Origin of the sequence: Amycolatopsis sp. NPDC004079 (genome assembly GCF_040610415.1) — a bacterium.
Classification (GTDB): domain Bacteria; phylum Actinomycetota; class Actinomycetes; order Mycobacteriales; family Pseudonocardiaceae; genus Amycolatopsis; species Amycolatopsis halotolerans.
The window spans coordinates 55933-168174 of sequence record NZ_JBEXMH010000006.1 but is presented as its reverse complement, the minus strand read 5'-3'; the positions used below and the strand labels follow the sequence as shown (position 1 = coordinate 168174).

The 112242-nt window shown below is 68.8% G+C and carries 111 protein-coding genes, 1 pseudogene and 1 riboswitch (2 of these 113 cut by a window edge); of the genes and pseudogenes, 72 read left to right on the top strand and 40 right to left on the bottom strand.

Annotated elements, in window-relative coordinates:
* Positions 1 to 1120, bottom strand: the 5' portion of a protein-coding gene (locus ABZX37_RS08970; RefSeq protein ID WP_354737508.1) for a DICT sensory domain-containing protein. The gene continues 20 nt to the left of window position 1, outside the view; only the first 1120 of its 1140 coding nucleotides appear in the window; the start codon lies at positions 1118 to 1120; its stop codon lies beyond the left edge, outside the window.
* Between the two features lie 262 nt (positions 1121 to 1382).
* A pseudogene (locus ABZX37_RS08965) lies at positions 1383 to 1613 on the bottom strand (hypothetical protein); the annotation flags it as partial.
* Between the two features lie 867 nt (positions 1614 to 2480).
* On the opposite strand from ABZX37_RS08965, the gene ABZX37_RS08960 reads away from it, so the two are divergent.
* Positions 2481 to 3278, top strand: a complete 798-nt coding sequence (locus ABZX37_RS08960; protein WP_354737506.1) for a hypothetical protein — start codon at positions 2481 to 2483, stop codon at positions 3276 to 3278.
* Between the two features lie 124 nt (positions 3279 to 3402).
* On the opposite strand, the gene ABZX37_RS08955 is transcribed toward ABZX37_RS08960, so the two are convergent.
* Positions 3403 to 3570 carry a hypothetical protein gene (locus ABZX37_RS08955; RefSeq protein ID WP_354737504.1) on the bottom strand — a complete coding sequence of 56 codons (168 nt, stop codon included), beginning with the start codon at positions 3568 to 3570 and terminating at the stop codon, positions 3403 to 3405.
* Between the two features lie 132 nt (positions 3571 to 3702).
* Here ABZX37_RS08955 and ABZX37_RS08950 point away from each other — a divergent pair, with 132 nt between their 5' ends.
* From ABZX37_RS08950 to ABZX37_RS08940, 3 genes are read left to right on the top strand one after another with little or no spacing between them, the layout of a single operon-like run.
* Positions 3703 to 4041 (top strand): PadR family transcriptional regulator, encoded by a 339-nt coding sequence (locus tag ABZX37_RS08950; RefSeq protein ID WP_354737502.1) that lies wholly within the window; start codon positions 3703 to 3705, stop codon positions 4039 to 4041.
* A complete protein-coding gene (locus tag ABZX37_RS08945; RefSeq protein WP_354737500.1) occupies positions 4038 to 4784 on the top strand; it encodes a hypothetical protein in 747 nt (248 codons plus the stop codon). Before ABZX37_RS08950 ends, ABZX37_RS08945 begins: the two co-directional genes overlap by 4 nt.
* 40 nt (positions 4785 to 4824) lie before the next feature.
* Positions 4825 to 5100 (top strand): hypothetical protein, encoded by a 276-nt coding sequence (locus ABZX37_RS08940; protein ID WP_354737499.1) that lies wholly within the window; start codon positions 4825 to 4827, stop codon positions 5098 to 5100.
* Between the two features lie 79 nt (positions 5101 to 5179).
* Here the strand turns inward: ABZX37_RS08940 and ABZX37_RS08935 are convergent, their stop codons facing one another.
* From ABZX37_RS08935 to ABZX37_RS08915, 5 genes are all read right to left on the bottom strand, one after another.
* Positions 5180 to 5554, bottom strand: a complete 375-nt coding sequence (locus ABZX37_RS08935) for a hypothetical protein (protein ID WP_354737497.1) — start codon at positions 5552 to 5554, stop codon at positions 5180 to 5182.
* Positions 5555 to 5637: 83 nt separating this feature from the next.
* Positions 5638 to 7470, bottom strand: coding sequence for a hypothetical protein (locus ABZX37_RS08930; RefSeq protein WP_354737495.1), 1833 nt, complete (start codon positions 7468 to 7470; stop codon positions 5638 to 5640).
* Positions 7460 to 9280 (bottom strand): murein biosynthesis integral membrane protein MurJ, encoded by a 1821-nt coding sequence (gene murJ / locus ABZX37_RS08925; protein ID WP_354737757.1) that lies wholly within the window; start codon positions 9278 to 9280, stop codon positions 7460 to 7462. The genes ABZX37_RS08930 and murJ overlap by 11 nt, the downstream gene beginning before the upstream one ends.
* 408 nt (positions 9281 to 9688) lie before the next feature.
* Positions 9689 to 10294 (bottom strand): TIGR03086 family metal-binding protein, encoded by a 606-nt coding sequence (locus ABZX37_RS08920; protein WP_354737493.1) that lies wholly within the window; start codon positions 10292 to 10294, stop codon positions 9689 to 9691.
* 55 nt (positions 10295 to 10349) lie between these two features.
* On the bottom strand, positions 10350 to 11231 hold the full coding sequence (locus tag ABZX37_RS08915; RefSeq protein ID WP_354737491.1) for an alpha/beta hydrolase: 882 nt from the start codon (positions 11229 to 11231) through the stop codon (positions 10350 to 10352).
* Positions 11232 to 11311: 80 nt separating this feature from the next.
* On the opposite strand from ABZX37_RS08915, the gene ABZX37_RS08910 reads away from it, so the two are divergent.
* Complete coding sequence (locus tag ABZX37_RS08910; protein WP_354737489.1) at positions 11312 to 11896, top strand: TetR/AcrR family transcriptional regulator; 585 nt, start codon at positions 11312 to 11314, stop codon at positions 11894 to 11896.
* Between the two features lie 18 nt (positions 11897 to 11914).
* On the opposite strand, the gene ABZX37_RS08905 is transcribed toward ABZX37_RS08910, so the two are convergent.
* The gene (locus ABZX37_RS08905; protein WP_354737487.1) at positions 11915 to 12226 is read right to left on the bottom strand and encodes a helix-turn-helix domain-containing protein; all 312 of its coding nucleotides are present in this window, start codon (positions 12224 to 12226) and stop codon (positions 11915 to 11917) included.
* 146 nt (positions 12227 to 12372) lie between these two features.
* Between ABZX37_RS08905 and ABZX37_RS08900 the strand changes: the two genes are divergently transcribed.
* A complete protein-coding gene (locus tag ABZX37_RS08900) occupies positions 12373 to 13515 on the top strand; it encodes an FAD-dependent monooxygenase (protein ID WP_354737485.1) in 1143 nt (380 codons plus the stop codon).
* Between the two features lie 142 nt (positions 13516 to 13657).
* On the opposite strand, the gene ABZX37_RS08895 is transcribed toward ABZX37_RS08900, so the two are convergent.
* Both ABZX37_RS08895 and ABZX37_RS08890 read right to left on the bottom strand, forming a co-directional pair.
* Positions 13658 to 14272, bottom strand: a complete 615-nt coding sequence (locus ABZX37_RS08895; protein WP_354737483.1) for a glyoxalase — start codon at positions 14270 to 14272, stop codon at positions 13658 to 13660.
* A gap of 53 nt (positions 14273 to 14325) precedes the next feature.
* Entirely contained in the window at positions 14326 to 14733 is a 408-nt protein-coding gene (locus tag ABZX37_RS08890) for an MmcQ/YjbR family DNA-binding protein (protein ID WP_354737481.1), read from the bottom strand.
* 50 nt (positions 14734 to 14783) lie between these two features.
* Between ABZX37_RS08890 and ABZX37_RS08885 the strand changes: the two genes are divergently transcribed.
* From ABZX37_RS08885 to ABZX37_RS08860, 6 genes are all read left to right on the top strand, one after another.
* Positions 14784 to 16322 (top strand): helix-turn-helix domain-containing protein, encoded by a 1539-nt coding sequence (locus ABZX37_RS08885; protein ID WP_354737479.1) that lies wholly within the window; start codon positions 14784 to 14786, stop codon positions 16320 to 16322.
* A 117-nt stretch (positions 16323 to 16439) separates the two neighbouring features.
* Entirely contained in the window at positions 16440 to 17702 is a 1263-nt protein-coding gene (locus ABZX37_RS08880; RefSeq protein ID WP_354737477.1) for an FAD-dependent oxidoreductase, read from the top strand.
* A 22-nt stretch (positions 17703 to 17724) separates the two neighbouring features.
* Positions 17725 to 17901 (top strand): hypothetical protein, encoded by a 177-nt coding sequence (locus ABZX37_RS08875; RefSeq protein ID WP_354737475.1) that lies wholly within the window; start codon positions 17725 to 17727, stop codon positions 17899 to 17901.
* A gap of 87 nt (positions 17902 to 17988) precedes the next feature.
* Positions 17989 to 18447: a GreA/GreB family elongation factor gene (locus ABZX37_RS08870; protein WP_354737473.1), complete on the top strand. Its 459-nt coding sequence runs from the start codon at positions 17989 to 17991 to the stop codon at positions 18445 to 18447.
* 27 nt (positions 18448 to 18474) lie between these two features.
* On the top strand, positions 18475 to 18705 hold the full coding sequence (locus ABZX37_RS08865) for a hypothetical protein (protein ID WP_116200055.1): 231 nt from the start codon (positions 18475 to 18477) through the stop codon (positions 18703 to 18705).
* 310 nt (positions 18706 to 19015) lie between these two features.
* Positions 19016 to 20173, top strand: a complete 1158-nt coding sequence (locus tag ABZX37_RS08860) for a DNA cytosine methyltransferase (protein WP_354737471.1) — start codon at positions 19016 to 19018, stop codon at positions 20171 to 20173.
* A 106-nt stretch (positions 20174 to 20279) separates the two neighbouring features.
* Here ABZX37_RS08860 and ABZX37_RS08855 read toward each other — a convergent pair whose 3' ends face one another.
* Together ABZX37_RS08855 and ABZX37_RS08850 are read right to left on the bottom strand one after the other, a co-directional pair.
* Complete coding sequence (locus ABZX37_RS08855) at positions 20280 to 21245, bottom strand: NaeI family type II restriction endonuclease (RefSeq protein WP_354737469.1); 966 nt, start codon at positions 21243 to 21245, stop codon at positions 20280 to 20282.
* Positions 21246 to 21311: 66 nt separating this feature from the next.
* Positions 21312 to 22178, bottom strand: coding sequence for an NgoMIV family type II restriction endonuclease (locus ABZX37_RS08850; protein ID WP_354737467.1), 867 nt, complete (start codon positions 22176 to 22178; stop codon positions 21312 to 21314).
* Between the two features lie 500 nt (positions 22179 to 22678).
* Between ABZX37_RS08850 and ABZX37_RS08845 the strand changes: the two genes are divergently transcribed.
* From ABZX37_RS08845 to ABZX37_RS08830, 4 genes are all read left to right on the top strand, one after another.
* Positions 22679 to 23050, top strand: coding sequence for a hypothetical protein (locus tag ABZX37_RS08845; protein ID WP_354737465.1), 372 nt, complete (start codon positions 22679 to 22681; stop codon positions 23048 to 23050).
* Between the two features lie 93 nt (positions 23051 to 23143).
* On the top strand, positions 23144 to 24154 hold the full coding sequence (locus ABZX37_RS08840; RefSeq protein ID WP_354737463.1) for an NBR1-Ig-like domain-containing protein: 1011 nt from the start codon (positions 23144 to 23146) through the stop codon (positions 24152 to 24154).
* Positions 24155 to 24694: 540 nt separating this feature from the next.
* Positions 24695 to 25522: a choice-of-anchor P family protein gene (locus ABZX37_RS08835; protein ID WP_354737461.1), complete on the top strand. Its 828-nt coding sequence runs from the start codon at positions 24695 to 24697 to the stop codon at positions 25520 to 25522.
* On the top strand, positions 25519 to 26100 hold the full coding sequence (locus ABZX37_RS08830; RefSeq protein WP_354737459.1) for a class F sortase: 582 nt from the start codon (positions 25519 to 25521) through the stop codon (positions 26098 to 26100). The genes ABZX37_RS08835 and ABZX37_RS08830 overlap by 4 nt, the downstream gene beginning before the upstream one ends.
* A gap of 57 nt (positions 26101 to 26157) precedes the next feature.
* Here ABZX37_RS08830 and ABZX37_RS08825 read toward each other — a convergent pair whose 3' ends face one another.
* Positions 26158 to 26652: a MarR family transcriptional regulator gene (locus ABZX37_RS08825; protein WP_354737457.1), complete on the bottom strand. Its 495-nt coding sequence runs from the start codon at positions 26650 to 26652 to the stop codon at positions 26158 to 26160.
* A gap of 143 nt (positions 26653 to 26795) precedes the next feature.
* Between ABZX37_RS08825 and ABZX37_RS08820 the strand changes: the two genes are divergently transcribed.
* The gene (locus ABZX37_RS08820; protein ID WP_354737455.1) at positions 26796 to 28169 is read left to right on the top strand and encodes an FAD-linked oxidase C-terminal domain-containing protein; all 1374 of its coding nucleotides are present in this window, start codon (positions 26796 to 26798) and stop codon (positions 28167 to 28169) included.
* 146 nt (positions 28170 to 28315) lie between these two features.
* On the top strand, positions 28316 to 30082 hold the full coding sequence (locus ABZX37_RS08815) for an MFS transporter (protein WP_354737453.1): 1767 nt from the start codon (positions 28316 to 28318) through the stop codon (positions 30080 to 30082).
* Here the strand turns inward: ABZX37_RS08815 and ABZX37_RS08810 are convergent.
* From ABZX37_RS08810 to ABZX37_RS08800, 3 genes are all read right to left on the bottom strand, one after another.
* A complete protein-coding gene (locus ABZX37_RS08810; RefSeq protein ID WP_354737451.1) occupies positions 30079 to 30270 on the bottom strand; it encodes a DUF1737 domain-containing protein in 192 nt (63 codons plus the stop codon). The genes ABZX37_RS08815 and ABZX37_RS08810 overlap by 4 nt on opposite strands.
* Positions 30271 to 30791: 521 nt before the next feature.
* Positions 30792 to 31751: a zinc-binding alcohol dehydrogenase family protein gene (locus ABZX37_RS08805; RefSeq protein ID WP_354737449.1), complete on the bottom strand. Its 960-nt coding sequence runs from the start codon at positions 31749 to 31751 to the stop codon at positions 30792 to 30794.
* The gene (locus ABZX37_RS08800; protein WP_354737447.1) at positions 31748 to 31996 is read right to left on the bottom strand and encodes a hypothetical protein; all 249 of its coding nucleotides are present in this window, start codon (positions 31994 to 31996) and stop codon (positions 31748 to 31750) included. Before ABZX37_RS08800 ends, ABZX37_RS08805 begins: the two co-directional genes overlap by 4 nt.
* A 60-nt stretch (positions 31997 to 32056) precedes the next feature.
* On the opposite strand from ABZX37_RS08800, the gene ABZX37_RS08795 reads away from it, so the two are divergent.
* Positions 32057 to 32689, top strand: coding sequence for a TetR/AcrR family transcriptional regulator C-terminal domain-containing protein (locus ABZX37_RS08795; protein ID WP_354737445.1), 633 nt, complete (start codon positions 32057 to 32059; stop codon positions 32687 to 32689).
* Positions 32690 to 32734: 45 nt separating this feature from the next.
* Here the strand turns inward: ABZX37_RS08795 and ABZX37_RS08790 are convergent, their stop codons facing one another.
* The gene (locus tag ABZX37_RS08790; protein WP_354737443.1) at positions 32735 to 33409 is read right to left on the bottom strand and encodes a peptidylprolyl isomerase; all 675 of its coding nucleotides are present in this window, start codon (positions 33407 to 33409) and stop codon (positions 32735 to 32737) included.
* Between the two features lie 42 nt (positions 33410 to 33451).
* Positions 33452 to 33706, bottom strand: a complete 255-nt coding sequence (locus ABZX37_RS08785) for a DUF2631 domain-containing protein (RefSeq protein ID WP_067591018.1) — start codon at positions 33704 to 33706, stop codon at positions 33452 to 33454.
* A 93-nt stretch (positions 33707 to 33799) separates the two neighbouring features.
* Between ABZX37_RS08785 and dxr the strand changes: the two genes are divergently transcribed.
* The 3 genes from dxr (at position 33800) to ispG (ending at position 37642) form a co-directional block, all read left to right on the top strand.
* Positions 33800 to 34996, top strand: coding sequence for a 1-deoxy-D-xylulose-5-phosphate reductoisomerase (dxr, locus tag ABZX37_RS08780; RefSeq protein ID WP_354737441.1), 1197 nt, complete (start codon positions 33800 to 33802; stop codon positions 34994 to 34996).
* Between the two features lie 173 nt (positions 34997 to 35169).
* Positions 35170 to 36372: a site-2 protease family protein gene (locus tag ABZX37_RS08775; RefSeq protein WP_354737439.1), complete on the top strand. Its 1203-nt coding sequence runs from the start codon at positions 35170 to 35172 to the stop codon at positions 36370 to 36372.
* A 118-nt stretch (positions 36373 to 36490) separates the two neighbouring features.
* On the top strand, positions 36491 to 37642 hold the full coding sequence (ispG, locus tag ABZX37_RS08770) for a flavodoxin-dependent (E)-4-hydroxy-3-methylbut-2-enyl-diphosphate synthase (RefSeq protein ID WP_354737437.1): 1152 nt from the start codon (positions 36491 to 36493) through the stop codon (positions 37640 to 37642).
* Between the two features lie 70 nt (positions 37643 to 37712).
* Here the strand turns inward: ispG and ABZX37_RS08765 are convergent, their stop codons facing one another.
* Positions 37713 to 38183, bottom strand: a complete 471-nt coding sequence (locus ABZX37_RS08765) for a nitroreductase/quinone reductase family protein (RefSeq protein WP_354737435.1) — start codon at positions 38181 to 38183, stop codon at positions 37713 to 37715.
* Between the two features lie 89 nt (positions 38184 to 38272).
* Between ABZX37_RS08765 and ABZX37_RS08760 the strand changes: the two genes are divergently transcribed.
* Entirely contained in the window at positions 38273 to 38878 is a 606-nt protein-coding gene (locus tag ABZX37_RS08760; RefSeq protein WP_354737433.1) for a helix-turn-helix domain-containing protein, read from the top strand.
* On the opposite strand, the gene ABZX37_RS08755 is transcribed toward ABZX37_RS08760, so the two are convergent.
* Genes ABZX37_RS08755 through ABZX37_RS08745 form a run of 3 tightly spaced genes read right to left on the bottom strand, consistent with a single transcriptional unit; the run spans position 38875 to position 40437 of the window.
* Complete coding sequence (locus ABZX37_RS08755; protein ID WP_354737431.1) at positions 38875 to 39153, bottom strand: hypothetical protein; 279 nt, start codon at positions 39151 to 39153, stop codon at positions 38875 to 38877. The two genes, ABZX37_RS08760 and ABZX37_RS08755, sit on opposite strands and share 4 nt — an antisense overlap.
* Positions 39153 to 40181 (bottom strand): DUF2891 domain-containing protein, encoded by a 1029-nt coding sequence (locus tag ABZX37_RS08750; protein ID WP_354737429.1) that lies wholly within the window; start codon positions 40179 to 40181, stop codon positions 39153 to 39155. The genes ABZX37_RS08755 and ABZX37_RS08750 overlap by 1 nt, the downstream gene beginning before the upstream one ends.
* 1 nt (position 40182) lies before the next feature.
* On the bottom strand, positions 40183 to 40437 hold the full coding sequence (locus ABZX37_RS08745; RefSeq protein ID WP_354737427.1) for a hypothetical protein: 255 nt from the start codon (positions 40435 to 40437) through the stop codon (positions 40183 to 40185).
* 76 nt (positions 40438 to 40513) lie between these two features.
* Here ABZX37_RS08745 and ABZX37_RS08740 point away from each other — a divergent pair, with 76 nt between their 5' ends.
* The 3 genes from ABZX37_RS08740 to ABZX37_RS08730 are packed head-to-tail and all read left to right on the top strand — an operon-like array spanning position 40514 to position 41939.
* Positions 40514 to 41326 (top strand): AraC family transcriptional regulator, encoded by an 813-nt coding sequence (locus tag ABZX37_RS08740; protein ID WP_354737425.1) that lies wholly within the window; start codon positions 40514 to 40516, stop codon positions 41324 to 41326.
* Positions 41323 to 41550 carry a hypothetical protein gene (locus ABZX37_RS08735; RefSeq protein WP_354737423.1) on the top strand — a complete coding sequence of 76 codons (228 nt, stop codon included), beginning with the start codon at positions 41323 to 41325 and terminating at the stop codon, positions 41548 to 41550. Before ABZX37_RS08740 ends, ABZX37_RS08735 begins: the two co-directional genes overlap by 4 nt.
* Positions 41547 to 41939 (top strand): VOC family protein, encoded by a 393-nt coding sequence (locus ABZX37_RS08730; protein ID WP_354737421.1) that lies wholly within the window; start codon positions 41547 to 41549, stop codon positions 41937 to 41939. Before ABZX37_RS08735 ends, ABZX37_RS08730 begins: the two co-directional genes overlap by 4 nt.
* Here the strand turns inward: ABZX37_RS08730 and ABZX37_RS08725 are convergent.
* A complete protein-coding gene (locus ABZX37_RS08725; RefSeq protein WP_354737420.1) occupies positions 41936 to 42271 on the bottom strand; it encodes a cupin domain-containing protein in 336 nt (111 codons plus the stop codon). The two genes, ABZX37_RS08730 and ABZX37_RS08725, sit on opposite strands and share 4 nt — an antisense overlap.
* Positions 42272 to 42342: 71 nt before the next feature.
* Here ABZX37_RS08725 and ABZX37_RS08720 point away from each other — a divergent pair, with 71 nt between their 5' ends.
* Positions 42343 to 43281: a helix-turn-helix domain-containing protein gene (locus ABZX37_RS08720; protein WP_354737418.1), complete on the top strand. Its 939-nt coding sequence runs from the start codon at positions 42343 to 42345 to the stop codon at positions 43279 to 43281.
* A 53-nt stretch (positions 43282 to 43334) separates the two neighbouring features.
* On the opposite strand, the gene ABZX37_RS08715 is transcribed toward ABZX37_RS08720, so the two are convergent.
* A complete protein-coding gene (locus tag ABZX37_RS08715; RefSeq protein ID WP_354737416.1) occupies positions 43335 to 45959 on the bottom strand; it encodes a fibronectin type III domain-containing protein in 2625 nt (874 codons plus the stop codon).
* A gap of 235 nt (positions 45960 to 46194) precedes the next feature.
* Here ABZX37_RS08715 and ABZX37_RS08710 point away from each other — a divergent pair, with 235 nt between their 5' ends.
* The 9 genes from ABZX37_RS08710 to ABZX37_RS08670 all read left to right on the top strand — a co-directional run bounded on the left by ABZX37_RS08710 (position 46195) and on the right by ABZX37_RS08670 (position 58034).
* Positions 46195 to 47520 carry a glycoside hydrolase family 27 protein gene (locus tag ABZX37_RS08710; protein ID WP_354737414.1) on the top strand — a complete coding sequence of 442 codons (1326 nt, stop codon included), beginning with the start codon at positions 46195 to 46197 and terminating at the stop codon, positions 47518 to 47520.
* A gap of 352 nt (positions 47521 to 47872) precedes the next feature.
* A complete protein-coding gene (locus ABZX37_RS08705) occupies positions 47873 to 48727 on the top strand; it encodes a DUF4081 domain-containing protein (RefSeq protein WP_354737412.1) in 855 nt (284 codons plus the stop codon).
* Positions 48728 to 48768: 41 nt separating this feature from the next.
* A complete protein-coding gene (gene map, locus ABZX37_RS08700; RefSeq protein ID WP_354737410.1) occupies positions 48769 to 49626 on the top strand; it encodes a type I methionyl aminopeptidase in 858 nt (285 codons plus the stop codon).
* A gap of 159 nt (positions 49627 to 49785) precedes the next feature.
* A riboswitch (glycine riboswitch) is annotated at positions 49786 to 49878 on the top strand.
* An 80-nt stretch (positions 49879 to 49958) separates the two neighbouring features.
* A complete protein-coding gene (gene gcvP, locus ABZX37_RS08695; protein WP_354737408.1) occupies positions 49959 to 52850 on the top strand; it encodes an aminomethyl-transferring glycine dehydrogenase in 2892 nt (963 codons plus the stop codon).
* Between the two features lie 35 nt (positions 52851 to 52885).
* Positions 52886 to 53974, top strand: a complete 1089-nt coding sequence (gcvT, locus tag ABZX37_RS08690) for a glycine cleavage system aminomethyltransferase GcvT (RefSeq protein ID WP_354737406.1) — start codon at positions 52886 to 52888, stop codon at positions 53972 to 53974.
* A 14-nt stretch (positions 53975 to 53988) separates the two neighbouring features.
* Positions 53989 to 54366, top strand: a complete 378-nt coding sequence (gene gcvH, locus ABZX37_RS08685) for a glycine cleavage system protein GcvH (protein ID WP_067589411.1) — start codon at positions 53989 to 53991, stop codon at positions 54364 to 54366.
* Complete coding sequence (gene glyA, locus ABZX37_RS08680; protein WP_354737404.1) at positions 54366 to 55643, top strand: serine hydroxymethyltransferase; 1278 nt, start codon at positions 54366 to 54368, stop codon at positions 55641 to 55643. The genes gcvH and glyA overlap by 1 nt, the downstream gene beginning before the upstream one ends.
* The gene (gene lipA / locus ABZX37_RS08675; protein ID WP_344285888.1) at positions 55640 to 56644 is read left to right on the top strand and encodes a lipoyl synthase; all 1005 of its coding nucleotides are present in this window, start codon (positions 55640 to 55642) and stop codon (positions 56642 to 56644) included. Before glyA ends, lipA begins: the two co-directional genes overlap by 4 nt.
* A gap of 16 nt (positions 56645 to 56660) precedes the next feature.
* Entirely contained in the window at positions 56661 to 58034 is a 1374-nt protein-coding gene (locus ABZX37_RS08670) for an L-serine ammonia-lyase (protein ID WP_354737402.1), read from the top strand.
* Between the two features lie 31 nt (positions 58035 to 58065).
* Here ABZX37_RS08670 and ABZX37_RS08665 read toward each other — a convergent pair whose 3' ends face one another.
* On the bottom strand, positions 58066 to 58266 hold the full coding sequence (locus tag ABZX37_RS08665; protein ID WP_354737400.1) for a hypothetical protein: 201 nt from the start codon (positions 58264 to 58266) through the stop codon (positions 58066 to 58068).
* A complete protein-coding gene (locus tag ABZX37_RS08660) occupies positions 58266 to 58850 on the bottom strand; it encodes a helix-turn-helix domain-containing protein (protein ID WP_354737398.1) in 585 nt (194 codons plus the stop codon). The genes ABZX37_RS08665 and ABZX37_RS08660 overlap by 1 nt, the downstream gene beginning before the upstream one ends.
* Positions 58851 to 58921: 71 nt before the next feature.
* Here ABZX37_RS08660 and ABZX37_RS08655 point away from each other — a divergent pair, with 71 nt between their 5' ends.
* Together ABZX37_RS08655 and ABZX37_RS08650 are read left to right on the top strand one after the other, a co-directional pair.
* Complete coding sequence (locus tag ABZX37_RS08655; RefSeq protein ID WP_354737396.1) at positions 58922 to 59644, top strand: GntR family transcriptional regulator; 723 nt, start codon at positions 58922 to 58924, stop codon at positions 59642 to 59644.
* A gap of 52 nt (positions 59645 to 59696) precedes the next feature.
* The gene (locus ABZX37_RS08650) at positions 59697 to 61520 is read left to right on the top strand and encodes a transglycosylase domain-containing protein (RefSeq protein WP_354737394.1); all 1824 of its coding nucleotides are present in this window, start codon (positions 59697 to 59699) and stop codon (positions 61518 to 61520) included.
* Position 61521: 1 nt separating this feature from the next.
* Here ABZX37_RS08650 and ABZX37_RS08645 read toward each other — a convergent pair whose 3' ends face one another.
* Positions 61522 to 62331, bottom strand: a complete 810-nt coding sequence (locus tag ABZX37_RS08645) for an ABC transporter ATP-binding protein (protein ID WP_116206493.1) — start codon at positions 62329 to 62331, stop codon at positions 61522 to 61524.
* Between the two features lie 116 nt (positions 62332 to 62447).
* Here ABZX37_RS08645 and ABZX37_RS08640 point away from each other — a divergent pair, with 116 nt between their 5' ends.
* A complete protein-coding gene (locus ABZX37_RS08640; protein ID WP_354737392.1) occupies positions 62448 to 63776 on the top strand; it encodes a PLP-dependent aminotransferase family protein in 1329 nt (442 codons plus the stop codon).
* Positions 63777 to 63831: 55 nt separating this feature from the next.
* Here ABZX37_RS08640 and ABZX37_RS08635 read toward each other — a convergent pair whose 3' ends face one another.
* Together ABZX37_RS08635 and ABZX37_RS08630 are read right to left on the bottom strand one after the other, a co-directional pair.
* A complete protein-coding gene (locus ABZX37_RS08635; RefSeq protein WP_354737390.1) occupies positions 63832 to 65793 on the bottom strand; it encodes an SDR family oxidoreductase in 1962 nt (653 codons plus the stop codon).
* A gap of 64 nt (positions 65794 to 65857) precedes the next feature.
* On the bottom strand, positions 65858 to 66094 hold the full coding sequence (locus tag ABZX37_RS08630; protein ID WP_037810157.1) for a hypothetical protein: 237 nt from the start codon (positions 66092 to 66094) through the stop codon (positions 65858 to 65860).
* Between the two features lie 183 nt (positions 66095 to 66277).
* Between ABZX37_RS08630 and ABZX37_RS08625 the strand changes: the two genes are divergently transcribed.
* Positions 66278 to 67522, top strand: a complete 1245-nt coding sequence (locus tag ABZX37_RS08625) for an FAD-dependent oxidoreductase (protein WP_354737388.1) — start codon at positions 66278 to 66280, stop codon at positions 67520 to 67522.
* Here ABZX37_RS08625 and ABZX37_RS08620 read toward each other — a convergent pair.
* The gene (locus ABZX37_RS08620) at positions 67476 to 68672 is read right to left on the bottom strand and encodes a Bcr/CflA family multidrug efflux MFS transporter (RefSeq protein ID WP_354737755.1); all 1197 of its coding nucleotides are present in this window, start codon (positions 68670 to 68672) and stop codon (positions 67476 to 67478) included. The genes ABZX37_RS08625 and ABZX37_RS08620 overlap by 47 nt on opposite strands.
* Before the next feature lie 856 nt (positions 68673 to 69528).
* Between ABZX37_RS08620 and ABZX37_RS08615 the strand changes: the two genes are divergently transcribed.
* Genes ABZX37_RS08615 through ABZX37_RS08590 form a run of 6 tightly spaced genes read left to right on the top strand, consistent with a single transcriptional unit; the run spans position 69529 to position 76029 of the window.
* Positions 69529 to 70383 carry a fumarylacetoacetate hydrolase family protein gene (locus ABZX37_RS08615; protein ID WP_354737386.1) on the top strand — a complete coding sequence of 285 codons (855 nt, stop codon included), beginning with the start codon at positions 69529 to 69531 and terminating at the stop codon, positions 70381 to 70383.
* Position 70384: 1 nt separating this feature from the next.
* Positions 70385 to 71686: an enolase C-terminal domain-like protein gene (locus ABZX37_RS08610; protein ID WP_354737384.1), complete on the top strand. Its 1302-nt coding sequence runs from the start codon at positions 70385 to 70387 to the stop codon at positions 71684 to 71686.
* Positions 71683 to 72441: an SDR family oxidoreductase gene (locus ABZX37_RS08605; protein ID WP_354737382.1), complete on the top strand. Its 759-nt coding sequence runs from the start codon at positions 71683 to 71685 to the stop codon at positions 72439 to 72441. The genes ABZX37_RS08610 and ABZX37_RS08605 overlap by 4 nt, the downstream gene beginning before the upstream one ends.
* Positions 72442 to 72492: 51 nt before the next feature.
* Positions 72493 to 73521 carry a sugar ABC transporter substrate-binding protein gene (locus tag ABZX37_RS08600; protein ID WP_354737753.1) on the top strand — a complete coding sequence of 343 codons (1029 nt, stop codon included), beginning with the start codon at positions 72493 to 72495 and terminating at the stop codon, positions 73519 to 73521.
* Positions 73518 to 75020: a sugar ABC transporter ATP-binding protein gene (locus ABZX37_RS08595; RefSeq protein ID WP_354737380.1), complete on the top strand. Its 1503-nt coding sequence runs from the start codon at positions 73518 to 73520 to the stop codon at positions 75018 to 75020. The genes ABZX37_RS08600 and ABZX37_RS08595 overlap by 4 nt, the downstream gene beginning before the upstream one ends.
* Positions 75013 to 76029 (top strand): ABC transporter permease, encoded by a 1017-nt coding sequence (locus ABZX37_RS08590; RefSeq protein WP_344285916.1) that lies wholly within the window; start codon positions 75013 to 75015, stop codon positions 76027 to 76029. Before ABZX37_RS08595 ends, ABZX37_RS08590 begins: the two co-directional genes overlap by 8 nt.
* Before the next feature lie 694 nt (positions 76030 to 76723).
* Here the strand turns inward: ABZX37_RS08590 and ABZX37_RS08585 are convergent.
* Positions 76724 to 77095, bottom strand: a complete 372-nt coding sequence (locus ABZX37_RS08585; protein WP_354737377.1) for a hypothetical protein — start codon at positions 77093 to 77095, stop codon at positions 76724 to 76726.
* Complete coding sequence (locus ABZX37_RS08580; RefSeq protein WP_344285917.1) at positions 77070 to 77786, bottom strand: FadR/GntR family transcriptional regulator; 717 nt, start codon at positions 77784 to 77786, stop codon at positions 77070 to 77072. Before ABZX37_RS08580 ends, ABZX37_RS08585 begins: the two co-directional genes overlap by 26 nt.
* Positions 77787 to 77860: 74 nt before the next feature.
* On the opposite strand from ABZX37_RS08580, the gene ABZX37_RS08575 reads away from it, so the two are divergent.
* The 3 genes from ABZX37_RS08575 to ABZX37_RS08565 are packed head-to-tail and all read left to right on the top strand — an operon-like array spanning position 77861 to position 79991.
* Positions 77861 to 78193 (top strand): L-rhamnose mutarotase, encoded by a 333-nt coding sequence (locus tag ABZX37_RS08575; protein WP_354737375.1) that lies wholly within the window; start codon positions 77861 to 77863, stop codon positions 78191 to 78193.
* Positions 78190 to 79164 carry an aldo/keto reductase gene (locus ABZX37_RS08570; protein WP_354737373.1) on the top strand — a complete coding sequence of 325 codons (975 nt, stop codon included), beginning with the start codon at positions 78190 to 78192 and terminating at the stop codon, positions 79162 to 79164. Before ABZX37_RS08575 ends, ABZX37_RS08570 begins: the two co-directional genes overlap by 4 nt.
* On the top strand, positions 79161 to 79991 hold the full coding sequence (locus ABZX37_RS08565) for an amidohydrolase family protein (protein ID WP_354737371.1): 831 nt from the start codon (positions 79161 to 79163) through the stop codon (positions 79989 to 79991). Before ABZX37_RS08570 ends, ABZX37_RS08565 begins: the two co-directional genes overlap by 4 nt.
* Before the next feature lie 101 nt (positions 79992 to 80092).
* Here the strand turns inward: ABZX37_RS08565 and shbA are convergent, their stop codons facing one another.
* Positions 80093 to 80749, bottom strand: a complete 657-nt coding sequence (gene shbA / locus ABZX37_RS08560) for an RNA polymerase sigma factor ShbA (protein ID WP_354737369.1) — start codon at positions 80747 to 80749, stop codon at positions 80093 to 80095.
* A gap of 325 nt (positions 80750 to 81074) precedes the next feature.
* Positions 81075 to 81491 (bottom strand): GtrA family protein, encoded by a 417-nt coding sequence (locus ABZX37_RS08555; protein WP_354737751.1) that lies wholly within the window; start codon positions 81489 to 81491, stop codon positions 81075 to 81077.
* 1806 nt (positions 81492 to 83297) lie between these two features.
* Here ABZX37_RS08555 and ABZX37_RS08550 point away from each other — a divergent pair.
* Positions 83298 to 83603: an iron-sulfur cluster biosynthesis protein gene (locus tag ABZX37_RS08550; RefSeq protein WP_354737367.1), complete on the top strand. Its 306-nt coding sequence runs from the start codon at positions 83298 to 83300 to the stop codon at positions 83601 to 83603.
* 218 nt (positions 83604 to 83821) lie between these two features.
* Here ABZX37_RS08550 and ABZX37_RS08545 read toward each other — a convergent pair whose 3' ends face one another.
* Together ABZX37_RS08545 and ABZX37_RS08540 are read right to left on the bottom strand one after the other, a co-directional pair.
* A complete protein-coding gene (locus ABZX37_RS08545; protein WP_354737365.1) occupies positions 83822 to 84949 on the bottom strand; it encodes a glycerate kinase in 1128 nt (375 codons plus the stop codon).
* The gene (locus tag ABZX37_RS08540) at positions 84946 to 85893 is read right to left on the bottom strand and encodes a D-glycerate dehydrogenase (protein WP_354737363.1); all 948 of its coding nucleotides are present in this window, start codon (positions 85891 to 85893) and stop codon (positions 84946 to 84948) included. The genes ABZX37_RS08545 and ABZX37_RS08540 overlap by 4 nt, the downstream gene beginning before the upstream one ends.
* A 433-nt stretch (positions 85894 to 86326) precedes the next feature.
* Between ABZX37_RS08540 and ABZX37_RS08535 the strand changes: the two genes are divergently transcribed.
* The 22 genes from ABZX37_RS08535 to ABZX37_RS08430 all read left to right on the top strand — a co-directional run bounded on the left by ABZX37_RS08535 (position 86327) and on the right by ABZX37_RS08430 (position 110146).
* Complete coding sequence (locus ABZX37_RS08535) at positions 86327 to 87136, top strand: CoA transferase subunit A (protein ID WP_354737361.1); 810 nt, start codon at positions 86327 to 86329, stop codon at positions 87134 to 87136.
* Positions 87133 to 87888, top strand: a complete 756-nt coding sequence (locus ABZX37_RS08530) for a CoA-transferase subunit beta (RefSeq protein ID WP_354737359.1) — start codon at positions 87133 to 87135, stop codon at positions 87886 to 87888. Before ABZX37_RS08535 ends, ABZX37_RS08530 begins: the two co-directional genes overlap by 4 nt.
* A complete protein-coding gene (locus tag ABZX37_RS08525; RefSeq protein ID WP_354737357.1) occupies positions 87885 to 89066 on the top strand; it encodes a thiolase family protein in 1182 nt (393 codons plus the stop codon). Before ABZX37_RS08530 ends, ABZX37_RS08525 begins: the two co-directional genes overlap by 4 nt.
* A gap of 15 nt (positions 89067 to 89081) precedes the next feature.
* Positions 89082 to 89816 carry a protocatechuate 3,4-dioxygenase subunit beta gene (pcaH, locus tag ABZX37_RS08520; RefSeq protein ID WP_354737355.1) on the top strand — a complete coding sequence of 245 codons (735 nt, stop codon included), beginning with the start codon at positions 89082 to 89084 and terminating at the stop codon, positions 89814 to 89816.
* Complete coding sequence (gene pcaG / locus ABZX37_RS08515) at positions 89813 to 90364, top strand: protocatechuate 3,4-dioxygenase subunit alpha (protein WP_354737353.1); 552 nt, start codon at positions 89813 to 89815, stop codon at positions 90362 to 90364. Before pcaH ends, pcaG begins: the two co-directional genes overlap by 4 nt.
* A 29-nt stretch (positions 90365 to 90393) precedes the next feature.
* A complete protein-coding gene (pcaD, locus tag ABZX37_RS08510) occupies positions 90394 to 91173 on the top strand; it encodes a 3-oxoadipate enol-lactonase (RefSeq protein ID WP_354737351.1) in 780 nt (259 codons plus the stop codon).
* Positions 91170 to 91571, top strand: coding sequence for a 4-carboxymuconolactone decarboxylase (pcaC, locus tag ABZX37_RS08505; protein WP_354737349.1), 402 nt, complete (start codon positions 91170 to 91172; stop codon positions 91569 to 91571). Before pcaD ends, pcaC begins: the two co-directional genes overlap by 4 nt.
* Positions 91572 to 91581: 10 nt before the next feature.
* Entirely contained in the window at positions 91582 to 92388 is an 807-nt protein-coding gene (locus ABZX37_RS08500) for an IclR family transcriptional regulator C-terminal domain-containing protein (RefSeq protein WP_354737347.1), read from the top strand.
* Positions 92389 to 92397: 9 nt separating this feature from the next.
* Positions 92398 to 92988 carry a nucleotidyltransferase family protein gene (locus ABZX37_RS08495; RefSeq protein WP_354737345.1) on the top strand — a complete coding sequence of 197 codons (591 nt, stop codon included), beginning with the start codon at positions 92398 to 92400 and terminating at the stop codon, positions 92986 to 92988.
* A 328-nt stretch (positions 92989 to 93316) separates the two neighbouring features.
* Complete coding sequence (locus ABZX37_RS08490; RefSeq protein WP_354737343.1) at positions 93317 to 94195, top strand: MoxR family ATPase; 879 nt, start codon at positions 93317 to 93319, stop codon at positions 94193 to 94195.
* Between the two features lie 1027 nt (positions 94196 to 95222).
* The gene (locus ABZX37_RS08485) at positions 95223 to 96338 is read left to right on the top strand and encodes a VWA domain-containing protein (RefSeq protein WP_354737341.1); all 1116 of its coding nucleotides are present in this window, start codon (positions 95223 to 95225) and stop codon (positions 96336 to 96338) included.
* The gene (locus tag ABZX37_RS08480; RefSeq protein ID WP_354737339.1) at positions 96331 to 97443 is read left to right on the top strand and encodes an XdhC/CoxI family protein; all 1113 of its coding nucleotides are present in this window, start codon (positions 96331 to 96333) and stop codon (positions 97441 to 97443) included. The genes ABZX37_RS08485 and ABZX37_RS08480 overlap by 8 nt, the downstream gene beginning before the upstream one ends.
* Positions 97444 to 97917: 474 nt before the next feature.
* A complete protein-coding gene (locus ABZX37_RS08475) occupies positions 97918 to 98442 on the top strand; it encodes a (2Fe-2S)-binding protein (RefSeq protein WP_354737337.1) in 525 nt (174 codons plus the stop codon).
* Positions 98442 to 100880 carry a molybdopterin cofactor-binding domain-containing protein gene (locus ABZX37_RS08470; protein WP_354737335.1) on the top strand — a complete coding sequence of 813 codons (2439 nt, stop codon included), beginning with the start codon at positions 98442 to 98444 and terminating at the stop codon, positions 100878 to 100880. The genes ABZX37_RS08475 and ABZX37_RS08470 overlap by 1 nt, the downstream gene beginning before the upstream one ends.
* The gene (locus ABZX37_RS08465; protein WP_354737333.1) at positions 100877 to 101731 is read left to right on the top strand and encodes a xanthine dehydrogenase family protein subunit M; all 855 of its coding nucleotides are present in this window, start codon (positions 100877 to 100879) and stop codon (positions 101729 to 101731) included. The genes ABZX37_RS08470 and ABZX37_RS08465 overlap by 4 nt, the downstream gene beginning before the upstream one ends.
* A 133-nt stretch (positions 101732 to 101864) precedes the next feature.
* Entirely contained in the window at positions 101865 to 102584 is a 720-nt protein-coding gene (locus tag ABZX37_RS08460) for an SRPBCC family protein (protein WP_354737331.1), read from the top strand.
* 221 nt (positions 102585 to 102805) lie between these two features.
* Positions 102806 to 104020 carry a GGDEF domain-containing protein gene (locus ABZX37_RS08455; protein WP_354737749.1) on the top strand — a complete coding sequence of 405 codons (1215 nt, stop codon included), beginning with the start codon at positions 102806 to 102808 and terminating at the stop codon, positions 104018 to 104020.
* 38 nt (positions 104021 to 104058) lie between these two features.
* Positions 104059 to 105114, top strand: coding sequence for an NAD(P)-binding domain-containing protein (locus ABZX37_RS08450; protein WP_354737329.1), 1056 nt, complete (start codon positions 104059 to 104061; stop codon positions 105112 to 105114).
* A gap of 316 nt (positions 105115 to 105430) precedes the next feature.
* Complete coding sequence (locus ABZX37_RS08445) at positions 105431 to 107074, top strand: discoidin domain-containing protein (RefSeq protein WP_354737327.1); 1644 nt, start codon at positions 105431 to 105433, stop codon at positions 107072 to 107074.
* A 9-nt stretch (positions 107075 to 107083) separates the two neighbouring features.
* Entirely contained in the window at positions 107084 to 108319 is a 1236-nt protein-coding gene (locus ABZX37_RS08440; RefSeq protein WP_344285943.1) for an MFS transporter, read from the top strand.
* Entirely contained in the window at positions 108316 to 109260 is a 945-nt protein-coding gene (locus ABZX37_RS08435) for a hypothetical protein (RefSeq protein ID WP_354737325.1), read from the top strand. The genes ABZX37_RS08440 and ABZX37_RS08435 overlap by 4 nt, the downstream gene beginning before the upstream one ends.
* Positions 109261 to 109327: 67 nt before the next feature.
* A complete protein-coding gene (locus ABZX37_RS08430; protein WP_354737323.1) occupies positions 109328 to 110146 on the top strand; it encodes an alpha/beta hydrolase in 819 nt (272 codons plus the stop codon).
* 43 nt (positions 110147 to 110189) lie between these two features.
* Here ABZX37_RS08430 and ABZX37_RS08425 read toward each other — a convergent pair whose 3' ends face one another.
* The 3 genes in view from ABZX37_RS08425 to ABZX37_RS08415 are tightly spaced (each overlapping or abutting the next) and all read right to left on the bottom strand, a layout consistent with a single transcriptional unit that may run on beyond the window.
* Positions 110190 to 110960, bottom strand: a complete 771-nt coding sequence (locus ABZX37_RS08425) for an ATP-binding cassette domain-containing protein (RefSeq protein ID WP_354737321.1) — start codon at positions 110958 to 110960, stop codon at positions 110190 to 110192.
* Entirely contained in the window at positions 110957 to 111985 is a 1029-nt protein-coding gene (locus tag ABZX37_RS08420; protein WP_354737319.1) for an ABC transporter permease, read from the bottom strand. Before ABZX37_RS08420 ends, ABZX37_RS08425 begins: the two co-directional genes overlap by 4 nt.
* On the bottom strand, positions 111982 to 112242 hold the 3' end of the coding sequence (locus tag ABZX37_RS08415; protein ID WP_354737317.1) for a sugar ABC transporter substrate-binding protein. 741 nt of this gene lie beyond the right edge of the window; the window shows 261 of its 1002 coding nt (coding positions 742-1002); its start codon lies off the right edge, out of view — the gene reads right to left on this strand; it ends in the stop codon at positions 111982 to 111984. Before ABZX37_RS08415 ends, ABZX37_RS08420 begins: the two co-directional genes overlap by 4 nt.

The following is a 112242-nucleotide window of genomic DNA, read 5'->3' as shown; positions in this document are numbered from 1 at the left end:
TCATCCGGCTGCCCGCGAGCGGCTTCGCGGGCAGCGGCAGCGACCCGGTGCTGGGCGGCCACGGCGGCGCCGGGGTGACGCGGCTGAGCTGGGCGCGCAGTGCGCCCAGCGGCAGGGGACGGCTCCGGGTCAGCATGGTCGTCGTTTTGGGGTGCAGGTCCACGAAGGGATAGGTGGTGTACAGCGCGCCGAGCCGTTGTGCGAAGAGGCGGCTGCGCGCGGCCAGGTCCTCCTCGGCGGCGGCCGGGAGGATGGTGAGGAACTCGTTCTCGCTGAGCCGGACCGCTCGGTCCAGCGGCCGCAGGTCTTCGCGGATCAGGTCCGCGATGTTCTGCTCGGTGTGCATGCGGACGCGGCTGCCATAGCGGCGTTCCACCCAGGTCAGGTCGTCGACGGCGAGCAAGAGGAGGCCGAACGACACCGTGTCGGTGGCCTCGCCGAGCCATCCGTCGAGCGCGGACAGGCTGGCCAGGCCCGTGCTCGGGTCGACCGCCGGTTCGCGCGCGGCGGGCCGGCGTTTCTCGAGCCGGGCGCACAGGTGCCGCACGGTCGCCTCGGTCCGGCTTTCCACCGCGGAGTTCGCCGGTTCCACCACCTGGTCGAGCAGATCGGCGACTTTGCGCCGCGCGGTCGGCGGCAGGCGGTCTCCGAACGCGTCGCGCAGGCGGACGATCTCGGCGTAGGCCTCGTCGCGCCGCCAGCCCCACCGGCCGCGGAACCGGCGCGCTCCCTCGATCGACTGCGCGTGCGGATCGATCTCGTCGAGATCCTCCGCGATCACCGAGGCCCCGAAGGTCGGCGAAAGCACCGCGACGGACCATTCGCGCGCGAGGCTCTCCTCGGGGTGCAGGAGCACCGGAATCACCCCGTGCGGCAGGTCCGGACGCCCGGAATCCACCATCCCGACGACCGTCACCGCCGCCCGGCCCGCGATCTTGGCGTAGACCTCCCGTTCGCGTTCGAAGTACGGAAGCCGTTGGAACAGCGCGAAAACCACGACCTGCTCGCCGACCTGCTCGGCCAGCGCGGCCTGCTCGACCGCGTGCGACGCGATCACCAGCGTCCGTTTGGACAGCAAACCCGCGCGCGAAGGAACGCCGTGCGCTTCGGAACCAGACATGAAGGGGACCGCTCTCACCGGGGGATGAGACCAAAACCCTAGGGGCGGCGGTGGGAACCCGGCTAGACCACGAACGTGTGATCCGCCGGGGCCGCCAGGCGAAGCTTCTCGGATGGCGGGCTTTCGCGGAGAACTGCGTGCCTGATGCCCGAATTGTCGCGAGAGATTCGGCTGCGCCGAGCACTCTCCGGACAGAGTCCACAATGGACACTTGATTGTCTATTGTGGACGTTGGTGCGGCACCGGCCGGGCGCGACCATGCTCAGGGTGTCCGGCCGATCTGCGCCCGGCACTCAGTGCGGAAGTTGACCACTGTGACGAAGAAGTTGTCGATTTGCCGAATAGCTTCGACGAAGCGGTCGAAATCGACGGGTTTGGTCACTAGGCGTTCGCATGCGGGTCGTAGCTGGGTCTCGCCGCGCGCTTCCCGGCCGTCTTCGCGGGGCAGGTTCAGGTCGAGCAGGATCAGGCCGGCGCGCGCGGCGTCCTCGAACGCTTCCCGACCGGGCAACCCTGGCGGCACACCTCGCATAAGGCACGTTTGCTGGACGGCGCGGATACAGCGCGGCTCATCATGTGGCGGCCACGACACGACATTGATCAGGTTGTGCAGGTGCGTGGCTGCGAGCAGCAGCGGGCCGTCGGCGCGCGGAAGCCGCAGCAGCGCCGCGTCGACCTCGTCGGAGGAGAGCAGCGTTGCGCGCGCGAGTATTTCGTCGGCGAGCGTCGCGACGTCGAACGCAACAGGAACGAGGAGTCTGCGCCTGCGGGAATGGTGCCGAGCTGTGCCATGTCCTCATCGTCGCGGACGGAGCCGGACGGGCAGTCGCGAGGTGCATCCGAAGCCGTTGTTGGCCAAGGGGCAGAAGCGTAACCTGCCTCGTTCTTAGGCGGGCCGAAAAGCTCGTAGCTGAACTATTCCGAGACCGATCACGCTCACCTGTAGAGCGGCCATTGCAGGCGGCTCCATATTCGCGATCCGCGCGTTCGCTTGCTGGCTGGGGGAGCGACCAGGCCGAGAAAAGGGGATCGAGGAGGTTTTACCGGGAGGCGATCGCCGATGACGACGCCTGCCGGTCAACACTCCTGTCCTGGAGATCCGGCGGCGGCCGACGCAAGTCCCGCGCGACAGGTCCCAGAGGCGACTGCAGGGCAGGGTGCGGCACGCGCGGCGCGGGAGTAGCGTTCGCTGAGGTCGGTCAGCAGGTTGAGTTCGCGGCCCGGGCCAGGGCCGCGAGATGTGGGCGATTCCCGCAGGGAGCCTCCCGACCACCGCGCGTCGAGTTGTCCGCGTGGTGGACGACGACAGCGGCGTAAGCCAGAACACGTCGCCGGTCGTCGGGGGCGACGTGTCGTCGGTATGGTCGAATTCGTGGTGGACATTTCGTGGCCGGCCATGATCTGGCTCGGCGGCGCGCCGGGAGCCGGCAAGTCCACGATCGCGTGGTTGTTGAGCCGGCATTTCGATCTGCCGCTGCATCCGGTGGATATGTGGACCTATGACCACCAGGAGCGACTCCCCGCAGCGAGCGCGACTCTTGACGAGGAACTCGCTCGGGGCCCTGAGCATGCCGCTTCCGCATTCGTCGCCGCCGCGCACGCGCGCTTGCCGCTCGTCATCGCCGACGTGCGCGCCCGGGCCGCGGAACCCGTGCCTGTGCTGGTCGAGGGTCCGCAGCTGATGCCGTCGATGGCCGCCTCGCTGCCCGTGGGAAACGCCGTGTTTCTCCTTCCCGTGCCGGATCGGACACGCGCGGCGCGCGCGTTTCGGCCGGATGCTCGTCCGGATCGTCTCGAACGCCTCATCGCTCGCGACGCCGTGATCGCCGACCTTGTCCGCGGTGAGGCCGCCGCTGCAGGTCGCCCGGTTGTCGACGTGCCCGAGGACCCGGACTGGCCTGCGATCTACCACGCCGTGTACTCCGCCCTCGAACCCGGCATCGTCGGCAAGCTCGCTCCAGGGCGTGAACTGGCCGAGCAGCGAGCGTTCGAGAACGACGTCGCGGCCCGGCAGGGGCGGCTCTGGGCAGAGGCCACACAGCGCGACGTGATTCCCGGTAGCACCACTGCGCCCTACTGGTGGGCCTGCGAATGCGGAGCCAGCGGCTGCACCGACCGCAGCCCGCTCGGCGCTCTGCCGCCGCGCACACCGCGATGAAGCGATGTCGGCCTGTGCCAGCACGTCCGACAGAGCGACGGCGTCTTCGGCGGTGCTGGGCAGCTCGGCGAAGCCGGGGTCCTGGCAGTGCTGGTTGGCGATGATGAGGCAGCGGCGGGACATGTCAGCTTCCGTCGTGCCGGTCCAGGAACGCCTGCACGAGCGCGTTCTGCTGCGCACGGGTGGCGGAGGTGAGCTCGGCACCGTCGGCCTTGATGGTGACCGTTCCTTGGTCCTGTCGTTCCAGCCAGCTCTTGACGACGTCCCGACGGCGCGATGGATCCGAGGGCAACGCCGGCCGCCGATCCGCCCCCGCCGGCGAATGGTTGTAGCTGCACGCATCGAACTGCCTGCAGGCATCCGAACAGGTGACGTTGAAGCCGTGAAGGTTGTTCTCTACCTAGGGGCTAAGTAGAGTAAGACCATGAGTTCCAAGGGGCCCCGGATGACACTGCCGACGCAGTTGGTTCTGCGGGTGTTGATGACCGACCCGTCGAGGGAGCTGTACGGTCTCCAGATCTGCACCGAAGCGGGACTGCCCAGCGGGACGATTCATCCGATCCTGGCCCGGCTGGAAAGGGTTGGCTGGTTGTCCAGTCGATGGGAGACGGTCGACGCTCGTGAGGAGGGCAGGCCCCGGCGTCGGTACTACCGCGTCGATCCGTCCGCGATCGGGCTGATCCAAGCGGCCGTGTCGCGCGCGGAGGTTTCTGCGCGGAGTCTGGACCGTCTGCGTCCGCACCTTTCCGGCGGTGCGTCATGAGTCTCGCCGATCATTTCCGGGCGTTCGCCCGGGCGCTCGCCGACGACCGCAACCTGGTGTTGGAGATGGGCACGATTCTTCGCCGGGCGCCGGCCGTCAATCTTGATTTCCGTGCGACTGCGCGTCGACGGCTGGAGGATCGGATCCAGTTGCTCCTGCAGAAGATCGACCGGGAGTGTCGTCTGCTGGATGCTGTCGACCTGTACGCGGCGGGCGACCAGGTGCACCACGCCCGCGTACTCGCGCGCGACCTCGACCGCTGTCTTGACCGCGCCCGTGAAAGCGCGTTCGCGTTCAGCCGGGCACTCCAACGAGCCTATCGCCTCGACCCTGACCGAGAACCCCGTCTCGCCGTCCTCGGGGACGTAGCCCGCGCTCTTCATGAGTCCGCGGCTCTCGTAAACGGCCTTGCCGGAATCTGCGTACAACAGGCAAGTTCAGATACCGCTGCGAATTCGCCGAACCGACGACCTCCTCTGCGAGCCTCGCGGCGAATCGTGAGCCTAGCCGTCCGTTTCCTGCCCTGGGATGAACGGCAACGTTACCTCGATGAATACGTCAGTGAACTCGACGCCTTGGCCCAGGAGGAGAATCTGTCTCCGCGCGCACAAGTTGGGCATGCGCTGCGATTGCTGGCGCGAACACCGGGGTTGCTATTTGCGCTGCGCTCCTCGGCGCCGCGGACACGAAGCAGTTCCGAGTCCAGCGTGACCGGGCTTGTCGAATCACGGTCAGACACTTAACCGACACCAGGCACAACCGGCGGGAGAACCAATGGCGCGAATGCGTGAGGCTGCCCATCGGCCCGGGGATTCGTATCGGCGCGACGTACGCGCGCCGGACAACATCAAAGCACGTGACAGCGACGAGCAACACGACGAGCCGACTGGCCACCGGGGCTGCGGATTGTTCGGCCTCGCTGCCCAGGCGATCGCGAGTTGGGGTACGACCTGGCGGTTCCTCCTCGTTGTCGTGGTTGTAACTGCTGCGCTCGTCGTGAGCCTGCTCCTGCTGCGGGTCGACGTGGTACTCGGGCCGGTCCGCATCACCGGCCGTTGAACCCACGGGATGTTGCACGGTAAGGATGGTGGCTGCAGCGGCGGCCGGTCGTCCCGGATTCCTCCGGCTGCCCGGCTGGTCAGGACTGGCGAAGGAACAGGTTGAGCGCAGCGGACACGTTGTCGCGCACGAACTCTTGCGGTTCGTCGGCCAGCACCGCGCGCATGGGCGCGACGCTGCTTTCGGCTCCGGGCAGGTCGATGAGGACATCGCCGGTTCCGATGGCGAATTGGCCGAATTCGGGGCTGAGTTCGGCGCTGACCGCGGCGAAAGGCACTTCTGCCGTCGTAGTTCGGAGCGTAGTCCCCGCCGCGTGCGGGGTGTCGGTGACGTAGCAGGCGTCGCCGTCGAGGAGGTGGTCTTCGGCGACGAAGGTGCTGAGCCGGCTGCCGACCAGCTGGTTGTGGGTGCTGAGCACGGGTTTGACCGCGTAGCTGCGAGGCGGCGCGCGCACCGTGCGGGACACCTGCCACGCGGCGGCACGAGTTCCACGGCGGACCGCGGACGCTGACCTCGAGAAGCTGCTCGCTCCCTGGCTTAACCGCTGACTGGCCCGGACTCGGCGCCGGGTTGCCGGGCTGCGAGCGGATCGGAGCCCGACCACGCGAGCTGAACCAGCTCCCGGCCGGAGCGGCTGACCTTTGTCACGCGGCCGGGCAGCAGAGCCGACGGCCAGACGCCGCCCAGCAGCGGTCCCTCCCGGAAGTCGCCGTCGCCGACGATCCCTGGGACCTCCAAGTCGGCCAGCGTGTTCAGCGCCCCGTGTTCGAGCGCTTCGGCTGCTCCTTCCGTGCTGCGGACAACCACGAGGTGCAGGCCGACATCCTTCGCTTGCGGGAGGAACTCGCGCAGCGGCTCGAACGGGTCGGAGTCGTTGCGGGAGACCAATTCGGCGTCGTCCACGATCACATACAGTTCAGGTCCGTACCACCAGCTGCGATTCCTCAGCTGCTCTTGGGTGACGTCCGGTCCGGGAATGCGCCGATCCATAGATTCCCGGACGTCTTCGAGCATGGCGGTGAGTTGCGCACGGGAGACGGCGTAGCCCAGCAGGTGTTCCGTCGTCACGTAGCCGAGCGAGCTACGGCGGTAATCGACCAGCAAGATCGCTGCCTCCGCTGGCGTGTACTGCTCGACGATCCCGCGGATGATGGTGCGCACCAACGTCGTCTTCCCTGATTCCGGCCCCATGAAGGCGACGAAATGCGAGTCGACGGCAGGCCGCCAGACGGCAGGTGTTCCGTCGACACCGACACCGAGGGGTACGGAACCCGCGCCGGGAGCTGGAATGTCGGCGTACGGAACGCGGGTCGGCAGGGCTCTCAGGTGCCGGGTCAACTCGGTCGGCAGTTCTTCGAACGACCTCGAAACCACCTCCGCGCCGAGCGTGAATCGCGCGGAGTCGAAGCGCGAACGGGCCAGGAAAACCGCATCGTCGAAGGTGAACCCGCTGGTGAAATGCGCCGAGGTGAACACCGCGTCGCTGCCGAAGCTGACTGAGGTGAAATGCGGGCGCTGAACGAAAATCGCGCGGGTGAAGTCGGCCTCCGCGGTGAACGCCGCCGAGGCGAAGCTGACCGTGTCAGTGAAATTCGTGCCCTCGAAACGGGCGATGCCGACGAAGGTCGTCGCGCGGAAGTCCGCTGAACGCACTCGGCAGCCGCTCAGATCGAAGTCGAGCAGGCTCGCGCCGCCGAGATCGAGGTCGACGGCAGGCCAGAAGCGGCTGTCCGGCGCCTCGGGGCGCAGGTGGGCCGCCAAGACTTCGCCCACCGCGTGCCGGACCCGGCCCTGCTGCACGGCGTGCTGGTCGCGGGCCGGGCTGGTGTCGGCGGCGCTGTCGGAGAACATGCGAAGGTAGGCGCAGAGCACATTGACGATCGTCTGCCGCTGGTCCGGGCTGTTCTGGCCGAGACGTTCCAGCGCGTAAAGCCCGCCGAGCTGCACCGCCAGCCGGTCCGATCCCAGCTGGTCGACAGCCTTGCTGTAAAGCTCGGTGAGCCGCCGTTCCGTCGCGTCCAGCCGGGTGTCGTCGGCCACCTGCTCCTGGAGCGCGTGCGCCCGGGCCGCCGCGGCTTGGTCAAGGTCCTTCTGCTTCAACGCGATTTCGGCGCTCCGCTGACGGCGGGCGGCAAGCAGCAACGCCGCCGCCCCGCCCGTCCCGACCACGACAGTGCCCGCGGTCTTGATCGCCTCGAGCTGGTTCCGCTCCTGCGCGTCGCCGTTGCCGAAAGCTGCCACGAGCCACACCGCGACCGCGATCCCCAGAACCACGATCACGGCGGAAGCGAACCAGATCATCCGGATCGACAGGACCCGGTAAGCGACCGTTCCCGGCTCGATACGACGGGTTTCGCGGTCACTCGCCACGTCGTTGCCTGCCTTTCGCCAAGCGGGCGAACCTCTTCGTCGCGGGCGCGAGTTCCTCGACCTTCAGCGCCGCGAGCACGCCGAACGACACCGCGAGTCCGACGAGGCCCTGCAGGATCAGCTTGACCCACACGGTTGCCTGGCCGCCGGCGTCCGGCACGAGCCAGCCGGCAGCGACGGCCGCGGCGACGCCGAGTCCGCTCGCGACGACCGTGAACAGGATGACCCCGAGCACCCGCTTGCTGCGCAGGTTGCCGAGGCTCGCCCACAACCAGACCTGGCCCATGATCGCGCCGACCACGAACGTCAGGGAGTTCACCAGCATGGAGCCCAGCACGATGTCGCGCGCGTCCAGCAGCACCGGGCACAGGTACAGCAGCGGGATCTTCACCACGGTCATCACGACCATGATCAGCGTCGGGGTGCGCGCGTCCTTCATCGCGTAGAAGACCCGTAGCTGCAACATGACCAGCGCGTAAGGCAGCAACCCGAACGACGAGATCGCCAGTGCCTCGCCGAGCCGTTCCGCTTCGGCCGCGGAGTTCGCGCCGCCGCTGAACAAGGCGACCCCGATCGACCCGCCCACCACCGTCAGCACGGCGGCGATCGGCACCAGCATCACGGTGGAGATGCGCGACCCGTAGGAAAGATCGGCCACGACCTTGCGCACGTCGCCGTCCGCGGCGTTGCGGGACAGCCGCGGCATGATCGCGGTCAGCAGGGACACCCCGATCACGCCGTAGGGCAGCTGGAACAGCAGCCAGGCGTTGGAGTAGATGGTCACCCCGCCCGGGTCGCCGCTGGTCAGCACCCGGGTGTTGACGGTGAGGCCGACCTGGCTGACCGCGACGTAGCCGAGGATCCACAGAGCGAGGCCGCCGAACTCCTTCATCCGCTTGTCGACGCCCCAGCGCCATTTGAAGCGGAACCCCGTCCGCAGCAACGGCGGGACCAGCAGCGCCGCCTGCACGACGATGCCCAGCGTGACGCCGATGCCGAGCACGAGCAGCTTCGGGTCGCTCAGCTGCACGGGATCGGTCGAGATCTTGCCCGGCATCAGCATGAACAAACCCAGCGTCGCGATCACGACGACGTTGTTCATCACCGGAGCCCATGCCGTCGGGCCGAAGATGTGCTTGGCGTTGAGGATCGCCGACAGCAGCGCGAACACGCCGTAGAAGAAGATTTCGGGCAGCAGCAGCCGGGCGAACGCGTTGGTCAGCGCGGAGTTGGCGTGTCCGCCCTGCTCCGTGTACAGCGAGGTCAGCGCTGGTGCCGCTATCACCGCGATGACGGTGCCCACGGCCAGTACCGTCAAGCCGACCGTGAGCATTCGCTGTGTGTACGCCGCGCCGCCGTCGGGATCGTCCTGCGACCGCACCATCAACGGCACCACGACACTGCTGAGCACGCCGCCGAGCAGCAGTTCGAAAACGACGTTCGGCAGCGTGTTGGCGATGTTGAACGAGTCGTTCTCGACGCCCGTGCCGACCGCCCACACGAGCATGATCTTCCACAGGAAACCGGTGATACGGCTGACCAGCGAGGCGATGGCCATCTGCCCGCTGGACTTCGCGATCGACGGCGGCGCCGCCTTCGGCTCGACGCGCGGCACGTGGACGGTGGCCTCGCCGGCCGGCGCGCCGCTGGGCAGCCGCGGCAGCATCCGGGGGACGAGCGAGTCGTACGGGCGCAGCGCGTCCGGGTCGGCGACCGGCCACCTCGAACTCGCCGGCACCCCGCCGACGCGCGGGATGAAGATCGTCGCGTCGGGATCGTTCGGCGCCAGCGGCGGCGCGCCGAACGGCATGCTGTCCTGCTGGCGCTCCTGCTGCCACGGCCGGACCAGCGGCCGCCGCTGCGGGGGAGGCGGCTGGCGCTGGGGCGGAGGCTGCTGGCCGCGGGGCGGGAGCCGCCTGCGATAACCGTTCGCCCCCGGCGGGATGCGGAGGGTCTGCTGGTCAGGGCTCGGCGGGCGCTCAGGCGGCGGGCGCCGCGTGATCCGTTCGTCGGGACGCTCTGGCGGCCACTCCGGGTCGCTGTCCAACGTGTGCCCCATCGTCAACGGTCGATTCGAACCCCAAGGGTAGTCAGTTCGCGGGTCCCGGTGGCTGATCCGGGGATAGATTTACTGTTCGGTAAGCACCACGAGAGCGGCCCCGGACTCTGCTGGGCGAGCGGCGCGACCGGACAGCCGCCCGCTGATCTCGGCTGCGGGTTAATGCGGCTGCCAGCCAAAGTCGCGGCCCATCAAGTGCAGCAACTGGTCCTGACGCGACGCGGATTCGCCGGGCGCTCCCGGAGCGGCGAAGAACCGGTGCGTCGTGTCGGCGGCGATGGGGGATTCCGCCAGCCCGGCGTAGATCGTCTCGAGGTTGTCGCTGATCCACGTGACCAAGCCCGGGTCGAGGCGATCGTCGACGCCCAGAGCTCGGGCGAGGTCCCACGCGTGGATGGCGGAATCCGTGGCTCGCACGGCCAGCGCTTGGCGTCCGGTCACCTGGCCCAGCGGATAGTCGAGCACCTGGTCCAGCGCGCCGGGGCGGCTGAAGGCGTCGGCGACTAGCTGCACCGACGCGGCGTACGCGCCGAGTGGGTCATTGCCCAAAGCGTCGGCGTCGCGCATGCGCAGGAAATTCTCGCGGGTGCCGCCAGCGAGCAGGTCGACGTAGTTGAGATTTCCTCGGACCATGTGGTTGACGAGTTGACGGACGTTCCATTCCGCACAGGGCGTCGGGGCCGTCCGCTGTTCGGGGCGGACGGACCGCAGGCGCTGGTCGAATTCGGTGCTGGCGGCCAGAAATCGGCCGAGGACATCCGTCATGCCTGCCAGTCTTTCTCCACGAGGACGCGTCAGCTGGCGAAAATCCGACGTCGCGCTAGTGCTCGATGAACGCGGTCAGCGCCGCCACGACCGCGGCGGGCTGTTCGTCCGGAATGAAGTGTCCGGAATTCGGGATGACGACGCCGGTCGCGTTGTCTGCCCAGGGGCTGATGGAAGCGGCCATGTCGGGGATCGAGCCGTGGGAGCTGGAGATTCCCAGGACCGGGACGGTCAGGTGCTGTCGTTCGAGAGCGGCGTGATTCTTGCGCGCCGATTCCGCGGCATCGCGGTAGTAGGCGAGCGACGCCCGGAGTCCGCCCTCGGCGGCGAGAGCGGCGGCGTAGTGGTCGATTTCGTTGCTGTCGAAGGTGCTCAGCGCTTTGGCCTTCAAGAACCAGTCGACGTATTCGCGCTCGCGACCGGTGAGGAGGGTTTCGGGGAGATCGGGCACCAAGTGGAACGCGAAGTGCCAGGTCTTCCAGGCGCGGTCGGGGTCGGTGGGGATGGAGTCCGGGAGGGTGATTCCGGGGATGCCGGCGTCCAGCAGCGCGAGGCCGTGCAGGTGCTCTTCGTGCTTCAGGGCCAGCGAGAAGGCGACCCAAGCCCCGATGTCGTGGGCGGCTAGCCAGTATTTCGGCACGTCGAGCGCGGTCAGCGCGGCTTGGATCCGCGAGGCGACGGTGTGCGTGTCGTAGCTGTCGTGCGGGCGGTCGGAGTGGCCTTGTCCGGGCAGGTCGATCGCGATGACGCGGAAGCGTTCGGCAAGACCCGGCATCACTGTGCGCCAAGCCCACCAGGTCTGCGGGAATCCGGCGAGGAGGACGACGGCGGGGCCGGTTGGCTGGCCGCCTTCCGCGGCGTGGAGGCGGATGCCTTCCGCGTCCACCCAGCGGTGCGTGAAGCCCGGCAGGTCGGGCAGCGGTAATTCGGGGGTCATGGCTCGAGCCTAGCTCATCTTGAACCGAACAGTTCAAGATGAGCTAGGCTGGGCACGGCGGTGAGAGAACGGGGTGCGGGATGGCCGGAAAGAAGCAGTTCGACGTGGACGTCGCGCTCGACGCGGCGATGGTCCAGTTCTGGCGGGCCGGGTACGCGGACACTTCTCTCGACGACCTCTCCCGGGCGACCGGGTTGAACCGCAGTTCCATCTACTCCTCATGGGGAGACAAGGATTCGCTCTACCTGCGCTGCCTGGATCGCTACGCCGCGCGCTACGGCGACCGGTACGACCAGGCCTTGTCGAGTGCGGCCGAGGATCCGCTCCGGGCGGTGCGGGAGTTCTTCGGCATCACCCTGCAACGCATTGCCGACCCCGATGTGCCGGACGGATGTCTAGTCGCCCAGACTGCGATGGCGATACCGATGCTGAGCCCGGACATCGCCGCGCGCGCGACCAAAGCTCTGGGTTTCCAGCAGGCGCGGCTGCGAAAAGCGTTGCGCGCCGCGAAGTTGGCCGACGCCGAGGGCTTCGCCGTTCACCTCGCGGCGGTCAACCAGTCGTTGGCCGTGATGAGCCGGGCTGGGGCGAGTCCGAAGCAGCTTCGCGCGATCGTCGACATCAGCTTGGGGGCGCTTTCGCGGGCATTGCAGGCGCGGAATTAGGACGGGCCCGCGCTGAAGTCAGGTGCCGCGGCGCTCCGCGGTCAGCAAGTCGAGCAGGCCGGGGAGCCGCCGGTTGATTTCCGCCCGGCGCAACCGGATTCCCTTCCGGTTCCCGTAATTGATCTCGTGGATGAGCCCGGCCTCGCGCAAAACCCGGAAGTGGTGCGTCTGCGTCTGCTTGGACACCGGGAGATCGAACGAGTTGCAGGTGCGCTCGCGGTCGCTCCCGTCCGCCGCCAGTTCCGCGATCACGGTGCGGCGGTGCTCGTCGGCGAGCGCGCGGAACACCGTGCCCAGGTCTGCGTCCCCGGCCGGGCCTGACTCGGTCATCGCCTCACCTCTTTCAGGTACGTCTTGCATCGTACCTCAAGGCCGTGCTTGACTGCAGGTACGACGAGAGACGTACCTGAGAACCCGCGCCTGACTCGAAAGCCCGCGCGGCGCTCGTCGTTTCCCTCCAACGAAAAGGTTGCGGCATGACGCCTTCCCGCGTCCTGATCCACGGCGCCGGTGTCGCCGGTCCCGCTCTCGCCTACTGGCTGGCCCGGCACGGGTACCGGCCGACGGTCGTCGAGCAGGCCAAAGAGCTGCGGTCCGGCGGCAGTGCCGTCGTCGTCAAGGAACCGGCGCTGACGGTCGCCAGGAGCATGGGCATCCTCCCGCAGTTGCACGAGATCGCCACCAGCTCAAGGGTTCTCTCGCTGCTCGACCCGGACGGGCGGCAGCTTCTCCGGGTCTCGACGACGTCCCCGCAGTCGGTCGAAGTGACCCGGTCCGACCTGTCCGCGGTGCTCCACCGGGCAGCGCGCGACGACGCCGAGTTCCTCTTCGACGAGACGGTCACCAGCCTCCGGCAGGACCCGTCGGGCGTCGAGGCCACCTTCCGCCGGTCGTCGTCGCGCCGGTTCGACCTGGTCGTCGGTGCGGACGGCATCCATTCTCCGGTGCGCCGCATGGTCTTCGGGCCGGCGGAGCAGTTCACGACCGGCCTCGGCATGTACAGCGCGACGGTGCCGCTGGAGCCCGGTGCACTCGAGGACCCGGAGGTGGCGGTGATGCTGACCGCGCCCGGCCGGATGCTCACTCTCCACCCGTCCCGGGGCAAGCCGCTCGCGATGTTCACTTTTCGCGGCGGGCGCGTGCCCGGCTACGACCGTCACGACACCGCGCTCCACAAGCGTCTGGTGGCCGAGGCGTACGCGGGAATCGGCTGGCGAAGCCCGGAACTGGTGGAGGCGTACGTGAACCACCCCGCGCCGTTCTTCGATCCGCTCGCCAACGTGCGGATGGACAAGTGGTCGCACGGTCGCGTGGCGTTGCTCGGCGACGCGGCATCCGCGGTGGCCCTGCTCGGCGACGGGTCGAGCATGGCGATGGCTGGCGCGCACACGCTGGCCGAAGCGCTCGCGGCGCATCCCGGTGACCATGCGCGCGCCTTTCAGGCCTACGAAGCGAAGCACCGGCGGCACGTGGAGCCGAGGCACCGGCGCGTCAGCCTCGTTGCCACGCTGCTTGTGCCGCGGACTCGGTACGGGCTGGTGCTGCGCAATACCGTCGGCCGGGCTGTCGGCCTCGCCACTCGGAAACCCTTGCCCGCCAAGCAGAACGGCCGGGTTTGAGCGGCCAGGGCGGGAGCCTTAGCGGTCTTTGGCGATCTCGCAGAGGGAAGCGCGCAACGGCGAGCTGTGAGGTTTGCTGAGCGTCTCGTGTGTGTTCATCCCGGTGCTACCCGGCATAAACACCCACGAGACCCCCCGCCCGTCAGCCAGCAAGAACCGAAGTCTCCCAGCCGAATCCGTCCGGGTCCGTGATCCGTCCCGCGTCCCCGCCGATCGTCAGCAGATGCGAACCCGAACCCTCCTCCGGCACCCCGGCGTCCTTCGCCAAAGCCTTCCGGCCGTAAAGGGCCAGCTTGATCGGGCTCGTCTCGAATTCCACATACTTTTTGCCGTAGCTCTTGCCCACCGCGAGCCCGTGCGAGACGTAAAACTGCTTGGTCGCCGCCACATCGGACGCGCCCAGCAGCAGCACCATCTGGTCGTATTCCCGGACCCCCGCGCCGGAATCCTTCTTCGTGGAAGTCGCGACCTTCCAAATCGCACCGTCCGGAGCCTGCACGACCCCGCCGAAACCCCACAGCGACTTGGCCGCTGGCTTCAGCGAAGTCGCGCCCGCGGCGAGGGCCGCGTCCAGGTAAGCGACGGCGTTCGCAGGCTGGGAAACGGTGAGCGACAAGGTAAATCCGCGGAAACCGGTGCTCGGCGCGGCGGCGTGGCGGAAGCGGAGACGGTCGCCCAGATCGAACGCGGCGGTGTAGAAGCGCTCGGCGGCGGCGACATCGGGAACGTCCAGGGTGACAAAGTCGAATGAGGTCATGCGGTAAACGCTAAGTCCGGCACCAGCCCCGACGCTTCTCGATTCCTGATCGCTTACCGAGCCGGACGCCCGGCCAGCCACGCTTCGCGCCGGCGCGGTGACGCTCGGGAAAACCAGGCGTCCTCGACGACTTCGGTCAGCTCCTGCCGAGTCAACGAGCCGAGGTGGGCGGCGCGGACGAGCACCGACAGGTGGCCGTCGAAGTGCGGAGTGGTGAAAAACGGGCTGTCCGGGTCCTGGACCAGCGCCTGCTTGTCCGATTCGGACGGTACCCAGAACACGATCACGTCCGGGTACCGCTGTCCGGTGTCCGGGTCGAAGGCGTCCGGCCGCGGCGTCCGGAAGAACACGAACGACTTGCCGCCGACCTGGTAGACGGGGTTCTCGCGCGAGCCGCGCACCACCGTGACGTGGGGCATCCCCAGCGCCAGCTCGTGCACGTCCTCGACCCGCGCCCGCATGACCTTCCACGATACGACTCCCGGCGCACCGCGTCAGGTATGAACAGGGCATGGTCACGCTGGATCGGCTCGTCAACGTCCTCGGTGGGTACGGCGCGCGGTTGTGCTGCTGTCCCGTCGCGCGCGAGGTCGCGTTGCGGGACGTGGTGATGGACGACCCCGCCGACCCGCGCGGGTTGCGCGGCGACGTTTACCTCGCGGTGGGCGTCGAATCAGTGCGGGAAGCCGTTGAACGGGCCGCTCGAGCGCGGGCGTCGGTCGTGTTGGTGCGCGGAGCCACGCCGCCGGGACCGGACGAGGTCGCGAAAGCCGAGGACGGCCAGGTCGCAGTGCTGCTCGTGGATCCGGAAGTGTCGTGGGGACAGCTCGCGGGCGTGGTCTACGGCTTGGTGCTGGAAGGGCGCGAGACGGAATCCGGCCGCGGCCCGACCGACCTGTTCGCGCTGGCCGACAGCCTCGCCGACGCACTCGGCAGCGCGGTCACCATCGAGGACCAGCTGTCGCGAGTGCTCGCGTACTCCAGCCGTCAGCAGGGCGCGGACCGGGTGCGGCTGGAGACGATCCTCGGGCGGCGAGTGCCGGACCAGGTGCGCGAACTGTTCGAGCGCCGCGGCGTGTTCGCGCATCTCGCCCAGTCGGACGAGCCGTTGTTCGTCGAGGCCGATCCGGAGCACGGGCTGACCGGGCGCATGGTCGTCGCGGTCCGGGCCGGGCGCGAGACGCTCGGGTCGATCTGGGTGGAGTGCGAGGAGCCGCTGTCGGACGTCCGGCGCACCGTCCTGCACGACAGTTCCCGCACGGTCGGGCTGCATCTGCTGCGGTCGCGGGCGAGCGCCGACCTCGAACGGCAGGTCGAGTCGGACCTGGTGATCCGGCTGCTGGAAGGCACCCCGGACGCGGCGGCCGTGCTGAGCAGGCTCGGTTTGCCGCCCGGCCGGTTCCGCGTGGTCGCGCTCCAGGCGCACATCGCCGACGAACGGCACGCCGCGCTGCTGCTCGCGTTCGAGCGCGCGACCACCGGGTTCGGCTGGTCGCGGCCGGGCCGGAGCACGTTGTTCAGCAACACCGTCTACACCGTTCTGCCCGGCGAAGACGTCGAAACCGCCCGCGCGTGGATCGACGGGATCCGCGACGCGTTGCCCGCGCAGGTCACGGTCGCGGCGGGGATCGGCGCGCCCGCGTCCACCGCGGATCTTCCAGCCAGCAGGCGGGAATCCGACGAATGTCTCGCCCTGCACGACGTCCGCCCGGAACCCGGCGCGGCCGTCGCGTACGACGAGTCCTGGGACGACATCCTGATCCTCCGCCTGCGCGCCGCCGCGGCAGCGGGACGAGCCCCGGCGCGCGGTCCCATCGCGGATCTGGCCAGGCACGACGCGGCCAACTCGACCAGTTACGTCGCGACCCTGCGCGCGTGGCTCGAGACCCAAGGCGACCTCACCGAAGCCGCCGAACGGCTTGGCGTGCACCCCAACACCATCCGCTACCGGCTGCGGAAGATGGCCGACGTGACGCCGCTGCGGCTCGACCTGCCCGCGAAACGGCTGGCGATGATCATCGAGCTGGCCGTCGCCGATCCGCAGAATTGACCGATCCGGACAAACCGGCTTGCGCCGTTTGGCCGAACTCGACAACGACCGCCAGCCGGATCCGGGTCATCCTGGCCGCACCAGCACAACCAGCGGCACGGCTCGGCGGAGGAAGACATGGGCGATCTCGACCGGAAGGGCGGCGGACCGCGTTCGGCGATCGTGGTCGGCGCGGGCATCGTCGGGCTGTCGACCGCCTGGTTCCTGCAGGAACGCGGCGTGCGGGTGACCGTCGTCGACCGCGAGGGCATCGCGGCGGGCTCGTCCTGGGGCAACGCGGGCTGGCTCTCGCCGGGGTTGTCGATCCCGCTCAACGAACCCGCCGTCCTCCGCTACGGCCTGCGCACCCTGCTCGACCGGCAGGCGCCGCTGCACGTCCCGGCCACCCCGGACCCGCGGCTGTGGCAGTTCCTCGCCCGCTTCGCGGCGAACTGCACCCACCGTTCCTGGAACCGGGCAGTGCGCGCGAACCTGCCGTTCAACGAGGAATGCTTTGAAGCGTTTGACATCCTGACCGCGAGCGGCGTGGACGCGCCGACCATCGACGCGCCCATCACCGCCCTGTTCGAGACCTCCGCGAAGGCCCAAACGCTGGTCAAGGAACTGGACCGGCTCGGCGACGCCGGGCAGAAGGTGTCCTGGACGCAACTCGCCGGACCGGAACTGCGCGAGCACTTCCCGCAGGTCACCGACCGGATCGGGGCCGGCATCCGGATCGACGGCCAGCGGTATGTCGACCCCGGCCGGTTCGTCGAATCGCTCGCCCGCGCGGTGGTCAGCCGCGGCGGCACGATCCGGCACCGGTTCGAGGTCGCCGCGATCCGCAGGCACGAGTACGCCTACACCCTGCTGTCGGCGAACGGCCAGACGGTCAACGCCAACGCCGTCGTGCTCGCCACCGGTGCGTGGCTGGGCGAACTGGCGCACAAGTGGGGCGTGCGCGTCCCGGTGCGTGCCGGGCGCGGGTACTCCTTCACCGTGCCGACCGACGATCCGGTGCCGAGCCCGATGTACCTGCCGGACATCCGGGTCGCGTGCACGCCGTACCAGGGCGGGCTGCGGGTGGCCGGGACGATGGAGTTCCGCAAACCGGACGACCCGCTGTACCCGGCGCGCGTCGACGCGATCGTCGCCTCGGCCCGGCCGCTGCTCAAGGGCCTGCGCTGGGACCAGCGCGCCGACGTCTGGGTCGGCTCGCGCCCGGTCAGCGCCGACGGGCGGCCGGTGATCGGCCGGACCGGCGCGCCGGGGATGTACGTCGCGGGCGGGCACGGCATGTGGGGCCTCTCGCACGGCGCGGTCACCGGGAAGCTGCTCGCCGAGCAGATCGCCACCGGCAGGTGCCCGGAAGCGCTGCGGCCGTTCGACCCGCTGCGGTGACCCGACGGTGTCTGATCCAAGAGTGTCCGCCGAACCCGCCGGTCCGCCGCTGACCGGCGACGAGCACGCCGAGCTGATGTTCCTCCGCGCGGAGAACGCCTTGCTGCGCACCGAACGAGACATCCTGGTGAAAGCCGCCGGCTGGTTCGCCGCCGACGCCGGCGTGCTCGACCGCCGCACCGGGCCCGAGCCCCGCTGACCGCCGCGGGACTCCTCGAAAGTCCGTGGGGGCTGGACGCCTCCTGCTGGCCCGGCCCCCACGGACGACATCCGAAAGGCACCTCCCATGTCGACCACCTCTTCGCGTCCCTGGCTGACTGCCGACGCGCACGCCCGCCTCGCCGCGGAACTCGCTGACCTGCGGCGCGAACCCGAACTCGGCGAGGGGGCGGGCGAGCACGACCGGCTCGACCGCAGGCAGCACCTGCAGGCGCGGATCCGGCAGCTGCAGGACCTACTGCGCAGCGCCGTCGTCGGCGAAGACCCGCCGGACGACGGAATCGCCGAGCCCGGCATGGTCCTGACCGTCCGCTACGACGACGGCGGGGTCGAGACGTTCCTGCTGGCCGCCCGCGACGAGGTCGGCACCGACCTGGAGGTCTACTCGCCGGACTCGCCGCTCGGGCGCGCGCTGGACGGCGCCAAGCCGGGGGAGCAGCGGGAGTACGAGGTGCCCAGCGGCGCGGTCGTGCGGGTCACCCTGGTCGAGGCCTATCCGTACGGGCGCTATCAGAGCCATGGCTGAAGCCCGTTTCGTGGCTACCCTGAAAGAGTGACCGACGAAGAGCTCATCATCGAGTTCGCCCTCGCCCGGCTCGACAACCCGAGCCTCGACCTCGAGGAGGTCGCCGCGCTCCTCGTGCGCCGGGTCGGACCGGACCGGATGCTCGACCTCGCCGCGCGCAACCTCGAGACGCGCGGCGAACTGCGCGGCGCGATGTTCGAGTCGGCCGTCGAACACGTCTTACGCGTGGTCCTGACACTGCGCGGCCCGGCTGACTGAGCCGTGGACAATCCGCTGACCTGCGTGGACCGTCAGCGTTGATGACTGGCCGAATGCTTCGTACTGAGCATCCAGGGTAAAAGTATCTATCCCTGTAGTCAGTCAAGCGTTGTCGTCGTGATGACGGCAGGTGCAGTCAGCGTGCACAGCGCAGCGATGATGGCTTAAAGGTCAGCTTCTCTGTTCGTCGCTGAGGCCTCTGCTGCGGTGGCGATCGGGGCGGGAGCACACGGAGGTGGGCGCGATCCGCGATCGCGGATCTGAGGGTCGATGCCAGGGATTGTCGGTGGTGTCGACTAGCCTGCGTGGTGTGGGTACGAAACCGATCTCGATGATCGACTTGTTCGCTGGCTGTGGAGGCATGACCTCGGGTTTTATGGCTGCGAAGGGGTTCAAACCGGTGATGTCGGTCGAGTTTGACCTGCATGCGGCCGCGACCTACGCGGCCAACTTCGGGGAGTCGCACACTCGTTACGCGGACATCGCGACCATCCCGGATGAGGACATCCCGCAAGTTGATCTGATCATCGGCGGGCCTCCGTGCCAGGGTTTCTCCAACCTCGGGTCCCGCAATGTGAACGATCCCCGGAACAAGCTGTGGAAGGAGTACATTCGCTTCGTCCGACACGCCGCACCGAAGGTCTTCGTCATCGAAAACGTGGACCGCTTCTTCTCTTCCAGCGAGTTCGCTCTTCTGCAGGCCGAGGCGCAGCCTGGTGGGCTTCTTGAAGGCTACGAGTTGACGTCGGGGTTCTTGTTGGCTGCCGACTTCGGTGTTCCGCAGCGGCGGAAACGGACCATTGTGATCGGATCTCGTGTCGGCAGCATTCCGCTCCCCACACCGACACACGCTCGGATCGGGACGCTGGATGCTCTGCCCGAGTGGCACACAACCCGTGACGTTCTGAGCGGGCTGCCCGAGACGCCGGAGACGACGGAGCTGCCGGCTTCGTCTGTGGAATTCTTCGGTGAAGACATCCCCGGTATCTTCAAAAGCTCCGATCTTCACATCGGCCGGAATCCGACTGAGTTGTCTCTGAAGCGCTACCGGCATATCCCGCCAGGCGGCGGCCGGTTCAACCTGCCGGATGAGTTGTTGTCGCGCTGCTGGAGAGAGAAGAAGACCGGCACGACAGATGTTATGGGGCGGATGCGTTGGGAGATGCCCTCACTGACGATACGTACGGAGTTCTTCAAGCCGGAAAAGGGACAGTATCTGCACCCGCAATGGGAGAAAGACGACGCGGGGCACAGCGTCGATCGTCCGATTACGCACTGGGAGGCTGCTCGTCTCCAGAGCTTCCCCGACGACTTTCAGTGGTGTGGCACAAAGCTTCAAGTTGCCAAGCAGATCGGCAATGCTGTCCCTCCGATGCTGGCGGAAGCCATCGCGCACCACCTCAAGCCCTATCTCCGCGGAACCTTGCGCAGGACGCGCAAGTCGATCCCGTGCCGCCTATGCGTCTAGTCTCGAGTCAGCCGAGCGATGTCGATTCGAACTCATCTGAGGTGGTTGTTTAGTCGGCCTCGTACATGCAACGGCAGCTGTCTGGTACCTGTACAGTGGCTAAGAGTCAGTAATGGATTGTTGGTGCCGGTGTTATGGGATCGTCAGGCTGAGCGACAGCGTACGTGCCTTCGGGAAGAGTAACCGTCGGTCGGTTGGACGTCAGCGCATCTGCTGGTGTCAAGCGTACTGACAGAAACGTGCCTTTTACCGGAATTGGAAGACCAAGTGCGCGCGCAACTATTGGGCTCTGATTTTGGTGACCGAGGACGACAATGCCTTCTCGAGCGAGCTGAGGCCGTGCGTCGCGACAGCGTTTGAGGCCATCAGCTTGCCTCGCGACTGTCACCGCAGTGTTGCGCTCGATGATTCGTCCTTGGACGCTACGTAGCAGCTGATTGATTCTTTTCTGGCCTGAGCCCGAGGTGATGATGGTGCGGACCAGCGGGTCAGGCAGGGTGAGCAGGAGATTTTCTGGCAATGTGGCATCTTGGGCCAGCCACACTACGCGGCTCCGCGCCGCAGCAGTGATCGTGGTTTTTTGGTCTTTGTTGAGTCCTTTGTTGAGAACTTCGGGAGTGATCCGGATCAGACCGACGTTGAAGAGTCTCTTCCGGTCGTTGGCAGAGGTCAGCAGGCACATGTGTCCCATGGCTTCGGTCGGTATCGACCATGATCCCCGCATCGAGAACTTCGAGTCGACGTCGTGCCCGGCGACGGCGTAGTCCATGTTCGCGCCGCGGGGGAGATCGAAGGCGGCGCGAGTGATGATTTCGACCTTGGTTCCCAGGTAGGTCTTTTCAGTCTTCTCTGCGAGATCGATGTCGTACCGCCCGGTGCGCTGCCCGTCGAGCACCTCGTCGATTGATTGACGCAGGATCGACCCAAAATGTTGCTGCAGGCCAGGAAGCTTTTGGAACCAGTCGACGACCTGCTGCAGTGCAGGGTCATTGTCGGCTACGTGCGCAGGCTTCGGATCGACCCGTACTTCGACGTGCGAGTTAGGGCCGAACAGGACCAAGTCTTCGGACACGCATCCACCGTATCTTCTGGAGCCGCGGCGCGGGACAGGTTTCGCGTTGGGCAATCCGGTCTATGTTCAGGGCTTCGATGGAAGAGACTCGACGACGCGGACCAGGTCGTCGAAGTCTCGGAGACGGTTCTGGTTCATGAGCCGATCGAAGGTCTTCTTCGGTGACCAGCTCGCTGGCTCGCGCCGCGTCTTTGCCTCAACGTCGATCGCTTTCGCCAGAGAGTCGAGGTCGAGGTGGTATACCCAGTCAACAGAGCCGGAGCCGTCTGCCAGGATTTTGAGCATTGACGGTCGGGTCTCTGCCGTTATGACACCGAAGTGCGGCATTCGACCACGACGTTGAGTGACTAGCTTGTTGCCCTGTGAGACGCAATCTTGCGCCCTGTCAGTACGAAGGGACCACTTGGCCGACAGTGCTAACGCCAGCTCCGGAAGTTCGCCGTCGTGCGGACGTCCGACCACAACGTCAAGTTTGAGCAAGGATTCCTCCGGCATGAGGCCGACCAACTTCGTCACCAATTCTGCGTTGGCATCGATACTTTGACCGATGTGCTGGGCGATGGTGATAAGCCGACGTCGGTCGGGGCCGTCGGGTAGCGCTTCGACAGCGGAGACCAGCGCCTTGACCTCTTTCGCGGAGTTGCTGTATCCGGAGCGGAAGGCTGGGAAGACGTTCAGGTGGGCGTACTGACTAAAGTCCGACGCCGAGCATGATTGCTTGATCTCCAGGTCTGGGCGTACCGCTTGCAGGGTCGTGATCACATGCCGCTCGAGATCAGAGCCATCCTGGTCGGGCCGCTCGTGCCATGCTCCGGCGACCTCCAAGAACCGAGTTCCGAGACGCACCGAAAGATTGTCGCTAGCGTCGGACATGTTCGGCTTGCCGTTCTTCTTCCGGTAGCCGCAGAGAGCTCTAGTGAAGGGTGCTGGCACATGAACATTTTGCCGGCTTCCGGCCCTGTTCGCAGGCAAATATTCGCAGGGTTGTTTCTCGCCGCAGGGTCCTGCTTCGCGGTGTCAGCGTCGGGCGGGCAACGCGCCTGTGACTATGTGTAGCCAGGTGTCGCAGTTCCGGTCGGATTGGGAAGCAGTAGGTGCGTCTGTCTGCTGATCAGTTGGCTGCCCCTAAGTGCTTCGGAGTTGTTCCGACGCTTCTGCCATGACCCCTGAACCTAGGGCGCGAGCGACACTGCGCGGACGACTGGATCTCAACTGGCCTAGTTCGAGTCGGCCGTCGAACACGTCTTACGCGTGGTCCTGACACTGCGCGGCCCGGCTGACTGAGCCGTGGACAATTCGCTGACCTGCGTGGACAACACCCCGCATTGACCATGGACACTCAGCGGTTGAGGACAGAACGGACGGCGCGCTGGGATGAGTGCACCGGGATTTCCCGGCTGTAACTCCATTCCGTTTCGTCCGAGGGGACACCCATGAAGATCGGCAAGACGCTGATGGCCGCCTCCGCGCTGGGGATCGCATTCGCCGGGATCGCCGCGCCCGCCGCGTCGGCGGACACCGCGGCTCCGGTGAGCGCGCAGAGCAAGCACACCGCGAGCATCAAGTGCACTAAGCCGTCCGGGAAGAAGGCCAACTACTCGTGGGGCGACGGCGCCACGAACGTCACCGTGTACTTCAACAACCACTGTTCGCACAAGGTGTCCGCAGGCATCGTGCTGAAGGACACGGACGGCGCGATGAGCGTTCAGTGCATGACCACCAACGGCGGCACCAAGGGCAAGAAGAAGTTCCACATCGGCCTCGACCACTCGGTCGTGCGCATCCAGAAGGGCTGCAAGCTCTGAGCCCCGTTCGCTGACGAGCCGGGCGGGCCGGGGCTGCGCCGCCCCGGGCCGCCTGGCAACCTCCAAGGGTCGATGTCGATCATTGGAGGTGTCATGAGCGAGCCCGCGGCCGGGCAGCCCCAGGCCCGCCGAGGTCGCAAGCACATCGTGCCCGACGCGGGCGCGGGCCCGGTCTCCCGATTCGCCTGCGGGCTGCTGGACTTGAAGCGGGAAGCAGGCGACCCGTCCTACGACCGGATGCGCACGGAACTCGGCGCTGCTGCGTCGAAATCGGCGCTGTCGGCCGCCACGCGCGGACGCAGCGCGCCGTCCTGGCCGACGACCTGGGAGTTCGTCCGCAGCCTTGCGGTGACCGGCCTCGGCCGCGACGAGGAGACGGTGCGGCGCGAGTGGCTGGCGCGCTGGGAAGAGGCAGTCGAAGGGCAATCGGACCCGTCTTGGGCTGCTTCGGCGGGCTCTGCAGGCGAGACCGATTCACCGGACCAGGCATTCGATACCTCGGTGCACACCGATCCGCCCGGCGCAGGGGGCTGGAGCGCAGTCGACGCCGCTTCTCCCGTTGAGAGCCACCCCGCCGAGCCATTCGCCACTCCGCCCCGGGAGCCTGCCAAGACCCGCCGCTGGGGTTCGATCGTCGTCGCGGCAACCGTCCTGGTCGTCCTCGGACTCGTGGCCGCGGTCGTAGTCCTGGCCACTCCGTCGTCCCGCGACAAAGAAGCCGCCGCCCCGCACTACCCGCTGCCCGGCGACTCGTCCGGCTTCGGCGGCGACGGCCTCTCCGGCGACGTCACCTTCCCTGACGGCGCGAAAACCCGCTATGGCCGGACATTCACGAAGATTTGGCGGCTGAAGAACACCGGGTCAGTGCCGTGGCGCAGCCGCTTTCTGCAGGTCGCGGGCGGCACGACGGTGCTGTGCCCGTCCCCGCCGCGCGTCCCGGTCCCGGATGCCGAGCCGGGGCAACTGGTGGAGGTGAGCGTCCCGGTGACCCCGACCGGCACCGGCGTCTGCCACGTCCTGTGGAAGATGGTCGACGAACGCGGCGCGCTGGTGTTTCCTGATCGGACCGGGATTTTCTACCAGGTCACCGTCACTGTGGAGTAACCGGAGAACGCGCCGAAAGTCCTTTTCGGACTGTCCACAATCGCGCATTGCCGCTGGTCACCGCCCTGGGCAAGAAAACCGTACCCTTTTTCCCGTTCGCTCGTTCCGTTCCCGCTGATTCCCTTGCGGACATTTTCCGCCGATGCCCGCGCCGGTCGCGGGACGAATTGGCGAACCAGGAATGGCCGCCGGGGAACGGTAGCGGTCACATGACAATGAGTATCCGAATCGAACCCTTCGCAGGATCACCCCTCCGGGTGGGCTGAGGCGCAATCCGCCAGGCGGCCCTCGATTCCGGTAGCTCAGCGTGAGAAAACCGCGTCCACGACGCCGCGTTACATCACTCTTTAGTGGTGAAATTGCGATAATTGTGGTCACCGGAACCGTCGGTCGGGCGCGCTGCGCGACGGATCTTGCTTTGCGTTTCCGGGGCGTCTTGATAATGTCGCGCCCTGCCGGTGACCGACAGTTGTGTGCGGTCACGCGTGGATTCGGGGATCCGTGCGGCGGCTCCATTCTTGATGTTCGGAAGGACAATTCATGCGTTCTGCCCTGCTGCGCGGACGGACCGTCGCGGTCGCCGTTCCCGCGCTGGCTTTGCTCGCCACCGCCGTCGCCCCGTCGGCGCTCGCCGCCGAGTCGCCCGCCGGGTCGGCCTACGGCGCGTCCGCCTCGGTCTCGCTGCTGCCCGGCGTGCTCGGCGACAAGGGGATCACGGTCGACACCGGCAAGATCGCCCCGTCCTCGACCGAGGGCCCGGAGTCCGCGCAGGTGGTGAACGTGCCGCTGAAGGGCCTGGTCACGGCGAAGGTCATCAGCAGCTCGGCGAAGCAGGACGGCAGCAGCGGCCCGGTCGACTCGAAGGCCTCCATCGTCGACGCCGCGCTCCCGGTGCTCGCCCCGCTCGCCGGTTCCACCCCCACGGCCCGCGTGATCAGCTCCGAGTGCAAGTCCACTCCGGACGGCATCACCGCCTCGTCCGAGCTGGCCGGCCTCGACCTCGGCAAGATCGGCAAGATCCCGGTGTCGACCAAGCCGAACCAGAAGCTCGGCATCGACGGCGTGCTGCAGGTGATCGTCAACGAGCAGGTCAAGCACTCCGACGGCAGCCTCACCGTCAACGCGCTGCACATCAAGCTCCTCGGCGGCGACGTCACCGGCGCGCTCGGCAAGGGCGACATCGTCCTCGCCTCGGCCACCTGCGCCAAGGTCGCGGGCAACCCGACCACCCCGCCGTCGTCCACCCAGCCCTCCGAGCCGGGCAAGCCGGGCACCCCGCCCGCCGAAGGCCCCGGCCAGGTGACCGTTGTGCCGGTCGGCGCGCCGGAGACCGGCGACGGTTCGCTGGCCGCGGTGACCGCCCGGTGACCCGTTCCCGGTTCGGGCTTTTCGCGCTCCTGCTGGCTTTCGTCGCGAACTTCGCCCTGCTGGGCTGCGGTTCGGCGGATACCCCGCCCGCCGCGGTGCCGGCGAATTCCGCGGCGGCCGCCCAGCAGGTCGCGGACCCGGTCTCGCTCGACGTTCCCAGCATCTCCGCGCATTCGTCGCTGGTGCCGCTCGGCCTCAACGACGACAAGAGCGTCCAGGTGCCGCCGGTCGACCAGCCGCTGCAGGCAGGCTGGTACCACTTCGGCCCCAAGCCGGGCCAGGTCGGACCGGCGGTCGTCCTCGGCCACATCGACGGCAACCACCAGAAGGGCATTTTCTGGCGGCTGCACGAGATGAAGAAGGGCGACAAGGTCATCATCGGGCGCAAGGACGGGTCGACGGCCTCGTTCACGGTGACCAAGGTGGACCAGATCGCGAAGAAGACGTTCCCCACCGAAGCCGTGTACGGCAACACCACCGACTCGCAGATCCGGCTGATCACCTGCGGCGGCGCGTTCGACGCCGCGAAGAAGAGCTATCTCGACAACATCATCGTGTACGGCACGCTCGACAGCTGAGCGACCGATACCAGGGCCTCGTCGTTTCGCGCTCGGGCGAAGCGGCGAGGCCCTTTGTCATTCCCCGGACAGTTCGTCGGTCGCCGCCCGGCCCGCTTCGGCGGTGCGGCGCAGGAACCCGGCGATCAGCATCAGCTCGTCTTCGGTGTATCCGGCGCACAGGTCGTCCATGGCTGAGCTCATCCCGCTGTACACGCGAAACAGCTCCTGCGTGCGCCCCGGCACCGCCCGCACGGTGACCGCGCGCCGGTCGGCCGCGTCCGGATCCCGTTCGCGCGCTATCCATCCGCCGCGCTGCAGCCGGTCGAGGATGCCGGTCACGGTCGCCGGATGCAGGCCCGCGCGGCGGGCGAGCGCGCTGGGGCTCAGCGGTCCGGCGGACGAGATCAGTTCGAGGCAGTCGAGGTCGACGTCCTTGAGCTTCAGCCGTCCGCCGACCTGGTGGTTCAGCAGCGACAGCTGATTGCGCAGTTCCCGCAGCGACTCCTTGAGGGCCGCCGTGGTGCGCCGCCTGCGCCGCGCCGTGTCCGTTCCGGCTGCTCCGGAAGCCATCTGCTCCGCCCTCCCGTTACCCCGCTGGTCAGGGTAGCCGGGGCGAGCACGGCGGGCACCGGTTGCCCGAGCGGCGCCGGTTCTCCCCGGATTTCGACCTAACCTGAGGAGGGAAAGCGGACCGGAAGAACGCGGGAGCCCCCATGCTGATCGACGACCTGCACACCGTCCTGCCGGACGACCGAATCGTGCGGGACCCCGACGTGCTGCGCAGCTTCGCGCATGACGAGGCGGAGTGGGCCCCGTATGGCGAACCGGCGGTCCTGGTCCGCCCGCGCACCGCGGACGAGGTGCGGGCGATCGTGCGGCAATGCATCAAACACGGCACGCCAGTAGTGCCGCGCGGCGCGGGAACCGGGTTGTCCGGCGGGGCGAACGCGCTGGCCGGGTGCGTCGTCCTGACGACCGACCGGATGACCGCGATCAAGGAGATCGACCCGGTGGAACGGCTCGCCGTGGTCGAACCCGGCGTGGTCAACGACGACCTCCGCGCGGCCTGTGCCGAACAAGGGCTTTGGTATCCGCCGGACCCGGCCAGCTCGCCGTGGTCGACGATCGGCGGCAACGTCGCGACCAACGCGGGCGGCGTGTGCTGCGTGAAGTACGGCGTGACGCGCGATTACGTGCTCGGGCTGCAGGTCGTCACCGGCACCGGCGAACTCGTCCGGCTCGGCCGCCGCACCGCGAAAGGCGTGGCCGGATACGACCTCGCCGGGCTGATGGTCGGGTCGGAGGGAACGCTCGGCGTCATCACCGAAATCACCGTGCGGCTGCGGGCGAAACGCGCGCCGGAGGCGACCGTCGCCGGGTACTTCGACTCGACGGTCGCGGCGGGGGAGGCGGCGGCGGCGATCCGCGCGGCCGGCATCGTGCCCTCGGCGCTGGAGCTGGTGGACCGGCATTGCCTGGCCGCGGTGGACGCCTGGAAGAACATGGGCCTGTCCGCGGACGCGAACGTGGTGCTGCTCGGTCGCAGCGACGTGCCGGGCGGGCACGAGGCCGCGGTGATGGTGGAGTGCTTCGAAAAGGCGGGCGCGACCTGGGCCGCGCAGTCGACCGACGAGGCCGAGGCGGACGCGCTGTTCGCCGCCCGGCGGCTGGCGTACCCGGCGCTCGAACGGCTCGGCCCGGTGCTCACCGAGGACGTCTGCGTGCCGACGCATTTGGTGCCGGAAATGCTCGCCAGGATCGATCTGGCGGCGCAGCGACACAATACGCAAATCGCTAATATCGCGCATATCGGAGACGGGAATCTGCATCCCCTGCTGATCACGCCGACCGGGGACGACGACGCGCAGCGCCGCGCGCAGGCCGCGTTCGACGACATCGTCGCCGACGCGCTCGAACTCGGCGGCACCGTGACCGGCGAGCACGGCGTCGGCCTGCTGAAGCGGCCAGGGCTGGAGAAAGAGCTGGGACCAGCGGTTCTCGACCTGCACCACGCGGTCAAGAACGCCCTCGACCCGCACGGGATCCTCAATCCCGGAAAGGTCGTCGGAGGTCCCGCACAGCGGTAACTCGACCGAGTGAAAGTAAACAGTCCACAAAGGATAGTCATCCGTTTGTGACCCTTGTCTCCCAGTCGTTTTCTTTTGTTGGTTGCCTACCGCAAGCAACTTGCTTAGCCTAGCTAAGGGAACGGCTGGGAGAGGGGTTTTCGACAGTGGCGGAGCGCAGGACGTATTCGATCGCGGAACTCGGTCCGCGGTACAAGTGGATCGCGCTGTCCAACACGACGCTCGGGATGCTGATCGCGACGATCAACTCGTCGATCGTGCTGATCGCGCTGCCCGACATCTTCAAGGGCATCGGCATCAACCCGCTGGAGCCGTCGAACACGAGCTACCTGCTGTGGATGATCATGGGATTCCTCGTGGTCACCGCGGTGCTGGTGGTGGCGTTCGGCAGGCTCGGCGACATGTACGGCCGGGCCAGGATGTACAACCTCGGCTTCGCCGTGTTCACCGTTTCCTCGATCATGCTGGCGATCACCTGGTTCGACGGCGACGCGGCCGCGCTGTGGCTGATCGGCTGGCGGATCGTGCAGGGCGTCGGCGGCGCGTTCCTGATGGCGAACTCGTCGGCCATCCTCACCGACGCCTTCCCGGCCAACCAGCGCGGGCTCGCGCTCGGCATGAACGGCGTCGCGGCCATCGCGGGCTCGTTCCTCGGCCTCGTGGTCGGCGGCGTGCTCGCGCCGGTGAACTGGAACCTGATCTTCCTGGTGTCGGTGCCGTTCGGCGTCGTCGGCACGGTGTGGGCGTACCTCAAACTGCACGACACCGGCGTCCGCCAGCACGCGAAAATGGACTGGTGGGGCAACATCACCTTCGCCGTCGGCCTCATCGCGGTGCTGGTGGGCATCACCTACGGAATCCAGCCGTACGGCACTTCGCAGACCGGCTGGGGCAGCCCGATGGTGCTGTCGTGCCTGATCGGCGGCGTCGCGGTGCTGATCGCCTTCATGGTGATCGAGACGAAGGTGCCCAACCCGCTGTTCCGGCTGTCGCTGTTCCGGATCCGCTCGTTCAGCTGGGGCAACCTGGCGAACCTGACGGCGTCGCTCGGCCGCGGCGGGCTGCAGTTCGTGCTGATCATCTGGCTGCAGGGAATCTGGCTGCCGCAGCACGGTTTCACCTTCGAGCAGACGCCGCTGTGGGCCGGGATCTACATGCTCCCGCTGACCATCGGCTTCCTGGTGGCCGCGCCGACGTCCGGCATCCTGTCCGACCGGATCGGCAGCCGCGCGCTCGCCTCCGGCGGCCTGGTCATCACCGCGCTCACGTTCTTGCTGCTGATGCTGCTGCCGGTGAACTTCGACTACTGGGCGTTCGCCGGGATCCTGCTGCTCAACGGCATCGGCATGGGCATGTTCTCCTCGCCCAACCGAGCCGAGGTGATGAACAGCCTTCCCGCCGACGCGCGAGGTTCCGGCGCGGGCATGATGACGACCTTCCAGAACGCGGCGATGGTGCTGTCGATCGGCTTCTTCTTCAGCCTGATCATCGCCGGTCTCTCGGACCACCTGCCGATCGCGATGTCACAAGGCCTGACCCAGCACGGCGTCCCCGAGGCGGCCGCGCAACAGGTCGCCCACCTGCCGGCGGTCGCGGTGCTGTTCGCGGCTTTCCTCGGCTACAACCCGATCCAGCAGCTGCTGGGCGGCCAATTGGGGAGTCTGCCGGCGGACCAGGCGAACTTCCTGACCGGCCGCAGCTTCTTCCCGAACCTGATCTCGGGCCCGTTCCAGGACGGCCTCGCGGTGGCGTTCGGCTTCGCGATCGTGGTGTGCCTGATCGGCGCCGTGGCGTCGCTGCTGACGAAGGACACGAAGAAGGCGTCGGAGTCGGTGGGGGAGGAACTGGCGGCGGTGGCTGGGGAATCTGGTGGCGGGCCTAGTGAGCTGGTGTCTCCGCGGAGCGACCGCTAGCGGGTTCCGGCTTCCGGCCAGAGCACGGCTTGGGCGACGATCACGTTTTCGCCGTTGAAGGTCAGCGCTGGGCCCTCGTGCAGGCGGTAGCCGAGCGCGAGGGCCTCGCTGACCCGGCGGCAGAAGGCAGCGTCGTCGGGTCCGGTGAGGACTCGGTAGGCGGGGAGACCGTCTGGGGGTTGGCTCATGGCGGTCATGATTCCAGGTTGGCCGCTGTGGCGGCTACGAAGATTTTCGCTGCTCTGGCGAGTTCTCTGGGGAGCCGTCGCTGCCAGGCCAAGCTGGAAGCAGGTTGGAGACCCGGCTTGACCTCGTCCATGGCCGCGTCAGGGTAGCGGCTTCCCGCGTCGAGAAGTTGATAATGCGTGGGCTGCGGGAAAATCTGGCCCGCTCCGGCTGGCATCTGTTCCAGGTCTGTCTTTTACCGGCCGGAACCGGCCCCCAGCCCGGTATGTGCCGGTGTTCGCCGAGGCGTTGGATCTGCGTGACATCAAGGACGACGCGGCGTGGCGGGTGATCGAGGCAGTGCGAGATGACGACAGGGAGCGCGTCGCGAAATCGCGAGGAGCGTCCTGGCCGGGTCGGCGGGGGCCAACCGCGGTCCTCGGGAAGCGTTTTGGCGCAACGGTTCGCCCGCGGCGGTCTCGGGCACAAAAGTCCATTGTGGACGAATATCGGTCGCCTGCCGTTCTTGAGGCCCGGCCGTCTGTCACGGCAGTACGACTAGCCGCGCGCCTCGCAAATCGGTGCGCTGCCACGCGGTCTCGATATCGCGCAGCGGGACGCGGACCACGTCGAAGGCGAGTTCGCCCGATTGCGTCCACTCCACGATCCGGCCGTAGACCTTGGCCATGGTGTCCGGGTCGAGTCCCTTGGCCGCGCCGCAGATCTCGACCCCGGAGGTGCGCAGGCTCTCCGCGGCGACGGCGAGCGTGCTGCCCGCCGCCTCGCCGACCTGGATCATCCGCGTCGGCTTCGGGAACGCGAACGATTCCGGGACCAGCGAGCGCAGCAAGATCCTGGTGGGGCGGCCCCAGAGATAGTCCAGGACGACGTCGTAGCCCTCTCCCTTGGCGTCGGCGAACGCCTGGGCCAGTTCGTCGTCGGGCACGGCGGTGCTGATCACGGTGTCGGCGCCGATGGCCCGCAGGGCGCGCAATTGCTCGGTGTCCCGGCCGGTCGCGACGATCCGGCCGGCGCCGAGCAGCCGGGCCACCTTGACCGCGAGCCGCCCGGCGACCCCGGTCGCGCCCTGCACCAGTACCGTCTCGCCGGGCACGAAACCCGCGGCGGTGGTGATGGACATGCCCGTGACGGCCGTGCCCAGCACCGTCGCGACAGCCGGATCGATGCCCTCCGCGATCGGGGCGTACGCACCCTTCGTCACCACGGTCCTCTCGGAGAGCGCGCCGTAAGGCAGGCGAGGATTGCCGAATCCGACGAGAGTGCCGTCCGGCAGGGTGCCGATGCCGTCGAACGCGGCGATCGCCGGCAGGTGCGCGAGGTACCTTCCGCTGGCGTAGTGCGTGCCCGCCGCGATCATCTTGTCGACGTTTTCGACGGCGACCGCCTTCACGTCGATGATCACTTCGTCCTCGCCGGGCACCGGGTCCGGGAAGTCCTCGTAGCGAGGGACGCCGCCGACCTCGTGCAACACCGCCGCCTTCATGACAGTTCCTGGCCGAAGAACACGGCGATCCGGCGCTGCCAGGACGCCAGCACCCGAGGCGGCCGGGCGGTCGAGTGGTTGCGGTTGCGGTTCCGCGGCCGCCGAGGCGCGCGGTCGTCCCCGTGAAGGGGCGCGCCCTGATGCCCGGCCGGCTTCTCGACGTGCGCCGGAATTCCGGGAACGCGGTGCGTCGCGCGATGCAGCAGGCTGCGGAAAGAGTGTTTGTCGATCATCTTCGCCCCCATGTCTCTAACGCTGTTAGAGAAAACTCTACCACTGATAGAGTGCGGCCGGGAGGTAGCGGAGTGCCACTGGATCGACAGCGGATCGTCGCCGAGGCCGTCGCGTTGCTGGATGACGAAGGTCTCGACGGGCTGACCACGCGCAAACTGGCCGCGCGACTGGGCGTGCAGGCGGCGACTCTTTACTGGCATGTGCCCAGCAAGGCGGCGCTGGTCACCGCGATCGCCGAGGAGATACTCGGCGAGCAGTTCGACACGATGTCGCCGCCCGGGCCGGACGAGCGCTGGCAGGACTGGTTGACCGGTCTCGCGCAGCGATTGCGCCGCGCGCTGCTCGCCCACCGGGACGGCGCCCGGATCATCTCGGCCGCTCAACTGTCGCTCACCATGGCGGCGGTCTCCGAACTGGCGATGAGCAGTCTGGTGGCGCGCGGAATCTCGTTGCGGCACGCCCGCGTGATCGTCCTGACGACAGAGCGTTTCACTGTCGGCCACGTCCTCGAAGAGCAGGCTCCCCGCCCGGAAGGGGCCGCGCTCGACGGCTTCGACCTGGCCTCGTTCTCCGAGCGGTATCCGACCGTGGTGGCCGCCATCGCCGACTACTTCCAGCCCGGCCGCACCGTGGACGACCTGTTCCGCGAATGCCTGGAAATGGTCATCGAGGGCGCCGCGGCGAAGGCCGGCCCTCCGTCTTGACCATCCGGAGGGCCGGGCGTCCGGCGACGCTGATCGGTAGCGCGCCTACCGGCCGAAGCTGACCGAGCGGATCTTCACCGGGTGCTTGGGCGCACCGTCGAGCGGGCCGTTCGGATCGGTCGGGATGATGCCGTCGGCGACCATCCGGTCCAGCACGTCCATGCCGCGCACCACCTTGCCGAGCACCGAGTAATTCGCCGGAATGTGCGCGAACGAATGCACGATGAAAAACTCCGACCCATTGGTCCCCGGCCCCTGGTTCCCCATCGCCACAGTGCCGCGCTCGTAAGTCTCCGCACCGGTGACCTCGTCCGGGAACTTGTAGCCGGGCCCGCCCTTTTCGACCTCGTAGATGTCGCCGCACTGCAGGACTCCGAGGCGTGCGGAGTTCGTCAGCCGCCAGCACTGCGAGCGGTCGTAGAAGTGCTGCAGCACCAGGCTCGCCATGTTCGCGACGGCGCACGGGGCCGCTCCGCCGCTGTTGAGGCGGACGGTGACGGGGCCGTAGTTGTAGCGGAAGGTGACGTCGATCGTGCCGCGGGTGAGCGCGAACGGCAGCGGGCGCAGCACGGGACGCGCCGCCGGGTTCTCCGGCGTCGGCGTGAAGGTGCATTTCACTACCGGCGGCTTCACCGACGGGGCAGCGCTGGCCGGGGCCGCGGTGCACAGGGAGAGACCGGCGATGACGGCGGCCGCGAGCGCGGCCCAGCGTGGCTTCATGGGCCCGGAAACTAGCGAATCAGGGGCCGCCGGCGCCAGGGCTTACTTGCGCCAGGCGGTGCGGCTCTTGCGCAGGTCGAGCAGCAGGAGCAGGACGATGAACGCGGCCAGCCCGACGAGCCACACGTTCTCGGTGTTGTTCTCGTGGTTGCCCTTGATCATCAGCAGCAGGATGACCGCGGACAGCCAGCCCGCGATGCGGGTGGCCTTCGGGAACGAGCCGTGCCAGCCCCACTCCGCCGACGGCTCGTCGCGCGGGTCGACCTCGGGGCGCTTCTCGACCGCCTTGCCTGCCACGACCACTCCTTCAAACCGCCTGACATTGTGCGCTCGCATGATCCCACACCGCTGGCCGCCGCGCGGACACGACCCGGGCCATAATGCTTGCTGATGACTACTTCGCGAAGCATCCTCGTGCTGGGCTCCACCGGGTCGATCGGGACCCAGGCGCTCGACGTCGCCGCACGTAACCCGCATTTGTTCACGATCGCCGGTCTCGCCGCCGGCGGTTCCGATCCGGCGACGCTCGCCGAGCAAGCGATCGCGCACGAAGTAGCGGCCATCGCCGTGACGAAGCCCACGGCGGTCGAAGACGTGCAGCTCGCCCTGTACGCCGAGGCACAGCGCAGGGGGTACTCGAAGGGCGAGTTCCGGCTCCCGCGCATCCTCGCCGGCGCCGACGCGGTCGGCGAGCTGATCGATTCGGTGCCGGTCGACGTCGTGCTCAACGGGGTGCCGGGTTCCCAGGGTCTCGACCCGACGCTGCGCGCGCTCGCCACTGGCGCGACGCTCGCGCTGGCCAACAAGGAATCCCTCATCGCCGGCGGCCCGCTGGTCCTCGCCGCCGCGAAGCCAGGACAGCTGGTTCCGGTCGACTCCGAGCATTCGGCGATGGCGCAGGCGCTGCGGTCCGGCGAGGACAACGAGGTCGCGCGGCTCGTGCTCACCGCATCCGGCGGTCCGTTCCGCGGGAAGAAGCGCACGGACCTCGGCGAGGTCACCGTCGAGCAGGCGATGGCGCATCCGACCTGGTCGATGGGCCCGCTGATCACCATCAACTCGGCGACGCTCGTCAACAAGGGCCTGGAGCTGATCGAGGCGTCGCTGCTGTTCGGCATCGAGCCCGCGCGGATCGACGTGACGGTGCACCCGCAGTCGATCGTGCACTCGATGGTCACCTTCGCCGACGGCTCCACCATCGCCCAGGCGAGCCCGCCGGACATGCGGCTGCCGATCGCGCTGGCGCTGAACTGGCCGCACCGCGTGCCCGGCGCGGCCGCCGCGTGCTCCTGGGACACCGCTGCGAGCTGGACCTTCGAGCCGGTCGACAACGAGGCGTTCCCGGCCGTCGAGCTGGCTCGCGAAGCAGGCACTGCGGGCGGTTGCCTGCCCGCGGTTTTCAACGCGGCGAACGAGGAATCGGTAGCCGCGTTCCTGGCGGGCAAGGCCGGGTTCCTGTCGATTGTGGACACCGTCTCGCAGGTGGTCTCCGACGCGGACGAATGGCGGCGCGAACCTCGCGACGTCGCGGACGTGCTCGCCGCCGAGCAGTGGGCTCGCACCCGGGCCGCCGAGCTGCTGGGATGAGCGCGACCGGTGCGCGAAGGCGGGCCGGTTGATGCAACACTGGTTTCACGCTGGCGGCGGATACTTGAACCCGTGACTTTCTCGGGTGGTCTCACCGCCTGAAGCCGTGGAAGACGACGAAACCTGCCGCCACCGCATCGCGGGCCGCGGCTGAGGGGTGAGGTGCAGGGCCCGTGCTTGCCTATGTGATCGGCGTGGTGCTCTTCGCGCTCGCGATCTGTGTTTCGGTCGCGTTGCACGAAGCGGGCCACATGGTCACCGCCCGGATGTTCGGGATGCGGGTCCGCCGGTACTTCGTCGGCTTCGGTCCGACGGTGTTCTCCTTCCGGCGCGGCGAGACCGAATACGGCCTCAAGGCGATCCCGCTCGGCGGCTTCTGCGACATCGCGGGCATGACCGCGCTCGACGAGGTCACCCCGGAAGAAGCGCCGCGCGCGATGTGGCGGTTCAAGACCTGGAAGCGGACCGTCGTGATGTCGGCCGGTTCCATCACGCACTTCCTGCTCGGCTTCATCGTGCTGTTCGTCATGGCCGCGACCATGGGCCTGCCGAACGTGGACATGAAGCCGATCGCCGCGCAGATCTCCGACTGCGTGCAGAACGCCACCACGGTCGAGGCGGCCAACAACCCGGTGTGCAAACCGGGGGACCCGGCGCCCGCCAAGCGGGCCGGTCTGCTCCCCGGCGACCAGGTGCTGTCGGTGGCGGGCAAGCCCACCCCGACCTGGGACGACATGGTCGCCCAGGTGAAGTCGCTCTCCGGGCCGGTCCCGGTGGTCGTGCAGCGCGACGGGGCCGAGCGCACGTTCGTCGTCGACATCCCGAAGGTGATCCGGCCCGCCGCGAAGGGCGGCACCGAGTCGGTCGGCGCGGTGGGCATCGCCAGAGCCACGGCCATCCACTACAGCGTGGTCGGCGCGTTCGGCGGCGCGGCGTCGTTCACCGGCGACATGTTCGCCCGCACGTGGGACGGGCTGATGGCCTTCCCGAAGCGCATCCCGGCGGTCTTCAACTCGATCTTCGGCGGCGAGCGCGACCCGGACACCCCGGTCAGCGTCGTCGGCGCGAGCAGGCTCGGCGGCGAGGCGGTCGAGGCCGGGCTGTGGCAGGTCTTCCTGCTGCTGCTGGCCAGCCTGAACTTCTTCATCGGCGTGTTCAACCTGCTGCCGCTGCTGCCGATGGACGGCGGGCACATCGCGATCGTCTGGTACGAACGCGTCCGCGACTGGCTGCGCGGCCTGCGCGGCAAACCCGCGGGCGGCCCGGTCGACTACACGAAGCTGTCCGCGATCACGATGGTCCTGGTGGTGATCGGCGGCGGCGTCACGCTGCTCACGGTGACCGCCGACATCGTCAATCCGATCCGCCTGCAGTAACCGCGCGCACCGGCCGGGTCACGCGCGCGTCCGCGGCCGCCCGAGAAGGGGTAACGCTGCTCACCGCGTCGGCTGACTTCGTTGAAACGCGCCCGGGTGGGGTGGGTACGCTGGAAGCGTGACCGTCGCGTTAGGTATGCCCGCTCTGCCCCCGCCCGTCCTCGCCGAGCGTCGCAAGACCCGCCAGCTGATGGTGGGGTCGGTGGGCGTCGGCAGCGACCACCCGATCTCGGTGCAGTCGATGACCACGACGCTGACCTCCGACGTCAACGCCACCCTGCAGCAGATCGCCGAGCTGACCGCGGCCGGCTGCGACATCGTGCGGGTGGCGTGCCCGTCGGCCGACGACGCCGAGGCGCTGCCCGCGATCGCGAAGAAGTCGCAGATCCCGGTGATCGCCGACATCCACTTCCAGCCCAAGTACGTGTTCGCCGCGATCGAGGCCGGGTGTGCCGCGGTCCGGGTGAACCCGGGCAACATCCGCAAGTTCGACGACCAGGTCAAGGAAATCGCGCAGGCCGCGAAGGACCACGGCACGCCGATCCGGATCGGCGTCAACGCCGGGTCGCTCGACAAGCGGCTGCTCGAGAAGCACGGCAAGGCCACTCCCGAAGCGCTCGCCGAATCGGCGATGTGGGAGGCGTCGCTGTTCGCCGAGCACGATTTCCACGACATCAAGATCTCGGTCAAGCACAACGACCCGGTCGTGATGGTGCGCGCCTACGAGATCCTCGCCGAGCAGTGCGACTACCCGCTGCACCTCGGAGTCACCGAGGCCGGGCCCGCGTTCCAGGGCACGATCAAGTCCGCCGTCGCGTTCGGCGCGCTGCTGCGCCAGGGCATCGGCGACACCATCCGGGTGTCGCTGTCCGCGCCGCCGGTGGAGGAGGTCAAGGTCGGCATCCAGATCCTGCAGTCGCTGAACCTCAAGCAGCGGAAGCTGGAGATCGTGTCGTGCCCGTCGTGCGGGCGCGCGCAGGTGGACGTCTACACCCTCGCCGACCAGGTCACCGCCGGGCTGGAGGGGATGGAGATCCCGCTGCGCGTCGCGGTGATGGGCTGCGTCGTGAACGGTCCCGGCGAGGCGCGCGAGGCCGACCTCGGCGTCGCGTCCGGCAACGGCAAGGGCCAGATCTTCGTGAAGGGCGAGGTCATCAAGACCGTGCCGGAGCACGCGATCGTGGAGACCCTGATCGAAGAGGCGATGCGGATCGCCGAGGAATCCGGCGAGAGCATCGGCGAGGGCGCGCCGAGCGTCACCGTCGGCTGAGTTTTCGGTCCGTGAAGGGCTCCTTGCAGGAATCAGATTCCCGCAAGGAGCCCTTCACGGCTTTCCGGGGTCAGACGCGTTCCAGGAGGACGACGGGGATCTGGCGTCCGGAAGCGGCCTCGAAGTCGGCGAATTTCGGGACCAGCGCGATCTGTTCCGCCCAGATCCTGGCGCGTTCTTCCCCCGCGGCGAGCCGTGCTTCGACCGGGATTTCTCCCGTGCCCGCTTCGACGACGGTCCGCGGATTCGCCATGAGATTGCGGTACCACGCGGGGTCGTGCGGACTGCCGCCGTGCGTCCCGAAGACGGCCCAGTTCTCGCCGACCGGCCGGTAGAACAGTGGGCTGATCCGCGCTTTCCCGGTTTTCGCGCCGACGTGGTGCACGAGGATCAGCGGCATCCCCTTTTCCGGAAACCCCGGCATATGCGGCGGTACCGGACGGCCTGCGGCGGATTCCTCCGGGCTGCTCCACGCGACATATCCGGCGTTCTCCCGGAATTCGGCGCGGATCCGGACATTCCAGTCGTCGAGGGTCGGCACGGCATCTCCTTCACTAGGCGGAGCACTTGCTCCGCAAAGTAGCACACTAGGAGGAGCATGTGCTCCGGGTAAGCGAGTATGCTCGGCGCATGGCCGTGGCTGAACCGCACACCCCCACCCGTCGTCGGGCGCTTCGCGCGGACGCGATCCGCAACCGGGAGGCGATCGTCGAAGCCGCCGCCGAGGTGATGGCGGAGCAAGGGGCCGCGGTCGACGTCCGCGAGATCGCGCGACGCAGCGGGGTCGGCATGGGGACGCTGTACCGGCACTTCCCGAAGAAGGAAGACCTGGTCCGGACGGTTTTGGACCAGGATTTCTCCCAGTGGGCCGAGGCGGCGCGCCAGGCCGCGATCGAGGCGGAAGACCCGTGGGCGGCGCTGACCGACTTCTACCGGCAGGCGTTGTCCGGCTGCGCCCGGCACCGCGCGATCATGGAAAGCTTCGCGCTGACGTGGACGGATCCCGATCCGACGGGGATTCCGCAGTTGCGTGCGGTTCTGGAGGAGCTGTGGGCTCGGGCGGCGGAGCTGCTGCGTCCTGGGGTCACGACGGATGATTTGGTGCTGTTGCTGATTTCCTTGGGGTACGCGGCGCAGTTCACGGACGAGTGCCGTCCGCACATGTGGAACCGGCTGCTGCTGATTTCGCTGGACGGGTTGCGGGCGGAGCATCGGGAGCCGCTGCCGGAAAGCTAATCGCCACCGCCGGGAGTGATGGCGAGCCCCTCGCGCGGGTCCGGCACGGCTTCGAGCGCTGCCTTCACTGCGGGCTGGTCGCAGAACTCGTCGCGGATGGCCTCGGTCCTGAAGGCGATCTCGAAGACGACGCCGCGTTCGCGCGTCCGCCACGACCATCGCACGGCGCGGTCGATGATCGCGGCTTGGAGGAGAGCGTCGAAGTAGGTGCGGCGCCAGGTGCTCGCCGGGATTTCTCCGTCGAGCACTTCGATGAGCAGCCAGGGGTCTGACACTATTCGGCGTCGCTCAGCAGGAGAAGCGCGTAGTAGGCCAAGAAATGCTCCACCGCATACGGCCCCTCGGTCACCTGCGGCAGCGAGGCATCCGCATGCTCCCGCGAAGCCGCCTCGATCGCCGAAACCCGGCCGTCCCCATCCGGCAACGCCGCCGCGATCCGCCGCCAACACCAGGCGCGGTGCAGGTTGAGCCCGTGCAGATGGGCGATCAACCCGTCGGAAGCATCGGTCACCACCGCCGGAGTGAACAACGCCGCCGGGTTCCGGTCGTCGATTCCTGGCAGGAAACCTTCCAGCCAGGCCCCGAAATCGGCGGCGGGCATCAGGCGGCTCATCAGTTCAGCCTCAGCCAGCGCGGGGGTCAGGAAATCGGCTCCGGACGGTTCCCAAGCACCGGGGTAATCACGGTCCGAGCCGAACCAGCGCCAGGCCGTTTCGGTGATCACCTCCCGCAGGTGAGGTTCGCCCTGGGACGCCAGATAGTCGGCGTACGGAAGCGCGCGAGAGAGCCCGAAAGCGCCGTTCTCGTGCAGGCCGTAGCGGATGGGGTAGGTGACCTTCGGCAGCCACTCGAGGAAGCGGGTCACGAAAAGCCCGCTCAACGGCTGGAGAGCAGTGGACCAACGCGCGGCATCAGGATCGTCCCAGGTGGCGGTTTCCCTGGTCAGAGCCAGCAGGATCGACCAGCCGTACGGGCGCTGGGTCGTCCGATGGTGCTCCGGCGCGAAGCAGGCGGCTTCGGCGGCCAACGCGGGCTCGGTCAGGTGCGCATTCACCACGGCGCGGATCTCGTCGGCGGGGACGAAGGCAGGGTAGTGGCGCAGCAGATGTGCCAGCACCCAGAACATTTCCACGCACGAATGCCAGTCGAAGCTGCCGTAGAAGCACGGGTGCAGCTCGCGGATCGGCGGGACGGGAGTGTCGTCGATGCGCCAGTGGCTCTCGTAGTGCGGATACTCGCGCACGACATTGGCCAGTGCGATGCCCGCGAACTCCCTGGCGTGCGCGGCCAGCAGCCCGGCCACGTCAGCCGCGCAGGTGATGTTGTGCGGCTTCGCGGATCTGGAGGCGCACGTTCTCCAGCGAAGCCGCGACCTCGTCGATCTGCCGGATCGCGATCTGCACCGACCCCTGGATCGCCGTCGCGGAGCCGGTTTCGCCGAGCAGGCCGAGCACCTGGGCCTGCAGGCCTTCCAGCTCGTCCTTCGTGGCGAGGGCGATGCCGGTCGGCACCTGGTCGGCGAGCAGTTCGAGCTGCTGCGCCTGTTCCTGGATCGTCATCGGGCTTCTCCTCATCGTGGGGACCGCCCTCCCGTGGTAGCACGAATTCGCCCGCGTCCGGGGCTAGCCTGGTCACGTGAGTCAGAGCTGGGCCGCCCGTCCGCCGCATCCGGCGCTGCGGGGGCTGGTCACGCGCTACGTCGGGTACGCGCAGGAGAACGTCACCCTCGAAGTGCACCGCGGGCTGCCTTCGCGGCACATCACGCTCGTGATCAGTCTCGAAGAACCGATCCGCTACGCCGGGCTGGACGGAGCCGGAGCGCTGCAAAGCGTCGTCGGCGGCCTGCACACCGAACCCGCGCTGATCACGCAGGACCGGGTGCAGCGAGGCGTGCAGCTGGAACTGGACCCGCTGGGAGCGCGGACGCTGCTGGGCGTCACGGCCGCGGAACTGACCGGCCGGGTAACCGACCTGGCCGACTTCGGCGGCGACCTCGCCAGCCTGCCGGACCGGCTGGCGTCGGCGGGGGATTGGCGTACCCGGTTCGCGATTCTCGACGAGGTACTGGCCGCGCGGGCGGTCGAACCCGCCGAGCAGCCACCGGAACTGAACCGCGCGTGGCACGAGCTGCGCCGCAGCGGCGGGCTGTTGCGGGTCGGAGATTTAGCGGAGGAGGTCGGCTGGAGCCGACGGCATCTGGGGGAGAGGTTCCGCGCCGAACTGGGGCTGGCCCCCAAGCAGGCGGCGCGCGTACTGAGGTTCGAGCGCGCGGTCCGGTTGTTGCGGACCGGGCATCGTGACCTGGCCGGGATCGCTTATGCCGCGGGGTATTACGACCAGGCGCACTTCTCGAACGAGTGGCGCGCACTGGCGGGGTGCTCGCCGCGGACGTGGATGGCGGAGGAGCTTCCGGCGCTGAGTTATCAGCCCGACGATGACGGCCTTTGAGCAAACAGCACGAGCCCGTGAAGTCCTCATATGCCTGGTTATTGAGCAGCAAATCCGTGGGTATTCCGCCGAACGGAGCGCTCGAAGCGCAAGTACCGGTCTCTCCGGCGACGGTCACCGATACCGGCACGATGCGGCTGCTTGTTACAGCGGTGTGGCTGCCGGAGGAGCTCCCGTTTCTCCAAGACGAGACGAAGCCCGCCGCAGCAAAATCGACCGCATGACACCACAACCGACAGTCTGGCCGGCCTTCCGCTACAACGACGCCCGAGGCGCGATCCGTTTCCTCACCGACGTCCTAGGCTTCGAGGAGGCCCTCGTAGTACCCGGCGAGAACGGCGTCGCGCACGCTGAACTCCGGTGGCCCGAAGGCGGTTCCGTCATGCTGGGCAGCTGCGGCGGCCCCGCCGACGGTGTGCACGACGAGATGAAACCCGGCGCCAGCGCAGTGTACGTGGTGTCGGACCGGGTGGACGAGATTTACGCCCGCGTGCGCGAAGCCGGTGCCGAAATCAGCCTGGAGCTGCACGACACCGACTACGGCTCGCATACGTTCACCGTCCGCGATCCCGACGGGAACGCCTGGACGGTCGGGAATTACCGGGGCGCTTAGCCCTCGGGGTAGAAGACGAACAGCGTGCAGCCGGTCGCCGTCGCGGGGACGTGCCACGATCCGGCCGGGGCGTGGATGAAGGTGCCGGCCGGGTAGTCGCGGGCGCCGTCGTTGAAGGTCCCGGACACGACGAAGACCTCTTCGGAACCGGGCTCGTGCACGTCGCGTTCGGGCCACGTGCTGCCGGGGTCGAACTCGACGACGTTGGCGTGCGCGCCGTTTTCGCCCTTCCACAGCGGGCGGAGGCGGATGCCGGGGAACAGCTCCTTCACCGGGGCTTCGTCGACCGGGACCGAGGTGTAGCCCGGCTGGGCAAGGATTTCGGGGTGCATGGGTCCCAGCTTGGCTTTACCGGCGCACGCGGGACAGTGTCAGGAAAGACGTCATAGGGTACTTTCTTGCCATGCATCGCGTGGTGGCTCTCGTCCAGCCGGTGCAGTCGACGTTCGAACTCGGCTGCGGCGTCGAAGTGTTCGGCACGACCCGGGGCGGGGTGCCGCAGCACTACGAATTCGAGGTGTGCACCGAGAATCCCGGGCCGGTGCCGACCACGGCCGGATACGAGATTCACGTGTCCAGCGGGCTTTCGGCGCTCGCCAAGGCCGACACGGTGCTGATCCCGGGCTGGACACCGGTCGAAACGCCGCTCTCGCCGAAGGTGCGCCGGGCGTTGCTGCGCGCGCACGAACGAGGCGCGCGGCTGGTCACGATCTGCTCGGGTTCCTTCGCGCTGGCCCAGACCGGGCTGCTGGACGGAAGAACGGCGACGACGCACTGGGCGCGGCTCGACCAGCTGCGGCGGGATTTCCCGAACCTGCAAGTGGAACCGGACGTGCTGTACGTGGACCACGGCGACGTCGCCACGAGCGCGGGCGCGGGAGCGGGCATCGACCTGTGCCTGCACCTGGTCCGGCGCGACCACGGGGCGGCGCACGCGGCGCTCATCTCGCGGCACATGGTGATGCCGACGCATCGCGAGGGCGGACAGGTGCAGTACGTGCCGCGGCCGGTGTCCGTGGAAGCGTCGTTGGACGGGCTGCTCGACTGGGCGGGGGAGCGGCTGGGGACGCCGTTGTCGGTCGAAGATTTGGCTGCCCGCTTGACGATTTCCCCGCGGACGCTGGCTCGCCGGTTCGCGGATCAGCTCGGCACAAGCCCGGGCGCGTGGCTGCTGTCGCGGCGGGTGGCGGAGGCGCGACGGCTGCTGGAGGAGACGGATCTGCCGGTGGACGCGATCGCGGCGCAGGTCGGCCTGGTGTCGGCGGTGAACTTGAGGCGCCGGTTCCGGGCGCAGGTCGGAACAACGCCGGGGGCGTACAGAAGGGCATTCCGGCTGGGGTGAACGGTGATCGGCGCGTACCGGCAGGGAGGTCCGGTACGCGCCGATCACCGGGGTTACGCGGTGGTGGTTTGCACCGTCGCCGCGGGGCCGACGCCGGTTCCGGTGACGGCCGCGATCGTGAACGTGTACGCGGTCCCGGACTTCAGCCCGTCCACGACGCGGGTCAGGCCCTTCTGCGTGGGCTGGCTGACGATCGTGTCGCGGCCGACGACCTCGATGGTGCGGCCGTCGGACACGGTGATCCGGTAGCCGATCACCGGGGTCGACCCGGTTTCCTTCGGCGGCGTCCAGTGGATGCTCGCCGCGTCAGTGCTCGGCAGTGCCTTCGCCCCGGTCGGGACGGCCGCGAGCTGGGTGCCCGGCTGCCCGACCGTGACCGGTGCAGACGGCAGCGACGGCAGGCCAACCCCGAACCGGTTCCGTGCGGCAACCGTGACCGTGTACGTCTGACCATCCGTCAGCTTCGGGATCACCGTGTACCCGGTGCGCGCGAAGTCCTTGGCAGACACCGAACTCGTGACGCTGTGCTTTCCGTCCGAAGCCGTCAGCACGTAGTCCTGCACGGGCGCACCGTTCTCCGCGACCGTCGGGTTCCAGGTCGCGTACAGCTGACCGGACACCGAGAACGTGCCGATCCGCGTCGGAGCCTGCGGAGCGGACGCGCCGTCGATCCGGCGGTTCAGCACCGAGCGGTGGCCCGGTTCGATGCCCGCGTTGTCCACAATGGACCTAGGAGCGGCGGCCGGGTTGTTCAGCAGGTGATTGCCCGACGTGATAACGCCCTTCTTGTTGCCGTCCGGATCGCCCTGTTCCCAGTAGTTTCCGGAGATGACCGTCGGGTCGTTGTTGCCGAGCGAGTCGCGGTAGTCGACGTGCGTGGAGGCGACGTTGGCGTACGCCGCGTGGTAAAGCACGTTGCCGGAAACGGTTTCGTACGTGCAGCCGTTGTCGGTGTAGACGGACTTGCCGAGACCCCACTGGTCGTAGATGACGTTCCCGGTCACCTTCTCGCCCTCGGCCTGCGACGGGCCGGTGATGCCCTGGGTGTAGATGCCGCCGCCGTCGTCGAGGGAAAGCATGTAGTCGTGGATCAGGTTGTTCGACACCACGTTGTTGCGCGAGACGTTCGGCGTCGCGGCCTGCTTGATCTTGTCCGGCCAGCCGCCCCAGCCCATCGAGATGCCGGAGTACGCGACGTGGTCGATCTGGTTGTGCGACACGACATTGTCCTGCGAATACCCGTTGACGATCGGCACCCCGCCGGTGAATTCGCGCGGCATGCCGTACAGGTGGTTGTTGGTCACCTTGACTCGCGTGGTCAGGTCCGCACCGGCCGCGGTGGGCTTGCTGACGCCGCCGATCTCGACGCCGTTGCCGGAGATGTCGGTGAACACGCTGTCGGACACACTGCTGTCCTGCGCGCCCTCGCCGAGGTCGAGCCCGGCCGCGCCGAGGTGTGCGAACACGGTGTCCTGGAACTCGATCCGGTGCCCGTGCGACAGCGAGACGTTGCCGGGTTCCTTCGTCCAGTCCGCGTACGGGCAGGAACCGCCGGGCGTGAACTGGCACAGGCCCTGCGTGGCCCAGCCGCGTTCGCCGGTGATCCGGTAGCCGGCCTGGATTTCGGAGAACCCTTCCGGCGACGACGGTTCGAGCCAGGTCGCGTAGGAGAACTGGATGCCGCGGAACGAGATGTCGTGGATCGGCTTCTCCGCGGTGCCGCGGCCGTCCACGAGCTTCTCCAGCGCGGGCATCTCGACGTCGGCCCAGTGCAGGTTCTCGCCCTTGCGCGGCAGGTAGTACACGGTGTGCGCGGAGCGGTCGAGGTACCACTCGCCGGGAGTGTCGAGCAGCTCGAACGCATTCTCCACATAGGACGGTTGCCGTCCGTTGGTGAGATCGCCGGGGCCGACCATGTTGACCGAACGGCCGGGGATGTCGGCGAACATCACGCGGCGGGTCGAGTTGTCCCAGCACGGCTGCGCCATGGTGATCGTGGTGCCGGTCGCCGACGCGACCGGGCAGCGCGGCTCGGTCCACTGGCCGAGGCCGTTGCGCTCGACGTTCCACAGCTCCTCGCCGCTGGTGTAAACCAGCTCGAGGTCGCTCGGGTTTCGCCAGCGCGCCATGGTGTCCGCGGACGCGGTGTACCCGGTGTCGGTCGCCTTCACGGTCACCGGAAGCCGTCCGGAAGCTCGCTGCGCGCGGACGCCGTCGACGTACAGCTGGCGAGTGTTGTCCAGCCCGGCGGGTGCGGGCGCGGAGTAGAGCCCCGGCCGTCCGGCGACCGGACGCCAGCCGCTGACCTGCTTGCCGCCGCTGACCACGGTGCCCGGCGAACCCTGCCAGACGACCCGGTGGCCATTCGTGCCGGAATCGGCCGCGTCGAGTTCGAGCGGCTTGTCGAGCCGGTAAGTGCCGGAGGCGACGTGCACGGTCAGGTCGGAGTTCAGATGCGCGGCGCGTTGCCGGACCAGCTGCTGGGCGCGGGGGAGCGTGCGCACCGGCGACCAGACGGCACCGGACCCGGAGTCGTTGCCCCACGGCGAGACGTACACGTCCTGGCTGCCCGGCCACGCGGCCGCCGCACCCGCGGGCAGCAGCGCGGTCGCGGTCAGCACCGCGGCGGCGAGCCCGAGGGCGCGCCTCCCGCTGGCGCGCGCTGGTCTGAGCTTCATCCGGGACCTCCGTGTTCGCCAGTGAACGACGCGAGTCTGCGCCGCAAGAAAGATAGGATCTATTCGCGATCGTGTCGAGAGGATTCGAGCGGATATTCCGAGCATTCATGGTGGTGAACAGGGTTGATCCGGTCGGCGGGTTCCGTCCCGGCTAGCGGTCAGTGATCCGATGAATCATTGCTGACCCCGGTTCGGCGCGCGTACAACGAAGCGATCCCCGGGAGAGGTGGTCGCGATGAAGCGAAGTCGGATCGGTGTGCTGGCCGCGACGGTGGCGGTGCTGGCCGGAGCGCTGGCGGGAACAGCGGCGGCGGAGAGTCAGCCGGTCGAATCCTGGACGCCGGCGGCGAGAACGCCGCCGATGGGCTGGAGCAGCTGGAGCGCGCTGCGCCGGAAGTTCACCGAGGAGACGATCAAGGCGCAAGCCGACGTCATGCACGATCGGCTCGCCGCTTACGGCTACCGGTACATCAACATCGACGCGGGCTGGAACGACCATGTCGACGAATTCGGCCGCGTCGCGCCGGACCCGAAGAAGTTCCCGAACGGCATTGCCTCGCTGGCCCGATACCTGCACCAGCGCGGCCTGAAATTCGGCATCTACCTGGTGCCCGGAGTCCCGGCGCAAGCGGTTGCGGCAGACTCGCCGATCGAGGGCACGCCGTACCGGGTGCACGACATCGTCACGGCAGGCGCGGGCAACACCGCGGACGACAAATCCGCGAAGCTCGACTTCAGCAAGCCCGGCGCGGCCGCGTACGTCCGCTCGCAGGCGCGGCAGCTGGCGTCGTGGGGCGTCGACTACATCAAAATGGACTTCGTCGGACCCGGCGGCGGAAAGATCCCTGCCGACAACCGCGAGGACATCCGGCAGTGGCATGCGGCGATCCAGGCCACCGGCCGTCCGATCCACTTGGAACTGTCCAATTCGCTCAGCATCGCCGAGGCCGCGACCTGGCAGCGCTACAGCAACGGCTGGCGGATCGAAGGCGACATCGAGTGCTACTCGCACTGCGTCGGCCTCACGAACTGGGACGTGCGGGTCAAGCTCCGCTTCGCCGACGCTCCCCAGTGGACTGGCTTCGCGGGCCCTGGCCACTGGAACGACCTGGACTCCATCGAGATCGGCAACGGCGAAGCGAACGGCATCACCCCGGACGAGCGGCAAAGCGTCATGACGCTCTGGGCGATCGAATCCTCGCCGCTGCTGCTTGGCACCGACCTGACCAAACTCGACCCGGACGACCTGAAACTGCTCACCAACCGCGAAGTCCTGGCCGTCGACCAGGCAGGACGACCGGCTCGTCCGGTTTCGCAGGCAACACAGCAGCAGGTGTGGTTCAGCCCCGACGGCCGGGGCGGGGTGACGGTCGCGCTGTTCAATCTGGGCTCGACGGAAGCCCCGGTGACCGCGTCCTGGCAGGACTTGGGGCTGCGCGGCCCGGCAGCGGTACGGGATCTGTGGACGCATCGGAACCTGGGGGTGAGCCGGGACAGCTTCACCGCGACGCTCGCACCGCACGCTTCGCGGCTGCTGCACCTGGTTCCGCGTCACCACTGAGCCGGGCCGCGCGGCTCCGCTCCCGTAGAAGTACGTGAGGGGAACCCTGAGGGAATCAGATTCCCTCAGGGTTCCCCTCACGTACTTCCGCATCGCCCACCTGGCCAACGCGCCTGTGCACCCGCCAGCGAGAAAACCGCATTGGGGCGCGTCTCGCCCGCCGCCGGGCGAGAAAGCTCCGGAGGCGCCCGGGCGGGGTGCCTCCGGGGAGCTTTGGCATGCGCAGCCGGTTCGGGCACTGTCGGTGGCGGAGCCCGCCGGGGCGCCGCCGTTCGGGTGCGAGAGCCGTTCATCTCAGCGTGTCGACCGGCTCGCGTTCCGTTCACCCGGTTCATCTGGCACTCTGGACCCCGTGTTGCGGCTTGCAGGTGCACGGCTGCTCGATGATCGGGACTATCCGGCGGTGCGCGCTGCACTCGCCGCCGACCCGGTGGGCAGCTGCATGGTCAGCGCCCGGGTCGAGGCGGCCGGTCTCGACCCGTGGCGTCTTGGTGGCGAGCTGTGGGCGTCCGACGCCCGTCCGGTGCGCGCCGGACGGCTCACCGGTTTGTGTTTCGCCGGACCGAACCTGATCCCGTTGCGCGGCAACGCTTCGGCGCTGCGGTCGTTCGCCGACCGGGCCCTGCGCCGCCAGCGCACCTGCTCCTCGCTCGTCGGGCCCGCGCCGCAGGTGCTCGGGCTCTGGGACGAGCTGTCGTCGGAATGGGGACCGGCCCGCGAGGTGCGCGGCGACCAGCCGCTGATGGCGCTCGAAGGCGACCCGCTGGTGCCCGCCGATCCGCAGGTCCGCACCGTCCGCCCGCACGAACTGGACCGCTACCTGCCCGCGGCGGTGGCGATGTTCATCGAGGAGGTCGGCGTCGACCCGCGCGCGGGCGACGGCGGGGCCAGCTACCGCGCCCGGGTGAGCGAGCTGATCTCCACCGGCCGCGCGTTCGCCCGGTTCGAGGACGGCGAGGTCGTGTTCAAGGCCGAGATCGGCGCGATGTCCGCGCGGGTCGGCCAGATCCAGGGCGTGTGGGTGCACCCGGACCGGCGCGGCGGCGGGCTCGGCACCGCGGGCACGGCGGCGGTGGTGAACCGCCTGGTCCACGGCCTCGGCCGGACCGCGAGCCTGTACGTGAACGGGTTCAACGCCCCCGCGCTGGCCGCGTACCGGCGGATCGGGTTCCAGCAGGTCGGGCAGTACGCGACCGTCCTGTTCTGAGCTGGCTGCGCCGCGATCGGGTGACGTCGTAGTCTGGGGACATGTCCGTTCGCGCCCCGTTGAAGCCCGGCGTCCAGACGCCGCGCCGTGCCGTCCCCGCCGACATCGCCCGCCCCGAGTACGTGGACCGGCCGGCGCCGAAACGGGACACCGGCAACGGGGTGCGCACGCCCGAGGTCATCGAGGCGATGCGGGTCGCGTCGAAGATCGCCGCGCAGGCGCTCGAAGAGGGCGGCAAGGCGGTCAAGCCGGGCGCGACCACCGACGACGTCGACAAGGTCGTCCACGAATTCCTGCTCGACCACCGCGCGTACCCGTCGACGCTCGGCTACCGCGGCTTCCCGAAGTCGTGCTGCACCTCGCTGAACGAGGTGATCTGCCACGGCATCCCGGACTCGACGGTGATCGAGGACGGCGACATCTGCAACATCGACGTGACGGCCTTCATCGGCGGCGTGCACGGCGACACCAACGCGACGTTCCTCGCCGGCGACGTCTCCGAGGAGGTGCGGCTCCTGGTCGAGCGCACCCGCGAGGCGACCGCACGCGCGATCAAGGCGGTCCGCCCCGGCCGCCAGCTCAACGTGATCGGCCGCGTGATCGAGGCGTACGCGAAGCGCTTCGACTACGGCGTGGTCCGCGACTTCACCGGCCACGGCGTCGGCCCGGCGTTCCACACCGCGCCGACGGTGCTGCACTACGAGGAGCCCTCGGTGCAGACGCTGATCGAAGAGGGCATGACCTTCACGATCGAGCCGATGATCACGCTCGGCACCATCGACTACGACGTGTGGGGCGACGACTGGACGGTCACCACGAAGGACAAGAAGTGGACCGCCCAGTTCGAGCACACCCTGGTCGTGACCGCTAACGGCGCGGAGATCCTGACGCTCCCGTAAGACGAGCTGTCCGTGAAGGGCTCCTTGAGGGAATCAGATTCCCTCAAGGAGCCCTTCACGGACCTTTGGCAAGGGGGTGTGGCGTAGGCCTGGCGCGGTAGACTGGCGCGTGAAGCGGCAGGTAAGGTGGCCGCACCCACAATTGAACACAGGGCCGTTCGAGCCGGAGCGGGAGAGTCCCATGTCAGCAGTGGGACACCGAAGGAGCAAACTCCCCGGAATCTCTCAGGTAACCGCTACCGCTTTTGGCGAGGCCACTCTGGAAAGCAGGCGCACCCGCGCCTCACCCAAGGTGAAAGCCGCGTCGAGCGCGGTGAAACTCTCAGGTGCCCATGACAGAGGGGGAGTTCCCAGTGCACCGCCGCGCCCGGTGCCCGTCCCGAGGAGCTCCCATCACCTCCACCCCCTTCGACACCCGCCACATCGGTCCCGGCGAGGCCGAGCGGGCGAAGATGCTCGCCGAATGCGGTTACGGAAGCCTGGACGCCCTCGTGGAAGCGGCGGTGCCCACTGCCATCCGCACCGCGGGCGATTTGGCGCTGCCGGAGCCGGCGTCCGAGGAAGAGGCCACTGTTGAGCTGCGCGCGCTCGCCGCGCGCAACCGGCCGATGACGCAGCTGATCGGCCTCGGCTACTCCGACACCGTCACCCCGGGCGTGATCCGCCGCAACGTGCTCGAGAACCCGGCCTGGTACACCGCGTACACGCCGTACCAGCCGGAGATCTCGCAGGGCCGGCTCGAAGCGCTGCTGAACTTCCAGACCGCGGTGTCCGACCTGACCGGGCTGGCGATCGCCAACGCCTCGATGCTCGACGAGTCCACCGCCGTGGCCGAGGCGATGACGCTGATGCGCCGGGCTTCCAAGTCGAAGTCCAATGTGGTCGTTCTCGACTCCGAGTGCCTTCCGCAGACCGTTGAGGTCGTGCGGACGCGCGCCGCCGGTCTCGGCATCGATGTGCAGGTGCGCGACCTGCTCACCGGTCTGCCCGAGGAGTTCTTCGGCGTCGTCGTGCAGTACCCCGGTGCTTCCGGCGTGCTGCGCGGACGCGGTTTCTACCACGCCGTTTCCGAAGCGGCGAAGGCCGCGGGCGCGCTGTACACGGTCGCTGCCGACCTGCTCGCCCTCACCTTGATCGCCGCGCCCGGCGAGTTCGGCGCGGACGTCGCCGTCGGTTCTACGCAGCGCTTCGGCGTGCCGCTGGGCTACGGCGGCCCGCACGCCGGGTACATGGCGGTGCGCGCCGGTCTGGAGCGGTCGCTTCCGGGCCGTCTCGTGGGCGTGTCCGTGGACGCGGACGGGAACACTGCGTACCGCCTCGCGCTGCAGACGCGCGAGCAGCACATCCGTCGCGAGAAGGCGACCTCCAACATCTGTACCGCGCAGGTGCTGCCCGCAGTGCTTGCCGCGATGTACGCGGTCTACCACGGTCCCGAGGGCCTGAAGGCGATCGCGACGCGGGTTCACGAACTCGCTGCCGGTCTCGCGAACGCGCTGCGCGCCGGTGGTGTCGAGGTCGCTCACGAGGCCTTCTTCGACACTGTCGTCGCGAAGGTGCCTGGCCGTGCCGCTGAAGTGCACGCGGCCGCGCGCGAGGCGGGGATCAACCTCGGCCACATCGACGCCGACCACGTCCGCATCGCCTCCGACGAGGTCACGCGTCCCGACACGCTCGCGAAGGTGCTTCGCGCCTTCGGTGTCGACAGCGCGTGGGAAGCCGCGCAGGCGCTCCCGAACGGCCTCGCCCGCGAGAGCGGCTACCTGACGCACGAGGTGTTCAGCTCGCACCGGTCCGAGACGTCGATGCTGCGTTACCTGCGCCGCCTCGCCGACCAGGACTTCGCGCTCGACCGCGGGATGATCCCGCTCGGCTCCTGCACGATGAAGCTCAACGCCACCACCGAAATGGAGCCGATCAGCTGGCGCGAGTTCGCGGGCATCCACCCGTTCGCGCCCGCCGAGGACGCCGAGGGCTACCACGAGCTGGTCCGCCAGCTGTCCGGCTGGCTGGCCGAGGTCACCGGCTACGACCAGGTGTCGCTGCAGCCGAACGCGGGCAGCCAGGGCGAGCTCGCCGGGCTGCTGGCGATCCGCGCCTACCACCAGGCGAACGGCCAGCCCGAGCGCGACGTCTGCCTGATCCCGTCGTCCGCGCACGGCACCAACGCCGCCTCCGCGGTGCTCGCCGGGATGCGCGTGGTCGTGGTCAAGTGCACCGACGAGGGCAACGTCGACCTCGAAGACCTGCAGTCCAAAGTGGACAGCCACAGCGCCGACCTCGCCGCGATCATGGTCACGTACCCGTCCACGCACGGCGTCTACGAGCACGGCATCGAGCGGCTCGCCAAGATCGTGCACGACGGCGGCGGCCAGGTGTACGTCGACGGCGCGAACCTCAACGCGCTGCTGGGCCTGGCGAAGCCGGGCGAGTTCGGCGGCGACGTCTCGCACCTGAACCTGCACAAGACGTTCTGCATCCCGCACGGCGGCGGCGGCCCCGGCGTCGGCCCGGTCGCGGCGCGCGAACACCTCGCGCCGTACCTGCCGAACCACCCGCTGCTCGCGCAGGCCGGACCGGACACCGGCGTCGGCCCGATCAGCGGCGCGCCCTACGGCTCGGCGTCGATCCTGCCGATCTCCTGGGCGTACGTCCGGATGATGGGCGCGCCCGGGCTCACCGAGGCCACCAAGGTCGCGGTGCTCGCGGCCAACTACATCGCCGCCCGGCTCGCGCCGCACTACCCGGTGCTCTACACCGGCCAGGACGGCCTGGTCGCGCACGAGTGCATCCTCGACCTGCGCGGCATCACCAAGGAAACCGGCGTGACCGTGGACGACGTCGCGAAGCGGCTCATCGACTACGGCTTCCACGCGCCGACCATGTCGTTCCCGGTCGCGGGCACGCTCATGGTCGAGCCCACCGAGAGCGAGGACCTCGCCGAGATCGACCGGTTCTGCGAGGCGATGATCGCCATCCGCCGCGAGATCGACGAGGTCGCGGCCGGCCGCTGGACCGCCGAGACGAGCCCGCTGCGCGGCGCGCCGCACACCGCTTCGTCGGTCATTGGCGAGTGGACCGCGGACTACGACCGCGAGCTGGCGGCGTACCCGGTCGGCGTGGCGCGCAAGACCAAGTACTGGCCGCCGGTGCGGCGGATCGACGGCGCGCGCGGCGACCGCAACCTCGTCTGCTCCTGCCCGCCCCTCGATGCGTACGACGCGTGAGCGTGTCCTCCGCTCGCGACAACGAAAGGCTTCCTGTGACGGAAACCCCCCTGCACCAGGTCCACCAGGACCTCGGCGCACTCTTCACCGATTTCGCCGGCTGGTCGATGCCGGTGCGCTACGCCAGCGAGCTGGCCGAGCACAAGGCCGTGCGCGAGGCGGCCGGGCTGTTCGACCTGTCGCACATGGCCGAGATCCACGTCCGCGGCGCGCAGGCCGCCGACGTGCTCGACTACGCGCTGGTCGGCAACCTGACCGGCGTGAAGCCGGGCCGCGCCCGCTACACGATGATCTGCGACGCCGACGGCGGCGTGCTGGACGACCTGGTCGTCTACCGGCTCGCCGACGAGGAGTACCTGGTCGTGGCCAACGCGGGCAACGCCGCCGTGGTCGCGGAGGCGCTGGCCGAGCGCGTCGCCGGGTTCGACGCGGTGGTGGAGAACCGGTCCGCGGACACCGCGCTGATCGCGGTCCAGGGCCCGAAGGCGGTCGACGTGCTCGCCGCGGTGACCGACGCGGACCTCGCTTCGCTGAAGTACTACGCGAGCGTGCCCGCGGTGGTGAAGGGCCACGAGGTCCTGCTGGCCCGCACCGGCTACACCGGCGAGGACGGCTTCGAGCTGTTCGTGCCCGCGGCCGAGGCTCCGGCGTTGTGGGCGCTGCTGACTGAGGCCGGTCAGGAGCACGGCTTGGTTCCGTGTGGACTCGCGTGCCGCGACACCCTGCGCCTGGAAGCCGGAATGCCGTTGTACGGCAACGAACTCAGCCGCGAGCTGAACCCGTTCGCCGCCGGTCTCGGCCGGGTCGTGAAGTTCGAGAAGCCGGGCGACTTCGTGGGCCGCGCGGCCCTGGAGGAGCTGAAGAAGGCCGACGTCCCGCGCGTGCGGGTCGGCCTGCGCGGCACCGGCCGCCGCGCCCCGCGGCACGGGTACGCCGTGCTGTCCGGGGATGCCACTATCGGGGAGATCACCAGCGGCGCGCTGTCGCCGACGCTGGGCTACCCGATCGCCATGGCGTATGTAGACCGGGAGCACGCCGAGCCCGGCACCGCGCTGTCCGTCGACATCCGGGGCCGCGTCGAGCCGGTCGAGGTCGTCGCCCTGCCCTTCTACTCCCGAGCCTGAAAGGCCCTAGCACTGTGAGCATCCCCCAGAACCTGTCCTACACGAAGGAACACGAGTGGCTGTCGGTCTCCGACGGCGTCGCGACGGTGGGCATCACCGCGTTCGCGGCCGGCTCGCTCGGCGACATCGTGTTCGTGCAGCTGCCCGGCGTCGGCGACACCGTCACCGCGGGCGAGGTGTTCGGCGAGGTCGAGTCGACGAAATCGGTCAGCGAGCTGTACTCGCCGGTCAGCGGCGAGGTGGTGGCGGTGAACGAGGCCACATCGGACACCCCCGAGGTCATCAACTCCGACCCCTACACCGAAGGATGGCTGCTGCAGGTGCGGCTCTCGGGCGACGTCCCGGAGCTGCTCGACGCGTCCGCGTACGCCGAGCTGACCCAGGAGAACTGATGACCGCCCCGTTCGACGCCCGCCTGTCCGAGGTCGACCCCGAGGTCGCCGCCGCGGTGGCCGCGGAGCTGGACCGCCAGCAGTCGACGCTCGAGATGATCGCCTCGGAGAACTTCGCGCCGGTCGGCGTGCTCGAGGCGCAGGGCTCGGTGCTGACCAACAAGTACGCCGAGGGCTACCCGGGCCGCCGCTACTACGGCGGCTGCGAGCACGTCGACGTCGTCGAGCAGCTCGCGATCGACCGGGCCAAGGCGCTGTTCGGCGCGGAGCACGCGAACGTGCAGCCGCACTCGGGCGCGCAGGCCAACGCGGCGGCGATGTTCGCGGTGCTGAAGCCGGGCGACACCATCCTCGGCCTCGACCTCGCGCACGGCGGCCACCTGACGCACGGGATGAAGATCAACTTCTCCGGCAAGCTGTACAACGTGGTCGCCTACCACGTCGACAAGGAGACCGGGATCGTCGACGTCGCCGAGATCGAGCGGCTGGCGGTCGAGCACAAGCCGAAGCTGATCGTCGCCGGCTGGTCGGCCTACCCCCGCCAGCTCGACTTCGCCGAGTTCCGCCGGATCGCCGACCTGGTCGACGCGAAGCTGATGGTCGACATGGCGCACTTCGCCGGTCTCGTGGCCGCCGGGCTGCACCCGTCGCCGGTGCCGCACGCGGACATCGTCACGACCACCACGCACAAGACCCTCGGCGGTCCGCGCGGCGGCCTGATCCTGTCCCGCCAGGAACTGGCGAAGAAGATCAACTCGGCGGTGTTCCCCGGCCAGCAGGGCGGGCCGCTGGAGCACGTGATCGCGGCCAAGGCCGTCGCGCTGAAGATCGCCGCGACCGACGAGTTCCGCGAGCGCCAGGAGCGCACGCTGGAAGGCGCGAAGATCCTCGCCGACCGGCTGTCGCGCACCGACTGCGCCGAGGCGGGCGTCCGCGTCCTCACCGGCGGCACCGACGTGCACCTGGTGCTTGTCGACCTGGTGAACTCGCAGCTCAACGGCCAGGAGGCGGAGGACCGGCTGCACTCGGTCGGGATCACGGTCAACCGCAACGCGGTGCCGTTCGACCCGCGTCCGCCGATGGTGACCTCAGGTCTGCGGATCGGCACCCCGGCGCTGGCCACCCGCGGTTTCAGCGCTGAGGACTTCACCGAGGTCGCCGACATCATCGCCGAGACGCTGAAGCCGGACTTCGACGAAGCCGCTCAGCAGGCGCTGCGCACCCGCGTCGAGCTGCTGGCCAAGAAGCACCCGCTGTACGCGGACCTGAGCCGATGAGCGCGCAGCCCGAGGGACGGAAGCTGTTGCGGCTTGAGGTGCGCAACAGCGAGACGCCGATCGAGAAGAAGCCGTCGTGGATCAAGACGCGAGTGCGGATGGGCCCGGAGTTCACTGAGCTGAAGGGCTTGGTGAAGCGCGAGGGTCTGCACACCGTTTGTGAAGAGGCTGGTTGTCCCAACATTTACGAATGCTGGGAAGACCGCGAGGCCACCTTCCTGATCGGCGGTGACCAGTGCACGCGGCGCTGCGATTTCTGCCAGATCGACACGGGCAAGCCTGCTGCTTTGGATCGCACTGAGCCGCGGAAGGTCGCGGAATCGGTGCAGGCCATGGGCTTGCGGTACTCGACGATCACCGGTGTCGCCCGCGATGATCTGGCCGACGGTGGTGCCTGGCTGTACGCGGAGACCGTCCGGCAGATCCACGCGTTGAACCCCGGTACCGGTGTCGAGCTGTTGATCCCGGACTTCAATGCGGAGCCGGATCAGCTGGCCGAGGTGTTCGGGTCGCGTCCGGAAGTGCTGGCGCACAACGTGGAGACTGTGCCGCGGATCTTCAAGCGGATTCGCCCCGGCTTCCGCTACGCGCGGTCGCTGGACGTGATCACGCAGGCTCGTGCGGCGGGTTTAGTGACGAAGTCGAACCTGATCCTCGGGATGGGCGAAACCCCGGACGAGGTCAGCGTCGCGTTGCAGGAGCTCTTCGACGCGGGCTGCGAGATCATCACGATCACCCAGTACCTGCGGCCTTCCGCGCGGCACCACCCGGTCGACCGCTGGGTCAAGCCGGAGGAGTTCGTGGAGCACGCGAAAACCGCTGAAGCTATCGGTTTCCCTGGGGTGATGGCGGGGCCGCTGGTGCGGTCGTCGTATCGCGCGGGCCGGTTGTACGCGCAGACCAAGGCCCATCGGGGCGAGGAACTGCCGGAGAACCTCGCCCACCTGACCGCCGAAGGACCGGCGGCGCAAGAAGCCAGCAGCGTGCTGGCGAGGAACTAAGAGAAGGGGCGGATCAATGGCGATCAGCGTCTTCGACCTGTTTTCGATCGGCATCGGGCCGTCGAGTTCGCACACGGTCGGCCCGATGCGGGCGGCCAAGACCTTTGTGGACGGTCTGGTCGAGGACGGCGTGCTGGAGACGGTCGCGCGGGTGCAGGCCGAGTTGTTCGGCTCCCTCGGCGCGACCGGGTTCGGGCACGGCAGCGACAAAGCAGTGCTGCTAGGGCTTTCCGGGGAGCTGCCGGAGGCGATCGACACCGACACGGTGCCCGCGAAGGTGGCGGCGATCCGGGAATCCGGGCGGCTGGCTGTCGGCGGGACGCATTCGGTCGCGTTCGCCGAGGACACCGACCTGACGATGCACCGGCGGAAGTCTCTGCCCGCGCATCCGAACGGGATGGTGTTCCGGGCGTTCGCCGCGGACGGTTCTTTGCTGCGGGAGCGGACGTATTACTCTGTCGGCGGCGGTTTCGTGCGGGACGAGTCGTACGAGACCGACACGGTTTTCGTCGAGGATTCCACGCCGGTGCCTTATCCGTTCCGTACTGGGGCGGACTTGCTGAAGCATTGCGCGGACACCGGGCTGCCGGTCAGCGAGATCATGCTGCGGAACGAGCTTTCCTGGCGCAGCCGCGAGGAGGTTCGGGCTGGGCTGCTGGAGATCTGGCAGGTGATGGTCGAGTGCGTGCGGAACGGGTACACGCACGAGGGCGTGCTGCCTGGTGGGTTGAAGGTGCCTCGGCGAGCGAAGTCGTTGCACGACAAGCTGCTCGCCGAAGACGGTGCTGACGATCCGTTGTACGCCATGGACTGGGTGAGCCTGTACGCGCTTGCGGTCAACGAAGAAAACGCAGCGGGCGGTCGGGTGGTCACTGCCCCGACGAATGGCGCGGCCGGGATCATTCCGGCGGTTTTGCACTACTATCAACGGTTTGTGCGCGGCGCGTCGGACGACGGCATCGTCACGTTCCTGCTCACCGCGGGCGCGATCGGCTCGATCCTCAAGCAGACCGGCTCGATCTCGGGCGCCGAGGTCGGCTGCCAGGGCGAGGTCGGTTCGGCCTCGGCGATGGCGGCTGCCGGGTTGACCGAGGTGCAGGGCGGATCGCCCGCGCAGGTGGAGAACGCGGCTGAGATCGGGGTCGAGCACCACCTCGGGCTCACGTGCGATCCGGTGGGCGGGCTGGTGCAGATTCCGTGCATCGAGCGGAATGCCGTGGGTGCGTCGAAGGCGATCCATGCCGCGCGGATGGCGTTGCGCGGCGACGGCAGCCACGTGGTGACGCTGGACAAGGCGATCAAGACCATGCGCGAGACCGGCGCGGACATGTCGGTGAAGTACAAGGAGACCGCGCGCGGCGGACTCGCCGTGAACGTCATCGAGTGCTGATTTTCGGTCCGTGAAGGACTCCTTGAAGGAATCACATTCCTTCAAGGAGTCCTTCACGGCGTTTCGGGGCGGCGAGGCGCAGGCCCAGGCTCATGAGCCACCAGCCGAGTCGTTGCCGGGCCGAATCCTTCGGCGCGGGCGTCGGTTTCCGCGTGCCGAGACGGCGCTGGTCCGCCTCGGCACGGAGTGCGTCCTGGTGCTGGGCGACGAGGGCCCACAGGTCTGGGTTCATCAGTCTTGTTCCTCGGCTTCCGGTCGGGGCGAGTAGGGAAACACGGACCACTGGGCGAACACCGTGGTGTCGCCGGGGCGGGTTTCCCGGCGGTAGCTCTCGATCAGTTCTTGGATCTGCTTGCTCAACTGCCCGGCTTCCTCCGCGGTGAGCTGGAGTCCGGTGTCGCTCAGCGTCGAGTTGCGCTGCCAGGTCTTGCCCCACCGGGGCATGTCGGCGACGAACCGGAGCGTTTCGCGATAGCGCTGGTTGACGACGTGGTGCAGGAACGCGGTCACCGGGCCCGCCAGGTCAGGGTCTTCCAGGAACTCGCTGGTCTTGAGCGAGGTGCCCTGCTGTGCCGCCTTCCACCACCGTTCGCGCTTCGAGCCGCGTTCGGCGTCCTCGACCACCAGCCCGGCGTCCGCGAGCTGTCGCAGGTGCCACGACGTGGTGCCGGAGCTTTCGCCGACCCGTTTGCCGAGCCCGGTCGCGGTGGCCGGGCCGTCGATCGTCAGCAGATCCAGCAGCTCCATCCGCAGCGGATGCGCCAGTGCGCGCAGGGCGCGGGCGTCGATCTGCCGGTCGTGATGTTTCGAGGGCATGTCCCCACCTTAGACCGCAGAGAAAGCTTTGCAAAGAGTTCTCTGCGATCGGGCAGCATAGAATCGGGCAGGTGGAGTCGACCTCGGTGGTGAGCGCGAACGCGGCACTGTTCCGGCCGGTGCGTGTCGGGAACGCCTTCGAGGAGACAGTCGAGCGGCTGTTGCAGGCGATCCGGCTCGGGGTCGTCGGCGCGGGGGACCGGTTGCCCTCCGAGCGCGAGCTGGCTGAGCGGCTCGGCGTAAGCCGGGTGACGTTGCGAGAAGCGATTCGCGCGCTGTCCGACGCGGGGTACGTCGAGTCGAGGCGCGGGCGGTACGGCGGCACGTTCGTGAACGAGAAGCTGCCCGAGCCCGCGGAACGCGCGGTCGGCGAGGTTGACGCGGCGGGGCTGGAAGACGCGCTCTGCCTGCGGCATGTGCTGGAGACCGGCGCGGCGGAGGCGGCTGCGGCACGGACGCTGAGCCCGGCTGATCGGCAGCATCTCACCGGCACGCTCGCGGAAGCGTCGGCGGCCAGTCTCGCCGATTACCGGCGCAAGGATTCGCGGCTGCATCTGGCGATCGCCGAGGTCACCGCGTCCGCGTCGCTGACCAGCACGGTCGCGGACGCGCGGACGCGGGTCAACGAGCTGCTCGACCGGATTCCGCTCCTCGAACCCAATCTGGAGCATTCGAACGCGCAGCACGAGGCGATCGTCGACGCGATCCTGGCCGGCGATCCGGTGGCCGCGCGGCAGGCGATGGCCGAGCACATCGAGGGCACCTCGTCGTTGCTGCGCGCGTTCCTCTCGTGATCAATTCACGGACCCGGCAGAACCTTGTCACTGGTTCAGTCGTCCTTCATTCGTGGAGCCAGCCCCGGAGAGTGACCAATCCGCTGTTGTCCGTCGCCAGTGGCGCCGCATCCGCAAGGGTGCCTACTACCTGACCGGGTTCGCGGTCGGCGTGCCGCTGATCGCGTTCTGGATCGCCTACCTGCTGCTGGACGTCCGCAGCCCGCAGGACGTCCTCGCCTCGCTCGGCAAAACCGTCACGCTGAGGTACTCCGACGGCAGCGAACTGCTGCGCGTCGTGCCCCCGGGCGGCGACCGGCGGTTCGTGCCGTTCGACCAGATCCCGCAGAAGCTGCGCGACGCCATCGTCGCCACTGAAGACCCGACTTTCTGGGCCAACTCCGGCTTCGACCCGACCGGGATCGGCCGCGCGTTCCTGACCGGCGTCGGCGGCGGGTCCGGGATCACCCAGCAGTACATCAAGAAATCGACCGGCGACGAGGATTCGACGCTGTCGCGGAAGATGCAGGAACTCGTGCTCGCCACGAAGATCACCCAGCAGCAGAGCAAGGAACAGATCTTCGAGAGCTACGCCAACATCATTTCCTTCGGCCGCGGCACTTTCGGCCCGGCGGCGGCGATGAACGCGTTCTTCGGCCGTCCGCTCGACAACAGCATCACCTGGAGCGAGGCCGCGTTCCTGGCCGGGATGATCCAGTCGCCGTCGGTGCACGACCCGGCCGTGTCCGGCGACGAGCACGCGGCGAAACGCTGGCGATACGTACGCGACAAACTGGTCGAGCGCGGGTATTTGAAGAACGCGGATGGCATGGCCTATCCGGGCGCGGAGATCAAGCCGCCCGCGGAAACGCGAGTGAGCCTGAATTACGACCAGTACCACCTCAAACAGCGAGTGCTCGCCGAACTGGAGACTGCTGGCTTCTCGATTTCCCGTTTGCAGCAAGGAAATCTGACTGTCCAAACCACACTCGACCCAGGGCTGCAGAACGCCGCGCACACCGCGCTGAGCGACCGGCTGAAGGGCGAACCGGCGGAGTTCCGCGGCGCTTTGGTGGCGGTTGATCCGACGAATGGCGCGGTGCGCGCGTACGACGGCGGCAACAACGGCGTCCGGGATTATGCGGCAACTGGGCACGCGCTCGGCTCCGCGTTCTACCCGTTCACCGCGGCGGCCGGTGTGAAGAACGGGATGTCGCTGGAGGAGAAAGTAGCTGCTCCCAGGGAGATTCAGTACCTGGGCGAGAAATTCGAGTATCCGCCGAAGTGCCCGCAGTCCTGCACGTTGCGCAGCGCCTTGACCTCAGGTGCGGACACGCCGTTCATCACGGTGTCCAAGAAGATCGGCGTCGACGAGGTGAGCGCGGCGGCGCGTTCGGCGGGGATCCCGGACGAGGTGGACGGCACGCCGACCATGCGCGAGCAGGACGGCGTCACGATCGGCTCGGGCATCGTCGTCGGCCGGTATCCGATGCGGCCGCTCGACGTGGCCGGGGCGTACGCGACCTACGCCGCCAACGGGATGCGCTCGGCGGTGCACCTCGTGGACAAGGTGCTCGACCGGTCGGGGAAAGTCGTGTGGCAGCACGAAAACGAGCCGGTCTCCGCGGTCCCGGCGGAGGTGGCGCAGGACGTGACCTCGGCGTTGCGGACGACGCTGCCGGACGGTCGCGCGGCGGCCCTGCGCACTGGCGAGTTCGAACGCGGCAATTCGCGCGACAACCAGGACGCCTGGGCGGTCGGCTACACGCCGCAGCTGGCGACGGCGGTGTGGCTCGGCTCCGACGACGACCGCAAGCTGCTCGACGCGGAGGGCAAGAAGGTGACGGGTTCGGCAGTGCCCGCCGACGTCTGGCGATCCTTCATGGCCCGCCGGTGAATCAGGCGGCCCGGCGGCTGACCTTCGGAATCACCATCGGACTCCCGCTCTCCGGGCATTCCATCACCCGGCACGGCAGTTCGAAGATCCGCTCGACGTTCTCCGCCGTCACGACCTCCTCCGGCGTCCCGGTGGCCAGCACCTTCCCGTCGCGCATCGCGATCAGGTGGGTCGCGTACCGGGCCGCGTGGTTGAGGTCGTGCAGCACCGCGACCAGCGTGCGGCCCTGCTCGCTGTGCAGCGTCGCGCAGAGGTCGAGGATGTCGAGCTGGTGCGCGATGTCCAGGTACGTCGTCGGCTCGTCGAGCAGCAGCAGGTCGGTCTGCTGGGCCAGCGCCATCGCCATCCAGACGCGCTGGCGCTGCCCGCCGGACAGCTCGTCGACCATCCGCTCGGCGAGGTCGTCGACGCCGGTCGCGCGCATCGAATCGGCGACCACCGTCGCGTCGTCACGGGACCATTGGCGCAGCAGTTTCTGGTGCGGGTACCGGCCGCGCGCGACGAGGTCGGCCACGGTGATCCCGTCCGGCGCGATGGAGCTTTGCGGCAGCAGCCCGAGCCGGCGCGCGACCTCCTTCGCGCCGTAGCTGGTGATCACCTCGCCGTCGAGGTAGACCGAGCCCGCGCGCGGCTTCAGCATGCGGGCGAGCGCGCGCAGCAGGGTCGTCTTGCCGCAGGCGTTGGGACCGACGATGACCGTGAACGACTTGTCCGGGATGACCACGCCGAGCCGTTCGGCGACCGTGCGGCCGTCGTAGGCCAGGGTCAGGTCCTCGGCGTGCAGGCGGGTGTCTTCGCTCGTCAGTGCCACACAGGTAAGGCTAACCTAGTGACCCCCGTTCGGGGAGTTCCGTGGGTCGCATTAGCGATGAGTGACCGGCCGGTGCCATGATGCGTCCGGGAGAATCCCGGCAGAGCGAGGGTGGGATGGACGACTACCGCGTCGTCGCGGACGAACTCGCCGCCGACATCGAAGCCGGCCGGCTGCGCCCCGGTGACCGGCTGCCGCCGCAGCGCCGGTTCGCGCGCGACCGCGGCATCGCCGGCTCCACCGCGGCCCGCGTGTACGGCGAACTCGTCCGGCGCGGCCTGGCGATCGGCGAGGTCGGGCGGGGCACCTTCGTGCGCGCCGCGAAGCCCGGACCGGAACCGGCGCTGTCCGAACCCGGCGACGCGCGCGTCGACCTCGAGCTCAATTTCGCCGTGCTGCCAAGCCAATCGGCCAAGCTCGCGCAAGCACTCGAACCCGTGCTGCGCGCGGACGTCTTCACCGACGCCCTGCATCCGCTCGGCGCGGCCGGCACCAAAGCGGTCCGCGAGGCAGCGGTCGCGATGCTCGCCCGCGGCACCTGGCAGCCGGATCCGGACCAGGTGCTGGTGGCGGGCAACGGACGGCAGGGGATCGCGGCCGCGCTCGCCGCGTTCGTGCCGACCGGCGAGCGGCTCGCGGTCGAATCCCTGACGTACCCGGTGGTCAAAGCCGCCGCGACCCGGCTAGGCATCGAACTGGCGCCGATCGAAACCGACGCGCACGGCCTGGTCCCGGCCGCGCTCGCGGCGAGCGCTCCGGTGCGGGCGCTGTACGTCCAGCCGACCCTGCACAACCCGCTCGGCACCACGATGCCGCCGCAACGCCGCGCCGAACTGGCCGCGACCGTCCGCGGCCTGGACCTGCCGGTGATCGAGGACGGCATCTACACCTTCCTCCGCCCGGACACCGAACCGCTCGCCGCGCTGATGCCGGAGCGGACGGTTTTCGTGGACAGCCTGTCGAAACGCGTCGCGCCCGGCCTCACCGCCGGATTCCTCGTGGTCCCGCCGCGGTGGGTCGCGCGGCTGTCGAGCGCGATCCGATCCGGCGGCTGGGCGGCGTCGCGCTTCTCCGTGGAAGCGGCGCGGCGATGGATCACCGGCGGCGTGCTGGCGGAGGTCGAAGCAGCGAAGCGCGCGGACGCCGGGGCGCGGGCGAGGATCGTCGCCGACCGCCTGGCGGGCTTCCAGGTGTACGGCGACGCCTCGGCTTACCACCGGTGGTGGGTGCTGCCGGACCAGTGGCGCGCGGAGACTTTCGTGGCTGCCGCCGCGCGCCGGGGGATCGCGTTGTCCCCGGCGGCGGCGTTCTCGGTGGTGCCGGGACACGCACCGAACGCGGTGCGGATCGCGGTGTCCGCGCCTGCGGAGGAGACGTTGGGGAGCGCGTTGGAGGTGCTGGCGTCGCTGGCCAGCGGGGTGCCGGAGGACGCGTTGGTGGAGTAGGCGGGTCGTGAGTGTTTATCCCGGTTAGAACCGGGGATTGCCACTCACGACGCTGTTAGGCCTTCCTCCGCCACACCAGCCGCGTCAAGGCTCCTGCCACAGCGGCCGGTGCGGGCTGCCGTGGCCGTTTTTTGGCTTCTGGCGCGGATTCCGGCATCACCCGGTACACGAGATGCGCCGCGAACCGGGCGAGGTCCGGCGCCGCCAGCGAGGCCAGTTCCGCGGCCCGGCCCTCCGGCAGGCTCAGGATCTGCGGCCGCCGCTCGATCGCCTTCACCACCAGCGCCGCCGCGCGTTCCGGGGAGCTCGCGGGCAGCCCGCGGTACGACCCGGTCGGCGCGATCATGTCCGTGCGCACCAACGGCATCCGGATCGACGAGAACGTGACGCCGTCGGACAGCGTCTCGCGCCCGGCGGTCAAGCTGAACTCCTCGAGCGCCGCTTTTGAGGCCAGGTAAGCGGAAAACCGCGGCGTGTCGGTCTGCAGGCCCTGCGTCGTGACGTTCACGACGTGGCCGAACCGGCGTTCGGTCATCGACGGCAGCAGCCCGAGGATCAGCCGAACCGGGCCGAAGTAGTTGATGGCCATGGTGCGTTCGTAGTCGTGGAACCGTTCCGTCGACAGTTGCACCGAGCGTCGGATGGAGCGTCCGGCGTTGTTCACCAGAACGTCGACCGCACCGTGATCGGCGAGGACGGCTTTCACGAGACCGTCGACTGCGTCGCCGTCAGTGAGGTCGCACGGGTACGTCGCTGCTTCGCCGCCCGCTGCGGTGATCTCGCTACGCACGTCTTCGAGTTCTTCGACGCGCCGCGCGACGAGAAGCACCTTCGCGCCGCGACGCGCGACAGCGAGCGCCGAAGCACGACCGATGCCGGACGAAGCACCGGTAATGAGGACAACGCGTCCTTCGAGCCCTGGACGGCGAGCGTGGTCCGGGTCGAGATGCGCGCGCCAGTAGCGGTATAGCGGTTCGGCGTAGTCGCGAAGCTCGGCAAGGTGGACGCCGCTGCCGTACAGCTCCGAAGTCGTGCGCGCGGTGTCGAACTCCACCTCCATGTTCAGGTGGGGGAGTACTTCGAGCGGGATTCCCAACTCGGTCAACACTGCTGCGCGCGTGGCACGCCCAGTCGGCAGGCGATCCACAGCGGTCGCGAGGCGGGACGCTGTTGTGCGAAGCAGGCCAGACGGCACTGTCGTGCGTACGCGCGGCGCTCCGGCGACGCGGGCGAAGGCGTTGTAAACCTCGTGCAGCTTCTGCGGTCGCGGCGAAGCGAGGTGATACGTACTGCCCGAAGGTGCTTCGCGGTGCATGAGGTTTTCCATCGCGGCGACGACGTAGTCGACCGGGACGAGGTTGGTAGCCCCGAAGTCGGGCGCGACGAGCGGCAGTTGCTTCGGCAGCGCGGCGAGGCGCGAGATGGCGGGCAGGAAGTAGTACGGACCGTCGATCTTGTCCATCTCGCCGGTGCGCGAATCGCCGACGACCGCCGAGGGCCGGTAGACGCGGAACGGCACGCCGGACTGTTCGCGGACCAGCTTCTCGGCCTCGAACTTCGTGGCGTGGTACGGAGAACTGAAGGACTGCCCGAGGTCGAAGTCGGTTTCGGTGAACCGGCCGGAGTGATCGCCCGCGACCGCGATGGACGAAACGTGGTGCAGCAGTCGAGCTCCGACGGCCGCGGCGAAGGCGATCAGGTTCCGGGTGCCCTCGACGTTCGCGGCCCGGTTCGCCGCGTCGTCGGCGGTGAAGTCGTAGATCGCGCCGAGGTGGACGACGTGATCGATCCCGTCGTAGCCGGCCGGGTCGAGGCCGAGCAGCGGTTCGGTGAGATCGCCGACGGCGGGGACCAGGCGGTCGGCATGCGGCCAGTCCCGCGCGATCCCGGCGAGGCGGTCGCGCGAGGTGTTGCGGACGAGCACGTGGACGGCGGTCGTGTCCCGCCGCGCGAGCAACCGGGCGACCAGGCGCTTCCCGAGGAAGCCCGTCGCGCCCGTGACGAAGTAGGTGGTCATGGCCGGCACCTTTCGGGGTCTGCGGGTGCCGACTCTACCTACTCATGAGTAGGAACGGTAGTTGTCAGTCGGTTCCGGTGCGTCGCGCCGACGTCGCGGTGGCCACCACGGCGTCGCGCAGGGCCGCGCGCAGCCGCCCGACCTCCAGCGGCCCCAGCACCGCCGCCTCTCCCGGCGGCGCGACCAGCACGACTTTGTCGTCACTGCTCACGAACACCGTCACGTCCCGGCGCCTGCCCGCCAGGTCCCGGCACCCGACCGTCCACTCGTTCCGCACCGCACTGTCGTCCCGCGCTGTCACGACCCTCGCCCTCCGATCACGTAGCACCCGTGTCCTTCGTGCGGGGGTGTGACCGGGCCCTCCGGGGCCTCTTACGCCGGTTCACCCGAATTGCCTACTGGCCGGTTTTCCACGGGGTGTGACCGGCCGGATACCGGAGTAGCGTCGGCGACCGCACGCCGCGGGCACTCCTCAGGAGGACGGATGTCGGAACCTCGGAAGATCGTCGTCGTCGGATCCGGACTGGCCGGTGCCACTGCGGCCGCGACAGTCCGGGAACGCGGTTTCGACGGCGACGTCCTGCTGCTCGGAGCCGACACGCACCGGCCGTACGAGCTGCCGCCGCTGTCGAAGGCCGTGCTGCTCGGCAACGCCGAGGAACCGGACTGGGTGCGCGACGAGGGTTATTGGGACGAGCACGACATCCGGCTGCTCTCCGGCACCACGGCGACCCGAGTCGAGCTAGGCGCACGCCTGGTCCTCGACGACGCCGGTGGCGAACACCGCTACGACCGTCTAGTCCTAGCGACCGGCTCGCGCTCGCGGACGTTGAAGGTGCCTGGCGGCGACCTGCCGGGCCTCTACACGCTTCGCACTCTCGACGACGCACTGCGGCTGCGCGCGGCCTTCGAAGCGGCGAAGCGAGTACTGATCGTCGGTGCCGGCTGGATCGGCACTGAAGCCGCCGCTGCAGCGCGTACGCACGGTGCCGAGGTGACTGTGGTCGCTCCGGAGAAGCTGCCGCTCGCCAACGTCCTTGGCGACGAGGTGGCCGGAGCGTTCTACCGGCTGCACGAAGAGCACGGCGTGCAGTGGCGTCTCGGCGAAGGAGTCGCAGCGATCACTGGCGACACAGCAGCGACCGGCGTCCGACTGACGAGCGGCGAAGAGCTGTACGCCGACGTTGTCCTTATCGCGGTCGGCGCGGCCCCTCGCGTCGACCTGGCACACGCCGCTGGCCTGGAGCTGGCAGACGACGGTGGCGTCGACGTCGATGCGGGTCTGCGTACAGCGGCACCTGACGTCTACGCGATCGGCGACATCGCTTCGGAGTTCCATCCGCGCTACGGGCGCCGCGTACGCGTCGAGCACTGGGCGACAGCGCGTACGCAGGGCGAGCACGTCGCGGCCAACCTCTTTGGCGCGAATGAGCCGTACTTGAACAGCCCGTACTTCTTCTCCGACCAATACGACCCGGACCGCGGCGGCCCGGCGATCGGCTGCGAGTACCGCGGCCTGCCGGTCTTGGACCGGGACCGCGTCGTGGTGCGCGGCGACCTCGCGGCTTACGACTTCACGGCTTTCTGGGTGACCCCGGACAACGAGGTTTCGGCCGCGATGAACGTCAACCAGTGGGACGACGGGGACGCGCTGCAGAAGCTGGTCGACGAACGAATCGCGGTCACCGACGACCAGCTCCGGAGCGGGAACCTCGCCGATCTGGGCTGACCGTCAGCGTCGCGAACGACAGCAAGGCGAGCACCCCGAACCCGGCCATCGTGGCGGTCATCGGAACCGCCGTGCCCGACCCGCCGAGCCCGACCAGCGGCGTCGCGATCCCGCCGATCGCGAACTGCAGCACGCCCAGCAGCGCGGACGCCGATCCCGCCGTGCGCGCGTGCCCGGCGAGAGCGAGCGAACTGGCGTTCGGGCTGATGATGCCGATGCAGGAAACCATGAGCAGCAACGGAATCAGCAACGCTGGCAACGGGAGCCGCAGGACGGCTGCCGCGAGGGTGATGAGGCCGGAAATCGTCGACACCGTCAGCCCCGCGCGCAGCAGCGTCCGCTCCGGGAGCCGTCCGACGAGCCACCCGTTGAGCTGCCCGGCGAGCACGATGCCGACACCGTTGAGCCCGAAGACGACGCTGTATTCCTGCGGACTCAGGCGGTAGACGTCCTGCAGCGCGAACGACGAACCCGAGATGTACGCGAACAGCGCGGCGAAATTCAGTCCCGCGGTGAGCGCGTAGCCGAGAAACGTGCGATCGGTGAGGAGCCGTCCGTACGTGCGAAGCACCCCGCCCAGCCGCGCCGGATGCCGACGCTCGACCGGCAACGGCTCCGGCAGCGCGAACGCGACCGCGGCGAGCAACAGCACACCGAACCCGGTGAGAACGACGAACACGCCGCGCCAGGACGTGAACGTGAGCAACTGCCCGCCGAGCACCGGAGCGAGAATCGGCGCGAGGCCGTTGACGAGCAGGAGCAGCGAGAAGAACTTCGTCATCGCGGTGCCGGTGTAGAGATCACGGACGGCCGCGCGGGCGATCACGATTCCCGCCGCCGCGCCGAGCGCCTGAACACTCCGCGCCGCGATCAGCAGTTCCACGCCCGGACTCGCCGCCGCCGCGACCGACCCGGCGATGTACAGCCCCAGCCCGACCAGCAACGGCCGCCGCCGCCCGAAGGAATCCGACAACGGCCCGGCGATGATCTGCCCGACCGCCAGCCCGACGACGAACGCGGTGAGCGTCAACTGGACGGTGGTGTCGGAGGCCTGGAAGTCACCCGCCATCCGGGGGAGGGCGGGGAGGTACATGTCGATGGAGAGGGGGCCGAAGGCGGAGAGGCCGCCGAGGATGAGGAGACGTCGGATCTTGCCTTGGCCGGGGTGCTCGGGGAGGGTGGCGGTGTGGTCGACGTGCTCCGTGCTGGACCGGTCCGCGGCGGAGTGATCGGCTGCGGAGTGATCCGGCGTGGTGCGGTTCGCGGTGGAGTGATCCGCCGCGGAATGATCAAGAGCTGCCTGATCGGCCGCCGAATAATCCGCCGCGGAACTCTTTGTCGCGAGCAGCCACCCGCCGTCCGGCAACGGCACTGCCCGCTCAGCGGCACACCGCTCGTCGTCCGCGCTGATCTTCGGGGTGCCAACCGCGCCGGGACTGTCCCGGCGATCTCGCCGAGTCTCGTCGCCGGGCTCGTGCGCCTCGTCCTTGTCGCCGATGTCCTGCCGACCGTCTCGGTGCCCGGGCGGGTTTTCGCCGCCGATCTTGCGCGCTCCGCTCTTGTCGCCGATGTCCTGCCGACCCGCCGCGTCGGGGCTGTCTCGGTGCCAGGGCGGGTTTTCGTGGCCGATCTCGCGCACTCCGCTCTCGTCACCGACGCCCCGCCCACCCGCCGAGCCGGAGCCGTTTCGGGAACCTCGCCCTTACGCTTCCCCCGATCCGCCGCTGCCAGCCCGCAGCTCGCCGCTTTCCCCCGCGCCACGCGAAGCCGAACCCCCAGCCGCCCGCCGCCGCGGTCCAGTCGCCTCTTCCGGTCCCATCCGCGCCGCACCGTCTCCCTCGTCGTGGCGGGACCTCCCCGCCAGGACGAGTGTCCGTTATCCACCCGGCGGCCCGGTGATCGGATCAATTTCCGCACCAAATCCCGCTTCCCTCTAGATCTGCCGCCCACCCATGCGCTATACATCGGATGTATCGCGAAGCGGGTGTCGAGAGAGGGGTTCGTCCGTGCGGTTTGTGCGTCTCGGGGCAGCGGGGGCTGAGCGTCCGTTCGTCCGTGCCGGTGACGGCACCCTCCACGACCTCTCCGGGGTCACGCCGGACATCGACGGCGCGTTCCTCGCCGGCGATGGGCCGGCGAAGGCCGCTCAGGCGCTCGAGGCCGGGGAATTGCCGGTCGTCGACGGGGCCGGGCTGCGGGTCGGCGCGCCGATCGCCGCGCCGGGCAAGATCGTCTGCATCGGCATGAACTACCGTCGCCACGCCGAGGAAACCGGCGCGGCCGTGCCGACCGAGCCGGTGCTGTTCATGAAGGCTCCCGACGTGATGGTCGGACCGTTCGACGAGGTGCTCGTCCCGCGCGGTTCCACGGCCACCGACTGGGAGGTCGAACTCGGCGTCGTCATCGGGAAAACCGCGCGCTATCTGGAAAGCGCGGACGAGGCGCTGGCGCACGTCGCCGGCTATGTCGTGTCCAACGACGTCTCCGAGCGCGACTTCCAACTGAACCGCGGCGGCCAGTGGGACAAGGGCAAGAACTGCGAGACCTTCAACCCGCTCGGCCCGGAACTGGTGACCGCCGACGAGGTCCCCGACCCGCAGGCGCTCGGCCTGCGCACCTGGGTCAACGGCGAGAAGGTGCAGGATTCGTCCACAAAGGACATGGTGTTCGGCGTCGCCGAGATCATCCATTACCTGAGCCAGTTCATGGTGCTGCGTCCCGGCGACCTGATCAACACCGGCACTCCGGAGGGCGTCGCGCTCGGGCAGCCCGAGCCGAAGCCGTACCTGCGCGCGGGCGACGTCGTCGAGTTGGAAATCGACGGCCTCGGCAAGCAGCGCCAGACCTTCGGGCAGGCCTGACATGGCGAAAATCGTGGCCATGGAGGTCCGGGACGTCCGCTTCCCGACGTCGCGCGACCTCGACGGTTCGGACGCGATGAACCCGGATCCCGACTATTCGGCGGCTTACGTCGAACTGCACACCGACGCCGGACCGGACGGTTACGGCCTCGCGTTCACGATCGGCCGCGGCAATGACGTGCAGGCCGCTGCGATTCGCGCGCTGGCGCCGCATGTGGTCGGCCGCGAGGCGCCGGAAGACGCGGAAGCACTCGGCGCGCTGTCGCGGGCCCTGGTCGGCGACTCGCAATTTCGTTGGCTGGGACCGGAAAAAGGCGTGGCACACATGGCGATCGGCGCGATCGTCAACGCCGCGTGGGACCTCGCCGCGCGCCGTGCCGGACTGCCGCTGTGGAAGTTCGCGTCGCGGATGACGCCGGAGGAGCTGGTGTCCCTTGTGGACTTCCGCTATCTCTCGGACGCGCTCACCGAACAGGAAGCGCTCGACATCTTGCGCGCTGCCGAATCGGGGAAAGCCGAACGAATCGCGAAGCTGGAGGCCGACGGATACCGCGCGTACAGCACGTCGGCGGGCTGGCTCGGCTACTCCGACGCGAAACTGGTGCGGCTGGCCGAACAAGCCGTCGCCGACGGTTTCGAAATGATCAAACTGAAGGTCGGCGGGAATCTCGAGGACGATGTCCGGCGGATGAAGCTGGCTCGCGAGACCGTCGGCGCGGACATCCGGATCGCCGTCGACGCGAACCAGCGCTGGGATGTCGCGACGGCGGTGTCGTGGATGACCGCGCTCGCACCGTTCGATCCATATTGGATTGAAGAACCGACCTCGCCGGACGACGTCCTCGGGCACGCGGCCATCGCGAAGGCGCTCGCGCCGATCAAGGTCGCCACTGGTGAGCACGTCCAGAACCGCGTGGTGTTCAAGCAATTGCTGCAGGCTGGTGCGATCGACGTGCTCCAGCTGGACGCCGCGCGCGTCGGCGGAGTGAACGAGAATCTCGCGATCCTCTTGCTGGCGGCCAAATTCGGCGTTCCGGTGTGCCCGCACGCCGGTGGTGTCGGGCTGTGCGAACTGGTGCGGCATCTGTCCATGTTCGACTTCGTGGCAGTGTCCGGTTCGGACGAAGACCGCAGCATCGAATGGGTCGACCACCTGCACGACCACTTCACCGACCCGGCCGTCGTGCGCGACGGCCGCTACCTCGCTCCGGCCGCACCGGGCTTTTCCGCGCGCATGCACGACGCTACGCTGCGCCGGTTCAGCTTCCCGGACGGTCCTGAATGGACGGAGAACGCGCAGTGAGCGAATTCGACGGCCTGGTCGCCGCGGTCACCGGCGGCGCCTCGGGCATCGGCCTGGCCACGGCGAACCTGCTGGCCCAGCGCGGCGCGCGGGTGGCGGTGCTCGACCTCAAGACCGACGAGGTTCCCGAGCCGCTGACCGGATTCCGCTGCGACGTGACGTCCGACGCCGAGGTCCGCGCCGCCGTCGACGCGGTGGCCGAACGCTTCGGCAGGCTCGACATCCTAGTCAACAACGCGGGAATCGGCGCGCAGGGCGACGTCACCGCGAACGACGACGACGAGTGGCACCGCGCGTACGACGTGAACGTCGTCGGCATGGTGCGCACCGCGCGGGCTGCCTTGCCGCACTTGAAAAACTCGCCCGCGGCGGCGGTCGTGAACACCTGCTCGATCGCCGCTTGGGCCGGATTGCCCGCGCGGGCGCTGTACTCGGCCACGAAGGGCGCGGTGCTGTCGCTGACCCTCGCGATGGCCACCGACCACCTGCCGGACCGGATCCGCGTCAACTGCGTGTGCCCCGGCACCGCGGACACCCCGTGGGTCGGCAGGCTGCTCGACACCGCCGCGGACCCGTCGGCCGAACGGGAGGCGCTCGCCGCCCGCCAGCCGATGGGGAGGCTGGTGACCGCGGACGAGGTCGCGAACGCGATCGCGTACCTGGCCAGCCCGCTTTCGGCATCGACTACCGGCACCGCGCTCGCGGTGGACGGCGGCATGTACGGCCTGCGTCCGCGCGGACCCGTGCAGAACTGATCTGCTCAGCCAACAAGGCCTGTCATCAAGGAGGATGCGGTGCGTACGAAGGTGATCCAGTTGGCCGCCGCGGTGGCCGCCTGCGGTTTGGTGCTCAGTGCCTGCGGGTCCACTAAGGACAAACCGGCGGCCGCGGCGAGCGGCGGCGGCACCGGCAAGGTCGGGGCGACGCTGCCCCTGCTGACCTCGCCGTTCTGGCAGGCCTACAACAAGTACGTGCCGCAGATGGCGAAAGAGCAAGGGCTCGACGCGCTGCCGACGGTGAACGCCGACAGCGACCCGGCGAAGCTCATCACGGACATCGGCACGCTGCTGAACCAGGGCGTGAAGGGGCTCGTCGTCACGCCGCTCGACTCGGCCGCGGTCGTCGCCGGGTTGAAGCAGGCGGAGAACAAGGGCGTCCCGGTGGTCGCGGTGGACGTCGCGCCGGAGAGCGGCAAGGTCGCGATGGTGGTCCGCGCGGACAATAAGGCGTACGGAACCAAGGCGTGCGAAGAAATCGGCAAGCGCGTGAAGAGCGGCAAGGTCGTGCAGGTGATGGGCGACCTCGCGTCGGTCAACGGCCGCGACCGGTCGGCGGCGTTCCGCGAGTGCATGAAGCAGAAGTACCCGGACGTCAAGGTGCTCGAGGTCGCTGCCGAATGGAAGGCGGACAAGGCATCGTCCGGTTTGGACAGTCTGCTGACCGCGAACCCGGACATCAAGGGCGTCTACATGCAGGCGGGCGGCGTTTACCTCGCGCCGACCGAGCAGGCGCTCAAGCGCAAGAACCTGTTCTTCCCGGTCGGCGACCCGAAGCACGTGGTGCTGGTGAGCAACGACGGCATCCCGCAGGAGCTCACCGCGATCCGCAACGGCGAACTCGACGCGACCGTTTCGCAGCCTGCCGACGCCTACGCCAAGTACGGCATGTACTGGCTCAAGAAGGCGATGGCGGGTGAGACGTTCAAGCCGGGCCCGACCGACCACGACTCCACGATCGTCGAAATCAGCCCCGGCATCCTGGAAGACCAGCTGCCCGCTCCGGTCGTGACCAAGGACAACGTGGACGACAAAGCGTTGTGGGGTAACAACCTGTGAGCGCGCCGGTAGTGCAGGCGGACGGCGTCGGGAAGCGGTACGGGCCAACCGTGGCGCTGCACGATGTCAGCCTCACCGTGCGGCCCGGCGAATCTCACGCACTCGTCGGCCGCAACGGGGCGGGCAAGTCCACGCTGGTGTCCATCCTCACTGGACTGTCCGAAACGGACACTGGCAGTGTTTCCTTCGGTGGCGTCCGGGCTCCTTCGCTGTCCAAACAGGACGACTGGAAGGCGCGCGTGGCGTGTGTGTACCAGCACGCGATGGTGGTGCCGCAGCTGACGGTCGCGGAGAATCTTTTCCTGAACCGGCAGGCGCAGGGCGGGTTCTCGATCGGCTGGAAGAAACTGCGTCGTCAGGCGCGGGAGCTGCTGGACTCGTGGGACGTCCGGGTCGATGTGGACACTCCGGCGGGCGATCTGTCCGTTGAGGACCGTCAGTTCGTCGAAATCGCTCGTGCGTTGAGTTATGGCGCCCGGTTCATCGTGCTGGACGAACCGACCGCGCAACTGGACAGCCAGGCCATCGAACGGCTTTTCGACCGCATGCGGCAGATGCAGGAGAACGGCGTCACGTTCCTGTTCATCTCGCACCACCTGCACGAGGTTTACGAGGTGTGCCAAGCGGTTACCGTCCTGCGCGACGCCCGGCACGTGCTCACCGCGCCCGTCTCAGAGGTCAGCCGTGCGGCGTTGGTCGACGCGATGACGGGGGAGCAGGGCGGCCTCGCCGTGCGCGACGCCGCCACCCGCGACCCGCTGGCGGTGGACGCCGAAGAGGTGCTCACTGTCGACGACCTTTCCGGCGACGGTTTCCACGACGTTTCGCTGAAGGTCCACCGCGGCGAGGTCGTCGGCCTCGCTGGCAGCAACGCGAGCGGCAAACACCAGGTAGCGGAAACGGTATACGGCCTGCGCGCTCCCACCTCCGGAACCGTTGCTGTAGATGGAAAGCGCCTGCCGTCGGGTGACATTCCCGCCGCTCTGCGGGCAGGCATCGGCTGTGTCCCAAGGGATCGGCACCACGAAGGTCTCGTTCTGGAACATTCCATTATGGACAACGCAACGCTGTCCGTGCTCGACCGGATGGGCCGCGGCGGCCTGGCGTCCCCGAAGATCCGGCGGGAACGCGGATCGCGCGCTCTGACCGCTTACGACATCGTGGCCGCCAGCCCGGACCAGCCCGTTTCTGATCTGTCCGGCGGAAATCAGCAAAAGGTAGTGCTCGCCAGGGCTTTGGAGAGCGACCCGCGCGTGGTGGTGCTGATCAATCCCACCGCGGGAGTGGATGTGAAGTCGAAGGAGGCTCTGCTCGCGGTCGTGGACCGGGTGCGGGCCGAGGGGAAGGCGGTGCTGCTCGTGAGCGACGAGCTGGACGATCTGCGCCTGGCCGACCGGGTGCTGGTGCTGCGCGCGGGTGCGGTGGCCGCCGTCCACCAGGCCGGCTGGTCCGACGGGGACCTGGTGGCGGATATCGAAGGAGTCGGGCTCCATGACTGACCTGATGAGCGACCCGCAGACGGCGCTGCCCGCGGTGCGGGCGAAGCGCCGGAAGTCGGCGTGGCTGCGCGAACTGGCGCTGCTGCCCGCGCTCGTGGTGGTGTTCGTGATCGGCGGGCTGATCAGCGACACGTTCTTCACCTTCGACAACATCATCAGCATCCTCTCCGCGGCGGCCGCGCTGTCGCTGGTCGTGCTCGGTGAGTCGCTGGTGCTGCTGACCGGCAAGTTCGACCTGTCGCTGGAATCCACGATGGGCATCGCCCCCGCGATCGGCGCGATGCTGGTCATCCCGGCGGCGTCGTCCGGCTTCGGCACCGAATGGCCGTCGGTGCTCGGCCTGGTGGCGATCCCCGTGGTGGGTGCGTTGATCGGTTTCGTGAACGGCTTCCTGATCGTGAAGCTGAAGCTGAACGCGTTCATCGTGACGCTGGCGATGCTGACGGTCCTGCGTGGTACTCAGATCGGCACCACGAACGGCAAGACGCTGTTCGACCAGCTGGACGCGTTCACCGCGCTGGCGACGACGACGTTCGCCGGACTGCCCATGTCGGTGTGGCTCGCGGCAGTGCTGTTCGTGGTCTTCGGGCTGGGCCTGCGCTACCACCGAGTCGGCCGCTCGCTGTACGCAATCGGCGGCAACCGCGAAGCCGCACGGGCCGCGGGCATCCGGGTGGACCGCATCTCGTGGGCGGTGTTCGTGGTGGCCGGGGTGCTGGCTGCCATCGGCGGCCTCGCGTACACGGGTTACGTCGGCGCGCTGGGCGCTGACCAGGGTGATGGCCTGATCCTGCAGGTCTTCGCCGCGGCCGTGATCGGCGGCGTTTCGCTGGACGGCGGCCGGGGGACTTTGGTCGGGGCGCTGACTGGGGTGCTGTTGCTGCAGTCGGTGGACAGCCTGCTGCGCATCGCCCAGGTTCCGGCCGAATGGCTGAAGGCGATTTACGGCGGGATCATTTTGATCGCGTTGATCATCAGTCGTTATGCCGGCGGAAAGCCCCAGACCTGACCAGCGGAGGTTCGGTGATCATCCGACCTTCTCGGCGCATCGGCCCGGTGGGCGGTCTGGTGGGTGGTGCGGTAGCTGACCCGGTGGGCGGTCTGGTGGGCGGTGCGGCAACTGACCCGGCTGGCGGTCTGCAGGATCGCAACCCGGCGGGTGGTCCGGCGGGTGGCCTGGGGAGTGCCCCAGTGGGTGGTTCATTGGCTGGCACCGTGGGCGGCTCGACGGTTGGTGTGGTGGTTCGCTCAGCGGGGAGGCCGGTGAAGGGCCCCTTCGCGGACTCTGAGTCTCTCGGCTTTTTCCTGACCGCCCGCGCGGCCAGTCCAGCTTCCGCGGCACCCGCCCTCTCCGCCGTGTCTTGGGCGATGAAGGGTCCCTTCATCGCCCAAGAGCCGGAGCCGATAGAGGGTCCTTTCACCGCACAAGAGCCGGAGTCGATGAAGGGACCCTTCATCCCGCCGCTTGGAGAACGAGTCCCCGCCGCTTCAGCCGGGCTTGCACGATGGGTCCCGCCACCCCGGTCGGGTTGGCGCCTGGCGGCCGCTGTCTGGCCAGAGGCGCGAAGGTCCCCCTCGCTCCTGCCGTGCGTGCGTGATGGGTCCATCCGCGTCGCCCGTCATGGGGTGAGGGGTCCCGTCACTCCCGCAGTGCAGGCGCGAAAGTCCCCTTCACTCCAACCGAACGCGAGTGACGGGTCCCCTCACTCCGATCGGCAAGGAACGAAGGGGCCCGTCACTGCAACAAACCGCGCAGAGACCGCTGACATCGCCGTCCAGTCAGAAGTCACCGCAGTCCGTGTCCGGTCCGGAACTGCCGCTGTTCCTGCCCGGTCCAGACCGCCCGCCACTTCCGGCCGGTCAGGGAACGCTGCACTCCGTGTTCGGTCCGGAACCGTCGCCGTTCCTGTCCAGTCGGGAACTGCTGCCGTCTCTGGTCGGTTAGAAGTCAGTGCAGTCCGTGTCTGGTCCGGAGCCGCTGCCGTTCCTGTCCAGTCGGGAACTGCTGCCGTCTCTGGTCGGTCAGGGAACGCTGCATTCCCCGTCCGGTCAGGAAGCGGCGGGCTCGGCGTCATCGCCAGCCGCGGCGTCCTCGACCAGGGTGCTGCGGAGCCATTGCTCCACTCCGGCCACGTGCACCGTCGCCCACGAGCGGGCCAGTTCCGGTTCTCGCGCGGCGATCGCGTCGTAGATCGCGGCGTGTTGTTCCCGGGTTCGGGCTACCGCGCCTTCCTGGGTGAGGCCGCGCCAGATCCGGGCGCGTGCCGTCGGGCCGGAAAGGCTTTCGAGCAGCGAGCACAGCACCGGATTGCCCGAGCCGTCCGCGATTTTGCGGTGGAACTGCAAATCGTTGGCCACCAGCGCCTCGACGGTCGGCGAGTCCTCCAGTTCGCCGAGCAGCGCACCGAGTTCGGCGACATCCTCGTCACGCATGTGCAGCGCCGCCATCGCGGTGGCCGCGGGCTCCAGAATCCGCCGCACGGCAAGGAAATCGAGCACGGTGTCGTCGCGGTGAAAATCGACGACGAAGGTCATCGCGTCGAGCAGCAGGTTCGGCTCCAGGCTGGTGACGTACGTGCCGTCGCCCTGGCGCACGTCCAGGACCCGGATCAGGCACAGCGCCTTCACCGCTTCCCGCAGCGAACTGCGGGACAGCCCCAGCCGCTGCGCGAGCTCGGCCTCCTTGGGGAGCCGGTCGCCCGGGGCCAGCTCGCCCGAAATGATCATGTCCTTGATCTTGTCGATCGCGACATCGGTGACGGGCATCGGGACCGCCCTCCCTGCAGAGACCTCGGATGTTTACCCCCTACAGCGTGCCACGACTCCCGTCAGGAGGAACGATGACCCACGGCCCGGCGCCGCAAACGGTCGCCTTGCGCACCCGGCTCAAGCCCGGAATGGAGAAAATCTACGAGGAGGTGCACGCGGTGATCCCGGGAGATCTGGACGCCGCACTGCGCCGCGCCGGGGTGCGCTCGTGGCGGATCTGGCGCGACGGGCTCGACCTGTTCCATTTCGTCGAGGTGGACGATTTCGAGCAGATGCGCGCGAAACTCGCCGACGACCCGGCTGACATCGCGTGGCAGAAGCGGATCAACGCACTCCTCGACCTCGACCATTCCGATGTCGCGCACGGCCTCGGGCTGGTGTGGCAACTACCGGCGGAGGCGTGACCGTGGACCTTCCCCCGCTGGGACTCGGCGGCGCGCAGCTGGGCAACCTCTACCACGCGGTGCCGGACGAAATCGCCGCGGCGAGCGTGCGGCGGGCATGGGACGAGGGGATCCGCTACTTCGACACTGCGCCGCACTACGGGCTCGGACTGTCCGAGCGTCGGCTCGGGGCCGCGCTGGCGGCGTATCCGCGCGCCGAATACGTCCTGTCCACGAAAGTCGGACGGGTGCTGGAACCGCGCGCGGTGGCACCCGGGGAACGCGACGACCAGGGCTTCGACGTCCCCGGGACTTACCGCCGCCGCTGGGATTTCAGCCGCGACGGGGTGCTGCGTTCGCTGGGGTCGAGCTTGGACCGGCTGGGTCTCGACCGTATCGATCTCGTGTACGTGCACGATCCGGACGATCATTTCGAGGAAGCGGTTTCCGGCGCGTTCCCGGCATTGCTGGAGTTGCGCGAGCAGGGCGTCGTGGGCGCGATCGGAGCCGGGATGAACCAGGCGCCGATGCTGGCGGAATTCGTGCGCCGGTTCGATCTCGACCATGTCCTGATGGCCGGTCGCTACACCTTGCTGAACCAGCCGGCGTTGGACGAGTTGTTGCCGCTGTGCGTCGAACGCGGCGTCGGAGTCGTGGCGGGCGGGGTGTTCAACGGGGGAATTCTCGCCACTGAACAACCCGGCACTATTTACGATTACACGGCCGCCCCTGCGGATCTCGTGGAGAAAGCGCAGAAAATAGCGGAAATCTGCGCGCGGCATGGTGTTTCGCTGCCCGAGGCGGCGCTCGCGTTGCCGCGCACGCACCCCGCGGTGGTGTCGGTGGTCGTCGGCGCGCACGACGCCGAGCAGGTGTCGCTGAACGTTCGCCGGGCAGCGGCGAATATCCCGGCCGTACTGTGGGACGACCTCGCCGACGCCGGCCTGCTGCGGTCGGCCGCCCGCCCTGTCGTGTCCGGAGGAACCCAGTGATCGATTCGCACCACCACCTGTGGGATCCGGCGCGCCGCGAGTACCCGTGGATGTCCGGCGACGCGCTGGCCCCGATCCGCAAGCCGTACACAGTCGACGATCTGCGCACGGTGACCACCGCGGCGGGAGTCCACGCCACGGTGCTGGTGCAGACCGTCTCGGACGAGGCGGAAACCGAGGAGTTCCTGACCACGGCCGCGTCCGAGCCACTGGTGGCAGGCGTGGTCGGCTGGGTCGACCTCGCCGCCCCGGACGTGTCCGACCGGCTCGCCCGGCTGCGCGAACTCGGGCCGCTGGTCGGCATCCGGCACCAGGTCGAGGACGAACCGGACCCGGAGTGGCTGCTGCGTCCGGAAATCCTGCACGGCCTGAGCGCGGTCGGCACCGCAGGCCTGGTCTACGACCTGCTGGTGACACCGGCGCAGCTCGACGCCGCCCGGCAGGTCGCCGAACGCTTGCCGGAGCTGCGACTGGTCCTCGACCATGCCGCGAAACCTGGCATCGCGGCCGGCGAATGGCAGCCGTGGGCAAACGGCGTCGCATCGCTGGCCGCGCACGAGAACGTGCACTGCAAGCTGTCCGGCTTGGTGACGGAAGCCGACTGGCGCGCATGGCAGGTTGGCCATTTGCGCCGCTACGCAGACCACGTTTTCGAGTCGTTCGGAGCGAACCGGGTCATGTTCGGCTCCGACTGGCCAGTGTGCGAACTGGCGGCAGCGTACGAAGTCGTACTGGACGCGGCGGTGTCGCTGACCGGAGTGCTGAGCGACCCAGAACGGCTGGACGTCTTCGAACACACGGCGGCACGCGTTTATGAATTGAGCTGAGAGATGCGGCGGGCTAAATCCAGAGTGCCGTGCGGAACAGAGCCTGTCGACCTATTCCGCGGTCCGCGGCGGCGTTCCAGCCGTTCGAGTGACGGAACGGCTCAGAAGTCCTGGCCCTGCACCATCTCGCGCAGCTTGGACAACGCACGGTGCTGCGTGACGCGGACGTTGCCGGCCGATATGCCCAGCGTTTCAGCCGTCTCGTTCGCGCTGAGGCCGACGACGATCCGCAGCGCCAGGATCTCCTGCTGCAACGGGGCGAGGCGGGTGAGCAGCTCCTGCAGGCGGCTGCCGAGGTCGAGGCGCAGCGCGTGCGATTCCGGCTCGTTGCCGCCCGCGAGCGGGTGTTCGGGCAACTCGGGCACCGGCTCGGAACGGTCGCGCGCTACGGCCCGGTAGGCGTCGGCGACCTTGTTGGCCGCGATCGCGTGCACGAGGTAGAGGAACGAGCCGCCGCGGTCCTGGTAGTCGGGAAGGGCCTTGAGCACGGCCATGCAGACGTCCTGCGCGACGTCGTCGGCGGCGAGGTAGGAGAGGTCGCGGCCGCCCATCCGGGCCCGGCAGTAGCGGGCGACAACGGGGCGGAGCACGTGCAGCAGGTCGGCGATCGCGGCTTGATCGCCCTGCCCCGCGGCGCGTACGAGAGGGTCGAGGTCTTCCTTGGTGAGACGTCCGCCGGACCGGGGCAGGGCCGCAGGGCTCACGTAGCCCGCGACGCCGGACACCGCAGTACGGGACGTCTTCGACGGTGCTGTCATGGTCGTCTCCCCGGCAACCCTGCGACCGTCGCTGTCTTGGGGTCAACACTCTGTGATGTTGCGGTCGCAGGTACTCCAATCGAACGGGGGGAGCACTGCGATCGTTGCGACGCTCCGTAACCTTAAGCGGCCGGAGGCCGACCGTCCACATTTCAACTACGAATACCCCGTTAGCAGCAGTGGTCTTGACACAAACGAGACCAGCCGACGCACAGTACGAATCCGGCCTCGCAGCATGTGCGGATGTCCGATTTGATGCGTCACGAAGAGTGATGCCCGGGTAGCACAACAGAGAGTGGTCGCACTGCGGGTAGAACGGGTTCCACTACCGTTGGTGATCTTGTGTCACGTCCGTTCGCCGCGTCCGGGCGAAAACCCACCAGCGCAGAACGGCGAACCGCACGACCCCGCCGACGAAACTGGCCGCGAGAAGCACGGCGGTTTGCTGCCCGGCGGAGGGATGCGCGACGACGGCGTCGAGGGCCGCGAGGACGGCTGATCCGTAGCCGGCGTAGAAGGCGAACGTGACGAGATCCTGGAGATGCCGCTTGCCCGCGCGGCTGCTCCGTTTGGCGAACGTGACGCGCCGGTGGAACTCGGTGTTGCCGACCGTCGTGATCGCGAGCGCGGCGAGATTCGCCCATTGCGCGCCGATTTCCGGGCGGAAGGCGAGGAAGAGGACGGCCTGCAGTCCGGTGGTGACGACACCCGCGGCCAGATACCAGGCCGCATGACTCCCGATCTCTCGGCGGCGGGCGGTGCGGTCGGCGGAGTGGTTTTGCCGATTATCGGCAACGGTCGCGGGTGCTGGATGCGGAGCTGGGATGGCGGACGGATTCGGGTGAGGCCCGTCGGGGTTGGCTCCGGCTACGAGATCCGTTGCGGATCGGGGCGGATGGATGGCTTCGGCGGCGGTGTCGTTGGCGGACTCTGGCGGATGCAGGTCGACGTCGCCAGTTGCCGTCTTGTGGTGAGTGCCGTTCGGGTTAGCCGTTGAGTGGCGACTGGTGCGCTGGGTGCTGACACCCGGGTGCGGTGGTTCGGTGTTGTCGGCTGACGCTTCGCGGCGGGCACTGTTGGGATTAGCCGTTGAATGGCGACTGGCGTGTTGGCTGCTGGGGTGCGGCGGTTCGGCGTTGTCGGTCGCCGTTTGACGTTGGGCGCTGTTGGGATTGGCCGCCGGGTGGCGACTGGTGCGCTGGGTGGTGCCGGAGCGCTGAGGTTCGGCGTTGTCAGTTGCCGCTTCACCGGGGGCGCTGGCGGGGTTAGCCGCTGGGTGGCGATTGGTGTGTTGGCTGCTGGCGTCCGGGTGCGGTGGTTCGGTGTTGTCGGTCGCTGCTTCACCGTGAGCGCTGTGCGGATTGGCCGCTGAGCGGCGACTGGTGATCTCCGGCGGCAGCGGTTCGACACCGCCCGTTGCCGGTTGGCGGCGATTCGCGTTCGCGTTGGTCACCTGGTCGTGGCTGTCGAGTTCGTCCCCGGGGCTGGGCGACAGCGAGGATCCAGGGACAGTTGCCGTTGAATGGCGATTCGTGCTCGCGTTCGCCGCTAGGTGGCGACGGGCGCTCTCGTCTCCGGACTCTGGCGCGAGCGGATCAGCGTCACCATCGGTTGTCCCGAGATCGTCGGTGCTCGGATTGGCCGTTGAGTGGCGACGGGCGTCGTCTCCGCGACGGTCGGCGTTGGAGTCCGGTGCGGTGCGGTGGTTGAGCTCGTCGGCGAGTGCGGCAGGGTAGAGCTGGTCGGCGGTCTCATCGAGGCTTGAGGACCGGCCTGAAGGCTCGTCGAGCGCGTGGTATTCCGGCATGGCGTCGATCGCGTCGTCGCCGAGCGGGTCGTTGCTGGCGGCGTCCGGGCCGGGGTTGCGCCGGGGGCGGATTCCGATTCGGCCGCGCGGCATCCACCTGGTGGTGGTCATGGTTTCGACGCTAGCTCCGCTCAGCCCGCTTACGCCCTGGCAGACCGCAGGAACCGCTGTGATTCCGACGACAGCCGTTCGGCCCGTTTCACCGGAAGCCGCCTCGGGTAGCTCACCACGAACAATCCGGACTTTCGGGAGGTGCCCGTGAGCGATTCCGGTGACGACGCTCTCCTCGAGAGTCAAGCACCCGGGGCGGACAGTTCCCATGTCGACCCGTTCCGTGCGCTCGCGCCCAGAAGTGCGGTGCGTGCTGGGACAGGCTCGGCCGAGGTCCGTGAGAGTCAGCGTGCGGGGGAGCTGCCGGAGGTTCGGCCGCCGGTGGCTGGAGGGGTCGTCGAGGGATCAGTCAACGCTGGCGAGCCGGTCAGAGCGGGCGAGGCCGGGGCTGGCTGGCCCGCGGATCCCAGACCGGGCGAGCGGGTCGACCACGGGGGCTGCACGGTCGCCGACGCGATCCGGTCGGCTATGGCCCGAAGAGCCTGATCTCAAACGTATTTGTGACAGGTTCCACCGTCGCGGCAACGCCTCTCGCGCTCACACTGCGCGACGGTCGTGCCGCCTTTAGCGTGAAAAACCACCCTGCAACCGACCGTGCGCATCCGACTGCGACGAAGGGAAGGCCGAAAGATGCTGACCGTTACCGAAGCCGCCGCCGAGGCGATCACCGCGCTGACCGCTGACCAAGGCACTGGCTCCGAAGAAAGCGGCCTGCGCTTCGCGCTGCAGAGCATGGAAGGCGACGGCGCCCAACTGGCGCTGTCGGTAGCCCCGGCCCCGGAGGACGGCGACCGCATCGTCGGAGCCGACGGCGGGGCGAAGGTCTTCCTCGAGCCGCAGGCAGCCGCGTTGCTGGACGACAAGGTCCTCGACGTTCAGCAGGACGACACCGGCGACGTCGCCTTCGCCGTCCTGCCCCAGCAGCAGTCCGCCTGACGGCTGCGCAAGCGTTCGGCCACGGGGTTCGCGCGGCGGTGTCCGTCGGCTGATCCCGTGTGCCGTTCGCCGGAACTGCTGGATGTCTCGGGGCGTCCGGGGCCGGCGAGTTGATCCATGGCCGATCCCTGGGTGGCACCGCCGTCCAAGACACGGGTTGTCCAAGACGGCTGAGTTGAGCAGAAGCGCTCCTGCGGTTGATCGCGGGAGCGCTTTGCTTACTTAGTGCGCAGCCAGTCCTGAACCAGCACGGCGGCCCGTTCGCGCAGCAGTTCCGCGGCGTGGGCGCGGGCGTGGTCCAGCGACGGCGCGTGGTCGATCAGCGCACTGCTGCCCACGACTCCCAGGCTGGCCAGCGCGTCCGCGTCCAGCTGGATCCGTCCGGCGAGCACGAGCAGCGGGATGCCTGTCCGCCCGGCGCGAGCCGCGATGCCTGCCGGGGCCTTGCCGGACAATGATTGTTCGTCCAGCGACCCCTCGCCGGTGATCACCAGATCCGCGCCGGTCAGTGCTTCGTCAACGCCGGTCAACGCGGCGATCAGGTCGAAGCCGGACTTGACCGTCGCGCCGAACGCGGCGATCGCCCCCGCCGCGACGCCTCCGCCAGCCCCGGCTCCAGGCAGGTCGGACACGTCCGGCGTGCCAGCCCGCACAAGCGCCTTCGCCCAGTGCGCCAGTGCTTCGTCGAGCGCTTGGACGTCCTCCGGGTCGGCACCCTTTTGCGGGCCGAACACGGCTGCCGCCCCGTTCGCGCCAAGCAGCGGATTCGTCACGTCTGTCGCGACTGCGACCGGCACCGCGCCCAGCCGTTCCCGCACCGGGCCCAGATCGACGCGCGCGACCTGCGCGAGCGACCCGCCGCCGAGACCGACCGGCGCACTGGACGCGTCGAGGACGGCAGCACCCAGCGCGGCCAGCATCCCGGCGCCACCGTCGGTGCTGGCGGTGCCGCCGACGGTCAGCACGAGCCGCCGCGCTCCGCGGGCGAGGGCGTCGTTCAGCAACTCGCCGACGCCCCACGTGTGCGCGGCGAGCGCGACTTCCCGGCTCGGCGTCACGAACTCGATGCCGCACGCACGCGCCGATTCGACGTAGGCCGTGCCGTCGAGCAGCACGTACCGCGCCTCGACCGGTTCGTCGAGCGGACCGCGCACCGACAGCCGCACCATCGAGCCGCCCGCGTTCTCGAGCACCTCCAGCGTTCCTTCGCCGCCGTCGGCGACCGGACACGTGGAGATCTCGGCGTCCGGCAACGCGTCGCGCACGCCGTGCGCGATCGCTTCCGTCACCTCGACCGCGGTCAGGCTTCCCTTGAACTTGTCCGGTGCGATCACGACCCGGGTCATCGGCCCACCCCCGTCAGCGGCTCGGCGCCGGCGAGCACCGAGACGACGTTGCGCGCGGCCAGCACCGCCATCGCCGTGCGCGTTTCCACCGTCGCTGATCCGAGGTGCGGCGTCAGCACCACGTCGTCGCGCTCCAGCAGCCGTGGCTCGACGTCCGGCTCCTTCTCGAACACGTCCAGCGCCGCGCCCGCGATCTCGCCGGCTTCGAGCGCGTCGGCCAGCGCCGACTCGTCGACCACCGGACCGCGCGTGGTGTTCACGAGGTACGCACTCGGTTTCATCGCCCGCAGCGCGTCCGCGCCGACGAGGTGCCGGGTCTCGGGAGTCAGCGGGCAGTGCAGCGACACGAAGTCGGAACGCCTCAGCAACTCGTCGAACGCCACGAACTCGCCGTCGAAGTCCGGCTTCGCCGACCGTCCGGAGTAGACGACCCGCATCCCGAACGCCGCCGCCCGCGTCGCCACCGCGCGGCCGATCTGCCCGAGCCCGACGATGCCGAGCGTCTTGCCCTGCAAGCCGGACCCGAGCAGGAAGCCGAGGTGGAACGACCACGGCTGCCGCGCGCGCAGCAAACGTTCGCCTTCGCCGAGTCGCCGCGAGACGGCCAGCAGCAGTCCGAACGCGAGATCCGCGGTGGCGTCGGTGAGCACGCCTGGCGTGTTGGCGACCACGACCCCGCGGTCCGCCAGTGCACTGACGTCCACGTTGTCGTAGCCCACCGCGACGTTCGCGACGACCTTCAGCTCGGGACCCGCCGCGTCCGCGACCGAGCCGTCGATCCGGTCGTGCAGCATCGACACCACCGCGGCCGAGCCGGCGACGAACTTCCGCAGTTCCTCGGGCGTGAGCGGCCGGTCCTCCGGCGAGATTTCGACTTCGCCTGCCTCGCCGAGCACCTGCACGGCCTCGTCCGGGATCCAGCGGGTGACAGCGATCTTCGGCATGCCGAGCAGCCTAATGCCGACTGTGCCGCCCGAGCGAGGTTCGCGGCGCGCTCACCGCCGGACACCCGCCTGAGCTGCGACGGAGCGTCCAACCGCGACAGAACGCCGCCGAGGCGGACAGTGCCCGAATTCCGCATTGCGGTACCACGCAACGAAATTCCGGTCTGCCGCCGACCGCGCCGCTCGGTGCCGCCGCGAAACCCGTTCGCCGACTCCCAGCGCACCGTGTTGTCTTATCGCACCACCTCATTCCTCTCGAAGCCCGCAAACCTTGCGTTGTCTTGTGCCGTCTGTCCGGACGTCCGCTTCACCCTTTGGCACTCCCGCGGGCGGCCGGATCGTGCTATGTTCATATGAAGAACTTCTGTGCGCTATGCGAACACGCTAGCACGGAAACGGCGGAAGCAGGAAGATCCAGACGGAAGGGCTCGTGATGGCAAGGGTGCTGTCGCTCGGCGAGGCGATCGCCGAGCTGGTGCACGACGGAGACACCGTCGCTCTCGAGGGCTTCACGCACCTCATCCCCGTGGCGGCTGGGCACGAGATCATCCGTCAGGGCAGGCGGAACCTCACGCTCGTGCGGATGACGCCGGACATCGTCTACGACCAGCTCATCGGCGCGGGCTGTGCGAGCAAGCTGATCTTCTCGTGGGGCGGCAACCCCGGAGTCGGCTCGTTGCACCGGTTCCGCGACGCGGTGCAGCACTCGTGGCCGGTGCCGCTGGAGATCGAGGAGCACAGCCACGCGGGCATGGCGAACCGTTATGTCGCAGGCGCTTCCGGGCTGCCGTTCGCCGTGCTGCGCGGCTACACCGGCACCGATCTGCCCGCGCAGACGGACACGATCAAGCCGATCACCTGCCCGTTCACCGGCGAGCAGCTCACCGCGGTGCCCGCGCTGAACCCGGACGTCACGATCGTGCACGCGCAGCGCGCCGACCGGGCGGGCAACGTCCAGCTGTGGGGCATCGCGGGCGTGCAGAAGGAAGCGGTGCTGGCGGCGAAGCGGTCGCTGGTCACCGTGGAAGAGGTCGTCGACGAGCTGGAGCCCCGGCCGGGCGCGCTGGTCCTCCCGTCCTGGGCGGTCACCGCGGTGGCCGAGGCGCCGCGCGGCGCGGCGCCCTCGTACGCCGCCGGGTATTACGAGCGGGACAACGCCGCGTACCAGGCGTGGGACGAGATCGGCCGGGACCGCGAGGAATTCGCCAAGTGGCTGAACGACTTGACCGGGGTGAAGGCATGAGCGAGTACACCGCTGACGAGATGATGAGCGTCGCCGCGGCGCGTGCGCTCGGCGAGGGCATGTCGTGTTTCGTCGGGATCGGATTGCCCAGCACGGCGGCCAATCTGGCCCGCCGCACGCACGCCCCGAATCTCACCCTGATCTACGAATCGGGTTGCCTGGGCGCGAAACCCAGCAGGCTGCCGCTGTCGATCGGCGACGGCGAGCTGGCCGACACCGCCGACGCGGTCGTGAGCGTGCCCGAGGTGTTCAACTACTGGCTTCAGCCGGGCCGGATCGACGTCGGGTTCCTCGGCGCGGCGCAGCTGGACAAGTTCGGCAACATCAACACCACGGTGATCGGTTCCGACTACCACGATCCGAAGGTGCGCCTGCCCGGCGCGGGCGGGGCTCCGGAGATCGCCGCGTCCTGCAAGGAAGTGTTCGTCGTGCTGCGGCAGAGCAAGCGCACCTTTGTGGACAAGGTCGACTTCGTGACGTCGTTCGGCCACGGCGCCGGGCGCGGCGACCGCGAACGGCTCGGCCTGCGCGGAGCCGGGCCGACGCTCGTGGTCACCGACCTCGGTCTGATGCGGCCCGATCCGGAAACCGCGGAGCTCACGCTCACCGAACTGCACCCCGGGATCGAGCTGGACCAGGTCGTGGAAGCGACGGGGTGGACACTGAAGGCGGCCGCGGATCTCAAGACCACCCCCGCGCCCACTGAACGCGAACTGACCCTGCTCCGTGAACTGAAGAAGGCCGGCGAATGAGCGACGCTTACGTACTCGACGCGATCCGCACTCCCTTCGGGCGCTACGGCGGCGCTCTCTCCGGGGTGCGCCCTGACGACCTGGCCGCGGGCGTCCTGCGCGCGCTGGCCGAGCGCAACGGGCTCGATCCGTCCACTGTGGACGAAGTGCTGCTCGGCGACGCCAACGGCGCGGGCGAGGACAACCGGAACGTGGCGCGGATGGCCGCGCTCCTCGCGGGCTGGCCGACGTCGGTTCCCGGTGCGACGGTGAACCGGCTGTGCGGGTCCGGCGTCGAGGCGACCATGCAGGCGAGCCGGGCGATCCAGGTCGGCGACGCCTCGCTGGTGGTCGCGGGCGGCGTCGAGTCGATGAGCCGCTCGCCGCTGGTGATGCCGAAGCCGGACAAGGCTTTCCCGGCAGGCAACCAGACGCTGTACAACACGGCGCTCGGCTGGCGGATGGTCAACCCGGCGATGCCGTCGCAGTGGACCGTTTCCCTCGGCGAGTCCACCGAACTGCTCGCCGAGCGTTACGGCATCAGCCGGGACGAGCAGGACGCGTTCGCCGCGCGCAGTCACGTGAACGCCGCACGGGCGTGGGACGAGGGCTTCTACGACGACCACGTGGTTCCGGTGGAAGGCGTCGAGCTCACCCGGGACGAGGGCATCCGGCCGGACTCCACGCCCGAGAAGCTCGCGAAGCTGAAAACCGTGTTCCGCAAGGAAAACGGGACCGTCACGGCGGGCAACGCGTCGCCGCTCAACGACGGTGCGTCGGCGTTGCTGCTCGGTGACGCGGCGGCGGCCGAGCGGCTCGGCACGACGCCGCTGGCGCGGATCGCCGGTCGCGGTGCCGCGGGAGTCGACCCGGACGTGTTCGGCATCGGTCCGGTGCGCGCGGCGGAGATCGCGCTCGAACGGGCGGGCATCGGCTGGAGCGACCTCGCCGCGGTGGAACTCAACGAGGCGTTCGCGGCACAGTCGTTGGCCTGCCTGAAAGAATGGTCGAAGCTCGACCCGGAGATCGTCAACGGCAACGGCGGGGCTATCGCGATCGGGCACCCGCTCGGTGCGTCCGGCGGCCGGATCATCGGCGCGCTGGCGCATCAGCTCCGCCGCACCGGCGGTCGCTGGGGCCTCGCGGCGATCTGCATCGGGGTCGGCCAGGGTCTCGCTGTCGTGCTCGAGAATCGCTGAGAAAGGGGAGGCATCGTGGCCACACCGACCGACCGGCGCCTGCCGCAGTACCGGCCTGATCCGGACGGCACCCACCCGCCGCTCGACTACGCGCCGTACCGTTCCACCGCGTTGCGGCATCCGACGCAGCCGCTGGTCCTGCTGCCGCAGATGCTCACCGAGGTCACCGGTCCGCTGCTCGGCCCGGGGCGGCTCGGCGAGTTGGACAACGACCTCACCCGCCAGCACGCGGGCGAGCCGCAGGGGCAGCGGATCATCGTCACCGGCAGGCTTCTCGACGGCGACGGGCGCCCGATCCGCGATTCGCTCGTGGAGATCTGGCAGGCCAACGCGGGCGGCCGCTACCGGCACACCGGCGACCGCTGGCCGTCCCCGCTCGACCCGAACTTCGACGGGCTCGGCCGCACGCTGACCGACGGCGACGGGCGCTACGAGTTCACCACCATCAAGCCCGGCGCGTACCCGTGGAAGAACCACGACAACGCGTGGCGTCCCGCGCACATCCACTTCTCGGTGTTCGGCTCGGCGTTCACCCAGCGGCTCGTCACGCAGATGTACTTCCCGGACGACCCGCTGTTCTCGCAGGACCCGATCTTCAACTCCATTCCGGACGAGAAGGCGCGGCAGCGGATGATCTCCCGGTTCGACCTCGACCGCACCGAGGAGGAATGGGCGCTGGCCTTCCAGTTCGACATCGTGGTGCGCGGACGGGAACAGTCGGTGTTCGAGGACGAGGAGGAGGACGAGTGAGGCTCGAAGGCACGCCCTCGCAGACTGTCGGGCCGTATCTGTCCATCGGGCTGCCGTGGGACGACGGGCCGTTCGTGGTCCCGGAAGGCACCGAAGGCGCGGTGTGGATCCGCGGCGGGGTGTACGACGGCGCGGGCAACCCGGTTCCCGACGCGATGATCGAGACGTGGCAGGCGGATCCGGACGGCGGGTTCGACCACCCCGACGATCCGCGCGGCAAGCCCGGCGATCCGTTCCGCGGGTTCGGCCGATGTCCCACCGATGCCGAAGGCCAGTACCGGATTCTCACGGTGCTGCCTGGAGTCGTGCCGGACGCGTCCGGGGCTCCCCAGGCGCGGCACATCGACGTGTCGGTGTTCGCTCGCGGGCTGCTCAACCGGGTCGTCACGCGCATTTACTTCGAAGACCAGGACAACGCCGGCGACGCCGTGCTGGCGAGTGTTCCCGAGGAACGCCGGGACACGTTGCTGGCCAAGAAAGACGGCGCCGACTATCGGTTCGACGTGCGTTTGCAAGGCGAAGGCGAGACGGTGTTCTTCGCGGTCTGACCGGCCGTGTCCATTGTGGAGGTTCAAGCGTGAGCAGTGTCCGGGTGCACCGGGTCGTCGAGGGCCCGGCGGCGGGTCCGGTGGTGGTGTTCTCCAACTCGATCGGCAGCGACCACCGGATGTGGGAGCCGCAGGTCGCGCCGTTGACCGAACGAGGATTCCGCGTGGTCCGCTACGACACGCGCGGCCACGGGTCGTCGCCGGTGCCGCCGGGGCCGTACGACCTGGCTGACTTGGGCGGCGACGTGATGGGCCTGCTCGACGACCTCGGCGTTGAGCGCGCGCACTTCGTCGGCCTGTCGCTCGGCGGGATGACCGGGATGTGGCTCGGCGTCCATGCTGCGGAGAGGTTCGCGAGCCTCACGCTCTGCTGCACGTCAGCGCTGCTCGGACCGCCCGAGATGTGGGCCGATCGCGCGCGTCTCGTGCGGGCCGAGGGCACTGGGGCGGTCGCGGAAGCGAGCGTCGGGCGATGGGTGACGCCGGGTTACGCGCAGGCGCATCCGGACCAGGTCGCGTACCTGCGCGAGATGGTCACGGCGCAGCCCGACGAGGGGTATGCAGGCTGCTGCGAGGTGATCGAGCGGATGGACCTCACCGGAGACCTGCCGAAGATCTCCGTCCCGACGCTGGTGATCGCGGGCGCCGACGACCCGTCGACGCCCGCCGAGCCGCACGGGCGGGTCATCGCCGACGGCATCCCCGATGCCCGGCTCGAGGTCGTCGCCTCCGCCGCGCACCTGGGCAGCTACGAACAGCCGGACGAATTCACCCGGCTGATCCTCGAGCGGATCACGGAGGAACAGTGACCGGAGACCGCTACGAGGCGGGCATGCGGGTGCGCCGCGAGGTGCTCGGCGACGAGCACGTCGACCGGGCGGCCGCGCGGACCACCGAGTTCAGCAAGCCGTTCCAGGAGTACATCACCGAAGCGGCGTGGGGTTCGGTCTGGACGCGCGACGGCCTCGACCGGCGGACCCGCAGCTGCATCACGCTGGCCGCGCTCACCGCGCTGCACTGCCACGACGAGCTGGCGATGCACGTCCGCGCGGCGGTGCGGAACGGGCTCACCGCGGACGAGATCCGCGAAGTCCTGCTGCACACCGGCGTATACGCGGGGGTGCCGGCGGCGAACACGGCGATCGGGATCGCCCAGCGCGTCCTCGCCGAACTGGGAGAACCCACCGCCCAGCCACCGGCCGGATAAGGTTCGCCGCATGGAATCCGACGACCAGGCGGAACGCGGCGCGCACCACGTGCAGTCGCTGGAACGCGGGCTGGCGGTGATCAAGGCGTTCAGCGCCGAGGCGCCGCACCCGACGCTCAGCGACGTCGCGCGCGTCACCGGGCTGACCCGCGCGGCTGCCCGCCGGTTCCTGCTGACGCTCGTGGACCTCGGCTACGTCCGCACCGACGGCAAGTACTTCTCGCTCACCGCGCGCGTGCTGGAACTCGGCTACGCCTATCTGTCCAGCCTGAGCCTGGCCGAGATCTCGCAGCCGCACCTGGAGCGGCTGTCGGCGGAGGTGCACGAGTCGAGTTCCGTGTCGGTGCTGGAGATCGCCGACATCGTGTATGTCGCGCGCGTCGCGGTGTCGCGGATCATGACGGTGAGCATCAGCGTCGGCACGCGGTTCCCCGCGCACGCCACGTCGATGGGACACGTGCTGCTCGCCGACATGGACCGGATGGAACTCAACGCCTACTTCGTCGTCGCCGATCTCGACCGGCTGACCCCGCACACGCTCACCCACCGCACCGCGCTCGAAGCCGAGCTGGCCAAGGTGCGGGAGCAGGGCTGGGCGATGGTCGACCAGGAACTCGAAGAAGGCCTGCGCTCGGTCGCCGCGCCGATCCGCAACCGGAAGGGGCGCGCGGTCGCCGCGGTGAACATCTCGACGCACGCGAGCCGGACGCCGGTGGACGTCGTCCGGACTCAGTTCGTTCCGCCGCTGATCGAGACCGCGACCGCCATTTCGGCGGATCTCGCCGCGGTCGCGCCCGGCCGAGCGGTCCGGGGCTGAGGAGCGCCGATGCCGGAACCGGTTGCCGGACTGCTGCTCGCCGCCGGGGCGGGGCGGCGGTTCGGCGGGCCCAAGGCCCTGGTCGAGTACGACGGGGAACCGCTGGTCCGGCGGGCGGTCCGGAACCTGGCCGAGGCCGGATGCGCCTCGGTACGGGTAGTGGTCGGCGCGTCGGCTGATCAGGTCCGCGCGCTGCTGCCGCCGGACGTCACTCCGGTGCTTGCCGAGCGGTGGCAGGACGGGATGGGGGAGTCGCTGAAGGCCGGGCTCGAATCGCTCGTGGGGGAGTCGGCGACGGCGGTGCTGGTGCACCTGGTGGATCTGCCGTGGGTGCCTGCCGCGGCGCTCGCGCGGATTGCCGGGGAGGCTTCGGAGGACGCGGTCGTTCGGGCTGCTTACCAGGGGGTTCCTGGGCATCCGGTGTTGTTCGGGCGGCGTTGGTGGGGCGAGATCGCGGGTTCGGCGCGTGGTGACCACGGGGCGCGGGACTGGTTGCGCGGACGGTCTGACGTGCGGCTTGTCGAGTGCGGCGATCTCGGCAGCGGTAGCGACGTCGATCGGCCTGGGGATTTGGCTGGGCCTGGTGCGGAGCGGCGATGAACGGTGCGGTGGTGCGCGGCTGAGTCGGCGGGTGCGGTTCGCCTGGGGTTGATCTGCTGCTCTTCGGGTTGTCTCGTCGGGACGGTGCCGACGCGGGCCGGGTCGATAACCGGCTTGCGGTGGGTATGCCGATGGAGCTGAGCGAGGGCTGGAGTCCAAGTCGAACTGGCGGTGAATCGTGTCGGGCCGCTGAACCGGCCGGATCCGTCGCGGGCCTGGTCGTGAATGGCACTGGATCCGCGGCGACCCGGCTCATCGGCTCGCGGGTGCGCCTCGCCGGGCGGCGGCGAACGGCGAACCTGGCGGTCGCAGATCTACGATCGGGGATGTGACAGAGTCCCTCGCCTCGCCCGACGCGCTCGCGGCTGCCCTCGACACCACCGGTTACCTCGCCGACGAGGGGCTGGCCACCGCGGGATTCCTCGCGACGCAGATGCAGCGTCCGCTCTTCTGCGAAGGCGAGCCGGGCACCGGGAAGACGTCGCTGGCGCTGGCGTTGTCCGAGGCGTTGAAGTGGCCGTTGGTGCGGCTTCAGTGCCACGAGGGCATCGACGCCGCGCAGGCGCTCTACGAGTGGGACTTCCCCCGTCAGCTGCTGCACCTGCGCGCCCTCGAAGCGGCCGACGGCGGACGGCTCGACGCGGAAACTGCCGAGCGTTCGCTGTACACGGAGCGGTTTTTGCTCGCGCGTCCGCTGCTGCAGGCGCTCACTACGACGCCGTGCGTGCTGCTTGTGGACGAGATCGACCGTGCTGACGATGAGTTCGAGGCGTTCCTCCTGCAGTTGCTGGACGAATACACCGTCACGATCCCGGAGTACGGCGAGGTGCGTGCGGAACAGCCGCCGCTGGTCGTGCTGACGTCCAACCGGACGCGCGAGGTGCATGACGCGCTCAAGCGCCGGTGTCTTTACCACTGGCTCGAGCATCCTGATCTTGCTCGCGAGATCAACATCCTGCGCCGCCGGTTGCCGGGGATCGGCGAGACGCTCGCCCGGCAGATCGCCGACGCGGTGCACCGGCTCCGGGCGATGGACCTTCTCAAACCGCCGGGCGTCGCCGAATCCCTTGACTGGGCGCGGGCTTTGCTGGCGCTCCAGCGCGACGAACTGGACGCCGCGACGGCCGCGCGCACCCTCGGCGCGGTGCTGAAGTACAGCGAGGACCTCGACCGGGTGCGGGCGAAGCTGGACACGCTGTTCTCCTGAGTTTTCGTCCACTGTGGACGGTCAGGTAATTCCGTTGCGGCGGGGTGCGGGATCGGGCATGCTTGAAGCATCACTGGATGACTTCGCCGACTTCGCTGATTTTTGTGACTGTGACTGTGCTTGTGCCGGAAGGAGGGCTCGTGACCGACTTCGCCCGGACTGCCCTCCCGGCCGTCCGCTGAGTTCCCGTTCTTTCCTGAAGGTTCCGCGCGCCCGCCCTGTGCTACCGGGGCTGGCCGCCGCGCGCAACCACGGTCCGCGCACGCTGTCCCGGAGGCGGGACGGCGTGCGCGGCCGCCCTTCGCCGGGTGCCGTGGTTGGCGCGGGGGTGTGGGCCTTTGGAGGTTTCGTCGTGGACGCGCGGAGGGTTGCGTGGCGGGCGCGCTGAGTGCGGCTTCGGGCGGAGCATGGCTTGGGGTGCGCAGGGCTTGTTGTCTTGCGGAGCGGCGGTCTGGAACAAGAATGGCGTGCGCCGGAACATCTGCGGGGGCGACGCGGTTCACTCTGAAATGGCGGTGCGGAGGAACACTGGCGAGCTGGAGCAGCTCAAGCCGGAACCGTCGCGCGCCCAAGAACCTTGGCTCGGCCAAGAGCCTTGGCCCGGTCAAGAGCCCCCGCGCGGTCAAGAACTTTGGCCCGGTCACGAGTCTCGGCTTGGTCAAGAACCTTGGCCTGGCCAAGAGCCTCCGCGCGGTCACGAGCCTCGGCCCGGTCACGAGCCTCGGTGCGCCCAAGAGCCTCCGCGCGGCCAAAGACACCTGCGCCGCCAAAAGCCTCTGCGCACCAAGATCACTGCGGACAACCGGCGGACCGCGGCCGAACAACCGCGACTCGGGGTTGCTGAGTCGAACCAGGTGCGGCGCGGGGGAGCCGAGTGGCAATCCCAGCTTGCTGAAACACGGCCCGGGCCGCCTGATCGACCGCGTCAGGCTGAGTCAAGGGCGGTCGGCGTACGCGCTGTACACCAGGACAAGCTGCGCCAGGCTGTCGCGGCGCGGGTGCTGGCATTGGGGTCACAATGGGGGACATGACCACCGAAGTCGCCGACCCCCTCGCCGGTTACACGGGGTTCGCGGCGGCATTGCGGGAGGCGGGCGTCGCCTGTGACGCGCGGCGGGTGCAGGCATACCTGTCCGCCGTGGCGAAGGTTGATGTTGCTCGGCCGACGCAGCTCTACTGGGTCGGGCGGCTGACCCTTTGCTCCGACCCCGACGACCTGCCTCGCTACGAGGAAGCCTTCGCCCGGTGGTTCGAGGGAGACGACAGTCCTAGGGCGACCGCGGGGACTCCGGTGCGGAAGCAGGCCCGGATCGCACCTCTCGTCGCTGCTGGCGGGGACGGGGACAGCAGCCAGGAATCCCACGACACGCTCCGGGTCGCGGCCAGCGATCATGAGGTTCTCCGGCATCGGGATCTCGCCGAGCTCACCAAGGCTGAGCGGGCGCACCTCCGGGAGTTGCTCGCGACGCTGCGGCCGGTGCTGCCCCGGCGACGCGCGGCGCGGCGGACACCGGCGCATCGTGGTGCGCTTGATCCGGCGCGGACTTTGCGCGCCATGCTCGCGTCCGGGGGCGAGCCCGTGCGGCTGGCGCATCATCGACGGGGGACGCGGGCGCGGAAAGTCGTGTTGCTGATCGACGTTTCCGGCTCGATGAGTCCGTACGCCGACGCGTTGCTGCGGTTCGCGCACGTTGTCGCGCGGGCGGCGCCGATGTCGGTCGAGGTGTTCACGCTGGGTACTCGGATGACGCGGGTGTCCCGGCAGCTCAGGCAGCGCGATCCGGAGCAGGCGATGCTCGCCGCTGGCACCGCGGTGCCTGATTTCGCTGGTGGGACGCGGCTTGGCGAGACGCTCCGGGTGTTTCTCGACCGGTGGGGGCAGCGCGGGTTCGCGCGACGCGCGGTAGTCACCGTGTTCTCTGACGGGTGGGAGCGCGGCGACGTCAGCTTGCTCGCCGAGCAGCTCGGCCGGCTGCGTCGCCTCGCGCACGCCGTATTCTGGGTGAATCCGCACGCGGGGCGCGAGGGTTATGCTCCGGTCCAATCCGGCATCGTGGCCGCCCTGCCGCACATCGACCGGTTGCTGGCCGGGCACAGCCTGGCGACGTTGGAACGACTCCTCGGGGAGATTGCCGATGCGTGACGTACTGGACGACGTGTACCGCCGCTGGCAGGCGGGCGAAACGGTCGGGCTCGGCACGGTGGTGGCCACGTTTTCGTCGGCGCCGCGGGCACCGGGCGCGTCGATGATGGTCGCGCCGGACGGCACGGTCGTCGGGAGCGTGTCCGGCGGCTGCGTCGAGGGCGCGGTCTACGAGCTGGCCAACGACGTCGTCGCCGAGCGGAAGCCGGTTTTGCAGCGCTACGGCGTCAGCGACGACGACGCCTTCGCGGTCGGGCTGACCTGCGGCGGGATCATCGACATCTACGTCGAGCCGGTGGACCGGGCGTCGATGCCGGAGTTGGAGCGCGTCGTCGAGTCGGTGCGCGGCGGCGAGCCGGTCGCGGTCGTCACGATCGTGGAGCACGAGACGCCCGGACTGGTCGGCGAGCACATGATCGTGTGGCCGGATCGGGTCGAGGGGTCCCTTGGCTCGTCCCGGATGGACGATGCCGTCGCCGACGACGCGCGCGGGCTTCTCGCCGCGGGACGCACCGGGACGCTCCACTACGGACCGGACGGGCAGCGCCGCGGCGAGGGCATGGCGGTTTTCGTGAACTCCTTCGAACCGCCGCCGCGACTGCTGGTGTTCGGTGCCATCGACTTCGCTGCCGCGATGGCACGGATGGGTGCCTATCTCGGGTACCAGGTGACGGTCTGCGACGCACGTCCGGTGTTCGCGACCAGCAGCCGGTTCCCGGAGGCGCACGACGTGGTCGTCGACTGGCCGCACCGCTACCTGAAGGCCGAGGCCGACGCGGGCCGGATCGACGCGCGGACGGCGATCGCGGTTCTCACGCACGATCCGAAGTTCGACGTGCCGCTGCTGGAGGTCGCGTTGCGGCTCGACGTCGGGTACGTCGGCGCGATGGGCTCGCGCAAGACGCACGACGACCGGTTCTCGCGGCTGCGCGAGGCGGGGATCACCGAGGGCGAGCTGGAACGGTTGTCGTCGCCGATCGGCCTCGACTTGGGTGCGCGCACGCCGGAGGAGACGGCCGTGTCGATCGCGGCGGAGATCATCGCACTGCGCTGGAGCGGAACCGGGCGGCGGCTGGCGGCGTTGACCGGGCGGATTCACAGCTGACTGAGCGGATTCGCTGACTTGGCAGGCTGGGACGGTGCATCGCCGGCAGTCGCGGCGGGGCTATTAGCCGCCAGGAAGTGCGGCACCAGCCAGAACCGTCCAGTCTGAGATCAGGCAGTCCGGCCGGACTGGCGGAACGGCGTGCCTCAGCGACGCAATCCGCCGGGAAAGCCCCTTCCCGCAACGAAACCCGGTGAACCGCCGTCACGAAACCGCGCCCTCTCGGGAAGATCCGCCTACCACCCCGGGCGGCCGAAAAATCACCCGTCCGGTTTCACGCATCTGCGCGGCAAAACCACCGAAAAACCCGCATCTGCGGAACCGACCCGGCGACGTGCGACATCAGGACTTGTCCGCGCGCGAAAGGCGTAGCACGCTCGCCTGTGAGGCCGATCACGATCGCGCCTTGGCCGTTCCCGAACCGGCCCGCCGCCTCCGCCGGGGCTGGCGGGCATTTGCACTTGGAGGCCTTTGATGCGCATCACCGTCACTGTCGACGGCACGAAATACACCGATGACGTCGAGCCGCGCACCCTGCTCGTCCACCACTTACGGGAACGGGTCGGGAAGGTGGGCACCGTCGTCGGGTGCGACACCAGCAACTGCGGCGCGTGCACCGTCCATCTCGACGGGCACAGCGTGAAATCCTGTTCCGTCCTCGCCGTGCAGGCCGACGGATGCGAGGTCACCACCATCGAGGGGCTGGCCCGCGACGGCCAGTTGCACCCGGTCCAGCAAGCCTTCCACGACAATCACGCGCTGCAGTGCGGGTTCTGCACCCCGGGCATGATCATGCAGTCCATCGACCTGCTGGCCGACAATCCGGACCCGGACGAGCAGGCCGTCCGCGAGGGGCTTGAGGGCAATCTTTGCCGCTGCACGGGTTACCAGAACATCGTGAAGGCGGTTCGCGACGCCGCGCAGCACATGAGTCCTGGTGCGGGGCCGGAAGCCGAGAAGATCGATCAGCCCAACCACGTCGGCGTGGGTGGTGAATGATGACTGCCACTGTCGAACCCGAGGTAGGAAAGTCCCGGCGCCGCAAGGAAGACGAGCGGCTGATCACCGGGCGCACCCGGTGGACGGACAACATCGCGTTGCCGGGGATGCTGCATCTCGCGGTGCTCCGGAGTCCGCTGGCACACGCCAAGATCGTTTCGATCGACACGTCCGCGGCGAAGGAAGCCGCTGGTGTCGTTGCCGTTTACACCGCCGCTGACCTCGACCCCGAGGGCGCGATCGGCATGCCGTGCGCGTGGCCGATCACGCCGGACATGGCCGCGCCGCGGCGTCCGGTGCTGGCGTCGGATCGGGTGAATTTCGCTGGCGAGGGCGTGGCCGTGGTGGTCGCGCGGTCGTCCGCGGAGGCGCATGACGCGCTCGAGGCGATCGAGGTCGAGTACGAAGACCTGCCGTCAGTTCTCGACCTGGAAGCCGCGCTCGCCGAAGACGCGCCGCTCGTGCACGAGGAGTTGGGCAGCAACAAGAACGCCTTCTGGGTCTTCGATTCGGCCGAGGCGGGCACGGGCGGCAATGTCGAGGAGGCACTGTCCTCTTCGGAGGTCGTGCTCAAGCGGCGGTTCCGTCAGCAGCGCCTGGTGCCCGCGTTCATGGAGCCGCGCGCGTGCGTGGTCGACCCGACCGGCGCGCAGCTGACCATGTGGTCGGCCACCCAGGTGCCGCACATCCTGCGCGTGATGTCCGCGCTGACGCTGGGCATCCCGGAGCACAAGCTGCGCGTGATCGCCCCGGACGTCGGCGGCGGGTTCGGTGGCAAGATCGGCGTGCTGCCCGAGGAAATGATGTCCGTGCTGGTCGCGAACAAGCTCGGCAAACCGGTGAAGTGGAACGAATCCCGGTCCGAGACGATGCTCGCCGCGCACCACGGCCGCGACCAGATCCAGGACATCACGATCTCCGCGAAGGCCGACGGCACGGTCACCGGGCTCAAGGTCGAACTGCTCGCCAACCTCGGCGCGTACAACGGCCTGGTCGGGCCGGGCGTGCCGATTCTTGGCGCGTTCATGTTCAACGCGATCTACAAGATCCCGGCCTACCACTTCGCCTGCACCAACGTGTTCACCACGACCACGCTCACCGACGCCTACCGCGGCGCGGGCCGTCCGGAAGCGACGTTCGCGATCGAGCGGATCATGGACGAGCTGGCCGACGAGCTGGGCATGGACCCGGTGGAGCTGCGCGAAAAGAACTGGATCAAGCACGAGGAATTCCCGTTCACCACGGTCTGCGGGCTCACCTACGACTCCGGCAACTACGAGGCCGCGACCGAGAAGGCGAAGGAACTCTTCGGCTACGACGCGCTGCGCCGCGAGCAGAAGGAACGCCGCGAGGCGAACGATCCCGTGCAGCTCGGCATCGGGATTTCGACGTTCACCGAGATGTGCGGGCTCGCGCCGTCGCGGGTGCTGGGTTCGCTTGATTACGGCGCTGGCGGCTGGGAATACGCGTCGCTGCGGATGCTGCCGACCGGCAAGGTCGAGGTGACGACGGGCGCGTCGGCGCACGGCCAGGGGCACGAAACGGCGTGGAGCCAGATCGTCGCCGACCAGCTGGGGGTGTCCTTCGAGGACGTTGAAGTGCTGCACGGCGACACGCAGTCCTCGCACAAGGGCCTCGACACGTATGGCTCGCGTTCGCTGGTCGTCGGCGGTATCGCGATCGTCAAAGCGGCGGAGAAGGTGGTCGCGAAGGCGAAGCCGATCGCCGCGCATCTGCTGGAGTGTTCGGAGGACGACCTCGAGTACTCCGGCGGCAAGTTCACCGTGAAGGGCACGGATTCGTCGACGACGATCCAGGACATCGCGCTCGCGGTGTTCGCCGCGCACAACCTGCCGGACGGCGTCGAACCGTCGCTCGATTCCGACGCCACCTTCGACCCGGAGAACTTCTCCTTCCCGCACGGCACTCACCTGTGCGCGGCCGAAGTGGACACTGAAACGGGCCAGGTGAAACTGCGTTCGTACGTCTGCGTGGACGACGTCGGCAAGGTGGTCAACCCGCTGATCGTGGAAGGCCAGGTGCACGGCGGGCTCGCGCAGGGCATCGCGCAGGCGTTGTTCGAGGAGGCCGTGCACGACGAAAGCGGCACGCTCACCACCGGCACATTCGCCGACTATCTGCTGCCCTCGGCGGCCGACCTGCCGTCCTTCACCACGGACCGCACGGAAACGCCGTCGACCACGAACCCGTTGGGAGCCAAGGGAGTCGGCGAGGCGGGCACCATCGCTTCGACGCCCGCCGTGGTCAACGCGGTGGTCGACGCGGTGCGCCAGTTCGGGGTGAACGACATCGAAATGCCGCTCACGCCGATGCGCGTGTGGAACGCGGTGCGGGGCGGCGGCGCCAATGCCGGCGGACCCGGCGGCGAGGCCGGCGGCGGTCTCGGTTCGATCGACGCCTCCGGAGGTGCCCAGTGATCCCGGCTCCGTTCGACTACGTCGCTCCGTCCACGGTGGACGAAGCCGTGCAGGCGCTCGCCGCGGCGGGCGAGGACGCCAAGGTGCTGGCGGGCGGACAAAGCCTGCTGCCGGTGCTGCGGATGCGTCTTGCCGCGCCGACCACGCTGGTCGACCTTGGGAAGGTCGCCGAAATGCGCGGAGTGCGCGAGGACGGCGACGCGCTCGTGGTCGGTGCGATGACGACGCATTACGAGGTCCAGCGCGACGCGTTGATCGCCGAGCACGCCGCGTTGGTGAAGGAGGCGACCGACACGGTCGCGGATCCGCAGGTGCGGCACCGCGGCACGTTCGGCGGCGCGATCGCGCACGCGGATCCGGCCGGCGACCTGCTGGCTCCGGTGCTGGCGCTGGACGGCGAGCTGGTGCTGGCCGGTCCGAACGGCCGGCGCACGGTGCCCGCGGCGGAGTTCTTCCAGGACTACTTCACCACCGCGCTGGCTCCGGACGAGCTGCTCGTCGAGGTGCGGCTGCCCAAGCACACCGGCTGGCGGGCGCACTACGAGAAGTTCAACCGGGTCGCCCAGGCCTGGTCGATGTGCGCGGTGGCGGCCACCGTGCGCACCGAGGGCGGCGTGATCGAGGAAGCCCGGGTGGCGTTGACGAACATGGGCGCGACGCCGGTCCGGGCGACTGGCGTCGAGCAGGCGTTGCTCGGCGCGCGGGCCAACGCGGAGACGATCCGGGCGGCCGCCGCGCACGCGGCCGAGGGCACCAACCCGGTCGCGGACGGCAATTCCGACGTCGAATACCGGCAGCACCTCGCGCGGGTGCTGACTGGGCGTGCTGTCGCGGCGGCGGTGGGCGCCTAGCGGACCGGCCGTGAAGGACTCCTTGGGGGAATCTGATTCCCCCAAGGAGTCCTTCGCGACAACGGCGACCGGGAGACGGCCGTAAGGTGGACGGCAACGGCTCGACGCAGTGCGCAGGAGAGGAGGTCGGCCCGTGCGGCTCGACCACGAATTCACCGTCCCCGCCCCGATCGGGGAGGTCTGGCAGGCCGTCATCGACCCGGAACGGGTCGCCCCGTGCATGCCGGGCGCCTCGCTCACCAAGGTGGAGGGCGACACCTTCGCGGGCACGGTGAAGGTCAAGCTGGGGCCGATTTCGCTGCTGTACAAGGGAACCGGCGAGTTCCTGGAGAAGGACGAGGCGGCCCGCAAGGTCGTCATCAAGGCGTCTGGCAAGGACTCGCGCGGCGGCGGCACCGCGGCCGCGACGGTCACCCTCACGCTCACCGAACGCGACGGCGGCACGCACGGCGCGGTCGCCACCGACCTGGCGATCACCGGACGCCCGGCGCAGTTCGGGCGCGGGCTGATCTCCGAGGTGGGCGGCAAGATCCTGGACACCTTCGCGGGGAACCTCGCGGCCTCGCTGGAGACTCCGGCCGAAGAGGCCCCGGCGGCGGCTCCGGCGGAAAAGGCCGCCGAGCAGCCCGCCGAGAAGCCCGCTGAAGCACCCAAGACCGAGGAGAAGCCGGTCGCCGAGGAGAAGCCGCGGCTGCGGAGCGTTCCGGCAGGCGGTTCGACCGGCGAGACCGAGGCGATCGACCTGCTCGACTACGCGGGCCAGTCCGTCGTGAAGCGGCTCGCCCCGGTGGCCGCGGGCGCGGTCGTGCTGCTGATCGTCCTGGCGATCGTGCGGAAGCTGCGCCGCCGGTAACCGGCCAGGAGACTGCCCGCTCGCTCTACTCAGAGCGTGCCCAGCGGGCAGCGAACGGAGTGGTTTTTCCCTCGGTTCGGCTAGATCCGGAGTGGACCCGCTACGCTGGGCAACTTCCGTAGGCCGAATTTCGCGTGGGGGCGCCCGTGACGCAGGCACCTGTCCCCATCGGGGTGCGCGGCGCGGTGACGGCCTGGCGCGGCTGGCCGCCGCGCTGGACGATGTGGGCGGTCGCGCGGCGGCGCTGGATCGGCTACGCCATGGGCTGCGAGGCCGTCGCCGTGGCAGTCACGGTGACGGGTCTCGCGACCGGCTTCGGCGGCCCGGTGCAGTTCAGTTCGTTCGGAGTGCTCGTCGGGCTGGGCATCGCGCAGGCCGAAATGTCGCGGCGGATCGAACGCCTGCGACGGTGGATGAGCGGCCAGACGCACATCAACGTCACGTCTGTCTGGTATCTCGCCGGCGCGTTCCTGCTGCCGCCGGCGTGGGTCGCGTTGCTGGCGTTGGTGCTGTACCTGCATCTGTGGCTGCGAGTGTGGCGACACGTGCGTACGCGGCCCGCGCATCGCTTTGCGGCGAGTACGGCGTGGGCGATGCTGTCGTGCTTCGCGGCGTCCGCGGTGTTGACCATCGGCGGTCTGGATCAAGCGCGGCTCGACACTGCGTACGGCGTCCTCGCGCTCGTATTGGCGGCAGCTGCCTTTGAACTGGTGAACGTCGTGCTAGTAGCGACGGGCATCTACCTGTACACGAACAGCCGCTCGCCCGCGGACCTCATCGGCACCTGGGAGGACAACGCCTTCGAGATCGCGACGCTCTGCCTCGGCGGTCTCGCGGCGCTGGCGTTCGTCCATCAACCGGTTCTGGTCGTGTTAGTGCTGCCACCGTTGTTGTTGCTGCATCGCTATCTCCTGGTGAAACAGCAGTTGCAGGTGGCGGTCGTGACCGACGAGAAAACCGGGCTGCTCAACACCGCGGGCTGGCACGAACTCGCGACCCGTGAGTTCACTCGGGCGAGGCGGCGGGGGACCGGCAGCGGGTTCGCCGTATTGATGATCGATCTCGACCACTTCAAGCGCATCAACGACACGTACGGTCACCTCACCGGCGACGAGGTGCTGGCCGCGGTTGCCGTGGCGATCGAGGCTTCAGTGCGGCAAAGCGACACGGTCGGCCGGTTCGGCGGCGAGGAATTCGTGGTCCTGCTGCCCGCGACCGGCGACACCGACGTGCTCGGAATCGCCGAACGGGTGCGGATCGCGGTGGGGGAGCTGACAGTCGCGGTGGGAGGTCCGCTGCGGATCAGCGGACTCTCCGTGTCCGTCGGCGTCGCGTGCTACCCGCAGGCGGGCGCCACGCTCGACGAGGTGTTGCGATCGGCCGACGCCGCGCTGTATCGGGCGAAAGACGGCGGCCGGAACCGCGTGGCGGTCTGAGCCGGAAATACCGGGCGCGGGCAATTGTTGAACGTTGTATGAGCACTGCGGATCACGAGACCGACGTCGTGGTGATCGGGGCCGGGCAGGCCGGGCTGTCGGCGGCGTATCACCTGCGCCGAGCCGGGTTCGCGAACGAACGCGGGTTCGTCGTGCTCGACCACGGCAAACGCGCGGGCGGCGCGTGGCAGTACCGGTGGCCGTCGCTGGTGGTCGGGAAGGTGCACGGGATCCACGACCTGCCGGGGATGGCGTTCGGGACTCCGGACGCGACGCGGCCCGCCAGCGAGGCCGTGTCGGAGTACTTCGGGCGCTTCGAGAAGACGTATGACTTGCCGGTGCACCGTCCGGTCGACGTGACTGCGGTGCGGCGCGCGGGTGAGCGGCTGGTGGTCGAATCGCCCGCGGAGACGTGGGCGGCGCGTGCGGTGATCAGCGCGACGGGGACGTGGGATCGGCCGTTCTGGCCGCGGTATCCCGGCAGTTTCGCCGGACGGCAGCTGCACACGGCGGATTACCGCGGTGCTGAGGAATTTCGTGACCAGCGCGTGGTGGTCGTGGGCGGCGGGACGTCGGCGGTGCAGTTGCTGATGGAGATCGGCCCGGTCGCGCGTTCGACGGTGTGGGTGACGCGGCGTCCGCCGGTCTGGCGCGAGGAGGAGTTCAGCGAGGACTGGGGACGGATGGCGGTGGCGAAGGTCGACGAGCGGGTGCGGGCCGGGCTGCCGCCGGAGAGCGTCGTGAGCGTGACGGATCTGCCGGTGACGCCGCAGGTGCTCGCCGGGCGCGCGGCGGGATATCTGGAGCGGCGGCCGATGTTCTCGCGGCTGGTTCCCGACGGGGTCGTCTGGGAGGACGGGAGTTTCGAGCCCGCCGACCTGATCCTCTGGGCGACCGGGTTCCGGGCTTCGATCGATCACCTGGCTCCGCTGCATCTGCGGACGTCCGGCGGCGGGATCCGGATGGACGGGACGCGCGTGGTCGCCGAGCCGCGGCTGCATCTGGTCGGGTACGGGCCGTCGGCGAGCACGGTGGGGGCGAACCGGGCCGGGCGCGCGGCGGTGCAGGAAGTCCGGCGGCTGCTGCAGAGCTGAGGTCCGTGAAGGTGGCCCTCACGGACTCGCGCAAGTCCGTGAGGGCCACCTTCACGTACTTGCGGGTCGTGAGGGCCACCTTCACGGAATCAGAGTCCCTCAGGGTTCCCCTCACGGCACTTTCGCGGGCGGGACGGGGCGTTCCGCTGATCGGGCGGTCTTGATCGTTTCACGTCCGTTCCGGGCTTGTCGGGAGAAACCGGGCCCGCTACTCTGCGGTTTTAGTTAGGAAACTTTCTTAACGCAATAACGCAACGAGACGCCGCAGAACCGTAACGCCGCCGCCCTGTTCCCGTCCGGCCCGAAGGAGTGCGACGTGCCCTCGTCCCGTGTCCGAAGTCTCGCCCGGTTCGCGTTACCGGCCGCCGCGGTGGTGTTGCTGCCCGCCGCGGTCTCGCCCGCGCGCGACGCCCATGCCGCTGCCGCCGATGTGCTGCTGTCCCAAGGAAAACCGGTCAGCACCTCGACGCTTGAGACGTCCACGCTCGGCGGCGACAACGCCGTCGACGGGAACCTCAAGACGCGCTGGGCCAGTGCGGTCAGCGCCGACGCCCAGTGGCTGCGCGTCGACCTCGGCCAGGCTGCCACGATCCACCGGGTCAAGCTGAACTGGGAAGACGCCTACGCCAAGAAGTACCGCGTCGAGATCTCCGACGACGGCGAGAACTTCAAGCCGATCGCGACGATCACCAACGGCGACGGCGGAACCGACGACCTCACCGGGTTGTCCGGGCACGGCCGGTTCCTGCGCTTCGTCGGCACCGAGCGCGCCACGAAGTACGGCTACTCCCTCTGGGAACTTCAGGCGTACGGCACTCCAGACTCGTCCGGCGACACCCAGGCACCCACCACTCCGTCGAACCTCGCCGCAGGTGACATCGGCTCCAACAGCGTCGCGCTGACCTGGGCCGCCGCGACGGACAACGTCGGCGTCAGCGGGTACGACGTGCTCCGGGACGGCAAGTCCGTCGCCACCAGCACGTCCACGTCCTACACCGACAACGGCCTTTCGCCGGACACCGACTACACCTACACCGTCCGCGCGAAGGACGCCGCCGGAAACACTTCGCCGGCCAGTACCTCGGTCAAGGTGCACACGAAGCCGGGGACCGCGGGCAACACGTTCGTCCTCGCTGCGGCCGGAGACATCGCCGAGCAGTGCACCGCCAGCAGCTCCAGCTGCGTGCACCCGAAGACCGCGAAGCTGGTCCAGGGGATGAACCCCGCCGCGGTGATCACCATGGGCGACAACCAGTACGACGCCGAGGACACCGGTCTGACGCTGCAGAACTTCAAGGACTACTACGACAAGACCTGGGGCAAGTTCAAGAGCATCACGCACCCGATCCCGGGCAATCACGAGACCTACGACGACAACAAGCCGTTCCAGGCCTACGAGCAGTACTTCGGCAAGATCGCCACGCCCAACGGAAAGCGTTACTACAGCTGGGAAATGGGCAACTGGCACTTCATCGCGATCGACTCCAACGGCTTCGTCGACGACAAGGACGGCGGCGAGCTCCAGGACACCGACCAGATGAACTGGATCAAGCAGGACCTGGCGAAGAACACCAAGGGCTGCGTCGCGGCGTACTACCACCACCCGCGGTGGAGCTCCGGCGACCACGGCGACCAGCGCGGTTCCAAGCAGCTGTGGGACCTGTTCGCGCAGAACAAGGTCGACCTGGTCCTCAACGGCCACGACCACCACTACGAACGGTTCAACCAGCAGAACGCGAGCGGCAAGGCGGACCCGGCCGGCCCGGTCGAGATCATCGGCGGCATGGGCGGCGCGAACCCGTACCCGGTCCACTCCGCGCACCCGACCACGGCGAAGCTGCTCAAGGACACCTTCGGCGTGCTGAAGCTGACGATGACCGACAACACCTTCTCCGAGCAGCTGATCGGTCTCGACGGCAAGGTCCAGGACAGCAGCCCGACCTACACCTGCCACAACTAGGGGCCGGCCGTGTACATCGCGACAAGCCGTAGTTCGGACGTCGCGGCGGGCACCGAGCGGAAGGCCGGCCTGCGCCGGGTGTCGGCGAACGTCGTCGCACTCGGCGCGGTCAGCCTGGTCACCGACATCTCCTCGGAGATGGTGACCGCGGTGCTCCCGCTGTACCTGGTGCTCGGCCTCGGGCTGAACCCGCTGCAGTTCGGCCTGCTCGACGGGCTTTACGCGGGAGCCACCGCCGTGGTCCGCGTGCTCGGCGGGCATCTGGCCGACCGGTGGCGAAGGCTCAAGGCGGTCGCCGGGTTCGGCTACGGCTTGTCCGCGGTGTGCAAGCTCGGCCTGGTCGCGGCCGGTTCGTCGGTCGCGGCGATCGGCGTGGTGCTCGCCGCCGACCGCACCGGAAAGGGCCTGCGCACGGCCCCGCGCGACGCGTTGATCTCGCTCAGCAGCGAGCCCGACACGCTCGGCCGGTCGTTCGGCGTGCACCGCGCGATGGACACCGTCGGCGCGTTCCTCGGCCCGCTGGTGGCGATGGCCGTGCTCGCGCTGAGTCTCGGCAGCTACACGTCGGTGTTCTTCACCAGTTTCTGCATCGCGGCGATCGCGGTCATGCTGCTGGTGTTGTTCGTCCGCGACCACAAGCAGGACATCGCCGACCGGGCCGCGGTGTCCGTGCGGGCGGCGTTCGGGCTGTTGCGGGACCGGGGTTTCCGCCGCGTGGCGGTGTGGGCGGCGCTGCTCGGGTTCGTGACTCTCGGCGATTCCTTTGTGTACCTCGTCCTTCAGCGGCGCTGGGATGTCGCGGCGACATTCTTTCCGTTGCTGCCGCTCGGCACTGCTGGGATCTATCTGGTGCTGGCGGTTCCGCTGGGCAAGCTGGCCGACCGGATCGGGCGCTGGCCGGTGTTCCTCGGCGGGCACGTCGCGCTCGTCGCCGCATTGATCGCGTTGTGCGGGCCGGTGTCCGGATTCTGGCTAGCGGCTCTCGCGTTGGGGCTGCACGGCGTGTTCTACGCGGCTACCGACGGCGTGCTGATGGCTGCTGCCGGACCGCTGGTGCCTGCTGACCTTCGGGCGACCGGTCTCGCGGTGGTCCAAACTGGACAGGCTGCCGCCCGGATGCTTTCCTCTGTCCTCTTCGGACTCGCCTGGACGTTGTGGGACCTTCAGCCCGCAGTTCTCGCGGCTGCCGGAGCGCTCGCTGTCGTGGCGCTCGGCGCCGCTTTCGCAAGGCCGGTGCGCAAATGAAAAAGGTTCTTCTCGCTGTTGTCGGCACCGTGGTGCTCGCGGCTGCCGCAGTGGTCTACACGGTTGCCGCGCGGCCTAGCCCGGCCGAACCCGCGAAGGTGGAGCATCTTTCGCTCGCACCGGGACAGTTGTTCTTCCGGAGCACGAAGACGGGCAATGTCGGCGTTGTCCCGTTGGCGAATCCCGGTGCCGCGCCGAAGTTCAGCGATCTGAAGTGCGACCGGTTCGCCGTGTCCGGTACGACTGGGATGTGTCTTGCGGTGCGCCCCGGCACGTTGCCCGCGGTCAGCGACTTCAGCGTCCTCGACCGGAATCTCAACACCACGCACAAGGACTATCTGCCGGGAACGCCGAGCCGAGCGCGCGTTTCGCCGGACGGCAAACGGGTGTACTGGACGCTCTTCGTCACCGGCGATTCCTACGCTGCCACCGGGTTTTCGACGCGCGCCGGGGTCTACCAGTTGGACAACGGCGAGCTGGAGAAGACGATCGAGGAGCTGCCGGTCCTGGTCGACGGGAAGCGGTACTTCTCCTCCGACGTCAACTACTGGGGCATCACGTTCGCCAAGGACGGCAAGCGCTTCTTCTCGACGCTGGGCTCCAAAGGCAAGACGTACCTGATCGAAGGCGACTACGACACCTACCGCGGCAAGGCGCTGCGGGAAAACGTCGAATGCCCGTCGCTGTCGCCGGACGAAACGCGGATCGCGTTCAAGAAGAAGGTCGGCGAGGGCGTCTGGCGGCTGTCCGTGCTCGACCTCAAGACGATGCGCGAGACCGCGCTCGCCGAGACCCGCAGTGTTGACGACCAGGCGCTGTGGCAGGACGACCACACGATCCTCTACGGCCTCGAGAACGCCGTGTGGTCGGTGCCCGCGGACGGGTCCGGGGCCCCGCGCAAGCTGGTCGACGAGGCCGCGTCGCCTGCCGTCACCAGCTGATTCGACATCTCTTTACGTCGTATAGTATCCTCGTGTCCGGCGATACTTTACGACGTAAAGAGATGAGATGGCTGAAGCTGCTCTGCATGATGGAACGAGGATCGAAGCGCAGGTACACGGGGACGGGCCGGTGCTGCTGCTCCCGGTCGACCCCCGGCCTGCCGAAGGACCGGAGGCCGAGGCGGCCCGGCAGTGGGGCACTGATCCGGAGCTGGGCCGTTCGCTGATCGAGGGATTCGCCGGGTTCCGGGTGGTGGCCTTCGACTACCAGGGGCACCGGATGGCGCATCCGGCCGACCTGACGCCGGACGTGGTCGCGGCCGATTTCCTGGCGGTGGCGGACGCGGTCGAGGCGGATCGGTTCTCGTATTACGGCTATTCGTGGCTGGCGTTGTCCGGGCTGCAGCTGGCGTTGCGCACGGATCGGCTGGACGCGTTGGTGATGGGCGGGTATCCGCCGCTGGACGGGCCGTATGCGGCAATGCTCGCAGTGACCCGGGCGACGCACGAGATGGCGCTTGCTGGCCCGTCGGCCGACACTGAAGCTGAGCCGGGGGACTGGGATTCGGTGGACGTCACGTTGTCGACGGGCCAGACGAAGCAGTTCGTGACGTTGTATGAGGCGTTGCAGAACTTCGACGATCGGGCGGTCGAGCTGTCGTGCACGCGGTTGTGCTTCGCGGGGTCGGAGGATCGGATCGTGTACAGCGAGCGGTGGGGCGGGGTGACCGTCGACATCGCTGGGCCGTTGCTGCGGGAACGCGCCGAACTGGCGGCGCGTGGGTGGACCGTGGAGGTGCTCGACGGGCTGGACCACATGAGCGGGATGCAGGCGGCGGCGGTGCTGCCAGTGGTGCGGCCGTGGCTGGAGAAGGTGACCTCGTGAGTGGCAATGCCGGTTCTCAGCCGGTTCTCACCGTGATTGCCGCTCACGACCGCAGCTCGTGCTCCAGCGCCTCCAGCTCCGCCCCGCCGGCCATCTGCCGGGTCAGCTCGGCCAGGTCGATCTCCGCTTTCTCGTAGGAGCCGAGCGCCGCGCCGCGTTTGAGGAGCAGGAAGCGGTCGGCCACCGGGTACGCGTGGTGCGGATTGTGCGTGATCAGGACGACGCCCAGGCCCCGGTCGCGGGCCTGGGCCACGTACTTCAGCACGACCCCGGCCTGCTTCACGCCCAACGCGGCCGTCGGTTCGTCCAGGATCAGCACCTTCGCGCCGAAGTGGATGGCCCGGGCGATCGCGACGCACTGCCGTTCGCCGCCGGACAGCGTGCCGACCGGCTGTTCGACGTCGCGCAGGTCGATGCCGAGGTCGGCGAGGGCTTTCTTTGTCAGTTCCCGGCCTTTGCGCCGGTCCAAGGCGCGGAAGGGGCCGAAGCCGACGGTCGGTTCGGAGCCGAGGAAGAAGTTGCGCCACACGCTCATCAGCGGAACGACCGCGAGATCCTGATACACGGTGGCGATCCCGCGATCCAGCGCTTCGCGAGGCGAGGAGAACCGCACCGGGGAGCCTTCGACGAGGAACTCGCCTTCGTCGTGCTGGTGCACCCCGGCGAGAATCTTGATCAAAGTGGACTTTCCCGCGCCGTTGTCGCCCAGCACGCAGGTGACCTCGCCCGCATTGACCACTGTGGACACCTCGCGCAGCGCGACCACGGTGCCGTAACGCTTGCCGACGTCCTTGACCTCGAGGAGAGCGTTCATCGCCGGACCCTTTCCGCGCGCCGCCGCAATGCGTTGTTGACCAGGACCGCCGCCAGCAGCATGATCCCGAGGAACAGCATGAACCAGTCGTTGTCCCAGCCGGCGAACACGATGCCCTGGCGCGCCATGCCGAAGATCAGCGCGCCGATCGCCGCGCCGACGGCCGAGCCGAACCCGCCGGTCAGCAGGCAGCCGCCGATCACCGCCGCGATGATGTACTGGAATTCCAGCCCGATGCCCTGATTCGCCTGGACGCTCGCGAAGCGCAGGATGTTGATCGAACCGACCAGCCAGCCGGCCAGCGCGGTGCCCATGAAGAGCAGGATTTTGGTGCGCACCACCGGAACGCCGACCGAACGCGCGCTCGCGGCGGAACCGCCGACCGCGAAGATCCAGTTGCCGAATCGCGTCCGGAGGAGCAGCCACGCCGCCACCGCGATCGCGCCGAGCCACCAGACGATGGAGATCTGGAACGGTGTCCCGCCGATGTCCACTGTGGAGGCGAAGACGAACCCGGCGGACGCGTAACCGTCGGTCGAACGCATGCCCGAGACTTGCACGGTGCCGGTGACCAGTCGCGTTACGCCGAGGTTCAACCCTTGCAGGGCGAGGAAAGTGCCGAGCGTGACGATGAAGCTCGGCAGTCCGGTTTTCATCACGAGCCAGCCGTTGAACGCGCCGACCGTCAGCGCGAACACCAGCGAGACGAGCAGCGCGAGCCACACGTTCCAGCCCGCCTGGGTGGCCAGGATCGCGGTGACCAGCGACGTCGACGCGGTCAGCACGCCCGCGGACAGGTCGAATTCGCCGCCGACCATCAGCAGTGACACGGCCACCGCCATGATGCCCAGCGTCGCCGCGTCGTCCAGCCAGGTCGCGGCTCCGCTGGCGCTGAAGAACTTGTCGGTGGCGAAGGTGAAGAACAGGAACACCACGACCGCGCCGAGCAGCGCGCCGATTTCCGGGCGCACCACCAGCCGGTCGGTCAGCCGCGGTTTCGCCAGGCGTTCGTCGAGGGTCGTCATCGGGTGCCCCTTTGCACGTACTGGCCGACCTTGTCCACTGTGGATTTGTCGACCAGGTCGGGTCCGGTGAGCACCGGTTTGCCGCCGCCGACGACGTTCGCGTTGTCCCGGTACAGCTTCAGGAACTGCACCGGGAGATAGCCCTGTTCGTACTGCTGCTGGTCGACCGCGAAGAGCACGTCGCCCGCCTTGATCGCGGCCACGACGTCGGAGTTGAGGTCGAACGTGGCGACCTGCGCCTTCGAGTTCACCGCCTT

What these genes read in the sequence shown, in the direction of transcription:
- ABZX37_RS08960 (WP_354737506.1), top strand. Translation starts at nt 2,481, where the DNA reads ATGGTCGAATTCGTGGTGGACATTTCGTGGCCGGCCATGATCTGGCTC.
- ABZX37_RS08950 (WP_354737502.1), top strand. Translation starts at nt 3,703, where the DNA reads ATGAGTTCCAAGGGGCCCCGGATGACACTGCCGACGCAGTTGGTTCTG.
- ABZX37_RS08945 (WP_354737500.1), top strand. Translation starts at nt 4,038, where the DNA reads ATGAGTCTCGCCGATCATTTCCGGGCGTTCGCCCGGGCGCTCGCCGAC.
- ABZX37_RS08940 (WP_354737499.1), top strand. Translation starts at nt 4,825, where the DNA reads ATGCGTGAGGCTGCCCATCGGCCCGGGGATTCGTATCGGCGCGACGTA.
- murJ (WP_354737757.1), bottom strand. Translation starts at nt 9,280, where the DNA reads ATGCCGTTCGGCGCGCCGCCGCTGGCGCCGAACGATCCCGACGCGACG.
- ABZX37_RS08920 (WP_354737493.1), bottom strand. Translation starts at nt 10,294, where the DNA reads ATGACGGATGTCCTCGGCCGATTTCTGGCCGCCAGCACCGAATTCGAC.
- ABZX37_RS08915 (WP_354737491.1), bottom strand. Translation starts at nt 11,231, where the DNA reads ATGACCCCCGAATTACCGCTGCCCGACCTGCCGGGCTTCACGCACCGC.
- ABZX37_RS08910 (WP_354737489.1), top strand. Translation starts at nt 11,312, where the DNA reads ATGGCCGGAAAGAAGCAGTTCGACGTGGACGTCGCGCTCGACGCGGCG.
- ABZX37_RS08905 (WP_354737487.1), bottom strand. Translation starts at nt 12,226, where the DNA reads ATGACCGAGTCAGGCCCGGCCGGGGACGCAGACCTGGGCACGGTGTTC.
- ABZX37_RS08900 (WP_354737485.1), top strand. Translation starts at nt 12,373, where the DNA reads ATGACGCCTTCCCGCGTCCTGATCCACGGCGCCGGTGTCGCCGGTCCC.
- ABZX37_RS08895 (WP_354737483.1), bottom strand. Translation starts at nt 14,272, where the DNA reads ATGACCTCATTCGACTTTGTCACCCTGGACGTTCCCGATGTCGCCGCC.
- ABZX37_RS08890 (WP_354737481.1), bottom strand. Translation starts at nt 14,733, where the DNA reads ATGCGGGCGCGGGTCGAGGACGTGCACGAGCTGGCGCTGGGGATGCCC.
- ABZX37_RS08885 (WP_354737479.1), top strand. Translation starts at nt 14,784, where the DNA reads ATGGTCACGCTGGATCGGCTCGTCAACGTCCTCGGTGGGTACGGCGCG.
- ABZX37_RS08880 (WP_354737477.1), top strand. Translation starts at nt 16,440, where the DNA reads ATGGGCGATCTCGACCGGAAGGGCGGCGGACCGCGTTCGGCGATCGTG.
- ABZX37_RS08870 (WP_354737473.1), top strand. Translation starts at nt 17,989, where the DNA reads ATGTCGACCACCTCTTCGCGTCCCTGGCTGACTGCCGACGCGCACGCC.
- ABZX37_RS08845 (WP_354737465.1), top strand. Translation starts at nt 22,679, where the DNA reads ATGAAGATCGGCAAGACGCTGATGGCCGCCTCCGCGCTGGGGATCGCA.
- ABZX37_RS08840 (WP_354737463.1), top strand. Translation starts at nt 23,144, where the DNA reads ATGAGCGAGCCCGCGGCCGGGCAGCCCCAGGCCCGCCGAGGTCGCAAG.
- ABZX37_RS08835 (WP_354737461.1), top strand. Translation starts at nt 24,695, where the DNA reads ATGCGTTCTGCCCTGCTGCGCGGACGGACCGTCGCGGTCGCCGTTCCC.
- ABZX37_RS08825 (WP_354737457.1), bottom strand. Translation starts at nt 26,652, where the DNA reads ATGGCTTCCGGAGCAGCCGGAACGGACACGGCGCGGCGCAGGCGGCGC.
- ABZX37_RS08820 (WP_354737455.1), top strand. Translation starts at nt 26,796, where the DNA reads ATGCTGATCGACGACCTGCACACCGTCCTGCCGGACGACCGAATCGTG.
- ABZX37_RS08810 (WP_354737451.1), bottom strand. Translation starts at nt 30,270, where the DNA reads ATGAGCCAACCCCCAGACGGTCTCCCCGCCTACCGAGTCCTCACCGGA.
- ABZX37_RS08805 (WP_354737449.1), bottom strand. Translation starts at nt 31,751, where the DNA reads ATGAAGGCGGCGGTGTTGCACGAGGTCGGCGGCGTCCCTCGCTACGAG.
- ABZX37_RS08800 (WP_354737447.1), bottom strand. Translation starts at nt 31,996, where the DNA reads ATGGGGGCGAAGATGATCGACAAACACTCTTTCCGCAGCCTGCTGCAT.
- ABZX37_RS08790 (WP_354737443.1), bottom strand. Translation starts at nt 33,409, where the DNA reads ATGAAGCCACGCTGGGCCGCGCTCGCGGCCGCCGTCATCGCCGGTCTC.
- dxr (WP_354737441.1), top strand. Translation starts at nt 33,800, where the DNA reads ATGACTACTTCGCGAAGCATCCTCGTGCTGGGCTCCACCGGGTCGATC.
- ABZX37_RS08760 (WP_354737433.1), top strand. Translation starts at nt 38,273, where the DNA reads ATGGCCGTGGCTGAACCGCACACCCCCACCCGTCGTCGGGCGCTTCGC.
- ABZX37_RS08745 (WP_354737427.1), bottom strand. Translation starts at nt 40,437, where the DNA reads ATGACGATCCAGGAACAGGCGCAGCAGCTCGAACTGCTCGCCGACCAG.
- ABZX37_RS08730 (WP_354737421.1), top strand. Translation starts at nt 41,547, where the DNA reads ATGACACCACAACCGACAGTCTGGCCGGCCTTCCGCTACAACGACGCC.
- ABZX37_RS08725 (WP_354737420.1), bottom strand. Translation starts at nt 42,271, where the DNA reads ATGCACCCCGAAATCCTTGCCCAGCCGGGCTACACCTCGGTCCCGGTC.
- ABZX37_RS08720 (WP_354737418.1), top strand. Translation starts at nt 42,343, where the DNA reads ATGCATCGCGTGGTGGCTCTCGTCCAGCCGGTGCAGTCGACGTTCGAA.
- ABZX37_RS08715 (WP_354737416.1), bottom strand. Translation starts at nt 45,959, where the DNA reads ATGAAGCTCAGACCAGCGCGCGCCAGCGGGAGGCGCGCCCTCGGGCTC.
- ABZX37_RS08710 (WP_354737414.1), top strand. Translation starts at nt 46,195, where the DNA reads ATGAAGCGAAGTCGGATCGGTGTGCTGGCCGCGACGGTGGCGGTGCTG.
- map (WP_354737410.1), top strand. Translation starts at nt 48,769, where the DNA reads ATGTCCGTTCGCGCCCCGTTGAAGCCCGGCGTCCAGACGCCGCGCCGT.
- gcvP (WP_354737408.1), top strand. Translation starts at nt 49,959, where the DNA reads ATGACAGAGGGGGAGTTCCCAGTGCACCGCCGCGCCCGGTGCCCGTCC.
- glyA (WP_354737404.1), top strand. Translation starts at nt 54,366, where the DNA reads ATGACCGCCCCGTTCGACGCCCGCCTGTCCGAGGTCGACCCCGAGGTC.
- lipA (WP_344285888.1), top strand. Translation starts at nt 55,640, where the DNA reads ATGAGCGCGCAGCCCGAGGGACGGAAGCTGTTGCGGCTTGAGGTGCGC.
- ABZX37_RS08670 (WP_354737402.1), top strand. Translation starts at nt 56,661, where the DNA reads ATGGCGATCAGCGTCTTCGACCTGTTTTCGATCGGCATCGGGCCGTCG.
- ABZX37_RS08665 (WP_354737400.1), bottom strand. Translation starts at nt 58,266, where the DNA reads ATGAACCCAGACCTGTGGGCCCTCGTCGCCCAGCACCAGGACGCACTC.
- ABZX37_RS08660 (WP_354737398.1), bottom strand. Translation starts at nt 58,850, where the DNA reads ATGCCCTCGAAACATCACGACCGGCAGATCGACGCCCGCGCCCTGCGC.
- ABZX37_RS08640 (WP_354737392.1), top strand. Translation starts at nt 62,448, where the DNA reads ATGGACGACTACCGCGTCGTCGCGGACGAACTCGCCGCCGACATCGAA.
- ABZX37_RS08635 (WP_354737390.1), bottom strand. Translation starts at nt 65,793, where the DNA reads ATGACCACCTACTTCGTCACGGGCGCGACGGGCTTCCTCGGGAAGCGC.
- ABZX37_RS08625 (WP_354737388.1), top strand. Translation starts at nt 66,278, where the DNA reads ATGTCGGAACCTCGGAAGATCGTCGTCGTCGGATCCGGACTGGCCGGT.
- ABZX37_RS08610 (WP_354737384.1), top strand. Translation starts at nt 70,385, where the DNA reads ATGGCGAAAATCGTGGCCATGGAGGTCCGGGACGTCCGCTTCCCGACG.
- ABZX37_RS08590 (WP_344285916.1), top strand. Translation starts at nt 75,013, where the DNA reads ATGACTGACCTGATGAGCGACCCGCAGACGGCGCTGCCCGCGGTGCGG.
- ABZX37_RS08585 (WP_354737377.1), bottom strand. Translation starts at nt 77,095, where the DNA reads ATGACGCCGAGCCCGCCGCTTCCTGACCGGACGGGGAATGCAGCGTTC.
- ABZX37_RS08580 (WP_344285917.1), bottom strand. Translation starts at nt 77,786, where the DNA reads ATGCCCGTCACCGATGTCGCGATCGACAAGATCAAGGACATGATCATT.
- ABZX37_RS08575 (WP_354737375.1), top strand. Translation starts at nt 77,861, where the DNA reads ATGACCCACGGCCCGGCGCCGCAAACGGTCGCCTTGCGCACCCGGCTC.
- shbA (WP_354737369.1), bottom strand. Translation starts at nt 80,749, where the DNA reads ATGACAGCACCGTCGAAGACGTCCCGTACTGCGGTGTCCGGCGTCGCG.
- ABZX37_RS08550 (WP_354737367.1), top strand. Translation starts at nt 83,298, where the DNA reads ATGCTGACCGTTACCGAAGCCGCCGCCGAGGCGATCACCGCGCTGACC.
- ABZX37_RS08545 (WP_354737365.1), bottom strand. Translation starts at nt 84,949, where the DNA reads ATGACCCGGGTCGTGATCGCACCGGACAAGTTCAAGGGAAGCCTGACC.
- ABZX37_RS08540 (WP_354737363.1), bottom strand. Translation starts at nt 85,893, where the DNA reads ATGCCGAAGATCGCTGTCACCCGCTGGATCCCGGACGAGGCCGTGCAG.
- ABZX37_RS08535 (WP_354737361.1), top strand. Translation starts at nt 86,327, where the DNA reads ATGGCAAGGGTGCTGTCGCTCGGCGAGGCGATCGCCGAGCTGGTGCAC.
- ABZX37_RS08530 (WP_354737359.1), top strand. Translation starts at nt 87,133, where the DNA reads ATGAGCGAGTACACCGCTGACGAGATGATGAGCGTCGCCGCGGCGCGT.
- ABZX37_RS08525 (WP_354737357.1), top strand. Translation starts at nt 87,885, where the DNA reads ATGAGCGACGCTTACGTACTCGACGCGATCCGCACTCCCTTCGGGCGC.
- ABZX37_RS08500 (WP_354737347.1), top strand. Translation starts at nt 91,582, where the DNA reads ATGGAATCCGACGACCAGGCGGAACGCGGCGCGCACCACGTGCAGTCG.
- ABZX37_RS08495 (WP_354737345.1), top strand. Translation starts at nt 92,398, where the DNA reads ATGCCGGAACCGGTTGCCGGACTGCTGCTCGCCGCCGGGGCGGGGCGG.
- ABZX37_RS08485 (WP_354737341.1), top strand. Translation starts at nt 95,223, where the DNA reads ATGACCACCGAAGTCGCCGACCCCCTCGCCGGTTACACGGGGTTCGCG.
- ABZX37_RS08480 (WP_354737339.1), top strand. Translation starts at nt 96,331, where the DNA reads ATGCGTGACGTACTGGACGACGTGTACCGCCGCTGGCAGGCGGGCGAA.
- ABZX37_RS08475 (WP_354737337.1), top strand. Translation starts at nt 97,918, where the DNA reads ATGCGCATCACCGTCACTGTCGACGGCACGAAATACACCGATGACGTC.
- ABZX37_RS08470 (WP_354737335.1), top strand. Translation starts at nt 98,442, where the DNA reads ATGACTGCCACTGTCGAACCCGAGGTAGGAAAGTCCCGGCGCCGCAAG.
- ABZX37_RS08455 (WP_354737749.1), top strand. Translation starts at nt 102,806, where the DNA reads ATGTGGGCGGTCGCGCGGCGGCGCTGGATCGGCTACGCCATGGGCTGC.
- ABZX37_RS08450 (WP_354737329.1), top strand. Translation starts at nt 104,059, where the DNA reads ATGAGCACTGCGGATCACGAGACCGACGTCGTGGTGATCGGGGCCGGG.
- ABZX37_RS08435 (WP_354737325.1), top strand. Translation starts at nt 108,316, where the DNA reads ATGAAAAAGGTTCTTCTCGCTGTTGTCGGCACCGTGGTGCTCGCGGCT.
- ABZX37_RS08430 (WP_354737323.1), top strand. Translation starts at nt 109,328, where the DNA reads ATGGCTGAAGCTGCTCTGCATGATGGAACGAGGATCGAAGCGCAGGTA.
- ABZX37_RS08425 (WP_354737321.1), bottom strand. Translation starts at nt 110,960, where the DNA reads ATGAACGCTCTCCTCGAGGTCAAGGACGTCGGCAAGCGTTACGGCACC.
- ABZX37_RS08420 (WP_354737319.1), bottom strand. Translation starts at nt 111,985, where the DNA reads ATGACGACCCTCGACGAACGCCTGGCGAAACCGCGGCTGACCGACCGG.